The organism is Clostridium beijerinckii HUN142 (assembly GCF_000621745.1).
GTDB lineage: Bacteria > Bacillota > Clostridia > Clostridiales > Clostridiaceae > Clostridium > Clostridium beijerinckii_A.
The window spans coordinates 195,890-311,232 of the sequence record NZ_KK211336.1 but is presented as its reverse complement, the minus strand read 5'-3'; the positions used below and the strand labels follow the sequence as shown (position 1 = coordinate 311,232).

The window sequence follows — 115,343 nt, the reverse complement described above, 5'->3', positions numbered from 1 at the left end:
GTACGTTTGAATTCACCTTTTTTCATTCCTAAATATGGTCTTGCAATAACTCTTCCAACTTTCCATTCATCTTTAAGAGTTAATTCTCTTGCAATTTCACAGCAACGATAAAGTTCATCTAAACCAAAAGTTTCTTCATGACCACATATTTGTAAAACAGAATCAGCTGAAGTATAAACGATCATATCTCCTGTTTTTATTTGATGTTCGCCAAGTTCATCTAATATTTCTGTTCCACTGGCACTTTTATTTCCAACTATTTTATGACCTGTTCTTTTTTCAAGTTCATCTAATAGCTCTTGTGGAAAACCTGTATCAGTAAATGTTTGGAATGGTGTCTCTATTTTTAACCCCATCATTTCCCAGTGACCAGTCATTGTATCTTTTCCAACACTTGCTTCCTTCATTTTCATAAAATGAGCTAAAGGTTTTTCAACTGCTTCAACATGTTTGATTGGATGTAAATTAGCTAATCCTAATCTTTGTAAGTTTGGAATTTTAAATTCATCTACTGACTCTGATATATGCTTAAGTGTATCTACATTAACATCACCATACTCTTTTGAATCATTCATTTCTCCAATTCCAAGTGAATCTATTACTATTGTGAAAATTCTATTATATTTCTTCATAACTCCATCCTTTCAAAACCAATTAAGTTTATATTTCATTTTATATTTAATACTTATTCCAAAATTAAATTTTTATTATTTTAGATCTTCTTCTGTAAATGACATTGGTAATAATTCTTCGATATCTGTAATTTTTTCAGTTTTTTTATTAGACAAAACTATTGGAGTATGTTTTTCTAATAATTCCACTAAAACTTGCCTGCATGCACCACAAGGAGTTGCTAGCGTATTTCCATCACTTACAATGGCAATTGCTTTTACATCCTCTTTACGATATCCATTTGAATATGCTTGAAAGATTGCATTTCTCTCTGCACAATTTGTTAAACCATAAGATGCATTTTCAATGTTTGCTCCTATAAAATATTTATTATCTTTAGTAACAACACAAGAGCCAACCTTATAATTTGAATAAGGAGAATATGCATTTTCCATAGCTTTAAAAGCTCTTTCTAAAATATCTTCATACTCTTTCATTTCATATTCCTTTCCGAAAGATCAAACACTTTCTTACTTAGTTTCTCTCTCTTTGTCAGCTTTTATTAATTTTCTAATTCCCTCAATTGCAACTTCTATAGCTGTTTCTGTATCATGCACTTGTAGATTTTCAAGTCCTGCCTTTTCACGTTCTTGATTCGCAACAACTAAAAATACTGAACCTACTCTTACTTTTAAATAGCTTCCTACTACAAATAAAGCTGCTGATTCCATTTCAGAAGCAAGGCATCCACATTTCATCCATGCATCCCACTTGTTTAAAAGATCATAACTTACTGGCTTAGTTTCTGGCGAATGTTGACCATAAAATGAATCTTTACATTGAACTACTCCAACATGATAATTTTTATTTAAATCTTTTGACGCTTGCACAAGTATGCTTGCAACATCAAAGTTTGCAATAGCTGGAAATTCGATTGGCGCATATTCTTTACTAGTACCTTCTGCTCTAATTGCACCAGTAGCAATAACTACATCGCCACCTTTAACATTTATGTCCATTCCGCCACATGTACCAACTCTTACGAAAGTATCCGCCCCGCAATTTACTAATTCTTCTAATGCTATAGCAGCTGATGGTCCGCCAATTCCTGTTGAAGTAACACTTACTTTTACACCATCTAAAAATCCAGTGTAAGTAACATACTCTCTATTATCAGCAATTAATTTTGGATCATCAAAGTATGCAGCAATCTTTTTACATCTCTTTGGATCCCCTGGTAATATTACGTATTTACCTACATCTCCTTCTCTCACATCTATATGATATTGTTTCCCAGAACCTTGTGAATAATTCATTATAATACCTCCATTTATTTCACGATTCGCTTTTAGAATACGGTTTCAACATTACGTTAAAAAATGTTGGACATCCTTAATACTTGTCTATTAAGTTGTATTATTGTTTGTACTCAAAGAATAGCATGTCTGTTATTTCATGTCAAGCATTTTATTCATGGTAAATTCCGAAAATTCATTCAATTTTAAAACTATAGCAAAAGCCTGTTAGTACAAGCCTTTAGAAGGACATGCTACTCGCAAAATAACTCTAATAATTTAATTGCCAATATTGTTTAATTGACGTTATAATTAAGTATAAAACAAATATTTCAGTTGAAAATTTGTAATTCAATATGTATACTTGTCTAGACAGGGTTATATCTGTAGAAAGGTGATATTTTTATGAATGATGAATTTGATATAGTTGAAAAGCCAAAAGAATTAAGATATGTAAGTGTATATAATCAACTTTTTAAAATGATAAATGAAGGTACTTTTCCAGAAGGAAGTAGATTACCCTCTGAACCTGAACTATCTAAATTAATTGGTGTTAGTAGAACTACGCTAAGACAGGCACTTGCACTACTACAAGATGATGGATTAGTAAATAATATAAGAGGTAAGGGAAATTTTATAGTAAAATCTAAACCTAAAAAAGATCTTGGTTTAGAAACAATGGGACACCCCGTATACAAGTGCATAAATGATGTCATTGATGAAGTTAAAATTCAATTAAGAATAGAGCCATCTACTGACTATTTTAATCAAATTCTTGTAAAGAAAACTGCTGCTGTGGTATTAATAGATAGATGGTATAAATCTGAAGGTCAAGCTATAGCTTATACGTTTACTTTATTGCCAATTGAAACTATTTCAAAATTTAATCTTGATTTAAACAATGAGGATATGATTTTAGAATTTCTAGAAAAGGATATTTACGAAATATCTAGTGATATACTAGTTGAAATAAAGTATTCAACTTCTGGAAACTTTGCTGCTAAAACGTATCCAATTTCGCCAGAAAATCAATTTCATCTTATACAGGAAACTCTTTATAAAGATTCAGAATTTCCTATTGCTTCAAATAAGCATTATTTACCGATAAAAACAAGTTCGATTAAGTTTCATCCTAAAAAACAATAGGTTAATTATAGATACCCAAAATTTATGTAGTAACTTACCGAAATCATAAATATTTTGATTCCGAAAAACTATGAAAATATCGCTGAAGGTTCTAAGCGGCAGGTTGTATCCACTTTAGCATGCTCCAACTTTCCTAGTGAAGCTCGACTCATTACATTCGCTGAGGAAGTTCGAGAACCCAAAATAAAATTTTGGACTCTCACTTCACAAGCTAAAATGGAACAACCTACAGCTAAGAACCTTTAACAGCTCATTTTCAAATGTTTTCTCCACAAATATATTTATGATTTCTAGTGAAGATATAAACTTAAATTTTTATAAACTTTGTAAATGTATTCATAATGATAAGCCAATTATAAGTTAGATTTATACTATGAAATATATCCCAACTAGAAATGGGTAATATACTTTTGTAACCACAAGGGTCATAATATGGAATGTTTCATTGGTAATTTTGATGGATGTGATTCTTTGGATATAAGTTGTTCCAAATGTGCTAGTTCAAAGCTTGTCCTTTGAGAATAGCACTTTGGGTGCAACTTTATAGCCTTAAAATTACCCAGAAATCGGAACAAAAGTATGTTATTCATTTCGGCGAATTATATGCATAAGTTCACGTCTTAGTTCAATTATCTATATATGAATAATTATAAAATAGTCTTTGTTTTGTAATTATTGTATGTTCATATCACAGACCATATGCTTCAGAAATTAAAATAAGAATGATTTACTAAAATTAATAAATCATTCTAAGTTCGTGGTGAAATTTATTTAATAAGGAGAAATAATATTTCAACTACACTATATTATATATTATAGAATAAACGCTTAAATCGTGTTAAAAATCCAAAAATTTATTTATACATACCCCACCGGAAGTTATTTCTCAGGACTATGAAAATTTCGCTGAAAGTGCTAAATTACAAATAATTTAGAGATGTTATGATTAATGATTAATAATAAATTGATATTGCAACTTTGTTGGAACTTTTTATCAATACGATATTAGCTGAATAAAAATGTATCAAAAAGTATGTTAATGCAAGTATATTTACTTTAAATAGTATTAGTAATTGAAGCGCTGATCGCTTGACAAAGAGCTGATAAGTTGTGAATTAACTCACAATTTATCATCTCTTAATTTTTTTAAATTTTAAATTATATTGTTTCAATAATAGTCTTTTTTGACATAACTTCACTGCCACCAACAACGATAAGCTCGAGTCCTAGTTTAAAGGCGGTATCTTCTGTATCCCCAATTTTCATCACTTCCATAAGGTTTGGGAAATTCCCACTATTTAATATATTATCCTCGGGAGCTTTATCACTGTACTTATCCGACTGTTCCTCAATAACGTAACCAAATGTATAGCGAATAGAAGTAATCATAACACTTGTTGCTGTTTTTATATCCATTCCACTACTGCAAAGTGATACTAGTGAATATTCCATAAACTTTGCTAAGGTAACGGCAGGAAAAAGATGTGCACCAGCAACTACTCGCCCACCGTCACGATATGAAAGCATAGCTTTACGAAACAAGCAAATATTATATGTCAGCCAATCTTGCCACGTCTGCTCATCTTTCCGTGGTTCAAAATCTACAAGTTCTTTTTGCAATATGTACTCCGCCATATAATCCAAGAGCATAGCTTTATTTTTAAAGTGCCAATAAATAGCAGGAGCTTTAACATCTAATTTTTTTGCAATATCGCGTAGCGATAACTCGTTATATCCTTTTTCGTTTAGAAGTTCAAGTGCGGCTTCAATAATTTTATTTTGTTTATCGTTTATTTCCAAATTATTTTTCATATTCTCGCCTCATAAAAGTTTTCTTTTATAATAGCACAAAACCATTCACATTAACAGTGTTAAATTATTTTCTCAAAATTATTGACAAGCATCCTTAACGGTGTTAAAGTGTGAATATAAACTTAACACTGTTAAGGAAAAAGTGTTATGATTAAAATTTTCAAACAGCTTTCAGTAATCAAACTATTTAGATGATACATTTATATTTAAAATTACAGCAAAGCTTAATATGAATACTCGTAGAAACTACGCATGGTTTAAAAAATATTATTGAAAAGAGGTAATTAACATGAGTAAAGAAAAAATCACATTCATTATCAATGCAAAAATCTTTGATGGTGAGCGAGTAATTGAAAAGCAATCCGTTACAATCAAAGGAGAAAAGATTATTAATATTGGTGGACATGCACCTGATGATGCTGAGATTATCGATGCCAAAGGTTGCACTTTGTTGCCAGGTTTAATAGATGCACACTCACATCCAAATATGGATTCCTTAAAGATGGACTTAACCTTCGGAGTTACTACTACATGTCAGATGCAGGGATATTTTAGTGAAGAGCAGATTAAGGCCATCAAGAGCCGAAAAGATTTGGCGGATACTCTTGTTACGTTCTTTGCGGTTACAGCACCAAACGGACATCCAAATGAACTATTGCCACCAGCAGTGCTAGCTCAGCAGAAAGCAATGATGGAAAAGATAGGGTTACCTCCTAAAAAGACTGCATCAACACCTGAAGAGGCAGCAGATATTGTTGCAGAACGCGTAGCACAAGGAGCTGACTATATTAAAATTATGGTGGAGGATGGAACAGTATTCGCCCATCCTGATACACCTGATTTAACAGATGAAGTGATTGCAGCTGCCTGCAGTGAAGCGCACCGTTTTGGCAAAATGGCTGTGGCACATGCAATGTCATTAAAAGCTACTGAACGCGCCATTAATGGAGGAATGGATGGATTAATGCACATTTTCATTGACAAACCACATACTAAAAAAATTATTGATACTATTGTAAGTTCTGGTGCATTTGTATGTCCAACCATTGTTGCCGGCGCTTCTACAATAGGCGACAGCGACGCCCCAGAGTTTGCTAAGGATGAGCGTGTACGCTCCAAATTGAGTGAAGAATGGCTAAATGCCCTGAATAAGCACATCGCATCTTGGCCACAGGGGAAGACAGAATATCTATTAGCATCAGTGAAGGCACTCTTTGATGCAGGCGTTGATATTTTGGCTGGTAGTGATCCTTCAGTTGCATCAGTTGGTGGTATGGTTCATGGTGCTAGTTTACATCATGAATTGCAATTACTAGTTAAGGCTGGATTAACTCCGATTGAGGCTCTTAGAGCTGCTACTTCGGTTCCAGCACGCCGATTTGGCATGAACGACCGCGGTCGTATCGTAAATGGTGCTCGTGCTGATCTGCTATTGGTGAAAGGTGATCCAACAACTAATATTTCAGACACATTATCAATTGAAGCGGTTTGGAGACAAGGCGCACAGTTAGCTAACATATAAGGAGGAAATATATATGAGTTTTATTGATATACATCATCATGTTATTGGAAAAAATAATCCTAATGCTGCTTTATTGCCACCATGGGATATGAAAATAGATGAAGAGGCAATGAATAGGATTGGAATAACAGGAGCATTACTTTCGCTACCTGTGTCAGCAAGTCCTGAAATTACAAGGCAAATGAACAACTTTATGGCTCAGTTTGTAGCTTATAATCCAAAGAAATATGGAATGCTTGCTTGTCTTCCTACAGAATTTGTAGACGACGCATTAAAAGAGATAGATTATGCATATGGAACGCTGAAGGTAGATGGATTCTCTATTCCAAGCAACACTAAAGGGATTTATATAGGCGATGACCGTATGGATGAAATACTAGCAGAACTAAACAGAAGATCTGCTGTTGTACTACTTCATCCCACCAAGCCTGCAGGTGCTAATGAGTCATTGTTCGTAAAAGATATGTCTATTTATGAATTTCCTTTTGATACAACCAGGGCCATGATGGACCTTATTTACAGAGGCAAGATTCAAAAATATCCTAATATAAAATGGATCGTTTCTCATGCAGGAGGAACCATTCCATATATAGCGTATCGTTTGAGTACTGTTGCCCAAGAAAACAAAGCAAGTAGCTTGTCTAGCGACGAAGTTCTTGCATCCTTGAAAAGTTTGTATTATGATTTAGCACTTTCAACCTCACCAAGTGTATTTTCTACACTTAGAGAATTGGTAGGAGCATCACATATTCTGTTCGGTACTGATTTTCCACTACGCTATGAGAAAGGTGTAACTGAAAGCATCGAGCAATTCAACAATTACTCAGGATTTAACGAAGATGAAAAACATAAGATAATGTGTGAAACAGCGAAAGAACTTTTCCCTCGTTTTCGTTAATCTATAGATATAAGAGCATAACTATCCGTAAACACGGATGGTTATGCTCTTATTATAATATCAAAAAATCAGTTGAAGTCATGATTAAAAAATACATAGCCATTATATGTACGACATGTGTGATATTTTGTAAATTATGTTATAATAAGTGTTGTTAAAAAAATTGTAATCTAATGAACAATAGTTAATTATTTCGTATTTATAGAATGGAGAGTATATATGGGAATACAAGTATTAATAGCATGTATTGCAACTATTGCAGTTGTTATATTTCAAGTAGTTTTTACGATGTGGGAATCTAATCCTTATAAAAAGATTTATTATAAACTTCTTTTAGAATTGAGTAAATCTCCTAATGATCCTGAATTAAAGGAAAGAGCTATAGAAGCAGGAAATCAATATTATAGTAGAATAAAATCTTACTCAATAGGAAGTTTTAGAGGTGCTGTAGCTTCTGCAAGGGTGAAGACGTTAATAGGTCCAATAGATGAAAAGATATTATTTGAAGATATGACCAGAATAGCTAAGGTAGATGGGAATTAATATAAAATATTAATTTATGAATTAGCCAAAAAGATATATGGAGGTTTCGTATGAATATACTAACATTGACTTGCAACATAAGTATTCCAGTAATAATGATTTTCGTAGGACATTTATATCAATGCAATTTATATAAAAAAATAGACAATATATTAGATTTAATTATGCCTATGGCAATGCTTTTTACTGGCTTTTCAGATGATAAAAAGACTTCTTTTTCTAAAGCTTCAGAACCATTAGCTTTGACTAATACAAAATGTGGTTTAATATGGAGTATTTCAGGAGTATGCACATTGATACTTGCTATAATATTTCTAATATTAAATTATTCTATAAGTATTGCCTTATTAGAATTTGAATGTTTAATATTGGTTGCAGTATTTGCCACTGTAGAATATATTTCAAAAAGAACTTTTCACAGAAACTGATAAACAATGTTCTTATATTGAGTATCACAGGTGGGCAATCCCACCTATAATTTTTATAACGCTACATTTCAACACTATATTAAAGCATAGCATTTTATAAAAATACTGTGATAAGTGAAATTGCTGAAACTATTTGGATTAAGGCGATTGCTAAGGCATAAAGTGCGGCTTTCTTTCCTATTTTTATAAGCTGTCTAAAATTCACTCTCATCCCTATTCCAGCAAGAGCAATTACTTCAAAGTTGCTACTTATTAATTTAAATATATTAGAAATATTCATTGGAAAAACTCCAGCAGTAAATGCTAAGCACATAAGGAAAAAGGCCAACACATACCAGGGTATTTTTATTCTTGAATTTAATTTTCCCCTTTCTTCTCTACTAGATTTATTTTTCATTTTTCCTAATATTAATACAACAACAACTAAAAATATTATTCTTACTATTTTAAATATTGTAGATAAATCCTTAACTTGTTCATTTACTAGACTTCCACTACCAACAACTTGTCCTACAGATTGAAGTATTCCTCCTATTAAAGCAGAGGTCTTTATTGTTTCTAATGAAAATATCACTTTAGCTATAAATGGAAGAACAAGCATTAATACCGTTCCTGTAACATTTACTATAGTTATTGCTATGCCTTTTTCACTATCCCCCGCTCCTATTACTGGCGCAGTAGCTGCTATGGCTGAAGATCCACAAACTGCATTTCCACTTGCCATTAAAAAACTAAAATTCTCTGAGAATTTAAATCTTTTTCCAATTAAAATTACAAGTGCTATAGTAATACTCATTTGAAATACTATAAATGATATTCCTGAAAACCCTAATTTTAATATAGTTTGAATTCCCAATGTTCCTCCTAACAGAACTATAGAATATGACAATAGTTCACTTTCTGCGAATTTTGATCCCTTTTCATATATTTTTCTATTGCAAAATGTATTTCCTGCTGCCATTCCAATGAATATTGCTAAAGATGCTGCCCCTATGCTAGGTACATAATTACTTAAATACTTTGCAATAAATGCGATTATTGTACATATTATAACTCCTGGTAAAACCTCTAAAACCTTATCCATTCCTCTTGATAATTCCTTATCTTTAATTATATTTAAACTCATTCATATCACCTTCTAAAATATTTATCTGAATATGAAGTACTTCTTTTTCTATTTTTAGTATATTAGGTGTATAATCATAAGTAAAATATATATATTCTATAATAATGATTAAGAATATTAATGATTAAGAAAGGATGATCCCATGCTTGATGAATTAAAAACTTTTATAGCAGTTGTTGAACATAAAAACTTCACAAAAGCTGCTGAATCCATTAATCTATCCCAACCTAGTGTAAGTTTACATATTAAGCACCTTGAGGAGTATTTTAATACAACTTTAATTCAACGTTCAATAAAACAAAAAAATATAAATATAACTCAATCTGGGTATTTACTTTATGAGCGTTCAAAACAAATGATTAAGCTATTAAATGATACTAAAAATGATCTATTAGGTTATGGGGATATTGTAAAAGGTCAACTGCATATAGGGGCTAGTTTTACTATAGGAGAATACTTACTACCAGCCTTTTTAGGAAAATTCGCAAAAGCCTATCCTGAGTTAGAATTAGAAGTGACAATCGAAAACACGCATAACATATGTGAAAAAGTTAAGAATTTTCAAGTTGACATTGCTCTAGTTGAGGGCACTGTTCCTCCTTCCCACTTTACGATTGAAAAATTTTATACTGACAAAATGGAAGTTGCTGTTCCTTACAATCACTACTTAGTTAATAACTATTTTTCAGCTGAGGATTTACAAAATCAGACTTGGATTAGTAGAGAGATAGGATCTGGTACTAGACAATATTTGAATCTTTTCTTATCAAATAATAATATTAATGCTAAAAATATCATTGTTTTTGGAAGTAATTATTCTGTAAAAGAAGCTGTAAAAAACAATTTAGGAATAACCTTTATTTCTTCACTTGTAATTGAGAATTCCTTAAGAAATAACGAAATTTCCACTTTAAAAACCAAACAAACTTACACTCGCCCATTCTCATATGTGATGCAAAAAGGTATAATCCCCTCAAAAGGAGCACTAGTGTTTATAGATATGCTAAAAAGCTATGTGGAAGCTCTATAAAAATAGAAAAATAAATAGAGTCCACTTTCTTGAAATAAGAAATGTACTCTACTTTCACCATAAATATATTTAATTATTATGTTGACGCTACTCATAGAATTTAGGGGAAGTTTTTAAACTTCTATTAAAAATATAAATAAACACTTAAAAATCTCATTTATAATTTGCAATAAATACCATACTAGAAAGCAGAAACATTTTTATGCAGCAGGCATTGAAAATGAGCTGTTAAAAGTTCTTAATTATAGGTTGTTCCACTAATGCTTGTCACAATGAAATTGGGAGCAAGCATTAGTGGTGCAACCTGCAATTTAGCACTTTCAGCGAAATTTTCATAGTCCTGTGAAATAACAAGGTTTCTACTTTCGGTGAATTATTGCATAAGTCTAGGTTTAAGTTGTTTATTTATATCTTTTATTACTTAACCTATATTCTTTAGAAATGTTTTATAATCCTCATAGTTTCTTTTTAAAAGATTTGGAGTATCAAGGCCATAAGGACAATGAGCCTTACAGTTACCACACTCTATACAATCTTCAATCTTTTTCATTTTAGCCTGGCCTTCCTCTGAAAGATGCCCCTCAGTTGGAGATCTACGAAGAAGTAAGGACATTCTTGCACAATTATTAATTTCTATGCCTGCTGGACATGGCATGCAATATCCGCATCCACGACAAAACTCACCTACAAGCTCTTTTCTCTCATTTTCAATGAATTCTTTAATTTCCTCTGTCATTGCAGGGGGATTGTCTATATACGAGATAAATTCATCTAATTCATTTTCTCTTTGAACTCCCCAGATAGGTAAAGTATTATCAAATTGAGAAAGGTATGCGTAAGCTGCATCACTTCTTGTTATAAGCCCGCCTGATAATGCCTTCATGCAGATATAGCCAACATTCTTCTCTTTACATAAATTTACTAGATCTTCATCCTTTTTATCAGCAAGATAGCTAAATGGGAACTGTAATGTATCATAAAGACCTGATTCAACAGCTTCTATAGCCACTGGTAATCTATGATTTGTAATTCCTATGAAACGAATCTTTCCTTGTCTTTTTGCTTCTAGCATAGCCTCATATAGACCAGTTCCATCATTAGGTTTAGGACAAAAACTTGGATTATGGAACTGATAAATATCTATATAATCTGTTTTAAGCATAGCAAGACTCTTTTCTAAATCACTCCAAAAACCTTCAACAGTAGTTGATGGTGTTTTCGTTGCAATAATTATTTTATCCCTAACATCACTTAAAGCAAGACCAATTTTACACTCGCTGTCAGTATAACTTCTTGCTGAGTCAAAAAAATTAATACCATTATCGTAAGCTTTCCTCAACAATTTTACTGCTTCTTCGTTAGAGACACGCTGAACAGGGAGAGCACCAAATCCATTTCTATTTACTACTATCCCAGTTCTTCCTAGCGTAACATTTACCATATTATCATCGCCTTTCTCGCAATTCCATAAATATATTGGTTATATTAACCTATTTACTTGATATTATATCACCTAGAGTTAACTTCAAGTCAATAATAAAACCTAAGTAAATATATAAGTTAATATGCTATATTAATTGCTTTGTGAAGGATGGTTTAGTAAAAGTTTTACAAACTACAATAAAATAAAAGGAGCATTTTTTGATTATAACTTTAAAGAATGATAAAACATATCTATCATATGGGTTTTTCATTAGAAATTTGCAGCATATTAAAGAAAATTATAGATCAAATAGATGCCTATAGACGATTTTTCCCACCCCAAGCACACATCAAATCTAAAATAGGAATCAGTGATTTCCCGCGTTCAGACAAACTATATTCAACTTTTGGTGGAATCTGAGGATATTCTTCACGTATTATTAATTGCGCATCCTCCATTTCTTTAAGCGTTTTACTTAAAGTTTTGCAAGAGATTGTTCCAATGGCTCTTTGTAGCTCATTAAACCTCATAACTTTTTTATATTCAGCAAGCCAATACATAATAATCATTTTATATTTACCATTTATAATGGATAATGTATATCCAAAATCAGTATCTTTTATATCTATACCAGTTAGAAAACACTCTTCTATAGCCATCTTTACACTTCCCTTCAGGTTAGTACGTTACCTTTATGTGCGTACTTTACTAACACCAAATTCTAAATTATACTTTGATTGTTGTCAATAGCATTAATTTTGAAAGGGTGGTTAATTATGAAAAAAAATATTTTAGTGTTGATTGGTAGTGCAAGAGTTGGAGGTAATAGTTATCTATTGTCTGAAGCATTTATTAAAGGAGCAATACAATCAGGTCATGAAGTAGTCAAATATGAAGTTGGGAAGAAAAATATAAAAGGATGTATTGCCTGTGACACTTGCTTCAGTAAAGGAACTCCTTGCTCATTTGATGATGACTTTAACACTCTCGCTCCTGAAATAGAAAAAGCAGATGTGATTGTTTTTGCGACTCCATTATATTGGTATACATTCCCTTCTAATCTCAAAGGGGTAATAGATAAAATGTATTCATTTATCATTGGACAAAAGAAAATAAACATTAAAGAAAGCATGCTTATAGTTTGTGGAGAAGAAAAGGATGAATCTGCATTTGATGGTATTATCAGCACGTATAAGCGAATTAATGCTTACCAACAATGGACAGATGTCGGAACGCTAATTGTTCCAGGCGTATTAAATAAAGGAGATGTGTTATCTACTAATTATATCGTTCAAGCAGAAATGATGGGTAGAAATATATAGAAATTTAATAATGGTAATGTTAAAAAGCATACCTTTTAAACATTGATATAACTAGCTTTAAAATTCTAAAAGTTTTATAATTTCCTAGACAAAAATAAACGGAGTATATTAAGATAATTTCTAATCATCTTAATATACTCCTCTTCATACGTTCTATTTTAGTATTGCGCATTAAACAATCTTTGATTTTAAATAAAAACTTGTCACTTACCTAATTTAGAATAGATTACGGTTATTATTATAGCAATTATCATTAGAATAAATGACTGTTTTTCTTTTTTTCGATTTCTAATATCATAGTCACTTTCTTCATTTCTAATTAATGCTTTAATGTTTGAATCAAATTTAATCATATTATTCGTTTTTAAAGCATACACAATTATTTCATTCATAGACTTCCTTGGATAAGAGGTATAATAAAATATCTTTACCTTATTATCTTTCATTTTTGCATACACAGCAGGTATACTCCCTTTTGAAAATTTTGGTTTATAATCACCAATTCTTAAACCCTTTATTAAATCAAATTCTATTTCTATTTTTTTATAACCTTGGATTATTTTTATTTTATCTTCATAAAGGACTATTCTTCTATTTAATAATAGTACTGCTAGTATGGCTAATACAAATAAGCCTAAATATTGCTTAGCAATAAAGAACATATAGCCTAAAAAACCATATATAATAACAAAAATCAATATAACAATTATGTAATTATTTATAAAATATTTTCTAATTTTCATAATGCATTACTCCCTAAGTAAAAAACCATTTGATTCACAATAATTTACTATTATGCATTAATTATAACATATTTTGTAAAAATCGTATTATTCGATTTTCAAAGAAAATTTTTTAAATTTACTTCGTCAATTCTACATACTGTGAAATATTTTAGTATAGCTTATAAAAAAAATCGCAAATTCACTCTCTTGAATAATACGATTTTTTTAAACTACTTTAAAAAATAGAATTTATATAAAGTAATGCTATATTTAATAATTTTGAACCAATAATTTATCAATTTTATCTGTTGTAGCACCACTAGCATCTAAATAATGTCCATTAATTGTTGTATTAGTAGCCATTGTGCCATCACTAGAAAGGTAATAGAATTTAAATGTGTTTTTTTGCCCCTTATGGGTTGTTACATCTTCAATCCAACAATCAGTTAGCATTTTACCTTCACCATGATTAATCTGGTTTAAATAATACCATTTTCCATTTATATATTTCCAGCCTTTTTGCATTTTCATATTTTTAGGTGAAAAATAATACCAATCTCCACCTATTTGTTTCCAACCTGCAACTTTTGAACCATCATTATTTAAATAATACCAATCCGTAGATGTAAATTCCTCGTAAGCGTCAATTTCTTTTTGCCAATGTGTTGAAGGATTAGTTTCAACTTTTGTAGTGATTGAAGATTCTTTAGTTGCAACCCTGAAATCACCAGCAGGAGCATTTGGATCTACATAATCTCCTTCTGCTATTACTTTAATATATTTTCCTACATCCTCTTTTTCTAGAGTATACTGATTTTGTTTGTTTTTATCTTTAGAACTAGGAGCACCATAAATTGATTGTGAAGCACTTGTTGGATATTCAAGACACTCCCAGCCAATAACACAATATTTAGTTATGTCTCGCCCACTTGCATCCCTAACTATCGCTGTTAACGTCTGTCCTTCAATCAGATTTCCTTGAATCTCTACTGATGACATAATGTGTTTTTCTTTTTCTTCATAGCTTTTTGTAGCTGCATTTACTTCCACAATACCAATATCATTAAATAATTTAGATGAAATACCTGATACTTGTAATAATGTTGCTGTCAAAAATAATGATAAAGTCTTTATAAGTATTTAATTTTTCATTAAAAATCCCCTTTTTTCCTCATTAATATATATATATTACCATTAAAAATAAAAAATTGGAATAATTATATGATTGTGCAAATAGAATAATAAGTAGTTTCTATCATATTATTCTATTTTTAAAGAGCACTTTTCAATATACTACGTCAAATCTATATACTGTGTAATATCTTGGTATATAACTCATTAAAAAAATCGCAAATTCAATCTCTGAATAATGCGATTCACAAATTTACTATTTATTTTTAGTAATTCATACTGCATGAATATTCCGACCTAACAATTAGTAATTATACTCATACTTATCAATACTTATTTTTTTGAGTTAATACTTCAACTATGATGTTCTTTAATAAATTAAACAACATACTTTTACTCTCGTATTATTTTTATTTATATCGGGCGTTAGGAATTGCTGTCCGCTCTTCGACTGCAGCAACTATTAATGGTGTTTAATTAATGTAACATTATACCCTTTTATAAAAATATGTTTATTTAGTGATATGTTTTTCACCCCATTGGTACATAAGTTTAAGTATTGGTATTAATGTTTTTCCCTCTTCTGTTAGCGAGTATTCAACCTTTGGTGGAATTTCATTATACTGTTCCCTGTGAATTAAGTTGCTGCTTTCCAATTCTTTTAGTTGATTGCTTAATGTTTTGTGTGCAATTGGTTCTAACGTATATTTTAACTTGTTATATCTTATTATTTCAGCTTGGTATATTTCCCATAATATAATCCATTTCCATTTTCCTTCAATGGTAGATATTGTATAATACATTGGGCAACTGTTATATTTACTTTCAAAGCTTTTCATATAATACCTCCTTTACTCACTTTTAGGTTAGTATATAACAAATAAGTGCATACTTATCTCTTTTCCTATAATGATATATAATTCATATTATGTAGTCAAGTATATATAAAATGGAGGTTGAATTAATGAAAATAATAGCAATTAACGGAAGTCCAAGAAAAAATAAAAACACTGCTACTCTTCTTAATAAAGCACTTGAAGGAGCAGCTTCACAAGGAGCCGAAACAGAGCTTATCCATCTTTACGATCTGAATTATAAAGGTTGTGTAAGCTGTTTTGCTTGCAAAATCAAAAATGGTAAAAGCTATGGTAAATGCGCCTTCAAGGATGATTTAACGCCTATCCTTGAAAAGGCTTCGAATGCTGATGCCATTATCCTTGGTTCTCCAATATATCTTAATACAATTTCTGGAGCTATGAAGTCTTTTATAGAAAGATTCATGTTTCCATATTCAATGTATGCTCCTGGTTATCCAAGTCTTTTCGGAAGAAAAATTCAAACTGGGGCCATTTATTCCATGAATGTAACTAATGAGCAAATGAAAGATTTAGGATATGAGCAAGGTCTTAAATTCGTAGAAGACTATATGACGAGACTTTTTGGATCCTTTGAATCATTAATTGTGAACGACACATATCAGTTTAACGATTATTCAAAGTATGTTGTAACTGTATTCGATGAAAAGAAAAAGGCAAAAGTTAGAAAAGAACAATTTCCTAAAGACTGTCAAGTTGCCTTCGATATGGGGGTAAGATTTGTTAAACAGGCTAATTTATAAAATCCTGTAAGTAAATTATTATATTGAAATATCTTTGCAAATGCATAAGAGGCCTTACTCTAGTAAAGTAAGGCTTTCAAACCTTATATTATTCTTATCCTAAAATCTATCATAAGGATATTGAAAAAGCCTACGTTATTTGTTGTACTGTTCACCTTAACTAATCATAATCACATTTAAATATCTAATTACGTCACAAAAAATTACTACCGTGTAGTATCATTAGCCGCAATATCGTATAAACTTCTTGTTATTTAGTATCCTATTTATTTTGTATATTTCATCTGCATTTTTAAGCATATCTTTATATGTAATCCCTTAATTAACTTTATGAAATTCATTAGATTTTTTCTGAATAATGTATACCTATTTCAATTTCACCTTTAGTAAAAATATGTTTTTCTATAATCCCATCTTTTATAAGATTTGTTATCCAATCTAAATTAAATTTGATATTGAATGGTAATTTATCTTTATAAATCTGTGTTTATAATACTACTAAAGAAGCTAGTCTTAAGTAATTCAAAAACTTTTACTTATGTAGTTATTTCATTAGAATGCCCAAAGGAAGAAAACAAATTTATGATTATTGTACATTAATTATTATTGAAACATTGGCCCGGTATATGGTTCATATGGAAGTAAAACTGCCACTCCTGTTTCATCTGATTTATAGGATACCCCTTCAAGAGGATTTCTATCTTTAACTAAATTCATTCCTACGGTATATATTGTATTAGTCATATCAACTGTTTCTTGTGAAGCAGTACCCAACATAAAGCCTTTTGAAACTAGTTCTTTAGCTTCAGATACTCCATCTAGACCAACAACTATGATTGACTGAGATTTATTTCCAGTGTTGTAGCCATATTTTTGCAACGCTTGAACAGCACCAATTGCCATAGAGTCATCATTTGAAATTATCGCTTCTATTTTGTTACCAAATCTCAAAAACAATGCATCAACGGCATCTTTAGCAGACACTGTATCCCAATTCAAAATAGGAGATGCAAATTGTTCGGTTTTTATAAAAGCTTCGTTAATAGTTGAAACAGAGTATGCTGACCTATCAATTGAGGTTTTATTAAGTTTTTCACCAACGAGTAATACGTATTGTAATACGTCATCTTTATTTTTATCAATTAATTGTTTATGATTCTTCCAGGCATCTACAATCATTTTCCCTTGTAAAGTGCCGCCTTGTGCTGAATCTGTTCCTACATAAAAAGCTTTTTTATACGATTTAATTGCCTCCATTGAAAATGGTACTCTATTAAAAACTACTACTGGGATGTTAAATTGTGAAATTCTGTTAATCATTTCTCGTATTTCAAGTAGATTAACCATATCTAATAATATAAGATCAATACCCTTGTGAAGTGCATTTTCAATATCTGTGTTTTGCGTTGATTGATTAAAATTGGCATTATAAAAAGAGAATGAAACTTCTCCTGGATTATTCTTTTGGATATCTTCAAAATTTTTGCGAAGGAGTACAATGTAATCATCATTAAGATCTCTTGTAAATAAGCCTACTCTAACAGGAGAGCCTTGACGATAGTTTGTGCTGGCATTCGTAGTCATATATGAGTTATTTCCAAACATTATAACCAATATAATTGCAAGTAAAGCTATACTTAATATTCTCTTAAATGCTTCCATTTAAATCCTCCTTGCTATTTGTTATATAATTTTATTATGTCTTTATAAAAAAAAGTTTATGCTAAATCAATATTTTATTTTTAAAACAAAATAGTTGCTACATAAGATTCAAAAAATAATTCATATCTAAACTCTTTGTATTCTTCATCCCTTTTATCTAGTTATTCTGGTGGGCTTATTCCTGCTAAATCTATGTTTTTAAGCTCTATGCTTGACTTTATTATGTTCTCCATTGACTCATTTTCTCTCTATCAAATTTAAACATTGTATCCAGAATCTAAACAGAATATATATTTTCTTGCTTCATATACTAATAGTGAAATCTGAAAACTGCCATTAGATTACACTCGTTTTTTGTTTACCTAGTGGAATTTTATTATTAATTGATTCCTAAATGAGAGTTGAGAAATAAAACTGTATTACTTTTATTCCTCATTCTCTATTAAATTTAAATACTTCATTTTTTAGTATGATGCATAAAGAAAATCGCATTATTCAGTCACTCTTGTCTGAATAATGCGATTTTACAATTTGGTCATTATATTTATTGGTTTATAGCTAAGTAGAAATTACAAAAAAACAATTATCAAATTATAGTGTTATTCTTTATTTCTAGGCTATGTTTTAATATAGTGTTGAAATATAGCCTAAAAAAAATTATAGGTGGGATTGTCCACCTATAATGCTCAATATAAGAATAATGTAAATCTTATATATTGAATATAAAATTAAAGCATGACCGTAAAACGGAAATTAAACTTGAATACATTTTAGTTTGTTTATTAAAAAAAATAACTATAATGATAGAACATTTCATTTCTTTTATATCCTGATTGTTCATATAGTTTTTGTGCAGTAGTATTATCTATTGCAGTTGATAAGGTTAATCCTTTTGCTCCTGTTTCAAATGCAAACTCTTTTGCTTTATTCATTAAACTTTTACCTATGCCTTTCTTTCTCGCACTTTCTTCAACATATAAATCATTTAGTATCCATATTCTTTTCATGGATACTGATGAAAAAGATGGGTATAATTGAACAAATCCTAGAGGTATTATTGAGTCTTTCATTATAATAAAAATTACTGATTCATTATGTATCATTCGTTCTTCAATAAATTTCTTTGAAGATTCTAAATTTGAATCTTGTCCATAAAATATTCTATACTTATTGAATAAGTTTCCAATCAACTCTAAATCTTCTAAATCAGCTTTTTTAATTTTTATATTTTCCATATTCTCTCTCCTTTTTATACGTTTGTGTTCTAATGATAAATCATTTGCAAATTGCATATAACTTTTATGACTATCAGTACAAAGTATAGAACCGTTTGTTATATGTCCATCATATAATGTTTCTAATTCATTAGATGTAATTCTACCTTTACATGCTAATTCCATAATTAAATTACCTTGCCTATAAATAGCAGTAGCAATGCAGACTTGCTCCTTTGAGATACCCCTTTTCTTAACTTGTTTGCCTCTTTTACGAGATTGTCTTGGCATGTTAGAAGGTTTTGTACCTTTAAAACTTTCTGCAAAGAATACTTCATCTGCTTCAACAACACCATCAACGTATCCCTTGCCTAAAAATGTGCTTATACAATCAAGAATTTTATGTCTCTAAAAGAAACTTGTTGCTATGTTAATTTCTACAATTTTAGCACTTTTCCTAATAGAGTAGCCATTAATCATGCACTTAGCATATTTAAGCCATTTCTCTAATGTTTTCTTACTCTTATAGGTTGCAGAATTAGTGAAGTCAGTAAAAGTTTTCTTACAAGATTTACAGCTATATCTTTGTTTGCCATTATACTTACCATTTCTTGATATAGTTTCAGAACCACAAATTGGGCATATTTTGCCCTTAGAAAATCTAAATTCTTTAACTTCTTGTTCTATTTGGCTTACTTGCGAACCTAAGACAAGAATTTTTTCTAAAGTTGATAGTATTTGTTATTTTTGACGTAATGGTAACTTTTGAATATCATTTAATATAGACTTTACATTTGGCATAATTCTACCTCCTAAACACTATTAGATATATGTTATAACCTATTTTTCTAATAAATATCAATTTTCAACACTAATTAAAAACATAGCCTATTTCTAAGTACAAGTTTAGCAAATTCCTCATAAGAAGCTTCTTCAACATTTCTAACACTCCTAAGCTCTTCTGAAACATCTCTAAAAAAGCATGATGGAAGTTCACTCGCCATCAATTTCTTTTTCATACAAAGATCACATCCTTTATCGTGGTTGGATGGGTGTAACTTACAATTATAATTTTTACATGTACAAAAATGTGTATTCATTAAATTTTTTCTCCCTTGCTGCATATAAATGATTGCATTTTCTTTACACAACCATTTTAATCCCTACCCTTAGGGCTGAGTCAATAACAATTTAAATTTAATCATTACATCTTCTCCTGCAAACATTTCCAAAAATCAATGTATTCTTCCTTCGGCACCATAGCTGATTATCAGAGTATTATAATCATAAACAATGAGATACTCTCGATTCCTTTGAGTTGTGTCGCCGACATTGCCGAAAACCCACGCCAAAGTAAAAAGTGGTGAAAAGCAGCTATTTTCCCCACTTTAAGCAACCTTTTATTGAATTGAGTTCATAAGCTCAAAGAAATATTTTGACTCTTGGGTTCTATACAGATTGTACCAAGAATCTAGAGTTTGCGGAGAGAATACATCTAGAACTTTCAATATATGCAAAGCAAATTCAAGAGGAGCTATTCCAGAAGCAGTAATCAAACTTCCATCAGTTACTACACATTCCTGCTTATAATACATTTCTCCATCATAGTTTGGACAAACCATTTTAAAATACCCAAGGTCATTACTTGTATGATATCGTTTATCCAGTACTCCCCTCATAGCAAGTCCTATTGTAGCACCACAAATTGCCCCTACAACAATACCTTTCTCTAGATGTTTTTCAGCCATTCGTATAATGGGAGCATGAATTTCTTCTGTCCATGTATTCCCACCAGGTAGAATCAAAGCAGCAGTATCTTCAATACTACACTCCTCAAGTTCAATTTCTGGCAATATTGTAAGACCTCCCATTGTAGTAATAGGGGTCTTGGTAATTCCTACAGTCACTACTTTTAGCGGCATTAATCCCTTTTTGTAGTACCTTCCAGAATTTATTTCAGCGATTAAATAACATATTTCCCAGTCTGCCATTGTATCAAATACATAAAGATATACTGTATTCTTCATTTTCTATTCCTCCACATTCATTTTATCTGATGTCTAGCCGCTGTAACACTCCCACCTGAATCAAGTTTCACTTGATTGTTGCTATTTGTTACATGATGGCCTAAAACTCCATCTCGAACTATTATATATTATCTTCACTGACAAATTCGGTCAGTTAAGATAGTGGGCCATTAAATCTCTAAGAATTGCTGCCATAGCATCTTTAAAACTATTTGGTTCAAGCACCTTTATTGACTTACCATATTGGAGTAGAATATGAGGAACATATGTATTGATTGAGTCTTCATCCATTAAGAAATTAGCTCTGCATTCAGTTCGTTCTATCAGATGATATCCTAAAAACCAATGTGCACAAAGGTCATTCAATGCTTCTGATTTGCCCTCAATTACTAAAGTGCAAAGTCCTACTTTGCTTTCCCCACTCGATAATAAGTTTTTTGTAAAAAACTCACGTGCCGAAAAAGCTTCAGGACGCTTAAACGTATTTTTAGTACTTATAATATTTACTATTCTATCTACCCTAAAGCTACGAATTTCATTCCTAAGATGGCAAAATGCAATTACATACCATTTATTATTCCAGTAAAGCATCCCATAGGGGTCGACAACCCTAAGCCTCGGATGCCCTTCATAACCTGTACAGTATTCAATTTCCATAGAACATTCATTAGCAACAGCTTGCTCGAGTTCCATTAATATAGGTTTGACAGCTGGATCACAAATACGACTCACTACTTCAAATCCGACTAAATGACGATTAAGAACTTTTTCTTGTTCTTGATTCGAGAACATCTTTAACTTTGATGTTGCACTATTTAGCGCTTCCATAAAAGGATATCCTGCTTCCATTGCAAAAATAGCAGCATGTAAAAGTGATTTTTTCTCTTCAATGTCAAAAAACATGGGTGTTCGGATAAAATTGTTAAGCAAACTATATCCGCCGTTATGACCAGGCTCCGATATTATTGGCACTCCACTAACACACAATGCATCCATATAACGATAAACTGACCTTATATTTATTTCTAACCTTTCGGATATTTGCTTTGCAGTTATTTTTGTACCTGAATTCAGCATCCATAAAATTGCTAGCATATTATCATTTTTTGGCATAATGCGCCCCACTTCCCTAGATTTTTAATAGTATTATTTATTAGTAAATGTAATGCACCTCATTGCCAATACATATTTTATAATGTATTGGCATTATAAAAAAAATAACAAGTCCATCTGCTAGTTTATTTTCTTTCACGTACCTTAAGTTAGTATCTTTGACACCCTTTGTTTGTTAAATGGAATCAACGGTGCAGTTCTTTTTCTTCATAATATATAAACTAATACTAACTATAGTTAAGTCGCCATACCTACGTACTGTGTAATATCTTGGTGCGACTCATTAAAAAAATCGCAAATTCACTCTCTTGAATAATACGATTTTACAATTTGTTATTTAATATCTTTGTCGTTAACTCATTATAAATCTTCTTATTGAATTAAATATTTTTAACTTAAGTTCATCATCTTCCTTGGCTTCTTCAAATACTATTTCTAGATCATTCTTATTATATAGCTCACTATAATTTAATTTTAAGTATTTCTCCACTGAATTTATTAAATTTATATCTAATTCTTTATCTTTTATTACCATAATTATCATTCCTTTTATCACAATATTTATTAACAAAAAATGAATTTCATTATATTTTAAATAGTATCCACTTACACCCTTCTATATCATACTTAAGTTCAAATATTTTCTCGATTCCTCCAATTATGGAACTGCAAGTAAATACCCACATTTTATTACCACATAGCTTTTCTAAATCTATATTTATTATTCTTCCTATTTTAATAATTTCGCATTTATTTTCTTCCTCGATTTTGAATCTTAATGGTTTTATTTTCCCATCTTCTTCGAAATGTGCTATCATCTCAATATTCTTTGAAACAACTTTCATTACCTACACTTCCTTATAATATACTGCTCATCATCGGATAATCTTCATGTGAACCAGTTCCCCCATTAATCGGTCTCACTCCTGAGTGTAGAAAAATTGATCTAATAACACTTTCCTTACCATATTTACTCCTTAAATCATCTAAAGTTTGATCTAGCTTCCTTTGCTTTTCGTTTTTTTCATAGTCAAATAGATTCTCTTGATAATATACATTGCTGCGAAGCTTAGTTACTCGTACTCCTAATTGTCTTATTTTTTCACCTTTCCAAGCTTCTTTAAATGCTTCTTTAATTCCCTCAAATATTTTAGTTGTTGAGTCTGTAAAGTCATTTAATGGCTTCTGATGAGAATAATAATTAAATTGATTAGTTTTAACGCTTACAACAACAAGACTACATAAACTATTACTAGATCTAAGCCTCATGGCTACACTTTCTGTAAGGGATAATAATATTTTAAACGCTTCATCCATAGTCTCTACATCATAAGCAATAGTTGTTGAATTTCCTATTCCTTTAACCTCTAAATAATTAGAATCCCTTACTTCTGAATTATCGATTCCATTAGCATATTCATATATAAGTTTTCCATGAGAATGCAATTTACTTATTAATAAATTTACATCGGTATTTGCTAGTTCCCCTATTGTACTAATATTTAATTTATGAAGTTTTGCTGCACTTGCACGACCAACCATAAACAAATCCTCTACAGGTAAATTCCACATTTTTGTGCGCATTTCATGCTTAAATAAAGTGTGTATGCAGTTTTTAGGTTTGAAATCACTAGCCATCTTAGCAAGTAATTTATTTGTTGAAATTCCAATATTGCAATTGAAACCTAACTCTTCACTTATTCTCATTTTTAATCTCATAGCTACTCTTTTATAATTCTCTTTTAAATGTGTACAATCCACAAAACATTCATCAATACTATATCTTTGAATCTTTGGAGAATATTCAGTAAGCAGTTCATATAGCGCATCACTTGATTTCACATACCAATTATAATCTGGAGGATAAATCATGAGATTGTTGCATTTAAGCTTTGCTGAATATACTGGTTCTCCTGTTTTAATACCATACTTTTTTGCTGGTATCGAAGCAGCCCAAATTATTCCATGCCTATTTTCTTCACTACCTCCAATTACTGAAGGAACTTCACGTATATCAAGTTGACTTCCGTATTGCAAAAGCTTTACTGCAGTCCATGAAAGATATGCTGAATTCACATCAATATGAAAAATCAATTTATCTTCACTCAAATCCATAAAACCAACTCCAAACATATGTTCTTTTGAATATATTATATTGAACATACGTTCTCTTGTAAAGAAATTTTTTCTCTTACCCTTCCCAAACTTTCTTATATAATCATCTATTTCCTTTAAATTCATGTTTTTTGCTACAAAAAATATTGCTGTATAATGCAAATTATCGAAATAAAGTGATAGAAAATTCCTGATTTCTCTCAGAGTTATTCAAATATTTGTCCAGGTACAATTTCCCATAAAATAAATAAATGCTACCATAGTTAATAACTCTGATAGCATTTATTCAAAATAATTATAGATAAACTAATTAAAGCCTTAACTTATAATTTGTTTATCTATGTTTTGGGTATACTTAAAAATATAAATAAGACTTATTAGATGAACATGTCTATAAAGTTGCTAAAACTTTAAGTTCATATCTTCACTAGAAATCATAAATATATTTGTAACAACAAGGGTCATAATATGGAGAAAACATTTGAAAATGAGCTTCTAAGATTCTTAGTTGTAGGTTATTCCACTTCCTCAGCGAATGTAATGATTCGAGCTTTCCTATTTCCCATAGTATCAGCCACGCTGCAATAATCTGCATGCAACCATTAACTTTATGTAAAAACTTCTTTATGTACCACTACCTGATTCCAATTAAGAAATATTCCCTCATAAATTAGTATATTTAGCTTAGAACTTCTTAACTTGCTATATTACTTCATTTATCTGATTTTAATAATATAACCTTGATATCCAATATACTTCCATTAAGTATAGCTTTAACACTACCATTCATTTTCTCACAAAGTTTTTTTACTATAGACAATCCAAGTCCAGTTGTTGTTTTATTTCTAGACGTATCAGCCACATAAAATTTATCAAATAAATTATCCGTATCTATTTTTTCTGTTTCTTTCACTTTATTTGCAAATGATAATACTATATTTTCATCTTCTTCACTAATATTAACTTTTACATTTCCATATGAATGAACTAAGCAGTTCTTTATAAGATTTTCAATTATACGTTTTATCATTTCTTCATTCCCAACAACATAAAGAGGCTGTTCAGTATTTATTTCAACCTTTATATCTTTCTTTTCAAATTCATATATATAATTCACAATACTATTACATAAAGTATTGGTTAAATTAACTTTAGAAAGTTCAATATTATCATCAGATATTTCAAGGTATGAAAGTTCGAAAAAACAATTTATGAGCTTGTCCAATTGATCTATATGTTTTACTATAGTTTCAGCAGTTTTCTTTTGTTTTTCTTCTTGTAAATTTCTAACTAAGAGTTCCATATATCCTTTGACAGCAGTAAGTGGAGTTCTTAAATCATGAGATATATTAGTAATCATTTCTTTAATCTTTTTTTCTTGACGAACACTCTGACTTCTTGATTTCTCTTCAAAAATTAGTAGCTTATTTAAATTTCCAATAAGATCAGTTAAATTTTTATTGAACATAGATATGCTAATTAATGATTCTATTTTTTTATTCATTCTAAAAGCAATCTGCTTATTAATATCTTTTATTGTTCTATTAAAAAAATAAATATATAAAATTAATATTAATATTATTATAGAACTTATAACTATAATTAATGCAATAATTTTATGAATACCTCCTTTCTAATACCTGAGCTTCCTAAATTATATTTATCAGAATTATATATATTATAAATAAATTATTTTAATTCTTTTCTTTTAAAAAGCATATAAGCTATACCACCAAAAGCGATTATATACATTAAACTAACCCCAACAACTCTAAATAAGCTTAAATACGTCATATTTGGAGTTATACATTTATTAATTTGCCAAATAGTATTACCATATACTGGATCTATTATTACAGGAAATAATTCATCCATTCCCTCCCAGAATTTATTAACCGCTATATAGACTATCCCCCATAATATTATTGTTATTCCTGTCTTTCTCATAAAATATGCTATTAAAATTATAGGTGATAACCGAGCAAAATGAAATATAATACTTACAAAATATATTTTTATCATTTGTAAAATCATACTACTATTATATTTAATATAATCAGGGAAGACAATACTTGGAATTAATGTAGAAATAACTGAATATATAAATAATAATACCGCTGATATAATAAAATATATAATCATCTTGCTAAAAAATATATCCAATTTCTTGCATCCTGCATAAACAGCACTTTGACATAACTTTCTTTCAAAATCATAGCATATATATATTCCCCCAAACACACTAAGAAGTATACTAATATTTTCAAAATTATGCCTCATTGCTAAAGCAGCACAAAATTGGCTTATTCCTTCATAACTTTCAATTTGAGATAAATCTCCATAACATAATTTTATTGAATAAATATTATTTAACGATAATGCAACGCTTATAACGCATATTCCTATAATTAACATTTTTAAAACAATATTCTTTTTTATTTTCATACATTCTGCAATTAATAAATTATACATTACGCCCTCCTTACAACACTAAGAAAATAATCTTCTAAAGTACCACACTCATATGATAAATTTGTAACTAAAAGCTTCTTCTCTAAAAAAGTTCTTGCTAACAATTCAACCTCATCAATATCATCATATAATCTAATTGACTTATCTGGCATGACTCTATAATTTGTTGTTTTTAAAACATCCTCTAAAATACAAGCCATTCTCTCTGGTTCATCTGTACGTAATAATATATATTTTTTACACTTTTCCTTTAATTGTTCTAAAGTAATTTCATCCTTTATATGTCCTTTATCTATAATAATATAATCCGTTGCTAACAAATACAAATTATTTAAATCATGTTCAGTTACAAGCATAGTAATATTTCTTTCTGAACATATTTTTTTTAGAATATTTCTTATTTCTACAACTCCATAAGGATCAATACTATTCATAGGCTCATCTAATATTAAAATTTCAGGATTACCTACAAGTGCTAACGCAACTCCTAATCTTTGCTTCATTCCTAATGAAAAATTACGTACTTTCTTTTTATTACAATCATGCAATTTTACCATTTTTAATATTTCATCAATACTGCTATTGTCAGAGATACCTTTTATCTTTTGAAATAATTGCATATTTTCTTTTGCTGTCATTCCGAAATGTAACGCTGGTTCTTCAATTAAAAATCCTATAGCTTTTCTAGCTTGTCTTAAATTCTCTTCGTCGTCCTCTCCAAAGATTCTTATTCTTCCTTCTGTAGCATTAGATATACCTGCTATTATTTTAATAAGAGTACTTTTTCCAGAACCATTTCTTCCAATAAGCCCATAAATTTTTCCCCTCTCTAAAGAAAAGTTCACATTTTCTAAAACAATTCCATTGCTATTTTTACTTGTTATTTTTCTTATGATACTGTTACTTTTATATACTTTTGTTACTTTACTAATTTCTAAAATTTTATCATTCATTTTTCTTCTCCTTTCATCATAATAAATTCTAAACTTAAAAGGTTACATAAAGGTAACAATTAAGCAATAAAATGTTACAAAAGAGATAAAAAAATAGCCCTAAGTATAATGAATTACATGTATACTAAAAATAAGCTGAGATAATAAAAATACTTATTTATCTCAGCTATTAAGGCATTATCAAAAAAATAATCCTTTATTATTTAATCAACCTATATCCTATTCCCCATACAGTTTCAATATACTCTTCATCTTTATTTGCTTCTTTTAATTTATTTCTCAATCTACTCATATGGGTTTTAATAGTTTTATCATCACCTAAGAACTCACTTTCCCATATAATTTCATATAAATTTGCTTTTGAATATACTCTATCCTGATTTTTCATTAATAATTCAAGAATGTTATATTCTTTAACTGTAAGATTAACTTCATTCTTATGAACCATTACTCTTTTTAATCTGGTATCAAGTTTTATATCTTTATAATATAACATTTCATTTACTGTTTTACTATTTTCATATCTTCTAAGGTTTGTCTCTATTCTTGCGATAACTTCATCAATATTAAATGGTTTAGTAATATAATCATCAGCACCATTCTTTAACATAAATACTTTCGTCCCAGTCAAATCCTTCGCTGAAATAATAATAACTGGGACATCACAATCTTTTCTAATTTCTTTTAAAATCATATCTCCACTTTTATATGGAAGCATTATATCCAAAATAATCATATCATATTTATTTTCTTTCAATTCTTTAATTACATCTAATCCATCATATAACGATTTGGTAAGATATCCTGCTTCTTTTATTATCTTTGAAAGTAATGTGTTTAAATCTTTATTATCCTCAACTATTAATATCTTCTTCATTCTTACACCTCTTTACCGTTAAGTATGTGTTAATTTACATAATATCTATTATGTATTCTTTAATTCCTCGTTGTATCCTTTTTTACATAAATTAAAAGCTGATTTATTCTTTATATCACATTAAAAATGTTACTAAAAATCATTATTTCCAGTAACATTAAAATTGATCAATTCAACCATGCCTATTTATTCTATCTATACATTTAATCCAATTCCATCTGATGGCATTGGATTAAATCTACATTCACATCCCTTTAACTCACTTTTTTATCTGCTTTTACTCCTATTACATATTGACTAGAAGCAGGCATAGTAAGTATATTTTTATTATGACAAGTAACTACTATATACACAACCAGCTTCATCATAACTTCCTTAGAAACTGGAACAATAACATAATCCTTATTTCGGTAAGTTATATGCATAAGTCCGCATCTTAGTTGGATTATATATAATCACAAAAATTCCAGTTCACTAAAGGCTTTTATAAATTCTTTCACTCCATAATTTTCGAATTCCACTTCAATCATCATATCATCTTCTTTTAGAACTTTTCCTGTTCCGTATTTCTTGTGGCTTACTTGTTTAATTGATGTTTCATTTATTTCTTCAACTACTGGTAATTCCACTGCTTCAGTAACCGAAACTTCTTCTTTCTTTCCTTGAGCCTTTGCCTCTTGAATTTGTTTTTTAAGTTCTTGAAGATTTACATTATTATTTTTAACTTTATCACTTTGTATTAACTTTTCTGGAATCATATGAATATATCTACTTTCTCCAGGCGCTGCCTTATGATAATCTGGATTTGTATAATAAGACAGCTCTAAGTAATCTTTTGCCCTTGTAATTCCAACAAAAAATAATCTTTGTTCCTCTTCTTCCTCCATATCTCTTGTATGAAGTGGAATTAGCCCATAGTTAACTCCTGTAATAAACACATAAGAAAATTCTAAACCTTTAGAGGCATGTAAGGTCATAAGCTTAACGGAATCTATATCGCTACTTATATCCTTCTTTAAAATATTTACTCCATATAAAGCTGATGAATTTATAAACTCTCTGAGTCCATCTAAAAATATCATTTGTTTTTCTTTCACATACTCTATGATTATATCAAGCAACGCATATATAGCTTCTTTATCATCTATATATGTAGCTGAAGTTGGCTTTATATACTTATCAAATTCAAAATAATTATAAATCTCTTCTGCCATCTTAATTCCAGAACATTTATTTAAAAATTCATGCATTTTTTCTAGTAGTTCTGACTTAATTATGTTCTGCTCTTTAACTATTTTTCTTGCAGTCTTTTCTGTCATTTTCTCTCCATATTCTTTATTGCTAAGAACATAAATTGCAGAGGAAAAATCATTAGTATTTACGCAAAAACGAAATAGTTTAATCATCCAATTTAACACTGGACTGTCACTTATGGTTTTCTTCATGGATACTTCAAAAGGAATATCATTTTTTAAAAACACATCTTCAAAAACCTGAGACTGGTTTTGCAATCTATAAAAAATTGCAATCTCCTTATAAGGCACACCTGATTTATGTATTTCCTTGATCTTATCTGACAAATAACATGCTTCATTAAAAGGATTATAATGATTTTTGACTATGATTTTATTTTCAGTTTCTCTAGCGCCCATTAAGCGGCTTCCATTTTGCTGAAAGCACCTTGCTGCTTCTAAAATAGCATTACTTGAACGATAATTTATTGGAAGGGAAAGCTCCTTTGCATTATATTTATGCTTTAAGGTATAAACCACGTTTAAAGAACTTCCACGCCAGCTGTAAATAACCTGATTTGGATCACCAACTGCAAATAATTTAGTATTTTCACCTTTTAACTTATCAATAAAATCAAGCTGTATTTTATCGCTGTCTTGAACCTCATCAATAATAATCCATTTAGGTTCTATTTTATGCTCACTTAATAATAAATTTGCATTTTGCAATATATCTGAAAAAGACATCTTATTTTGTTTTATCTTCTCTTCCTTTAGTAGCTCTACAAGCTTAAAGATATCATCATCATAAGGCGAAATCTTTTCCTCTTCCTTCTCAATAACCATAGCTTGCTCAAGTCTCTTTTTTAAACGGTTCTTATACTTAATTTTGAGCTTTTCTTCTTGGATTATCTGCAAGGCAATGTCTAATTCCTCATCTGGCTCTATTACTAAAAAATCTTTTTCATATCTTATTTTTTCAATTGGCAATACTTCTTTAAGTAAATGAAGGGCCACACTATGAAAGGTTCCAAAGCCCTCTAATTCCTCTGATTTTATACTCTCATCAGAAATCATTAATCTTTCTTTAATTTCATTTGCAGCTTTATTAGTAAAAGTTAATACAATCATATCTTTATAACTGATATTTTTTGCATAATGAAGATACACGATTTTTGAAATCAAAACTGTTGTTTTTCCACTTCCAACATTTGCATTTACAACACATGCATCACTTTCATCAAGTACTGCTTCTCTTTGATATTCATTTAATCTTTCTAGCTCTTTTTCATAATTCATGCGAGATACTGGTTATGAATATGGTAACAAATCATAACCTTCTCCTTTCTAACTGTATTTCTTTTAAGGCTAATACCCCTATATATTAATTATAAGTTTGAGAAATGCAAAATTACTCAGCAAAATTTTCACTAACTGAAACAAATGCATCACATCTATTTCGTTGGTATATGCATAAATCTAACCTTCACTTTAGATATATATATGGATACCCAAATTATGAATTAGACTTATTAGATAAATATATTTACAAATTTGATAACTTTTTGAGTATCTTAAACTAGAAATCATAAATATTTATTACGAAGAAAACATTTGAAAATGAGCTGTTAAAGGTTCTTTGTTGTAAGTTGTTCCAATTTAGCTTGTAACGCTGAAAGCGGGAGCATGCTGAATTGGTTGCAACTTGCAACTTAGAGCCTTCAGCGATATTTTCGTAGCTTTTCGGAGTAAAAATATTTATGATTTCGGTAAGTTACCACATAAGTCTAACCATTAAAAGCTCTTATTCTGTAAGATCTTCATATCTTCTTTGTAATTTACTTTTTACATTTTTTCTATCTTCATCTATCTCTTCAAGTCTGACACTTAATTCAATTCCCATTGGAGCATCTGTATGGAAAGAAATAATATTTATTATGCTCTTTTTATTACTTTCTTCCATTACCCATTCTCTATAAAATGCATTATTTAAAACCAAAATTAAAGTACGATTATCTATTTCAACCTTAGGGATTGTACTTAAAAATTTTGCAAAGGCATCTCCATTCTCTTGCATATACTCACAGAATTCTTTCCATTTTTCCTGTAATTCATTAAACTTAAATGCTTTCTTAATAAAAGTTGCCGGAGCATATTGTGCTAACTTAATATCCTTTGGTGCCTCTATTTCCTCTAATAAATTCTTAAGTCCCCATAAAACCATAGCTTTATTTAATTGATAATCTCCAATACATGCAGCGCAGCCATCATCACATGTACATCCGCCTACCATCTTGATTGCATTTTCAATAATCTTTGCAGTTAAGTCAAATACTTTTTCTGAATAGCCAAGGCCACCTACATATTTATCATAAATAAACATATAAACTTCGCTATCATAATTTTGACTTATTTCTATTGCATTGTTAGACATTACAACCCCTATGTCTTCCTGTTCTGTCATGGTTGCCATCATTGCTGCATTTTTTATGGCATAACATATTCCTTCAAAATGATTATTTCTTATAAAGCCTCCATTTTGACTTTCCTGAAGTAGCCTTCTATATACAGTCACAACATTGTCAGGAATCTTTATCCAAGTGCTTTCTGTATCATAATCCTTTGATAATGGTTTTTCTAACTGTTCAAAACCTAAATTTTGGTGATTGTGAAATTGCAGCTTTTTATACATATAAACTATTTCATCAACATTTACATCTCCAAAAGTCACTTTAGTACGCTCATATTCCATATCCTTGGTGCCTTGGATTATCCTTATATTTGTAGTGCCTCCTGGCATCGTATAATAATTTCCATTAAAAGGAATGGCAAAAGCAGTTCTACTTTCTAAGTCAAGCTTTACAACCTGATATTGAACTCCATCATGCATATAAATTGCTCCATTATGAATTTCACGAAAAGCCTGCATTTCATCCATTTCTGTAATTTCTTTATTGTTATCTTTATTTATAAGTTTGTACCTTGCTTTATCAATATTTCTTAAGCTAAAATCTCCTGCCGGAAATGAATTACCACACCATGCAAACTTTCCACTTTGATTAGTCAATTCACTTGCTCTGATTAAAACAGGAATTGTTTCTCCTAAATCTGGGAAAATTGAAATATCATCTAAAGTTAATGGTATTTCAGCAGCTGCAGCACGTATATGTGCAAGTTCTATTAAAAGGTTATTCTTATCTATACCTGCATTTTCACTTCCACTTTCAAAAAGCCAGTCTGGATTAATTGCTATGTATTGATCAAAAGGCAGATTATCAAGGATTAAATAATTAGTACTTTCTTTTCCGTTTCTACCTGCTCTTCCACTCTGCTGCCAAAAAGACGCTCTAGTTCCTGGGTATCCCACAATTACTGTTGTATCAATTTTGCCAATATCTATTCCAAGCTCTAAAGCATTTGTTGATACTAACCCTCGCAGAACTCCAGTAATCATTTTATTTTCAATTTCTTTACGCTCAAGTGGAGTATATCCTCCCCTGTATCCAGAAATCTTGTCTTTTAAAGAAGCTCCAAAAAAGTTTTCCGTCTCTAGTTTATCTCTTGCTTCTTTTAATACAACTTCAACATTTCTTCTTGATTTTGCAAAAGCAATAAAGCTATTATCATTTTCCACTAAATCAGGTATTAAATCAGCAGCAACTGAAGTTGATTGCACCTGCCCATAATATTTTTTGTCATGCCCCATAATCTTTGGTGGTTGCACAAGCTTGTAATTTTTCTTTGGAGCTGGTGAACCATCTCTACAAACCTCAAGAAATTTGTATCCACAGATTTCTTCTGCAAGTTCAACTGGATTTGCTATAGTTGCTGAACTGCACAAATACTGAGGCGAAGAATTATAATATCTGCACACCCTACCAAGTCTTCTAAATACATTTGCAAGATGTGAACCAAAAGCACCTCTATAAGTATGAAGTTCATCAATCACAATATATTTTAAATTAGAAAAAATAAAATCAAAACCAAACTTACTGTGATTCGGTAAAAACGCGGCATTTATCATTTCAGGATTAGTTAAAATAATATTAGCATTTTTTCTAATTCTGCTTCGTTCGTTTACAGGAGTATCCCCATCATAAACTCCTGCTGAAATCCTGTTAGAGCCAAAATATTCTAAGTAAGGCAAAATCGCACGATACTGATCACTTGCAAGAGCCTTTGTAGGATATATAAAAATTGCTCTAGCCAAAGGATTTGATAAAATTTCTTGAATAACTGGCAACAAAAAGCTAAGAGTTTTTCCACTTGCTGTAGATGTTGTTATTACAATGTTATTCCTATCCATTGCTTTTTCAAACATTTCTGCTTGATGACTATACAGCTTATCAATTCCCTTTTGAGATAAATACTCACATAATTCCTCTGATAAATTACTTGGGTAATCAACATAAGCCGCTTCTCTTTTAGGCATTGTTTTATTATATATAATTAAATCGCTTATATTCATTAAATATTGCTCCTATTCTCCTAAGTTGCAATCAAAAACAAAACTATTGTAGATATCTAACTTTATGTAATAACTTACCGAAATCATAAATATTCTGCTCCGAAAAGCTATGAAAATATATTTATGATTTCTAGTGAAGATATAAACTTAAAGTTTTAGTAACTTTGTAAATCTGTTCATCTAGTAAGTTGAATTCTTAGTCTATTTATATATATTTTGCAACATAGTTAATTGTTTTCTCATATGTCTAAATTCCTTTATAATTATATACCAAAGTTATTAATAATTATATCTTAATGTGCAATGAGGCAATAATTTAGATAACACTTAAAAAAGGTAATAAACATTAAAATTAGATGTTTATTACCTTTATTTAAATTAGGGATAAATGCCCTACTGAAGATATTCCCTAATCATCTCCAGAATCATCAATTGCCTTTTGAATAGCTGGCGTTTTTAGAGCATCAGTCAACTTTCCAATTTACTTTTTCTAGTCGGGATTCCACAAATACTTTGGCCTGCGCACCTAGCTGCCTTGACTCAAAACAGATGTTCGATTCTTCTATTGATCACCTGATAAGAAAACATCACCGTTTGGATTTATAAAACCTTGATGTTTTTATTATATGAATAATGGGAATTTGAATTCTATTAATGCTTGTTCTCTGAATAAATAGCAATCGCTAACTCTACAAATTGGAATTTTTCTATCTCCGTAAATGATCATTACAATAAATTACTTAAGATTTTGTTGAATAAATTCAATATATCCTTTTTTTACAACTTCATAAGGATTGTTCTTAAACCATTCATAAGATTCTTTTAACCCTTCAAATAAATTCTTTTGTTCTGGTAGTAACGCTTTCTGTCTTGAGACATCTAAGATATATTCATAATTGTAAAAACTAAAATAATCTCTTTGATTATTATGGTTAGTTACATAAACTTTTTCTAAAGGAGTTCCCACCACTTTATAACATAGTTCAACAAATGTATTTATATCTACTAATTCTGTATTCCCAACATTCATTATATGTTCCTTTGGATTAGTTTCAATAATTTTTTCAATAATTTTACATAAGTCATCAACATGGAAAAATTGCAATTTCATCGTTCCATCGTTAGGAATATAAAATTTTCTGTTTTTCAAAGCACATTCAAATACAAATGGCTCTCTATATACGTTTTGCATTGGTCCGTATAAATATGGAGGCCTTAAAATATATGCACTAGGAACTCTTGAAAGCAAATATTCTTCAGCTTCAATCTTATCAGTTCCATATTTACCCCAGATAGAATTCAAACCAATCTTTTGATTTTCAGAAAATGGCTGTTCATTTGTTTCTGGATAAACGGCGGAAGAACTAATAAATATGTACTCTTTAAACTCACCTAATGCATCTAATATATTTCTAATATCATTTTGATTATATCCACATACGTCGATTATTGCATCAAAGGAGTATTTCACCAGAGAATCTTTTAAATTATTTCTATCTGCACATATTAAATTAACATTTTCTATTTGCTGTTTAGTCCCCCTGTTTAAAACGTACACTTCATAATCTTTTGATTCAAAATATTTTGCAACATACTTACTAACAAATACAGTTCCACCTGTAACTAATACACGTTTCATAAACTTCTCCTTCAAATTATAATTTATCTTTCAATTAATCTTCACAACATATTTTCAAAATACTATACTAAATTAAATGCTCAAAGAACAGTTTTTATTTACCATCGAAAATCTCAACTTCACATTATTAGCCTAATGGGTATGGATAATTAGAAGTTATTTGTTACTTAATATATTTAATTTTTTGTAATTTAACTTGTCCTTACACTTTTTACAATTTTATATTCCATATTTTCTCTCATCTTATCCCATGAACTACTTATATTACTTTTCATTAATTAATAAAATATAATTTTATACACAACTCTCAGACGTACTAAAAAAGTGTTGACTTTTATTAATAAGTTTTTATGTAAAAAAAGCAACTAAAATTTCTTCTACAGCATTTATTAGATTATCAAATCTTTCAATAAACCACTTGTCTGCTTCTTTTTATTCATTATTAGTAAAATATTATCAAAAAATTTTATTTCTGGATTATCATTTTTATTAAAACTCACGAAGAGAGTTCTAATAATTAATTCCTTTCTATGTTCAATTATACTTCTTAGAACTTCTTTTTCTCCATCTTTACCATAAGGAATAAACATCTGGAATATAATTTCTTTATGTTTCTCAATTTCCTCTTTTACTCTCAACACTCGGGAGTTTTGAGTTTGAATTTCTTTAAGTTTCTTATACAATTGAGGAATATACATAATATCTAGATTAAAATAATACGCTAAAAACCAAACTAATCTATCAGTAATCATTTGTGAATGAGTAATAAAATTCTCAAATTCATATGTTATTTTATTATCAGTAGGATATCAGATTGTGTATAATTCCTCGTTATTATATCGTTTTTCTTCAATAGCTTTCTTTTTTTAAATTCTGTGTAATTCAAAAACATTTCTAAGCTATAAAAAGTTGACTTAATTAAACCTTGCACCCCTAAATATACTCTATCATAGAATTCTTCAACATCATTATTTGTAGTTCTTTCCTTCACCTCATCAAATGGACTTCCGTTATCTAATTTGCATAAGAATTAAAGATTGTATTAAATATAGTGTTAATATCATGTGATAATAAAATATCAAGATTTAGAGATATTTCCTTATCAACTTTAAATTTTATTATATTTGAAAAATGATTTTTTCTTTCCAAAACATTCACTCCTTAAAACGAATTATAAAAGTTCTAATAAAGCAAAAAAATTCTTAAATTTAAATATTTAATTGAACACAATATAGAGGTGGCTATATGCATACCTTCATATTAATCATAATACTTAAAAAATGTCTCTATTAGCTTTTTATCACAATCATTTTTTAGTATTTCATTTTTAAGTTTTTCTTTTATTACACTTTGAGCTTTATCACAACTTGATATTGTTGTATGCATCTTATCGTTATATCTCAAAATCCATTCTAGCTCAAAATTATCATAATTATACCCATCCATATCAACAAGAAAACTAAATTCCTCGCATTGATCTTTAAATTTTTTAAATTTATCAATATCTATAATATGAGCATTCAACATTAAAATAGCTATTTTAACCAATGGACTTATATCAAAAGATTCTGAATATATACCTTTTACGTTTTCTTCTCTCTCTTTTTCTAAATAATCTTCTATATATTTCAATAATTTCTCCTCTAATTGAACATTATTTTTAACTACATTATTTATAACCGCCTTATAGTAAAGGTTAAACGAATTATATTGAAAATTAGAAGCACTATTCAACTTCTCAGTTATACTTAATTTTATATTATTTTTCATTTCATCATTTAATAATTTATACAATTCTATTAAAATACTTTCTATAGAACTAAAATTATGATCTACTTCTACTTGTCTAATTAATAACTTTATCATATTATCATTTTTTAATATATATTTTTCATCTGAATTGTTTATAACAATAGAAAGTACTTCCATATAGCTTACTATAGCACACTCTCTATAATAAGAATTTTCTTTTTCAACAAATGGTTTCTCTAGAATATAGTTTAAAACCTCTTCAATCTTTTCATTACAAAGATTTAACTTATAATTATTGTTTTGATTGATTACAAAAACCTCCAGATTGTCATAAAGCTCTCTTAATTCATTATTGCTATATTTATGTATAACTTCAAGAAACCCATCTATTATTTCGCTAAAAAGTTCTTTTCCTACATCTATTCTAGATAATATATATAAATAATTTTTGAATATTTCCTTAATCGTTATAATATTTTTTTCTCTCAATATAGACGCAATGATATTGTTATAAGCTTCTTTTAAAGATTCCAGAGCACCTTCTTCCAACTTAATTTTTTCTACTTCATATTTTTCAAATAAATATTTAATAGTTTTTTTGTTTAAATATACCAACATTAAGAATACAGTGAAATAGTCTATTTCTTCAAGTTTTATAACCTTGCCTGGAATTCCCCAAAAAGTTTCTTTTTTCTCTTTATACACAATCATATGACTTAATAAAGCACCTTCTATGTAATTATAAAATACCTTTTCAATCTCATTATAATTGTCTAACATAATTTTATTTTTATTTATGTAATTCCAAAAATCTTTTATATCATTATTAAATTCATAAATTTTACCACCTTCATTTAAATATCCACTATAAATGGTATCTTTATCCTTCTCAACCTCTTCCTTCATATCAATAGTATCTTTTATCTTGCTGAATATGAATTTAAAATTTGATATATCTCTTAAAAATATTAGGCTTGATCTACTATTTGAAGGTAATTTTAAATATATATCATTTAAATCAATTTTATTAATTTCTTTTCTTATTATTTTTTGAGTATTCATGTCTATTCCTAATTTACCTAAAGCAAAAGGATTAACATATGCAAGTAAATGACCTAAATAATATCGGTTAATTTCAGAAATGAAATATAAGTAATATTTTTTATTTCTAAAACAACTTTCAGACAATTTTTTTAATGTTACATAAGCTTGAAAATATTCTCCTAATTTATATAGTATATACGCCTTTTCTAGATGTATTTCATTGCTTTCTTCATTATTTAAACTCATATTGTCCAAGTGCCTTTGAAGATTGTAATAATCAAATTTCAAAATATAATTTTCTACAAATTCATTATTTTCCTCTTTATTTAATTCAACCAAAACTATAACTTTTCGTTCTTTATCTCTTTCTATTATCTTTCTTATACCAGCCTTGAAAAACACTTGCTTAACCAACTCTATTTTTGCTTTTTTAGAATAATCAACTTCTTTCTTTATTTTTTCCCTGTCATTATCATCGCTACAATTTTCTATTTCATTTATTTTATCTTCATATTCTTTAATTTCACCAAACAAATCTTTTACCACACTTGTGTATAATTCTAATTCATTTCCTTTAACATTAAAATGAGAAAAGATTATTTTTCCATCTTCTTCAAATGGTGTTTCTAAATTTAAAGCCGTTGTTATATCTTTAAATCTTATTTTATTCAAATTATTTAGATTTATTAATTTATCATAAAAATAATCAATATTAATTATACTCTTATCATTTTCATCTAATAGATATTTTAAAAATTTATATGTATTTTTCCCTTTTTCATTAGTTAAGTTTGAAGGTTGTACATTATTTTTTAAAAATTTTAAATCTTTTATTTGAGAATAATAAAGAATATTAATTCCTCTATTCTTATAATATTCAAATTCCATTTGATTAAATTTTTTATTTTCATCTGTATCTAAAAAATATGCCTGTTGAAAATCATTCCCTAAAATATCTTTTACCCATTGAAAAATATATTTTACATTAATATCATTTATTGAGTAACCAATAAATAAAATTGTATGTGTTGATATCAAAGACTTTATGTAGTTTTGTATAAGTTTGTAATTCTTAAAATAAGATAAGTAATCATCTTCCTTTAATACTATGTTTTTATTTTTCAAATCTCCATGCATTTTTATAATCATTTTACCATTTGGCGTATATGGTAAATCCTTATCTTTAGAAACAACATCATAAAACATCCCTTTACTATCAGCTGCATCCTCTAGCAATTCATCATAATTTGTGGTTACCACATGATATGGATTTAGTTCAAAGACGAGATCATGTATACTATTTGGCTTAACTTTAATATTAAATTTATTAAATATTACATCATAATAGTCTTTTTCTTTTCGTGAATTATAATAATACTGTGGTATTTTCAAATAGTCTTCAGAAGAAATATTTTTAGTATCTATTCCTATACCTTTTGCAAATTCTTCAACAAGACTTATCCAAGATGGATAACCAGAATTCGCAGATACTCCCGAACCAACAAATAGAACTAGCTTATTATTTTCACTAGCTTTTTTAATTATTCTTTTACTCTCATTAATAAAATTTATCATTAATATTCTCCTTAAATTTTTTATTTATTCTATAATGTTTGTCTTGCTATAATAAGTACAAAAATAAATTAAATAATTTTGATGCTATTTGGCTAATCCTTATTTACTTATGTCAATTAAAGTGTCTGCTATAGCTTTAGTACTAGCAAGTAAAGACTTTTGAATTAAATCACAGATATAAAACTCGTACATATTTACAACCATATTACTCGAATTTGCAAGCACTATAATTTATTGTAATTATAAATATTATCTATATCATCCATGATCCATTCCTATTCCTAGATTCCTAAAATTCCCATTGTATACAAAACCGTCTATTTAAATATATAATATATCTTAAAAATATTATCATTCTCATCTAACGGTATAAACTTAATTTTTATTACATCACCATCATCTGCAAATTCAAATTTTTTTAAGGTTTTTTCCTTATTATCAACTACTGTATTATGATAATTTATCCTCATCTCCTTAAAAATTATTTTTTGGTCAAAAAGTTCAATTTCTTGATCATCAAATACACATTCCATAATACTCCCAGTATCTTTACTAATCATTTGCGTTTGATTAAAACCAGAATCAACTGTTACTAACAATGTCAGTTCACTATATGTTCCTGTTATTGGTTCATTATTCATACTTTTTTCCAATACTAATAAATTTTCATAATCATCTCTGGTTATTTTTTTAGGTAATTTAAACACCACACCATAATACTTTTCTAAAGTATTAAGCCTTTCTAATAATGCTATCTCTTTTTCAATGTCTTTTCTACTTGTACAATTTATATTTGAATCTTGAAAAGATATAATTTCTCTATCATTTTTTAATGTAACAAGTTTTTTAATACCTTCGTAACCCATGTTAAGTAGAAATTTATTCATTTTTAGATTAGCTGCTACATCATTTTTATATTGAGTAGCTACTTTTATATTAAATTTATTATCTAAAATATTGCCCCTATTTATAGATAACGTTAAAATCAATTTAGTATTTTCTTGCTTTTCATTACTTAATATTAAATAATCATTTTCTATTCTTATAAGTCCCATTTCTAAATAATCCAATGTAAATAGAGTTTTTTCGAATTCAAATTTCATAGGAATAGGATCTGGAAATTTTTCTGGTATTATCTTTACTTCACTGACATTTTCTATTTCTTCCATCAAGTAATTTCCTAACCACAATCTAATACTTTCACTTTTTAACTTTATAGGTACTTGGTTTTCGTAGCCATATCTTATTAATTCATTTATATTCTTAGCCCACTTGTATTCATCAGGGATTATAAACTTAATCGTACCATGTGGAGGATATTTTTTTATAGCCTCTTCGTTGTTTGCAACTAATTTGATAGACACTCCTTTTTCATTCATATTCAAACTATATCTAAAATCAGGATATAATGGATGCATTGCCCCAAAACATCTTTGAAATACTCCCATCTTTTTTAACGCTCCTACATTATCTCCTGATTTGGCAAGTTCCAAAACTTCATCCATTCCATTATTAATACGTATATTCGAATTTTGAATGTTAACATTTCCATTACCTTTTGTTTTATTTTTCGAAACAATCTTATTATCACTCACTCCAAACATGATACTAATTCCCCTTTATCTCTGAATTTTGGATATTAATATTTCGATCGCCTTTTGTTTTGTTTTTTGCTTTTTTCACAACATTTTTCTAATATGTTTTTCCTGAAAAGAATCCAATAATTGCACCGCTTATTAATCCTCCAATTATTCCGATTATTAATGCTCCATGAACCGTTGACGGATCTAAGAAATTCATAATTTTCCACTCTCCTAAAAATTATATTAAATATTATGATTTTAAAATAAACACTTTGCTTTTTAAATATCAACTTCCCATTATAGACATAATTGTACGTCTTAGAATCGTTCCTTCTGAATTTTCTTCAAAAAAACATAATAAGGATAGACTATCTTTTTCAAGCAGATAATCTATCCTTATTATACTACAATATTTGATTATATTACCTATATTTGTATTAGATATTACCATTAATATTAATATATTCAAATTTACCCCAATAAAGAATAATTTGCTAAATAGATACCTATATTTTATTTCCTAGTTATTACTCTTTAAATGAGAGTTCAAAAGCTGAATATTTATTTGAAATAAATATTCAGCTATAGTAAATTAATTATTATATCAAATCCTATTAGCCGCATTAATCAAACTCTGTTTATCTACTGGCTGCAAAGCCTGATAGTCTATCTCAGCTATCTTTCCCTTACTTAGATCCCAATAAGCTACTGTTTTAATATTTACCGGTAAAGTACCTACTATCGTAAATTCTTTAATCAATCCTTTGATTACCCTAACTTCATCTATCATGTTACTTGGTTGACTAAATGCAATAATAATAAGCTTATTATTTTTATTATCCCATCCGCCTTCTATTGGTATATTTATTCCCTTATGATTAGTAGTAATAAAACTTTTATCTATAGTTACTGTGATCTTAAAATATTGGATTTCATTAAAAGGGTCTTGGTATTGTGACATAGCAAGTGAAACTGCTTTTTGAAGCATATCTTTAGCAAGTTTAAAAGAAAATGGCTTGTGCAAATATATTTGTATTGGATTCAAAGTTTTCTGGGCTAATGTATCTCTAATAACTGCCATTGCTTCTGAAATTGCTCTTGCATAAGCACGATTTCCAGATGTAACATAATTAAAGTATGCTTTAAAAAAGGTATATAATGATTTTAAAGTCATTCTAACACCTTGATGAATTACTAACACTATTAGTTATATTAGCTACTAAACCAAATTAGAATAAATATTTTAATCATAGTACTTCTTTATATTTAGTCTATGTAGAGGTTTTTTCTGCTACACTCCTAACTCAACCAATATTGCTTGCATTACATTCTTAATAATACCAATAAGACTTCCTGTCTCCCCTGTTAGGTAAATTCAAAACACTTGATAATTCATCACATACTTTCTCAGCATATTGATTATCTACTTCTAATTCCTAAAATCCTATCACTTCAGTACCACTATCTTCCCCCTGCATTAATATGAATCTCCACATAGAATTTTATATTTCTTGTTTCTGCTATTTCATTAGCTTGATCTGCTATTTTATATCACTCATCACAACCATACCTATTACCATTACCAATTCATCTAGCATCCTTTATAATAATTTTTCTTCTCAAAATTACTTTTATCTATACGTTATATACATTTTGACCATATATACTATATGTAGAGATTAATTTAACATCAAACACAATATATGTAAAATAATTCATTAATTTTATAGATCTTATGTATGAAGGAGGTTTATATGGATTTTAATTATATCGAAACTTTAGTTACTAGGTGCAAAGATAATGACGAAGGAGCAAAAGAAAAATTAGCTGAAGAATTTAGACCATTAATTTATAATATCTCAAAGAGAACTTTCATTGATGGATATAACTCATATGATATTATTCAGGAATGTTATCAATCGCTTTTTAAATCTATCTCTATGTATAACTTAGATAAGCATAGATTCGTTGCTTATGCTACCAATGCCATTAAAAATAATATGAATGATTTGATTAAGAGGATTAAAACTAGAAGCTCTACTGAAGGAAATAAAGCTCTAAGCTTACATGATAATTTTGAAAAGGACATTCCATCACAAGAAATCTCTCCTGAAACTTCATTATGTGAAATGTGTGATTATGAAGACTTAAGACTAGCTCTAAAAAATTTAACTAAAGATGAGAAAGAACTTATAGATTTTGTATTCTTTAAAAATTATACAGTTCTGGATTATGCCCATATAAAAAATATGTGTTATTCTACTGCTATTGTAAGAAAGAAAAACATTCTAAGAAAAATCCACAATAATATTTCATTTTATTATTAAAGCTAAACGTCTAACAGCTCCAAGGTTAATTTTTTTATCCTTGGAGCTGTTATTATTACAATGTGATTTATATTCCCATAGTTTCAGAGATTAAATGCACACTTTATTCAAAACTAAAATTATTTATAACCTCAGTAGTTTCCTCCACATAGCTATCAACCACCTCATCAATTCCATCACAAATATATCTAAGACTACACCCCTGACATTTATCTAATATCCCATTCTCTAACAAAGAACATTTTAAGTCATCCTGAAAAGTAGAATTTCTAATTGCTAAAGCTGTAAATGAATTAAAAAGCATTCATCCAGACATTAGCATATGTGTCAGCACCATAGTTGATATTGCTATAGATTGTTACCATAATCACATTGTAAATGAATGCGGTACTCAATAGAAAACAAATTAATGGATTATCGACTTCAACAATAAACTTAATACCATAATATCAACAAAGCTTGGAATGTGAATTTTTATTTTCTCCTTCAATTAAGTTTAATTTATTCATCTTTTTTATCTCACGATATATAAAAATTAAAGATATCATTGCAGCAAGAAAATCAGCTAATGGAACAGATACAAAAATACCAGTGACTTTAAGAAATATTGGGATGATTAACATTAATGGTATTACAAATAAAACTGGTTTCATTATTGATAAAAATAATGCAGGCTTAGGTTTGCCAATATACTGAAAAAAGCTTGAAGCAATTACTTGAACACCTACTAAAGGACTCATAAGTATCAGTAATCTTAAAATAGGAACCGTCAATGCTATTAATTCATTATCAGTTGTAAAAACACCCGCTATTTTATTTGTAAAACTAATAATTATAACTAAAAATACCAATGAAATTGCAACTGATCCTAAAATTGCAAGCTTTAAGCTTTGTTTTACTCTATCGAATTTTTTAGCACCATAATTAAATCCTATAATAGGCTGAAGAGCTTGTCTAATTCCATACATAGTAATGGTAATAAACCCGAATACACGATTATATATACCAATTGCAGAAACATATAAGTCAGATCCTCCATAAATTTTTAATGAATTATTCAATACTATGGCTAGAATTCCATAAGCCAGTTGAGTCATAAACGTAGATAATCCTAAGGAAATCGCTTCTTTCAATAACTTTATATTAATTGTTAAATTTTTAACTTTCACCCCCAAAATTTTGCTATTAAAACAGATGTATACTAGTAAAAATATGAAACATATTATTTGCGAAATGTCTGTAGCAATGGCAGCTCCTTTTATCCCATATTGAAGTCTTGTAACCAATATATAATCTAACGGAATATTAATTACAGGTCCTATTATCATGCTTATCATAGCAATATTAGCATGTCCTTCTGATTGTATGATGCTATTAGCAACAATACTAAAAACGAAAAAAACACTGCAATATAAAGTAATTCTAAAGAATGTTACAGCATAAGGTAGTATATTTTCCAAGGAACCAAAGATATATAACATAGGTCTTATGAAAACTAGTCCTATAACCATAATTAAAATTCCTAATAAAATAGAGGATGTTAATGCAGTCCCCACTGCCTTTTCTGCTCTTAGTTTATCTCCAGCTCCAAGACTTCTGGAAGTTATAGAAGCAATTCCAACTCCAATCATTTGAGAAAGAGCCAGTATTATTTGTTGAATAGGAAAGACTATAGTTAAAGCTGCAATTCCTAAGCTACCATTAGGCTGATTACCTATAAAAATTGCATCAATAATGTTATATAATACATTAGCTAAGAATACACTTATGGCAGGAATAGAAAACTTAAAGAGTAATCTTTTGATACTACCTTCCAGAATAAAATTTTCAAGTTCAGTCATATTATTACCTCCTCTTACTTTTCTTTATTATAACAATCCGCGTAAAAGATTTTTTGACCTATCTTGCTTTTATCGGAATAAAAAGATATGCCTCAATATTTTTTTGATTAGGTACAAAACCATTGGGATAAAACTCATATGCGTAATTATCGCACGGGACATACAATTCATCATTAAGTAAGCTAAACCAGTTTCTCTGTATCTGAATCTGTATCTTTTCGATTATATTTGTTAAGGAATATACTGCATAATCATTCTCCGGTATATATTTATGTACTAATTGAGCATCTTTCCTGTCAATCTGACTAAAATATCGACTATCAATTCCAGCGATAAAATCGAACTCATAACTCCTCACTTCTTCATTTTTACAAAAATCCAATCCGTAAACCCCATCAATTTGATTATATATTTTATCCAATTGCACTTTTTGAGCAGTTTGATTAAAAATACGTGCAACATCATGTTTTTTATTATCCCCATGATACAATAATCCTGTTATCTCAAAAGAATTTTTATGTATTATTTGATATTCTGTTGCTGTTCCATATGACATCACCCTCTCGATGTCTTCCTGTGTAATTGAATATTTATATAAATTTAAATATTCAATCTTATTGTCACGATAATCCTTTGGTGTAATACCAAAATATGCCTTAAACATACGGGTAAAACTTTCCTGAGAACTATATCCACACATTATAGCTATATTCAATATACTATCTCTTGTCTCTAATAAGCTCATCGCTGCAATTGTAAGCCTACGCTTCATTTGATAATCCCCAATATTCTCTCCCAACACTGCTTTGAATAATCTCGCATAGTGAAATTTAGAAAAATTAAACTGCTTCGCAAGTTGTTCTAATGAAACTCCCTCAAGCAAGTGTTTTTCTAAATATTCAATTGCATCAAAAACATAATTCTTTGTATTCATAACATCACCTCATAGATTTTTCTTAATTACTTGATCTAAGCTTATATGACATAAAACTTAAAGCTACCAATGTTGCCTTTTCTAGATTTGATGGATATAATTACCCTATCTTAGAGAAAAAAAAAGTACCTATATTTTTCGCAGAATAGTACTAGAGACGCTAGCAAAAGATATAATTGCTACAATATAGATACTGCATATTTCTTATATCTATAAATCCTGATTTGTACATTTCATTGATTATAAATTTTCTTCATAATTTATAATCAATTCGACAAATTGAAATTTATATAGAAATGAAATCGGTTGTCCAATCTAATAATGGCGTAGGTAATCCATAATGTTGCGCTATAAAAAGCCAATCAAAATCTGTGACAGCATTACTAATTTCCTTATTTGATACTACCTGCTTGAATACATCCAACATATTCATAAAATTCGGAAATAAGTACTTATCACCACTATTGTTAGCTCTTATTATTGTTGTATCTACATATCTTCCAAATTGATCTGATATGACTTCTGCGTTTCTTATAACTTTTGGCACTAATCGATAGCTTGCTCTTGCCCCCCTAAACCACATTAAAGATTGCATATCTTCAAATGAGCTATCTCTGTATGTACCAAGGACACAATATATTTCAATATCTTTATCTAACAAAAACTGAGCTAACAAATCACAAGTATCACCACAACACCCAATCGGGAAATTGCGAAAAACAATGTCCTTATAAAACTCTCTCTCCTCCTTAGCCACTTCTATAGCTTCTCTAAATTGATTAGCTAATCTTTTGATATCTTTCACATCATATCCTCCGACAAATTATAATTTATCTTTTAATTAATCCTCACAATATGTTTTCAAATCAATGCTCAAAGAACATTTTTATTTACTATACCGAATCTCAGCTTCGTAGTATTAGCCTAATTATAATCTTACAACATATCTCATTATATGAATTAATGGGAAGCTTACTTATAATAATCAATATTTAATCTCATTTATAAATTTAAGTTGTTGCTTTTGTGAATCTGTACGTTTAATTTTATTCTCTCTTTTAAATCCATCAAACATATATAGCCTCATACAATTAATAATTAAATAAATTTTCTAAGTACTATATAGATTATAATAATTATGCAATCATCAAAAATATTAAAGAAACTATAATACCTATAACAAATATTTTAATACTTCTATTTAATATTTTTTTATTTTCATTGATTTCTTTTATTAGCTCTTGTCTGTTATGTATTACTGTTTTTTCTAACATTTCAATTTCTTTAATTAAATATTTAGATTCACTAATTAATGAATCTAAACAATACTTAAACACTCTAAGTTTATTTTCAGTTGCAATATTTCCTTCTTTAAGTTGATCTACTTCAAAACCTATTATTTGCAAAGTTAATTCTCTATAATAGTTAAGTTTATGATTTAATCGTGCTATGGTCCTATTATTATACTACAATTTTTTATTATTTTGACTATATTTTCCTCAATTATAATTTACTGTTTTAATAATATACATGTTAATCAAATTTCAAAACTGTTTTCATTATCCCAAGCCCTCCCCCATCAAATGTAATGTAATCACAATACGTAACCTACGTTTATTGAAAAAATAACCATTGCTATCAATCCAAAGGCTATAATAAATATTACAGATCCATCTATTTTTTACAAAAGTCTTCTCTCTTTTTTAATTCAATTCTTATTTCATCCCTAATCATTTAACAAACACACTCTATAATTTTATTCCGCGATTAAAATTTTTCTCCACTAATATTTAAGACGTATTTTCCTATCTTAAACCACATAAAAATCGAACTTTTTTAAGCCAACAGCCTTCAAACCCGCATTATTCAAGCATATTCTTCAGAATATTAGAATATATATTCTAGTATTCTGAAGAATAAATATGGTGGAGAATATATATTCTTTACCATATAAGAATATTGACTAAATGTTTTGAGCTTGTTTTAAATCTCTCTCTAAATTTTACAAAGCCTTATGAAAATTCTTGTGCCCTATTGCTTAGTAGCTTAGTACATTCATAAAAATAAAAAAAGAATACCAAAAGCTCTTATTGCTCTAAGTATTCCTTTTAATAATATTTACCTATTATATAATATGCATTTACAAATTTGTTAAAACTTGAGTTCATATCTTTACTAGAAATTATAAATATATTTGTGTAGAAAACATTTGAAAATGAGCTGTTAAAGGTTCTTAGCTGTAGGTTGTTCCATTTTAGCTTGTGAAGTGAGAGTCCAAAATTTTATTTTGGGTTCTCGAATTTCCTCAGCGAATGTAATGAGTCGAGCTTCCCTAGGAAAGTTGGAGCATGCTAAAGTGGATATAACCTTCTGCTTAGAACCTTCAGCGATATTTTCATAGCTTTTCGGAACAAAATATTTATGATTTCGGTGATGCATACGCATAAGTATAGATTATAGTTGAGTTATCTATAATGCTCATTTCTTCTCACTATTTGTTGTATCCATCGGCTGCGTGAACCTCAATAATTTATTTTATATCTATTATTTATAATAAATTTCATTAACTATTTTAAAATTGTTTATGTACATTCATATATCCATTAAAAGGAGGTGGATATATATGCAGGTAACTGATTTAATTAATCTTGTTGTTAATAATGGCTTTGCTATAGCTGTAGCAGCATATTTGCTAATACGCTTAGAAAGACAAATTGATAACTTATCATCATCAATTAATAGGTTAAATACTATAATATCAGCTAAACTTGGAGTAGCTATTGATACAGATAGTTCTAATGATGATTCTCATAACGTAGCTTAAGAAAAAGGCAATAAACATTGTGAAGTGCCCTCCAAATATTAAATATGAGTGTATCATATATCTAATGTTTGGGGGCACTTCATTAATTTTGAATGTTTATTGCCTTTAAACTTTATTTATAATATTTATTTTACCATTAATTAATTGATATTCATTCACTAAAATTAGTTATAAAAAATTTATTATCTTCTTATTTGCTCCCTTTAACTTCCCCTATAATTTTATTAATGAAACTCTTTTTAGGAGATAAATACATATTTTCAAGACTGTATAACTCAATCTTATCTGATTCTTCTCTTAAGTCCTCATATTCATACTCACCTGTAATTATAATTTTTCTTGTATTAAGAAACGAAAGTATTCTTTTAGCTTCACTCTTTAGCTTTGTTCAGTAAAATTATATGTTTCATGTTCTCTTGGCATCCCATAATCAACATAAGCCAATCCTATATCCCTTAAAAATCTATACCCATCACAATATAAGTCATATAATTCTTCAATTATCTCTACTAAAATGCCCTTATCATCAATAACATCTTCGAGTAATTCTCTAATTTTAACTTCTTCAAATCTTCCAAATGGTACTTTGCTAAATAATAACTTTTCTAATTCATTCATCACATGTTTATCTTTATAGTTTAAACTTATTAATTCAAAATAAAAATCATTTCCAAAATACTTATTTAATAATTCTTCGTCAATATTATAAACCCACTTTTCAAATTCTAGAATAGTTATATTCCCTCTTAATACATTATAAAAATTCGATTCAACATCCTGTTTATTCATACCTACTACACCTCTTTATAATACGCATCATTTCTATTATTCTCTATAATTAACATGTTTCAGTAGCTATAAATTTAAAATTGCTATACATTTTAAGAATGCTGCTACTAATTTATTGTAAATTCTCCACACAAAACATGAGCTTCAAAAGTTTTTTCCTTCACTGGAACAAGCACTGGGGAAACTACTCTATAATTACCAGCTGGAATATTATTCGTATATTTACTAATATCATACGTATGTAGCATTTCAGTATTAGGAGTTATGATTATTTCTTCGCGCGAAAAACTAACTGCCTTCTCTCGGTATACATCTTGCCATTTATCATCAACTTTCTTTTGAATATAGAAGCTTTGTTCACTCGTTAATTGTTTATCTGTATCATTTTTCCATGTAAAGACAATTTGCTTTGTTCCAGGAGAATATGAATATTCTTGTGGAGTCACCGTAACGCCTTTCGCCGCCAACTCAGCAACGTCTTTATAAGCAGTTTCTGCTGAAATACTATTTCCAACCTTTGGCTCTGAAAACTTCTCTTCAATTATTTTAATCTTGTATTTATTCCATAATTCATCTTCACTGATTATACCGTTTGCAATCGAGCTTGATATATTTACACGCCCAGGGCTATAATCTTTATACTTTTTGTATCCTAAATAATACTCAGGATTACCTATATCACAAATAATTGTCGTACTACCTTGACTCTGAATTACTCCATCAAATAATTTTATTCCATATTGATAATCTTCATTAAATAAGAATCTTGTAATCTTATTTCCGCTTGATAGGCGTTCTTCCCATTTAATATATTTCCCGCGTCCCTCATCTGCACCTTTCCCGCCATAATCGCAAATAATTGTATCGTCAATTGTATATTGCTTGCCGTCTGCTTCATAGACCAAATGAAATGGAAATTCCCCATGTGTTATCTTAGGCGTAGGAGGATTTGGTGATAAGGTAATACCCAAAGCAAGGAAAATCCAAGGCAAAGCAGTAAAAGAAATCAAAAAGAATATTCCTCCAAAAATTGTTCCCAATATTATAACTAATGATTTAAAAAATTTGCGGCGTTTATGGTTATATATTTTTGGCATATGTTGTACTTCAAAATTTTGACCACAGTTGCCACAACTATGCGCCTCATCTGGATTATTCGTGCCACAATTATTACATATCATATATAATTTCTATGCTTTTATTTTTCATTTCACACCTATAATTTATCTAAATTAATTTATAATTTGATAACACTTTTGTTGATGAGCTTATCATATAATATATTATTCATATATTATATCTCCCTAAAAAACTTACTGAGCACAATTTATATTATCAAGACTAATTTAACGAATATTATGTTTACCATTCACATATGTTTAACCTTGAGATATTGAAAAAAATATATTCTCCAACCAGCCGTTCATCTCTTGAAATATATCCTAAGTCGAACTTTCCAATACCACAGTCAACCATAATAGGATTAACTGTTAGTATTTGTCCATAAGCGGAATATGACCATATACCATTTAGCTTAATAATTAAGTCCTTAATCTTGTCCTTATTCTCACTAAACATCACATCCCACTGAACATCTACTCCTTCTATAAAGTCAAATTCCACTTTATAAAAATTACCCACTTCAAAATTTACAGGACATCCAAATGCTTTATATACCTTATTATTGATCTGGAACGATACAATTGCTTCATTAGCTTCTTCAGAAAGCCACTCCATATCTATTATCTTAACTTCAGAATAAATTTCCATCTTAATCACCTTTAAAAAGTATTTCAACTACAATTTATATAAGCTAAGAATTATTCATTACTTAATTATATATTATGCTAGTTTTTTAAAGTCTGATAAATTAGACTTTATGACTTTCCCTCCTTATTATCGAGGCATTTTACTTTTAGTATCCTTTTATCACCTAAAAGGATACTCTCTTTTCTACTATAATTATATATTCTTTTTCATATAATACCTTTTATGACCTTCTGGACAATTATCTAATATTCCAAAGACCTCATATCCTTGTTTTATATAAAAATCTTTTGCTTGAAAATCAAATGTATCTAAATGAATTAACGTGCATCCCTTTTTTATTGCTATTTTCTCAACTTCGTCTAGAAGTCTCATTCCAATTCCCTCTCCTCTAAATTCAGCATCAACCCACAAGGAATCTATATATAAACAATTCCAGCAATACATTTTACTATTTATTCCTGCAATAATTTTGTCTTCATAATTTTTGACAACTCTATTTATCATTATGAAAGATTGTTCTTGGACTTGTGGAACTATAGATAAATTATAATCCACTAACTTATCTATAATTAATTCTACTTCATATTCATTACTTTCCTTTATAATATAGTTCTTCATAATTATAGCTCCTTAATTTTATCTAGACTACACTTTTCATTATAGTTATTCTTAACTATATTAATAGAACCACTGCATTTGATTTTTACTAATTATGTGGCTCAAAGCCATCATAATTTATCCATATATACATAAGATTTATTATAGCCTTCTTTTTGAAACAAAAGGATATTTAACGTGAGTTCCAAGGAAAAATTTAAAGTGGAACAAAATTATAATGTATCATAGATTATTTTGCCGTCCATATCTAATTCGTAGTATACTCCATTCCAATCATAAATCTGAATTTTATCACCGCTTATATTAATAAAAACCTTTTTCTACTAACATTCCCTATTCTAAATTATATTTTAATATAGTATTTTTTATATTAGTTATAACTCCATTTGAAGCGTTATATCCCTTACTAGTTTTAAAACATAAACTTCTAACTTCCTGACCTTCATCCTCATCTATATAATAATGTTCGCACATTTCTAATTCATATTTATACTCATCTGGCCTTCGATCATTTGACACTATTCTTAATTTATAATTAATTGTATTCTCTACAGAATATACTATAGCTTCTATTTCACTCTTTGATAGTGCTTTATACCATTTGCGCCTTCTTACCACATTTTTCTTTAGTAATGAACTATAATCATCTATGTTTTCATAAGCACATGGTTTCTTTCTATATCTTGTTTCCAAATTCAAGTTATTGCTTATTTCAATTAATTCACCATGCTTTTCCTTAAGCATCTCTATATATTCTATTTCTTCATCTATATAATCATGGCTGCAAATTAATACACATTCATCATTCTCAATAAAGCATTGTATTAAATCAACCTCTAATTCTTTATTTATAGGTACATCTACAATTGTATCTTTCAATATATTCATTGATCTTTTATTCACACATTTTAATGTTTACCCTTCGTTTAATTATTCCATGATAGTTAAATGCTACAATTACCTCATCAAAACAAGTCAATGTATTTTCTTTTTGCCTGTTGAAACAGTTCTTTTGTAAACTGTACGATAAATTACAATTTACAGATCTATCCAATATCGTTCAATAACACGATTTTCTCCTTTAATTAATACTTCATTTTCTTTTTTTCCTCCTTTTGATAAAATAGTTTTCTGAGAAGCAAAATTATCGTTATCACAAGTTAATAAAACTCTATTAATATGTAATATATCCTTACAATAAATCAATGCTTGTCTTAATTCTTCTTTTGCATATCCCTTGTTTCTTTCAGACTTTCTTACAGAATACCCTATATGACCACCATATTGTAAAAGATACTCATTTAGAAAATGTCTTATTTGTATCATTCCTACAATACGATTATCACTTTTCCTAATTGCTAGAAATTGTGTTGATGTAACTTTTCTTCCATCTACTTCTGATGTTTCATTTAATAACGACTTTTTAATATATTCTTGTGGTGAATTAGAATTTCTTAAAAAACCTGTTCCATCCATTGATTCATTGTTATAAATAAATTCATTCTTATACGAAAATATATCATCACCATATTCTATTGCTACTTTCCTTAATATCAACTCTTCCATAAAATCACCTCTACAAATTAAAATTTATCTTTATCTCCACAGCTCATATACCCAATTTAAAGTAATATATATTTTTTTAACTTTGTAGCGAGTATATATCCGAAAATTCTATTTGTATTTTTTCTATATTAGTTTTAAAGAGAATTTTATCTTTCTCTTCTTCATTTTTAACCAATTCTACTGGTAATTCTATTATAAACTCACTGCCTTGTCCTTCAACACTTACAACACTTATTTTCCCACCATGCATTTCAACAAAAGATTTTACAAGATATAATCCTACTCCAGTCCCCTCGCATTTTCTTGAAAGAGTGTTGTCCACTTGGCCGAAACGCTCAAATATAAAATTAAGCTTATCTTCTGGAATACCATCACCTTCATCTTTTACTTTAATGATAACAGTTGTTTCTTTATCTATAAAATCCACATATATACTTCCATTTGAATGACTATATTTAAGAGCATTGGATATTAAATTAAGCATTATACGTTCCATCATATCATGATCAAATCCCATAATCTTTTCCTCAACGTTTGTATCAAATATAAGTGTTATATCTTTATCATTGACATAAGATGCTACAGATTGGGTAATCTCTTCAATAATATTTACAATATTACCATTTCTTTTTTTTATTTTAATAAATCCAGAGTCAGAATTTAACTTAGTTACATCTAAAAAATTATTTATTATTCTAATCAATCTTAAACAATTCTGTTTCATTGTTCTAAAGTATGATTTACATTTTTCTATGTTTTCTAAACTATAATTGCCAAAATAAATATTTACAGTTTGAACTGCTGAATAAATTACATTAACAGGTGTTTTAAGCTCATGAGACATATTAGTAAAAAAGTTCATTATAAGATTGTTAAATTCCCTCGACTCATTAAGTAACTTTAAATTTTTTTCTATATCTTCTTGTAGAGATTCAACTTTCTTTTCAGATGTTATATCTCGTAAAAATGTCAAAACTGATGGTTTCCCTTTATACGTAAAAAAAGATGATGTATTAATCACCGGAATGAATTCACCATCACAATTTAATATGCTCTCCTCACTTGTAATCTTTACTAACTTATTATCGCTAATATTTGCGTACTTTTTCTCAATGTCTTGGTTAACTTCCGAAAAATAATGATTATAAAAGTTCTCTCCCTTTAATCCCAATAATTTAGTTGCACTTGCATTAGCATATATAACTTCTCCATTTCTATGTACAATAATTGAGTTTAATGAATTTTCAAATAACATGTCATAACAAATTTTATTATTTAATAATAGTGATTCCATCTCTTTTTTCTCATTACTTAATATATTAAGAGTTTCATCTTTTTTTTTATTATTTTCAGCTTCAATATCAACGTAATATCCAAGAATCCACGCAACAAATATAAATACGCCACACATTATTAAATCTTTTTGAAAATATACATTAACTCCATTTTCTAAGGGAGCATACAATAAATCTGCCGCAAGAATAATAACAGAAGAAAAAAGTGATGTTACTATCCCACGTTTGGAACCATATTGAATAATTGAATATATTATTAATAGTAAAAACAAGTATTTGCATTCACTTTGATATGCTTTGGATAAATATAGAGGTATAGATATAATAAATGCAAAAATAATATTATCTCTTAACCATGAATTTTTGAATAAAATTCCTTTTTTTAAGACTGTACAAGTAATTACTAAACAAATAATGAAATTTATTCCAATAAGGAGCGAAGAAAAACTTACTATATATATGTTAAATCTAGTATTTTCGTGTATGTATAAACTTGACCAATACTTTGGTAAATTCATATGTATTATTATACTACTAAATACTATAATTGCGACTTTAATAAAACACACCATTTCTTTTAATTTGTTATTATGTCTATTTGAATAATTCCCCATATGGCTATTCCTTTCAATAGATAATTATTAAAAGGAAAAATTGTCTATTGAATTTATGACAATTTTTTCTCTTAATATTGATTTTAATGATTTTTAATATCTCTTAAACATTTTGGTTCTTCTGGTTGATATGCTGACCAATGACATGCTGATGCTGAAACACTAAGAGCCATTCTTGTACAAATATTTGATGTAAATTTAAGTGATAAAATTTTTAAAATATTCTTCATTAATTTTCATCTCCTTTACATTATGTATTTAAATTTATATTAAAAATAATTTGAAATAACTTTCTTATTTTTTATTATAAATTTCAAAATTATAACTGATATTATAAATGTAATTAAGCTTGGAATTCCATATATGCATCTTGTTAGTGGTTGTAAAACAGAAATGTCTGTATTTATATTTAGGCCACTTAGTAATAACATATTAATAGTTTCACTTAAAGAAAGCATAAAATATAATAAAAAAGTTCCTAGCACATTTTTTATTAACGGTATATCCTTAATAAACACAACAATAATTATGGTTAGAATTATACAAATATCTGTATTCACTCCATAGTATATAGGTAAATCTCTTATAATAAAACATGATATAGCTAATATTAAACTTGAAAGTATGTATCTAAACATGTCAATAGTTTTTCCAGAAAATATGTGTATGCCCCACATTAAAATAAATGATTCTGGTATTGTTCTAAAAAAGAAATCTACGCAGGTAAGTTTAAACATTGGAATCCTCACTTTCCTTTAATACTTTATATATTTAAAAGTTAAAGTATTTTCTATATTAATCACTATTTTAAATTATTTTTATATTTTCTCCTTTTTTGCATTGTCAGCTTCCACAGTCTTATTTATATATATTTTGACAATCATATTTCTACTATAAAATGATTGTTTTATTTATCCTATTTTTAAAGTTACTTTGCATTTGGTGTCATGGATGTTCCCATTCTCTCAATTATGTATTTTAAGAAAAAGTCAACTTTGTTTAAAAAGTTTATTCCATTTTTAGTAAGAGTAATAGTCTGCCATAAGACTCCCACACTAATACTTTCTATTAACTTTATGTAATACAATTCTGAAAATTTTTCGTTGAATATGAATAAAATTATTATTATGAATAAAAAAATAAATATAACAAAAATAGATTTCCTTTTAAATTGTTTTCTGGTTTCAATATTTGTAATAGGCTTCTTAATACTATCTACAGGCGCATTTTTTAAAACTGTTGTAAATGCAAATATTATAATAGCACCGCTTATTACTGCTACAGTAATACTATTTATGGTGTAAAATATATTATTAATTAAAATTCCAGCTAATACTGCTGAAAATGTTCCTATTATAACACATCGGCTCGGCGAGGATGCATGTACACCTCCTGAATATTTTCGAAGAATACTGGCTGTAATAGAAAATATTAAAGCCTCATAAAACACTCTGAAAAGCAACCCAGCAATTATGACCCATAAGATAGAAAATAACATTTGAAACAAATTTATTGCTCCATATACGATTATCTGTTCTTGTTCTTCATTAATATTCAAAAATAATTTTGAATTATTACCGATTTTAGTTGCTATTTTTTCAGTTAGAGACATTTTCGCTCATTCCTTTATTTTTAATAATGATTTCATGATTATTATGTATAATAAAACAAACATAATAACAATGATTAAAATTCTATAAATTTCTTTATGAACCCTATATTATATAGTCGTATTACTTGGAAGATTAATATAGATAATAATAGAACAGAAAATTTAAATTGACTTTCTATATTAATTACTATTTTACCTTTTTACAGCTTTCAGCCTCATCAAATTAATTTACATATTTTGTTTCTATAACTTATAATATGCACATTCTTATAACAATGTAAATAGAAATGGAATAAAACGTCAAAATATTGGAATAAACGGAAATTTATTGGATAAATATGTATAAAAAGAATATCTTCTGCATTATTTTCATCATGGTAAATTTATTCCATTGGTAACACGAAGAACAGCAAAAACTACTTCAGTACAAAAAAACAAGCACTTATTACAGTGCTTTTAAAAAATATTAAAATACCCAATCGTTTAACATTCAAGGGCTTTAATATTTTTTACAATTCGCTATTTAAATTCCCCCGCTCCATTTAATGCAGACAATTATTATATGTAATCTTAACCATTATTTTTGTTCATTAATTATTTTATGTACAGTACCAAGCGCGATATTTAATTCTTTAGCAATGCTCCGTATATTCAATCCTTGCTCTTTTAAATTTAGTGCTTTATTTCTTAATTCATCTGATACAGGTTTTCTTCCAACATTTATTGAATTCTTTATTTGATGGACTCTAACTCTCTGTTTCTCACGAAAATATAAATTCTTATACTCTTCAAGTTCTAATTTTAATGATTTCAAATTGCTTAATAGAATATAATATTCCTTGGCACTAACAGCGCTTTTATCAGCTTTTATTTCTTCTATTTCCCTACAAAGCCTAGCATTTTCTTTAATTACTGACTCTATTTTCTCTTTATATAAGTTAACTTGTTCTTGTAATTCCTCAATAGTCATATTCGCCATTAATATTCCTCCATTCATAAATTAATTTATTACTATATTATACTCTTTTATTTTTTAGTCGTTTAATAATTAAATTCTGAACACTCGATATTATATTAGAGCTACGCATTACTTGTACAAAAAAATACCGCAAATTCATACGAATAATACGGTATTTCAATGAGTAATAAATTACCTTTTAACAATAGTTCCATGCTTATCTTCACTGTGTTTATAGATCCAAGCAAACGCCCTTTTGTTCTTTCGTTATTGTACAATTTATCGGTTATCATAATGAAAGGAAGTATCAATAAAAATCTTTCGATACTGCTTCTGTCGCTTTATTAATAAAAGCAGCAATTTTACTTGGACTTTCCTTCATCCCACTATTGACCCACTTTTCTATTACGGCTATGGTGCCATATGCGGTAAATGTGTACCAATAGATTAAAAATTTATTTTATTATTTTTTTGTTAAACAAATAATTCTATTAGCTCAGCGAAACTTACAGACAAGTGAAATTCTAAGCTTTCTCTATTAGTCAATTCACAATCACTAGCAAATTCTTTACATCCTATCTCCATTGCCCACTTTTCACACGATTTACATAGCATACTGGCTATACTATTGTTACGGAATTCCTCAATTACATAAATCGCCTCTAAATATCCCACATGAGTACTGTTTGTCTCCTCAACATAGCCTTTTCTTAATCCACATTGAGCAACACCCAATGGAATATTATCATTATAAGCTATAAGTATTTCTAATTCGTTAGAAAGTACATTTTATCAGTAAAACAATTCTATACTTTTTCCTCTAAATTTGACACTAATATCCATAACACTGTACAATATATTTTAGAATTCAATATCTTAAAGCGTTGACATAGATGTTGAATTCTAAAATATTCATAAAATTTAGGGGGAAAAACATGGAGGAAAACAAACAATCATTTGAGGGGTACAATCAAGATTATGAACAAGAGATATGCAAGCTTTGTGGCAATGCATATATAGACAAATCTGAAAGTAGGTATTCTACATTATGTACTAATTGTAGAGAAAAACAAATTAAATATCCTATTCCTAAACTATTCATACTAATCGGTATAGTACTTATATTCCTAGTTGGAAGCTCTTTTGTTCAGTTTCCTAAAATATTTAAAGCATATAAATCATATGCAACAGCAGAACAAAAAGCAAAACAAGGTTATGTAAATGATGCATTACACTCACTAGAAGATCTTACGAAACAATATACTGAGGATAAATCAATACCAGTTCTCGCAGTAAAGATTTCTATGAACAATGGTAAATACGAATATGCAGATTACATAATAGATAAATATCTAGCCAATAAAAAAGTTGATAAATCTATATATAACGAAATAACCACATATTCCAAACGAATAGATCAATACTATACTACTTATGATTTTTATGATAAATTAATTAAGAATTTAGATAAGAATATGACTAAGAGTCAGTCTATGGTATATGTTAATACTAAATTAAAATCTTTATTAAATGATAACAAACAAGATAAAGCTTTATTGAACTATTATTTAAGTATTTCAGCTCCTAATATTAAAGAAGCAAAAGAATTTATTCAAGCCTCTATTAAGGAAGATAATAATATGTTAAGATCTCATATTGAACTTGCTTATATTTTGCTTGAGGAAAAGGACTTTGATGGTTCAAGAAAAAAATATAATGAAATACTAAATAAAGAGAAAGACAACATCGATGCACTTTGTGGTTTAGTAGCAGTTGAAGTGTTAAATGGAGATAAAAAAGCTGCTGTGCGTTATGCAAGGCAGGCCTATGACATTAATCAGAAAGATCTTTATGCTATGGAAACATTAATGATAGCACTTAATGAAGATGGACAAACTGAAGAAGTTAATAAAATCAAAGATGAATATCTTTCTACAGGAAACAAATTTGATAATACTACATTAGATTATTTTAATGGAAAAATAAATATAAATGATTATTACCTAAGTAATGGAGGGCAAAATTAATGATAATACCTGGTTTTTTAATTTCTATTGTAACCTTTCCTGGAGTAATTGTTCATGAACTAGCACATCAGATATTTTGCAGACTAATGAGAGTGCCAGTCTATGAAGTTAAATATTTCCAATTATCAAATCCTTGTGGATATGTTTTGCACGAACCTAGTGATAATCCATTAAAAGTATTTTTTATTTCAGTAGGTCCATTTTTAATAAATACTATCATAGGAGCTCTAATTACATTACCAGTATCAATTGAAATAGTAGAATTTGGACAATATTCAAACTTAATTAATCTATTAATTTGTTGGATTGGATTTTCTATTTTAATGCATGCCTTCCCAAGTACAGGTGATGCAAAATGTATTGTAAATGCTATTTTAAAGAATAAAGAAGTATCATTTTTAATAAAAATATTAGTAGCGCCTGTCATTGGTCTTATTTATATTGGCGCGGTTGGTTCTGTAATGTGGCTTGATTTACTTTATGCAGTAGGTGTTTCCATGCTGTTACCTAAAATATTAGTAATGATATTTTAATATATACGTTAAGCTTCAAATTAAAATGGGTTTCAGTGCTTGTGATTTGCACTGAAACCCATTTTATTTGATCAGGAATAGCATTGTGATTTATTGATTCAGGATATTCTGTGACCTCTATGCCTTGTTAGCAAATGTTGTCTTACCAACTGCTGGCATTCCTGCAATCAGTATAATATACATTTGATTTCACCTCACTAATTATATTTTTTTAACCTTAATATACTTTAGTCTAGCAATTACAATTTTTCAATTTAAACGTAAGAGTCAAAATTTTGGCACCTATTTTTATAATATTGAACGTATTAAAATATCCTAGTAATGCAACAATAAGCTTTACTAGGATTAAATTTATTTCTTATCCCTAATTTTACCCAAACTTACTCATTATCCTTTATTTGTGATATGGTTCACTATTAATTATTCTAAACCTCCTTTAATATTTCCTATCTATAATTAAATGGATTTGAATCAGTCTAAATTAATGATTACAAATTTCTCTCTATCACTTCTCCTAAATGTTCCACCAAGACATCAGGAGAAAAAGGCATTCCATTTATAAACCACCATTCTATCAATCCTACTATAGCTTGCCCAAGAAATTGCTTGCCAGCATCTTTCCTTAATCCTGAATTTACTCCTTCTGTAACATTTACTTCATCCTCTAATTTATAAGTAACTAAATCAATGAAGCGATTTCTAAAATAAGGGGCACCTTTACTAGCTCCAGGCGCTATCGTATTCGCTCTTATACCTCTAGTTCCTAATTCTTTTGCTAAATATCTAGTGAAGACTTCTACTGAACCTTTCGCAGCAGCATAAAGTCTGGAACCTGGAGATGTAAAACGAGTTAATCCTGTTGAAGTGTTCACAATCCCACCTTTGTCAGCAATAAGCGGAATTAGTTTCTGTGTCAAAAAGAAAACTCCTTTAAAATGATCTCAATGAAAATTTAGACCTTATTCATACCAAAATAGTGAAGTATACATCTCCTAACGCGGCGCAAATTATTAACGAAGAAAGAAAAAAAGTTCATGAAGAAAAATGTGAAAATAACTTGCTATAGTAATCAATATCTCTTACATATTCAACATATATTTCATTTATAGCAAATTCGCTTCCCTATTTTCTAACCCAAGAAATAATATATTTTTTATTATCTTGAGATGAAAGCTTAAGTTTCTCCCTATGTCCCTCTAACCCTAATTCTGCTGAAGTTAACTCAAAATGACACATAGCTATGCCAATATCTATCTTGTGCATATCATTATAACTATCACTTTTTGAGTCTTTACTTCGTTCTAAATAGAAATCGTATGAATTAGAACTTTTAATTATTCTCCAAGGTTGCTTGTTTGCTGCTGAAGGCGCAAGCCTTACCATTTGAAGGGGAATAAAATACTCTAAGCTTTCCAGCTCCTTTAAAGGTGTATTGAAATCTACATCAAAGAATAGTTTAGACCAGGCTTTTCTATTTTTAGAACCTGCCATAAACCTAACGAAAGTATCCATACCTCTTCTTGCTTCACTAGGATACCCTACAGGTATAACTATTGGAAGGATTTCATTATCTTTAAGCTCCATAACCTCTGCAAATTGACCTTTATTAAAGGTACCGCCTAGCCAACATGTACCCAAATTTAAATCAGTTGCATACAGCACTGCTCTTTCCAATAAATATCCTAAATCAACTAATGCATTATCTGATTTTGAAATTGATGAGACTATAAAGGTAGAAGTTCCTTTTATAATACCATAGGTTCCAAGCTTTAAATCTGAATCTTTAGAGTTTATCATCTTAACTCGTATATTTGTGCAAAAAGGTGCTTTAACCTGATTTATGACATCCATTATGCTATCGCCTATTGTTTTGTCCAAAGGCACCCCATTATATGACCTCATAGATGTTCTTGCTTTAATAACTTCTGTAATTGGCTTCTTGAAAATCGGATTATCTAAATTCATATTTCAGCACTCCCACCCTTTTTATTTTATAGTAAGTCCGCATTTGAATTGCTAGGTTGCGTGCTAAGAATGTAACTTTAACTTAGATATTAATCCTTTAGTTATGAATTTAACTGCACCAGCCTGACAATATGTTTCATTAAGATATGATTGTGATTTATGAAACTCTCGACATGCTTTACAATTCCCGTGATTTTTACAGCTTTTATTTATGCATTTACAGTTTGGATTTATAGTTGACATATTTAACCCCCTAGAAATAAATATTTATTTCAAACAATTATTATAGCTACACATATTGCAAAGCCAACTCGTGTTGCTTATAATGATTATAAAATTAGCTTATACATTTTTCAACCAACAAAATTGATAAAGTGTTGCTTACATAAAACTAAATCTGCAATATGAGTTTAACTAAAATTCTTTTAAATGAGGTAATGATATGTCAGTAAATATAAATAATCCTAGAGTAAAAAGAACCCATGATCTTATTATCAACGCTTTTATTTCACTAGTTACTAAAAAAGGCTTTGACTCCATTACAGTTAAGGATATTACTACCGCAGCCACCATAAACCGTGCAACCTTCTATGCACATTTTACAGATAAATATGCACTACTGGACACCGTCATAGTAGAGAAATTCTCTGAGATCTTTTCCCATAAACTACTAGGCGAGATGCGCCTAAATGAGAATACTATACGTAGCCTCATTCTTTGCGTTTGTGAGTACTTTGAAATGGTAAAAAGCATCTGCAAGTGCGGTTTTGCCTCTATTTTACCTTTAATAGGAGATAAAATATCTTGTGAGCTATATTCCATAATCTATGAGATGCTAATAAAAGACCATGAATTAGCTGAAAATGAACAAATACGAGCCCAATTAGTTGCAACAATGATGAGCACTTCCATTTATAATGTAACTTACAAATGGGAAGTTCAGAATAGACCACTCCCTCAAGAAGTTCTAATTTCTGAGATTATTGGGTTTGTTTCTACAGGTATGGGTACTTTAAAAAGATGAAAAGAACATTATATCAAATAGTGTTCTTTTCATTTTTTATAGGCTCTTTGCAATGAATTTTCTATTCTGTTTGTCTCTATATTGTCTATAAATTAAATAAAACTTACCATATTACTTTCTTATATGGTAAGTTCCTTTATTCTAATTCATTTTCATTATTTGGCCTTAATAAATTTATCACTCACTTATGACATGGTTCACCGTATCAATAGCAAGTGATAACTCTTTTTCCTTTATCATCTATATAAAAAGTTCTTTCGTTGAAAAATAAAGAATTCTTATTTAGATGCTTCTTATCATTCCATTTTTAACTGTTACGTCATATAAAAATGTTAATGTTTAATTAAATAAGAAAACACTAAGAACACAAAATACATACCTTTGTTATTTGAATTCAAAATATTATATTAACTATTCATCATTTCTTTACTCAAATTTATAAAAGCTCTTAATGCCCTTGAACCCCACTTATCTCTATGATATACCATTTGCGTAGTCAAATAAAAGGAATCTTGCCACCACTGAAGTTCTCTTAATTGCTTTCGTTTCAACTCCTCCTGAGCAGCAATCTTGGGAAGCAGGGTTATTCCAAGCCCGCTCATTGTCAATTGTTTGATTGATTGGATACTTCCCATTTCCATTATTGATTTCGGAGTTACCCCAGCATCATTGAGACTTCGTTCAAAAAGATTTCGGTATCCGCAGCCTTTTTCTGCAACAATTATGTTATAGTCAGCAATATCTTCAGGATAAACATGTTTCTTGAAAGCAAGTGGATGTCCTGGAATTGCTAATAAAACTAAAGGTTCAGGAAATTCCAATTCTGTGATTAAATCAGAATCATTTATTTTCTGACCAATAATAAAGGCAACATCAATCTGATTTTCTCTTATCAATGTTTTACATTTATTATTACCTTCCATTTTTAAAAGGATTTCAATTTCCGGATAGCGGTCATGAAATTCTTTTAATAGAGGAGGAAGCCTAACAGCGCAAAGTGATTCATTAGCCCCTATTGTCAAAGTTCCCTTTACTACATCTGATGTACTTAAATTACTTTTTGCTTCATCACAAAGCTTAATTATTTGTTTAGCATAAACAAGAAACTGTTCTCCTTCTGAAGTCAAAGATATATTTTTCCCTAATCTTTCAAACAAATTAACACCTAATTCTTTTTCCAACTGTTGTATCTGAGCAGTGATAGCAGATTGTGAATATCCTAGTTCAAATGCTGCTTTTGTAAAATTACTCAGCTTAGCTACGGTAATAAATGCATTTAATTGACGAAATTCCATTTGTATATGCCTCCAAATCAATCATTTATTTTGATTGTTACAATTTAAACTATTGATTTCACTAATTGTTAGTAGCATGATATCATATTACTACTATCTTTTCAAATTAAATCATTAAGGAGGTCAGCTATGTTCAATTTATCTGCACTTTTATCTTATGTTCTTGTTTCAACTTTTACACCTGGTCCAAATAATATTATGTCTATGACAAATGGTACTAACTTTGGATATAAAAAAACATTCAAATTTGTTCTAGGTGCTACAACTGGTATGGCTGTGATCATGTTATTGTGTGGTTATCTTAACTTATTTTTATTTAAACTTCTTCCTAACATAAAGTTGTCTATGGAGGTATTTAGTTCAGCATACATAATATATTTAGCTATCAAGATACTCAAAAGTAATTCTAACCCAAATGCAATTAATGATTACAGCATCTACACATTTAAATCTGGAATTCTTATGCAATTCATGAATCCCAAAACAATACTTTATGGTATAACGGCAACTTCAATTTTTATAATCCCCTATTATAAATCGAGCATAATATTATACTTATTTGCTATATTCCTTGCATTCGTAGGATTTATATCAATGTCCTGCTGGACTCTTTTTGGTGCATTATTTCAAAAAATTCTTAGCCATCATAGAAAGTTATTCAATATTGTTATGGCATCTCTCCTAATATATTGTGCATTATCAGTTCCCGATTTTAAACTTCTAATTCATTTATTTATCTGATGTCTAGACGGAGTACCACTTTGAATTATTAAAATGTGCATTAAAAAAATGGTATAGCTTTTATTTCAGGCGAAGCATTTTTCCCAAATGGCGGTCATAAAAATACCTTACGCTTGAACTATACAAATATTAATGAAGAGAAAATAAGAGAAGGAATTATGATTCACCGTATCCATTAATAAGTGATACTCCATTTTCCTTACTCTCTTATTATATTTAGGCACAATCAAATAACAAGTCCATTTGCCAGTGTCTTTTTTATTGACAAAATAAACTATACTAAATTTTTATAGTCAGCTAGCTTACCTTCAAAATTGATAACTTGACCATTGTGATTTTTTTCATCCAAAGCTAAACCTGCAATCCATTCTGCAGCTTCTTCAGGCATTTTTACACCCTTTCCTGTTGTATGATTATTCAAATCAGTTGAAACGGCACCGGGCATCACTGCAAATATCTGTACCGGAAGAGCAATCTCATCAATGCTAATTCCCCAAGACTTTGTCATTATATTAAGTGGTGCTTTTCCAGTTAGATATGCAAAAGGGTTCATATTAGGAAATGGCATTGGTTCAATTGGAATTGAAACATTGACTATTTTGCCATGGTTCTCTATAAGAATGGGTAATAATCCTTTCGACAGCTCAAATGGACCAAGAAAATCTACTGTATAAGTTTCTAAAAGCTCTTCTTTTGTAAATTCCCAGCTAGGGCGTTTAATAAGTGGTCCAGGTATGCCTGCATTATTAACCAATAAATTAAGCTTTTTATATTCATTTGAAACTCGCTGTACTGCCTCTTTTATACTTTCACTATCTGAATAATCTATTTTTATTAAATCAACAGGACCATACTTAGCGAGTTTTGTTATTGCATTCTTGCCACGGCTTTCATCTCGAGCACCAACTAAAACGTGATATCCTTCTTTTAACAATTTTTTAGAAATTTCAAAACCTATTCCTTTGTTGGAACCAGTAACTAATGCTGTTTTCATAGTAAGCATCTCCTTTTTTTAACTTGTGTTTCTTTAGTATAGTTCTAATATTAATGTATAATCGCTTGATTTGGAAGTTCAAATAGGTTAGCATGGCATTAACTAAAAGTTTATGCAAAAAGGAGATTCTTTAAATGAATGAACAATTGAATGCTTTTATTCAGGTAGCAGAGTCTGGTAGCTTTTCCAAGGCTGCTGAAAAACTGTTTGTTTCCCCAACGGCTGTGATGAAACAGATTAATTCCCTTGAGAAGGAAGTGGGTGTACCTCTTTTCATTCGCACCAACCATGGTGTTGAACTGACCGATGCAGGAAAATCCTTCAATAAGGATGCAGAATTTATTTTGCAGTATTTTCAAGAAGCACTACTGCGTACACGTAATACAACGCATGTAGATAAGCATATTATTCGGGTTGGGACCTCTATACTTAATCCCTGTAAGGTTTTACTGGATCTTTGGAATGAAATCAGTAATAAACATCCCCAGTTCGAGATAAAAATTGTCCCTTTTGAGGATGATGCATATACATTACCAAACACTTATCGTAACATTGGCAAACATTTTGATTTCATAGTAGGACCATTCCTCACAGAAAATTGGAATGATTATTCCCATAAACTTAAGCTAGGAACTTACCATTTTTGCTTTGCTGTATCTCGCAAACATCGGCTGGCTTCTAAGAAAAAACTTTCTGTAACAGATTTGTATGGAGAAAAGTTGGTTGTAATAAAAGGTGGAACTAGTGCATCCATTGATGAAATCAGTGAATTTTTCATAAAGAACCATCCTGAAATTCATATTAAAAGTGTTCCTCGTCTTTATGATATTGATGTATTCAATCGCTGCGGGCAAAATAACCTTATCCTCTTAACATTAGATGCCTGGTCAGATATTCATCCCTCATTAGTGACCATCCCTAGCGATTTGGATTTCACTATACCTTATGGCTTGTTCTATCCCTTAAATCCATCCAAGGATGTGATTGAGTTTTTAGAAATAATAAAAGAAATGCAAACTAATCATTAATTTTAAACAATACTGCCTTCTAATGTATTGCTGATATTTCCGATATTTTAGTGTCTTAAAGCATTTTTTCTCAGCATAGTAATCTTCCATATTTTTTACACTAGAAAAAGCCTTAATCACTGTTTCACCGGTAATTAAGGCTTGTTGTCCAATCACATAATCTTTTAAATTTAGAAATATTTCAGAACTGACACTTTCTATCATCTGATAACTTTATAATAGCCAATGTATTAAATATTATAAGTACTTCCTTTTTAAAGCTGTCCTTAATTATAGATTTTCCCCAAAAAACTCTCCAAGTTTATTAACTGCTTGATTAACATACTCAGGTACATCATACATTGCGATATGTGTCGCACCTTTTACTTCAAATAATTCTTTTGGACTATTTGCCAATTCAATTGCATTTTCGCTAAATCCTTTTGTATTAGCTTCACTTCCTACTATTGCTAAAATAGGCTGTGTTAATAATGTTGGCACAAATCCGAATGCTGAAAATGCTATAATCTTATCAAGACTAGTAAATAGTAATTTATTTGTTGAATTTGGGTGTTGTGCACGAGGTGTACGATAATAATCATATGCTTCTTTCATAAGCACCATTGGATTAGCTTTTGCTTCCTCTTCTGTATTAGGAACATATGTGATATATAAAGAATCTTCTCCGTTGGTCTGTGCGCTACGCATAGCTGCAACCTTATTTAATGTTTCTAATGTTGCTTCTAAGCCACCTGGCATACCATCTCCTCTAAAACCAGCACCAATATCAAATGCACTTATTGTAGCAACTGCCTTAATTCTTTTTTCTGTCAAAGCAGCATTAATGGAGTATCCACCACCTGCACAGATACCAAGTACTCCTACCTTTTCCATATCAACATAAGAAAGTGTACTAAGATAGTCTATAGCACTGCGAATATCTTCTACTCTTTCTGTAGGATTTTCAAGATAGCGAGGTTCTCCACCGCTTTCTCCCTGATGTGATGCGTCAAACGCTAGTGCAATGTATCCCATTTCTGCCATTCTCTTCGAATAAAGACCTGATACTTGTTCCTTTACTGCTCCACCTGGATGAACAGCCACAATTGCTGGATATTTCTTGCTTTCATCAAAGTTTTCTGGAGTGTATAAATCCCCCTTCATTTCTATATTAGCATTTTTAAATGTTACATGTTTCATCATAACAACTCTTTCCTCTCTGTTAAACTTTTTATAATTTCCATAACTAATCATTTGAACTGGTCGTTTTATTCCCTCCTTAAATCGGCTCTAAATTTTATTTGTTATGCTATGTTTCATATTTTCTTAATCCATATTTCTTGACTTTTCAATAAATTTAGATTAAGCTTATTCATATAATACACCCTAAAGTTAACTTTAGGTCAATACCTAAAATTAGAAAGGAGCCTACAAATGGAATATACTATAGGTGAAGTGGCAAAAATCATGAACCTTTCAGTACCAACACTGCGCTATTATGATAAAGAAGGACTTCTTCCTTTATTAGAAAGAACAGAACGTGGTATCCGAAGATTCAATGACAACGATATAAGCTGGCTCAATATGATTGAATGTTTGAAAAATACAGGAATGCAGATTAAAGATATCAAGACATTTTTTGAAGGGTACGTGGAAGGCGATTCTAGTATTGAAAAACGATATAAAATGTTCTTAGAAAGAAAGGCAGAAGCAGAAAAACGAATTGAAATTCTTCAGAAATCTTTGGAGTTAATAAATTATAAATGTAATTACTACAAAACTGCTTTAGAAGCTGGAACTACTGATATCCCCGAACTTCAGCAAGCATGCAGTGAACATGATGCTCCTAATAATCATAAGCTCTTTAAAGATGTTGTTTGCAAGGAATATTAGAATTACAAACAATACCAGGTACTTTTCTTTCTCCTGGTATTTCATCCATTTATTTTTATATATTATCCTGCTGTGTCACTTATACATATCTCTCACATCTTCAATTTCTCAATTCATAATCTTCTTATTTGATTATTTTTCTATTGCTTTTCTTAGTACTTTAACAGTTTCCTTTGAGCATTCCATTTTCAAGATTTAAATAATCTCTGTTACAGTTGATTTCTTTTACAATTACTGCTTCTACCTATCGTGATTATATTAATACGGAAATTTGTTAACTGGTCAGAAGCAAAAGGTCGTAATGATTTATTCTATCAAACAATTTATCAATGTTCAGCTTGCATTGCAGTTACAATTTTTTTGTGGAATATTTTAAAATATTTATTTTCTTATTGATTTAGTCTATTTATTATAGAGTATAGAGCTTCATATTGGCTTTAATTAGTATGAAGCTCTACACTCTTAAATATTTATATTTGCTTATATAGTATGATTATAATTATGCTTCAAAAAAACCTCCGTTACTTGTGGTACGGTTCACCCTTAATTATTCTAAACCTTAATCAGTATTCTTTGTACTTTTATCTACTCACATCAACTTCCTATTATAGACATTATAAGAATACAATCCTATTGTCATCTATAAGACTATATAACCCATTATAATCTTTTTTTCATACAAGGAACAACACTACGAAATATATCTGCTAGATGTAAACTATACAAATTATCATCATGTATTAAAAGCGAATCTTCATTCCAAAAAGAGCCAGTAAATTTTCCTTTTCGAAATTCATGATAACATGTGCCTTTTCTATTTGACTCAGTACAACAATATTTCACTAGAAACCACCCTAACAAATAATTAATCTAATCCGATATTGTTCCAACACACTCTAATAAAACAATATCTGAATTAGATTAATTACAACATAAATTGTAAAAACCATATCATTTTTCCATTAATATTGATATTCCATTTTCTTAAAGAAATCTACTTTGGGTTCAAGAAATTTAAACTTATGGTTATCAGCATCTTCAAAATAAGAAGTAATAGGTTCAAATACTTTATCCCAATTCCATAGTTCATCATCTATATTTAGATAATCTTTAAACATTTCACATCCTTCTGGTGCTATAGGGTGTATTAGTACTGCTATAACTTTGCAAGCGTAAAAACAATCTGCTATTACGTTTCTTTTTAATTCCTCATTTTTAATATTACTAGCCCAATGTTTATTTACTTCCCTTATATAATCGTCGAGAACATATGCTATTCTATGAAAATCTTGATTATACATATGTCTTTCATATTCTAATACTGCTTTTTCTGTTAATTCTTTAATTTTTTTGCTTACCTCTTCTTTAGGAATATCTTCATTAAGACTTTGTAGAGTATAAAAACATGAGCGAATGAGTCTATTAAATACATTGGTTAAAAGGTTTCCTTCTTTTAATACTGGATCCGCTCCTACTTTTTCTTCTTCCTTCATGTAAACTTGTGGCTTAAAGCCAACGCTTTTTGAAGATAATCCAAGACTCATAAAGTGCATGCGTAATTGATCCTTCGTATAAAACTTTAATAATTCATCTGCCATTGGTGGCTTAATATCTGAACTGCTGCTTGCTTTTTTATCCATAAATAAAATGTGCTTATTAGAAACAATGTGTGGCAAATTTAGCTTAGTAACATCTACATTTTCACCCTTAGCCACCTTTAAGCCAATAAACATGGCCATTTCAGCAATTGAATAAAAATATATATTATCTTCCCCTATAAATTGATATACCATTGAATCATCAGCATCCCACCAATTACTCCACTCTTCAGGACTCTTATCTATTGACTCCAAATATGCTTTTGTAAAAGAAATTGGAGCCCATAAGGATTCTGGCCACACCCAGAATGTTAAATTTTTTAAATCTTCTTTATCTGGTACTTTTACTCCCCACTCTATATTTCCTGACAATCTAAAAGGAACCAATGTCTTACCACTAGTATAGTTAATATTTAAATTATCCAATATTTCTTTTGCTTTATCTCTATCCTCTAGTGTTTGGAAAATAAACGCTAGTGAAGATTTTTTCTCTTCATCTATAGTTTCATGGCTTGGAAATTTAGCTTCTAGCTCATTTACATCCTTTATATATTTTCTTGGAACATATATTAATGGCTTCTTTAAAAATTCATCTATAGTGTTAATTTCATACTTTCGTCTATTAGTATTCTTCTTTAAAAACTCATTAAGTTCCTTCATTATATCCATGGATTCATCTAATGTAAAATACCAATTATCTACACTTTTTAATATTGGTTTATTTCCTGATAAAGTGCTAATGGGATTAATTAATTCTGATGCCATATATTGATGCCCTAATGAACATTCCTCTGCATAAGCTTTATCAGAGTTACATCCGGCTATTGGACATTTTCCTATTACTTGCCTTCCATTAAGAAAGATTTTCTTATCTTCATCATAAAATTGCAGTGCTGACATCTTTTTTATATAACCATTTTTAAATAAAGTATTAAATATTTCTTCTGAAACTTCATTATGAAATTCTCCTGTCCTTCCAATGGCTGAAGCTCCAAAAATATTTAAGCTGATATTGTAATCTTCTAAGGTTTTCTTTTGACTCAAATGATTTGCCTTAACATAGTCCTCCATAGTATTTTCGTATCCATTTTCCTTTAGCTTTCTATAACTTTCAAGAATAGGTGAACCATAACAATCTGTACCAGATACAAAAATAACATTTTCTTTCCCTATTCTGTCTCTTAAAAATCTTGCAAATATATCTGCATGAATGAACATTCCTCCAACATGGCCAAAATGAAGATTCTTATTTCCATAAGGCATTCCAGCTGTTACTACAGCCTTCTTTGGAAATGTTGGTCTTTCGTTTTTTTCTATTCTTTTACTTATCATAAACTTTTCACTCCTTAAGTTTCTAAATTTCATACTTGAGATAATCGAAAAATAAAATATCCATGATATTTTAAACTTATAATTTTTTATATGCTTAATTTTAAAGTCAAAAAAGCCCCTGTAGAAAATATATCTACAGGGGCGAAACTTCTATTTCGCGATGCCACCCTTTTCCCTAAAATGTCACCATTTTAGGCTCTTCAAGTACACCATCTCCCTAAAATTATAGGTTGAATCATACTCTGGTTCTGTAACGTGAACTTACGTCATAGCATCACTTATAATTAATTTTTATCTTATAGCTAGGCATCCGTAACATCATATCTTCTTCAAATGTGAGTTATAGGTTGCACTCTCTAAGATAAGTTAAACTAAATTTAGCGAAAATAAAATTCCACCTGAAAAGTTTTACTTTATAAGATCCGTATGCAGCTCCGAGACTTGTTTCATTATGATTTCATAATTTCCTCACACCAAATGGAAACTCTCTGAGTATTCCCTCATAATTACTCTTCTCTTCATAGCTTTTATTTTTGTATAATTATATACCTTATATTGTTAAGTGTCAATTATATTGTTTAATAGTTTTTCATCTATTTTAAATATTTATAACTTTTTATTATATAGATGTGCGATGCAATAATTTTCAACCAGCAATTATTCATACGGCTCATCTATAACCCAAGGAATTTCACAAAATAATTGAAGTTCAAAATACGATTCATAACCAGAAAGATTTCGCAAACTTGGATGTAATTCTTTTGTAAAATAAAACTCTACCTCATCAGTTAACGTACTTGTGTTAAATACCTTCTTTCCATTTTCTGAAACAGTTTCAGCATTATCAGGTTTTTCTAATATGTTACCCCTAATTAAATAATTTACATCATATAGGAATATATTATCAGCAACTTTATCCAGCTTATAAGCGCATATAGGTGTTTCTGGAACAATAAATAAGCTCTCTAAAAAATCTATAAAAACTTTAGGCAAATGCCTTATTCCATAATAATAATTTCTACAATCTGAACAACATTCACGTAAACTATCTATATATAACTGTGAATAATAATTTTTAGTTTTTTCCTTATCAATTTCTATTTTCCAACCTTCAAAAATAATACTCTTCAACTCATCACCTTCAGCAAATAATTTACAATAACTACTATGTTAATATCGCTATTTCAAACTTATGATTTCTTTTAGTCAAGCTTAAAATTCTCCTCCTCCACAAATTAAATTAAATCATTTTATATTAAAATCCCATAATGATTTATATCAGTTCATCAATTAGCTACATGTCATTCAGATTATATTACACAAGGTTTAAAGAAAACCATTTTTCAAATTGCTGTACCATCAAATCAGTATATGTTCTTGCATGTTTACTGATATGATTATATAAAGGCCCTTTAGAGAATTTAATTAAATCATTTCTAACTAATTTTAGTTTTTCGATTAAAATATCCCTATCACACTCAACAAAGTAAATCTCACTTGACTGTTTTGTCTTAAAATCATCAGACCATATACGAATGTTGTTTCCAACATACTCAAAGCAGGGATATGGATCGTGTCCTAACCATGGTGATGATTTATCAATAACTGCAGCTAATACTTCATTCCAACTTTCCAAACCGCAACAACAGCTTGGAAATATATTTCTATTTTCTCCAACAAATAATATTCCTCCTGCTATTACTATTTCAACTTCCTCTAAAACTTCTTTCATAACTAATTCTGTATCCTGCTCAATGTTAATATTATTATAGCCTAATAATTCAATTAAAAATAATTCCACATCGTTTTCTGATGAATCCCCATCTAAAACAACAAATTCTCTCCTCTGGATCTTGTCATCAATCCAACTTGGAGCCTTATAATATGGATTTTGAACTATAGCTTTAACCTCTAACAATTTACAACTATTCATCTATTTCACCTTCATATGCATAACAGCTTATTCCATTCCTTTATTCATATTTTAATTCATCCTAACAACATATTTTCAAAATATAATACTGTTCAATTCTCAAAGAACAAGTTGTTTTTGTCCACCTGAATCCCAAATTCGTGGTATTGGCATAATTAATATCTGAGCAATAAGTTAAATTATTGCTCTTTCCATATCCATTTTAGAATATACACACATTATCTATTATATTAAGCTTCACACTTTTTAAATTTGGATTGATTATAGCAACCCAAATCTTATTATATCTTCAAGTTTATTAATTGTAATTTCTTCCTCATTGGTAAGCACATAATTTTTATTAATCATTGTATTAATTAACAACTTACTCTCTATACTCTGTTTTAATATTTCCTCTAACGTTAAAAATGCTTCTCCTAAAGTAATATCACCATTTTCTATATTTTTAGAAAAAATTGCTTCTTTAACAACTGAATTATTTAATTTAGAATAATACTTAATTGTATAAATTGGCTTCAAATATTCCCTGTCTTCGTCATTAAAATTAGTCGCTATATCTACTGCATACTGCTTTATATTATGAATTTCATCGTTATCTTTTCTACTATTAAATAATCCAAATAGCATAATTATTCCACCTCTTTATATCATTAAATTCATGCCACGAACTTCTCATTATAAACATTGTAAGAATACAGGCTTATCATTATCCATAATACTATATAACCCATTATAATCTAATTTTTTCATACATGGAATAATTATCTAATTATACAAGAAATAAATATGACAATATTCGTTTATGCTACCACATTATAAATCTCTTAAATATTTTCTTTATCACTAGCATTATTAACCTCTATCTTCTCTAATTCTTCACTAAGAATCATGTGTTTTTTTGCAATACTTCATGGCTCATACGGCATAAATGATTCTTGCCACTAATAGAACTCATCCATCTAACAGCATAGTGCTAAATTGACAAATAATTTTCATCTATTTATGTAATAAATAAAATTCATCCATATATCCTTTATGAAAACAAAGTAAAGGAGGTAATGAAACATGGCTGTAACAAAAACTATTGACTCTGCTTCTCTTAGTATTGAGGTTCAAAAAGGTCTAGACAAGGCTGGAGACCCAATTTATACCAAGAAAACTTTCTCAGGTATCAAAACAGATGCTACACCTGAAAATGTCTATGCTATTGCAGATGCAATTAAAGGTGTATTAGAAGCTAACACTAGAGATTACTTTATTAATGAATCTTCTAGTTTAGCAAATGCTTAAGCAGATAAGTGAGATAAGAGTGAGAGTCCAAATCTATGATTGGACTTCTCGAACTTAGTTAAATCGGTTAAGCAGGCATATCAAAAGTGAGAACCGAAAAGTGATGCTCCAAATTTTACATTTGGTAAGCAGAACTTTCTCTATGAGCATTTTATATTTCGCTCTTCGAACTTTCCCTGTAGGCATCTATGATTTGATAATGATCTCTTACTCTGTGAGTACTCCTAAAACTATAGGAGTAGGAGTAGTTTCCTTAACTCTAAACTTAATGAAAGGTGGTGAATTAAATGGAATATACTTTAGCTATGACTTTTTTAACTTCTGCTGGTGAAAAAAGCACTTTAAGTGTTTCTGGTGTTAAAACTACTCTTACAAAAGATGAAGTTAACGCACTTATGGACACTATAATTTCAAAAAATGTTTTTAAAACTAAGGCTGGCGATCTAGTTAAGAAATCCGGTGCTCAGGTTACTCAAAGACAAGTTACTAAATATGAAGTAGCTTAAAAATAAGGACTGCAATAAGATTGATATTTTTTATCTTATTGCAGTCCTTAAATTTATGAAACTTCTTAAAAGTTAAGGTGTATTTTTACAAGGTTGTTCTATTTCTGCATATCACGAGCTTGTCTTGGAAACATACAAAAGTAATTAGATTCTGACTGTATTACTCCACATCTATATTTATTATAGCCCAAATAAATGAATTTGCTATCCTTATCCTGACTATCCAATTGCCCTAAATTCAGCGTTATTTATATCTGGATATTCTGAATTTATTTTAACCAAATCATTTTCGAGTAAGTTAACTTTATTTTTCAAAACGCTGATTAGGTTATTTTTATCTTTTATCTTTTATCTTTTCTTTAGTTTTATTTTGAATTTCATTTAATACATCTATCTTTTGCTGCAATTCTGAAAATAAAGCACTTTCTTCCTTAAAGTATTGGCTTTGTTTTGCTTCTTCAACTAATGACTTTTCCATATTTATTATGTTCATTTCATTTACAAGCTTTGAAGATTGCCCTTTCCACATATCTAAACTAAATATGCTTTTTAAGGTTCCTACCTTGTTTTTAGTTTCATCTATTTCTTTTTGAACCATTTCCAGTTTATTTATAGTACTGCTATACTCCGCATATGAGTTTAGATATACTTTTTTATCAGAGCTTAACACAATATCTTTAAACTTATAATTATATTTTGCATGTTCTTCCCATAATGTATTAATAGCTCTAGACACTTGTTCTGATTTAGCAGCAAGTTCATCTCTTTCTTTTGTATAATTATTTAAGATATTTTCCTGCAATCTTTTTTGTATGGTAATTTTGTCAAAATTCCCTTTTTCTCTTTTCCATAATTCAATCATAGTATCATAGTTATCAAAGTTTATTTTTGTTTTTTCTATAGCTACATTAGTAATTATGGTTTGCATTATAAATAAAGGTACTAACTCTAATTGCTGTTTTTTATGTTGAGTAAGCAAAAATCCTCCATTTACAATAAAAAGTATTACCATAAAAGGCCCGCTGAAAAAGCTTAATAATGATGAAGCCCCAGTATATACCCCATATGAAAAAGTTGTTCCTAGTAAATGTGAAATTCCGAAAATTATACTTGAAACTGCACTAAATGCTGAAAATCCCCCAACAGTTATAGTAGTAGATAAAAATACAAAGGGGGCTGATCTTATGGCTGCTTTAACTGTACTTTCAGAAGTACTTTTCAAATGTAACTCGTCATAAATTTCTTTTTTAGCTTTTTCACTTAACCTTTGAAAATTATTATAAATGTTATCAATTAATTCCTGCTGTACTTTTATATCTCCACTATCATATTTATTTTTAAAATCCTCTAGTACTTTTTCTAAATAATATGTACCTATGGCTTCTAACTTTGAGCCTCCACCTTTGAAATCTTTTTTTCCTTCTAATATTGAATATCCTGCATTTACTATTTCATCTAAAGTTTCAACAAAACTTCTTCTTTCATAAATGTTTTTATATTCAATATCAGTTAATTTAATTAATCTATAATAAATTTTTAATCTTACTTCCTCATCTGATAAATGATTCAATTCTCGTGCTTTTTTATGTATAAATTCCATGAACTTATCTTCATTAGATTGTGATAGTAATTCCTTAGACTTACTAATTAAAATTGAGGAAATATTGGTCTTAGTAAGCATTGTATATAAAATTCTAAGTTGCTCTGCTTCTAATCCTAAAAAGCCTCTATAAAATGCTACGTGTTTACCTTCCTTAATGCTCTTCTCTTTTAATACCTTCTTGAAGGTTCTTATTCTTTCATTAGTTTCTTTCACGCCCTCACTATATTCATTTAAATTATTATGAAAGCTCTTATCCTCTTCAACTAATTTTTCTTTAACATCTGTCTTTTGAATATTTAATAATCTTTCTTCTTCTTTATCATAAGAATACTCACTTTTTTCTAGAACATCTTGATACTCCCTGGTTAATTCAAAAGAATTTTTATAAGCTTGTCTTAATTTTTCTATCCCTTCATGCAGCTCTTTTTCTTTTCTCTTTAACTCTTCATCTCTCTTTATAGCTTCAATTTTAGCTGTTTCTTCTATTTCCTTAAGTTGTTTTTTTAGTTCAAAGTTCTCTTTTTCAACCTTAATAAGCTTTTCTTCCTTATTTTTAAGAGACGCATTTGATTCATTACGCTCTTTACGTAATATTTCAATCTTTTCAACATTAGCTTTATAAGCTTCTTTTATATTTTCTAGTTCTTTATTCTTTTCAAGAATCGTATTAGTTAATATTCTATCACGATTTTCTAAATAACCTTTTTCACTTTGCAAATCATCTATACTTATTTTAAGTAAATTTATTTCTTTAGACTGTTGCCTTAACTCATCTACTTTTGCTTTTAGTTCATTTATTTCATTTTCTTTTGAATGTATTTTTTGTCTAATATTATTTAATTCTTCTTTTTCTTTTAAATATGTATCTTCTTTACTTTTTAACTCATTAATTTTGTCATCTAAGTCCCTTTTGTGCTGCTCCTTAATTCTTTTTACCTCAATATCATACTCTTTAATCCCTTTAGTTAAAATAGAATCCATTGATTCTAGTTTTTCTTTTTCAGCTTTTATTTTTTCAATTTCCTTTTGTAATTCTAATTTATCCTTAGATTCTTCTTTGAAATCATCTATCTTACTTTTTAATTCTGCTATTTCATTATTCTTTATTAAAATTTCATTCTTAACTGCTGCTAATTCAGCCTCATTAGAAGCTTTTTCAGATTCTCTATGTTCCTTTTTAAATTTCTCAATTTTTTCTTGGAGATCAATTTTATATTTCTTTTTTATAGTCTCTATTTCTTTATCATGCTCTTTAATCTTCTTTTCTAATAACTCATCTTTTTCTTTTAATTCAAGTCTTTCCACATTTATATTATCTATTTCTTTGTTTAACTTAAATAACTGATCAGCCTTATCCTTCTCTGAATCCTTAAGCTGCTTTATCTTTAATTTCAATTCAGATATTTTCTTATTCTTTTCTGAAATCTTCTTTTTTACCTCAGTTAATTCTTTTTTTTCATTATTAAAATTATTTGGATTTATAAACTTGATTTTACTACTATCAATAGAACTTTTATTTTTTATATCTTGAAGATACCAGATAAGAATGTTATGCATAATCTCTAAAAGTTCAGTGGGCGTCCTTTTTGTTTCTTCTTCTATTACAGCCTCAGGATGAAGTACATAATTCCCATTAAGTCTTATAATATTAAATTCTCTATACACTTTTGAGAACTTTACTTCAGAAACAGTTATGAGTTCACCCATTATTCCATAATAAGTTCCACTATTATCTGCACTTTTGTAAAATTCATTCCTGACTTTTATTAAAACAGTTTCCGCTATTGATCTTAAACACATAATTGTTGCATCAGGAAAACTTTGATATACAAATTCCGCCTTCTTTAAATTTTCGTAGCATTCTTCTATATCTGTCCCCTTTACATATTCAAAATTACTTTCTCTCGTCATAAGTACGTCTCCCCTAAATGATTGATACTTTTTCCTTTACTTATATATATTTTACACACACTATTGATTTTCCTCTTTACACACCGCAATTTTCAAACCTAATATAATTCCTCTCATGACGAATTCCCATTTAATTTATAAATATAAGCATGAAAATAGTATATATATGTTGCAATTCACATTTCACAATTACAGCTAAAATTCTTGTAATATTTTTGGAATTATGATGAAGGATTATTTTTGCAATATATATTAATTATTTTCATGCTTACGACAACTTTATTTATTATTAATTTTTCTTCTTATAAACTTTATTCCCTTTTGAAATACCATTTTAGATCCTGTTAATAGCATTAATTAATCTTCTTTAGCAGCCACGCCATATTTTGTCCCAAATTATGCATATTATTGATTCCTTCTTCATCTTTAAATATATCGCCTACATCTTTTCCATAAACCATATTCCAATATGTAGAACCAGCTATAACAACTTCTTTGTTTAATAAAAAATGATTCATTGTATCTACTGCTGTCATACCTCCAGCTCTGCGAACAGCAGATATAGATGCACCAACCTTATGTTTAAGTAGACCTGGATTTGTTGCAACAACAACCCCTGCCCTTTCTAAAAAAGCTTTCATATTTGCTGTTACATCTGCTGAATAGACTGGAGAACTCAAAAGAATTCCGTCTGCTAACTTCATTTTTTCAAAACATTCATAAAATATGTCTTTCTTAAAAACACAATTATTCTTTCCTTTACATGCAAAGCACCCCTTACAAGGCTCAATTATATTACCAGAGAATTGAACTATTTTCGTCTCAATTCCTTCTTTTTCTAATTCATCAAAAACAATCTTCATAATCAATGCTGTATTTCCATCTTTTCTTGAACTACCATTAATTCCTAAAACCTTCATCTCTCCACCTCATTAAATTACAACTTATATTTTTTTATAATATTCACCATATCAATAGCACATGATAGCGCTTTTTTCATTGCCATGCTATTCAAAATTAGATTTTACTACTACGATTTAATATTTATCTTCTGGTCGAAAATCTCCTTCATTCTTAAGATAACAGTTAAAGAACTGCAATACTAAATTATTCATCTTCTCTATTACATAGTACTTGTCTGCTTTTTGTATACCAATCTTACTGTTTGCTGTATTGCATAACAATTTTGTAAGAATTGGAGATGCTAATGGAAGATCAGTAAAACTCATGTGATTTGTTCCATCAAAATATACTTCAAAGGACTTTAAAGCAGTCGCTGAAATTAATTTTTGAGGTATAATGCTTGGATCAGTTTTTTCATATATTCGCTTTAAATCATCACTGTAAATGCTAAGAATGGGTATAGGATAAATATTATGATTAATTTGCAACTTGCCATTATTAAAACCAGTGTATTCTCCTATTAAGTCATCATCAAGATTAACTACAGCACTTACATCACTGCGTTCTCTTCCAAGCTGTGCACTTGCTGAAGCTCCTAATGAATGACCTATTAATCCAATTTTACCAGCATCAATAAGACTATAAACTTTTTCTGTATTACCTTCCTTTACGTTCTTAATAATTGTATCAAGTACAAAATTCATATCTTCGGTGCGTACATTTAACCATTTTACTCCAAGATTATATTCAGTCTCTTCATCATAAGCTCCATTATTTGCACCATTAAGCTCGTCCATGAATGATTTATCTATTGTTGTTATCTTTCCATCAGCATCTCTGGTAAATAAACATTGATATGGGTGATCTATTGAGCAGACCACATATCCATTACTAGCTAGCTCTCTAAAAGTAGACATGTTACTAGTTTTCATTCCGTATGCACCATGGGAAAATACTACAAGAGGATAATGAGATGTGACTTCATCATCTTCTGGATACCAAAATTCTACTGTAACTTCTCTATTTTCACCTTTGGGGCTATATATATCAATACGATTATTGTCCTTGAATGTATAAGTTGCCGTTTTTATCTCTTTGTACTTTCCTGTTAATTCAGGCATCTTATGCTGTGGAAAGATTAATTCAGGACTGACAGCTAAAACTACAACTATGCACATTGCGATAGACTTACCAACCATTTTTCTAATTTTGTATTTTTTCTTATCTTCCCTTTTTAGTATAAGTGATATTACCGAAGTAATTGCAAAAATAAGCAATACCCCACCCAAAAGCATCCACCGGAAACTCCATTGTATTACTGATAGAAATGTAAATACAACAAATGCTATAAATACACTAATGTGAATTAAACTTCTTATTTTCTTCTGATTTGATTTTGTCTTAAAGCAGTATATTCCAAAAACAATTTCTATAACTGCTGCAATAGAAACTACTATTATTCCCATTCTTCCTCCACCTCTTCAATTTATTCTTTTAATTACAACCAGCCTTAATCTTAAAAGTATACTTTAATTTCATACTTCATCTACAAAACTAAAATAATACTTACTAAGCCAAATGTACATAGCTTAAGCAGTATCCTGTAACTAACGACATGTAAGTTGTAAAATAGAAGAGGTAAGCTGAAAATTACATTTTATTCTTCTTCCTTCTTAATCTCTAATTCTTCTCTCATTATATTTAATTTTTCATTAATTTCATTAGCGTCCTTCTTATCGTACATCCATACTAAAAATTGAAATATAGCATATATCACTATTATCTGAATTTCTAATATAATTATATCTAAAGCATCATGCATAAATCCAATCACATTAGTAAAAATTAATAGCACTCCATTGAGTATAATAAAGTGAATAATTCTCCTTATCCACATTTGCTTTTCTGATAATTTTTCTGTGGAATATAATATTAGGCTCAGCAAATCAATGATTAATGAGCATATCATATAAATATATATATCTTTTAATTCTAATGATTTATTTGGTAAAAAAATCTGACTTGATACTGTTACACATATTACTATAAGTGAAAATATAGTAAAATAATTTCTTATTAACTTTTTTATATAATCCATTAATTCCATATGCTATTTCCTCCTATAAACCTAACCTTTCTTTTAATATAGGTACAAACTGTCTAGAGATAACTACCTTTTCTCCATTATCCAGCTTTGATTCAAACCTGCCACTTAAAGATGGTCGTACTGATAATACTTTTGTCATGTTTATAATAGTCGACTTGGATGCTCTGAAAAACTTTTTTCCTTGACACATTTCCTCCAATTCATAAAGCTTTTGCTTAGACTCAAACACCTTGTCTTTGCAGTAGATAAATACTTTGTTGTCTACTGCCTCAAAATAATACACATCTGAAATACGAATCCTGTGAATATTACATCCATCATAACCAAGAACCACAGCTTTTTCTGTTTTTAATTTGCTTATTAATTTTAAAATATCATCATTAACCTCATGACATTTAACAATAATTTCTTCTTCAAATTCTCTTCCAATTTCCTCAATAGATATTTTCATATTTTCACCACTTTTATTTTAATTGTTTTTTAGCTTACAAAATAAAGTATTTTATCTACTCACAAATCACATTTTTTTATACAACTGATTTTATTAATTATCATTTTAATTTAACACACATCTTTTGAAGCTCTCTCGCTTCCTTTTATAGACGTTATAAGAATAAAATCTTATTATTATCTATAGATCCATATATATCATTATAATACAATTTTTTCATGTACAAAATAATTATCTACTTCTGCAAAAAATAAATGTAACAGCACTTATCATGCTGCTACATTACAAATCTCTTAAATATTTTCTTTATTAGGTATATTTGAAATAATTTAACTACAACTTGGAATTTGCGATAATAATCAATCTACTTTCTGCTTGCATAGTAAACATGAATAATAAGAACGTTCATAGCTTTCTTGAGTATTCCGTATTACAAGTTCTTCTTAAAAAGGAAACCCTTTGCTCCAAAGATTTTTCCACATACATAGTAAAAGGCAGACTAAGTATTTTTACCTAATCTACCTTTATTGCAACTTTTATTTTTTCATGCATTAGTATTAACAAATCTTATTGATCTATCTTATCTCGTTTTAATTTAAAAATTTCTTCAACTGCTTTTTTATAACCACCAGATTCTTTAAAAGAATCACTTATTTTTCTCATATTTTCAAGATAACTTGGATCAGTTAAAACTTTCTCAACAGATTCCCTTAAAATCTCTGGAGTAATATTATCTTTATCAAGAGAAATAGTTGCACCTAACTCTTCAGCTCTTTTTGCCATATATGGTTGATCCGCACCTATAGGTATTGCTACAAAAGGCACATTGTTATACAATAAGTCACTGGTACTGTTCATTCCTGCATGAGTTATTGCTACATCAGTATGCTTTAAAACCTCTGATTGAGGAACATAGTTTCTTACAATAAAGTTATTAGGTATATCAAATTCAGATAGGTCTACATTGTATGCTGCCATTACAACAACTTCATCGGTATTACCAAATGTTTTAAAGAATATATCATAGAGATTGCTGTCTGTATTATTAAACACTGTACCTAGTGAAATATAAACAACTTTCTTTCCTTCTAATTTTTCAAAAGGAAAATCTAAATTTTCTTTTCTATCATATATTGGTGGCCCTATAAATTTAAAGCTATCATCATAATATTCTGGATGTGCAACAAAATATTTAGAAGTATATGCAATATTTATATCACCCTTATTAAAAAATAAATCAAAGATATTATGGGACATTTCCACATTAAATTCTGCTTTTAATTGTCTTGAAACTTTTTTATAAGTCTCTATAACTGGATGATTTTTTATTAAATTTTCACTCATTAATTCTTTGTGCTGCGACCTTAATTCTTTAGGAGTTGCAAACACTGCAAAGGAAGAAACTGAAGGTATTTTCAGTATTTGAGCAATGATACTTCCAAAAGGAAACATGGCTGTATACATAATATAATCGAATTTTTCGCCTTCAATTTGATTTAAAATATCTTTTATAATTTTATCACTTGATTTAAGCGTTTCATTTATATAATCAAGAAGTTTATCTGGCCCCATATCATTAGAAGTCTTATGTTTTCTTTTAAAAAGGCTCAGTTCCACTCTATAACTTTTAAATTTGGCACCTGTTTTTTCAATTTTTTCTTTAAAATCTTCTGAGCAGAAATATGTAATTTCTTCTCCTTGTTTTACTAATTCATTTATTAATCCTAATGTAGGATTTATATGACCATGTGCAGGTATACTTAAAAAAAGTACTTTTGACATAAATCAACTTCACTTCCATTCTTTATATTTACAATTACATATTCTCATAATACTCATATTAATTAAATAGCATTTTCTCTAAACGTCCAAATCCACACATTAAATGTAAATTTTTCAGTACTAAGTTTAGATTTTTTAACCAGAATATATTAATTAATATATTCTGCATTTTTTCCCATGCATATTATTTTTTTGTCATGAATAAGAAAAAATTATTATCACCTTTCATATTTATCTTTTAATATAAAAAGCAGTAGTTAAAGGCTTCCTAACTACTGCTTTTAAAATTTAAAATATAATTTATATTAATAAATTTCATGGTGCTTTATATTAAATATATGTAAATATTCAAGCTCTTATATTTGCATATCCTAAAATAAGGAGAATGGGGTTTATTACTCTCCAATTTTTCTCCTTATAAACTCTATCCCCTTTTGAAATACCATTGTTTTAATGTTTATCTTTGTTTCACCACTAGGTACTGTGTATTTCTGCTCCAATACTCTAAAATAGCCTAAATCTACAAACTGTTGATAAGGAATATTGTTTTTATCCAAAACTTTCTTTTCTCTTAAGAGTGAGAATAAATTATTTCTTCCCATTCCTCTTATAGCAAGAACCTTTGCAACATGTCCCACTTCAATGCTATCTTTAGATCCTGCGACATCATCATAAAATTGTCCTTTAGGTTCTAATAATTTCACTTTATTTTCAGCCTCTAGCCTTGCTTTTCTCTCTTCTTTTAACTTAGTCGCTGCAGCAATAAGTAAGTCAGGATTATCTAATAATTCATCTGTAGCATACATCCCTGTTTTTCGTATGCTAGGTAATACTTCATCAAAAATCCATGCTTCAAATTTCTCTGCCACAGGTAATTCTGATTTGGCTGCTAACCTGTAAATATCCCCTTCAGGAATTACACTCATTTCTATATTTTGAATAACCTCTGTTCCATCTCTCCTCTTTCCAGTAACTACCCCTATGTCGTGTTTCACGACACCCTTGCAATGCCTTAAAATTGCATCTCTTGGGTTTTTGTATCCCAAAGCTTTTGCTATATCAATTCCAACTGCATAATCTTTATTATTAATTTTTAACCCTCTTATTTCTCCAAATCTTTCATCTTTAAAAATTCGTAACCCTTCCATTTTGTTTATCCCCTTTTTATAGATTTTATATATATGTTCCCAAAATAATTCTTCAAATAATTCTTCATTGTAAATTTTAAAAATTTTACAATTATTTAATCCATAATTATTCACTATGAATTGCAGCATATATTTTTTCAAAAATAAAATAACTATTTTCATAGGTTATACCCTCAAGGGGCACAATGTCCACACAGTTGTCCAATAATATAATCTCTTTGAGAATAAAAAAAATCGCAAATTCAATTTCTTGAATAATACGATTTTACAATTTACTATTTATTTTTAGTGATTTATACTGTTTGAATATTGAGTATTATAATAAACAATTCCATGTATATATTTTAGGCTGTATTTCAACACTATAATAAAACATAATCAATTATTTAGCGGAATTATTATAATAATACTAATATTCCACAACTGATTTATTGCTACCATCTAATTTCATTTTATAAGATTTATTATCGGACCAATTATTATAATATATCCACCCATCTAATACTTCAGATAACCTACTTGCCTCACTATTAATCTTAGTTCTATTCATTCCATCAATAGTAATTTTATAAATATTTCCTCTCATCTTATCAAGTGGTAGAATCATATCAGTATGCCCATCGTAAGGATTATTACTATAGTATACCCAATTTCCATCCACTTGAATATCCCAGCTGATATCATCATTTAATTTTCTTTCATTTGTCCCATCAATACTAATCTTATATAATTTGTAGTTATAATCAAAACTGCTAAAATAAATATTATTACCACTTAATTTTAAGAATGAAGCATAATGATCACTGATTTTTGTTCTGCTTGTGCCATCAGTGTTCATTTTAAATATACCTGAATTCTCGTTGCTAACTGTATTATCAGTAGTAACAGAGCTTGTACCGCTGTAATATATGCAATCTTTATATATATTTATATTCTCAACCAACTGATCAGAAAGTTGAACTTTATTTTTTCCATCAATATCAACTTTATATAATCCACCCTTAACCACATTATTTTCAACCATTTCAGGTCCTAATGCATAATATATTGATCCTTTATAAAAGACAGCATCAACAATATAATCCTCACTTGTTAACTTAACTTTCTCATTATCCTTTATTTTGTATATACCTTTACTGCCATGGTGTTCAGTATTTCCATCAACATAGTAAACCCAGCCATCAGAAACGCCAATAATGCTTCCATATGCCTGCTCAAAGTATGTTTTATTTGTTCCATCAATATTAACTTTGGATAAATTACCAGATTCATATAGATAGTTTCCATCTTTGATAATTGGCTTTCTATTACTTACTTCGGTTTCATAACTTACATTCTTATCTTTCGACTCAACATTTGATGAATCATTTTGTGATGATTGAATCCACACTCCGTCAGAATCTAATTTGTAACCGTTAATAGTAGTATTTTTAAGCATAGCACCATCATCACCTAAGTAATACCACTTATCTTCATACTGTATCCATCCCATTTTCATATATCCATCTTGTCCAAAATAGTACCACTTTCCATCAATCTCTTTCCAACCTACTGACCATGAATTTCCTTCTGCATTCCACCATCCATTAGAATCTTGTTTCCATTCAGCACTTACAACTATTGGATTTAATACAAATACTAAAATTACTAATAATGAACTAGATATTACTTTTTTTAATTTTAATCTCTTCATTTTACTTCTCCGATTTATTTTATTTAACACATGCCTTTTTCTAATATAAATCAATTATAGCATAAACTGTAAATATCGAATTATTAAATTTTCAAAGACCATCTTTTTTATTTATTACTAAGTCAACTTTACATATTCAAAATTTAAATTTAATGGCTTAGCTTAATCAACTCATCTTAAATTTTCTCAATTAATTTCCCTTTAATGCCTCCCTACACTCGTTACAAATCAGTATATCTTTAAAGTTAAAAACCCCTTTATCATTTCCACAAAATATGCAGCCTTTACTATATTTCCTAACAACTACCTCATTATCAACTTTAATTATTTCCATAGAATCTCCATCATTAATTCCAAGTACCTTTCTTATTTCTTTTGGTATTACAATCCTTCCAAGTGGATCAAGCTTTCTCACTATTCCTGATGCTCTCATTTTTACATTCCCCTATACAAAATTATTTTCTTTTATATGATTAAATCATTTCTTGTATATCTCAAATTTTATATATTTACTAAGCCATCATAACCACAATATATTGAGATGATTTCTTGCCTTGAATTACTCTTGTCTTTTCTTCTAAGAAGTATTTCAATACTTCTCACACTTATATGAGGTTTTCTAGAGCTTTCTTTCGTTGCTCATCTGTAAGGCTTCGTCGTGTTTCCTTTGGTTTGAATCCTGCAAATTTGTTTTTATCTGAGTTGCTATTCTTTCCATAGCTCCTATTGACATTTTTGTTTACCTCCTTGTCATCTGGATATTCTTCTCTTCTCCAATTTTTCAGTATGCCATCAATGTAGGTCATATTAGGTTTATTGGCTTTTAATGCTATATCTATAGCCATCTTTACATATTCTTGACCATGCATTCCTATAGCTAACCTAAGTGCGCCTAAATTAAGAACATTAGGTATTCCAGCTATTAGTTCACAATACTTAGCAAGTTCAATGGATTTAGAGTTTATGTCCTCTAAATTATTATCCTGCTCAGCAATTGAGTCTTTAGATTGAGAGATAGAAGACTTTGCTGATTCTGATTTAAGCAGAGAACTAAAATCTGTGGTTTCATGTGGATCACTTACTGCCATGGCATTAGGAATATAAGTTTCCTTAACCAGAGATCTAAAAGCTTGTCTGTTGTGCAAATCACTTACGTACGCTGCATTAGAAGTAGGAGTTTCATTTGCATCATAACCTGTATTCTCTTCTTTCTTTATCTCTCTATCTTTATTATTCTCATTCTTAATCTTGTTCTTATTCTCTCTCTTATTCTGCACCGTTACAGTAACGTTATTTTTATCATCTGTAACGCTACAAGATTTTTTTGAAGTATCACAAATATCATTTGTAACTTCAATACTATATTTTTCAATTTCAGCAAAGCTATGTTCTTCAATTTCAACACTAGTTTCTTCACTTTCATTAACTACAGCTTCAAGTTGTTTTTTCTTTTCTCTATGGTTTTGAACTCTTTTTCTATTTTGCTCTCTAACTCTGTCCATTCCCTCAACATTTTGGTGTTTCTCCCAATTCACTATTCTAATTACGTTATTTTCAGCTATTTCAATCATTTGAAAATCTGATAATACTTTAAGTGCAAGTCTAATAGAAGCTAGAGGCCTTGAGAATATTGTAGACAACATTTCATCAGTATATGGGATATTCTCATTTAGATATATAAGTCCATTATCATTAGTTTTGCCAGCTTGTATAAGTAATCTTATCCATAAATAATGAATAGTATCTCTCTGGCATTGCATCTACTAATTTCATCTTTTCATCATCATGCATGTTAGTAGATAACTTAATCCATTTAATATCTGACATGTTTCTCACTCTCCTTTAAAAGAAATACTTTAAACCTTTTTAATCTTTCCATGAGGGCATCAATCTCATGGATGTACATCCATCTGATATATAGCCATTCTAATACTCCAATCACTTCTGAGGAGTACCAGCTAATAACATATATCCTCAGACATTTTCACCTTGTGGCTACATTGTGCCCCTTGTGGGGGTAAGTTTAACTAAATTCATCTGGAATATAAAATTTAACATGAAAATTTTTACTTTATATACACTCTAAGTATTTTTAAGTTCAAATTGTAAACCTATTTTTTAAAATTATTACAACTAAAAATCATAGTTTACTTTTTCAATACTTATGAACTTACAAAAATGTATTCTAAACTTGTCTTAATCCTCTTCATAATTTAATTCCTATTACTAAAAATCAATATCTCTTGCGATCATATGGATGGCTGCTCAATCATGGCTTTGGATTTAGATAGAAATGAACTTATTGAAGAAATAGCAAATTATTTAAATACTCATTATTAATAACATTATTGATAGAAAGATTGATATTGAAATATATATCATAAGATGAGGTGAATGCACGAATAGTATTAAAGATCACCTATTACAATTAGAACATGAGTTATTAAAATCAGAAGTTAGAAAGTCAGAAGATAAAATAAATGATATGCTGTCAGATGACTTTATTGAGTTTACCAGCTCTGGAAGTGAATATCATTCATGGATATAAATATCTTATTTGATGAATTTCAAAAGTTATCACCAGTGGTTCAAAATATGTTTTTCAACTTGATATATCCTCTTGTTAAGAACAGTTCTGATAGAGTTAATGATTATATAGAAACCATTAGAGAAACACGTTTTTCAAAGGGTACGTTTTGTCCTCATTGTAATAGTGAACATATTATTGGTCATGGAAAATATCGTAGCCGACAACGTTATAAATGTAAAGATTGTGGCAAAACCTTTAATGATGTATCTTGTAGTCCAATGGCAGGAACACATTATCCTCAAAAATGGGCTAAATATTTTCAATTTATATCAGAGGGAACAACTCTACCCAAAATCGCAAAGGCTCTTAATATAAGTATTTCAACAGCCTTTTATTGGAGACATAAAGTGCTTAATTCTTTACGTTCAATGGATATAGAACAATTGTCTGGTATCATTGAGTCAGATGAAACCTTCTTCATAGAGCCATTTAAAGGGAAAAACCAATGTAAAACTCGCAAACCCAACAAAAGAGGTGGTAAATCTAAATTTAGAGGCATAAGCCATGAACAGGTTTGTATTTTAGTTGCTATGGATAGAAATGGTCACATAATTAGTAGAAATGCTGGTATGGGGCGTATTACTGCTACACAAATAGATAATGTCATAGGCAATTATATTGCCCCTAATGCTTTATTAATAAGTGACTCGGCAAAGAATTATTTATCATTTGCAAAAATGAAGGGTTTAGAGCATAAGCAAGTAAATGCTTCTAAAAAACAATATGTAATCGAAAAATTATATCATATGCAACATGTTAATGAATATCATAAAAGGCTTGGAAAGTGGATTAATCTTCACTTTAATGGTGTATCAACTAAATATATGGATAATTATTTATTTTGGCATAGATTTCTTGAACTAAATAAATCACTTGATAAAGTTGAGTTGAAGAAAACTTTACTGACAAACGTACTCGCAATGAATAAATCAATAATTATTAAGGATTTACACCCTATTAATGTATTATAGTGAAAAATATAACAATATTTAAAAGGGAGTTATCTAAGCACCCCCTTTGACTATTGAATATTATTTAATTTCCTGCATTTTCAATTATTAGTTTAGCCATTTCTGTTGCTAAATCTGAAGCGTTTTCATTGTCCCTTACATAAGTTACAGTTTTGCCATTAGTGGTTACAAGAGAGATTATTTCTTTATTGCCTTCTTTTCTAACCTTAAAAGATTTTATATCTTTTCTATCAAATTTTTCTGTGAGATAGATGTCTACCTGACCAGTTAAATCGTACCCAATATCATCTATGTATAGATGATTATTTGTAAGTGTAAACATAAATTCCTTAGTACCACTGCTACCTTTACCTTCTAATACAAAAATATTTAATATAATATTTATAATTGTGTTTCTCCTGGCTTCCTTATCTCCTTTACGAGCCTTAAATGATACCATTGAATATTCATTATCTAATAGTTTTGCCATAATCTATTCCTCCTAATTGTAAATATAATGTATATAACCTTATTTGTTTTAAGTTTATATACTTATAGTTATAAATGTCAAATATTATTATATTAGAATTGAGCATTTTGAAAACAGAAAATGATTATTTGCTCAAAATCTAATTTTATATTTGCCCACAATATTTACGAAAAGAGCGAAAAACTAATCTCAATATGAATATCACAAACTCTTTCCGCGAATAATAAATAAAAAGTAAGGTGGTGATATAAAATGGGATCTTCTCAATACAATAGAAATAAGAATGATAAGAGCAATGTTGATAAGATGAAAGGCAAGAATAATCGTGATAAAGGCAACAATCAAGTTGGCTCAACAGATAATGGAAAATAATCTATTTTACTTAAATATACTATAACTAAATTAACAATAAATATATAACAAAAAACACAGCCTATATATTTAATCACTAGGCTGTGTTTTTTACGTTATTTTTTATATAATTTTTAAGTTCAAATTTTAAAATACTTAATAAAATAAAAGTACAACTTCACTAGAAAATCTAAATTCCACTTATAATTTAGACCATACTATAAAGAGAGAATACTCCAGTTCAGATCTTAGTTAGTTTATCTATAATATCAAAATTAATATTTAAATCTATAATATAAACATATTTACAAACTTGCTAAAACTTTGAGGTAATATCTTCACTAGAAATCATAAATATATTTGTGCAGAAAACATTTGAAAATGAGCTGCTAAAAATTCTTAGTTGTAGGTTGTTCCACTTTTGCTTGTCACACTGAAAGTGGGAGCATGCTGAAGTGGTGCAATCTGCAACTTAGGATTTTCAGCAATATTTTCATAGTTTTTCGGAACAAAATATTTATGATTTCGGTAAGTTACCACTTAAGTTTAGTTTCAAAGTTATTTTATCTATAGTCATAAATCTAAACTGCGTCAAAGAAGCTCATTTGATCACTTTCTGGAAGACCATTTAAACAATCAAATTTTCTAAGTAGCTCTATGGCAGCATTTCCAATCTTTGAACGTTTCTTTACATCATCTACAGAATTAAATTCTTTTTCTTTTGCTGCACTTGCTATACCTTCTGCAGCTACATTTCCCATACCTGCTATACTGTTTAATGGCGGTCTTATTCCCTCTTCTTCTAACTGGAATTTTGTAGCACTAGATTTATATAAATCAATTGGAAGGAATTTAAATCCTCTTTCATACATTTCCAAAACTATTTCAAGGTCATCATACATATCCTTATCCTTAGGACCAGCCTCATTTCCAAGAGCCTGAATTTCCTGCATCTTTGCTTTAACCTTTTCTTTTCCAAAGATCATAAATTCTGCATCAAAGGCTTTTGCTCTTATAGTAAAGTATGTTGCATAATAAGCCTGAGGTATATGAACTTTAAACCATGCTATTCTAAATGCCATCATTACATAAGCTGCTGCATGGGCTTTAGGGAACATGTATTTTATCTTTTTACAAGACTCTATATACCATTCTGGTACATCATGTTCTCTCATCATAGCTTCATATTCTGGAAATTTAGGTTCTTTTAAGGCTTTACCTTTACGAACAGTTTCCATTATTTTAAACGCGGTATTAGGTGGAAGTCCTTTTCTAATTAAGTAAACCATAATATCATCTCTGGTACATACCGCATCACTTATGCTGGTAATTACTCCATTATCAATTAAGTCCTTAGCATTTCCAAGCCATACATCTGTACCATGTGAAAGTCCTGATATACATAATAAATCTGAAAAAGTCTTTGGTTTTGTATCCACAAGCATTCCTCTTACGAACTTAGTACCAAACTCAGGAATTCCAAAGGTTCCAACCTCTGAATTTATCTGATTTGGAGTTACCCCAAGAGCCTTTGTTGAGAAGAATAAGGACATAGTATCCTTGTCATCCATAGGAATCTCATGTGGGTCAACCCCTGTTATATCTTGAAGCATTCTTATAACCGTCGGATCATCGTGCCCTAGTATATCAAGCTTCAATAGATTTTGGTCAATAGAGTGATAATCAAAATGTGTTGTTATAATATCTGAGTTAGGGTCATCCGCAGGATGCTGTACAGGGCAGAATTCAAATATTTCTCTTCCCTTTGGTACAACTATAATTCCTCCTGGATGCTGACCTGTAGTTCTCTTTATACCAGTGCACCCTACTGAAATTCTTATTGTTTCAGCTTTGTTTATTGTAATATTTTTTTCTTCATAATATTTTTTAACATAACCAAACGCTGTTTTTTCTGCTATAGTACCAATAGTCCCTGCTTTAAATGTTGTTCCCTTTCCAAAGATAACTTCTGTATATCTATGGGCCTTTGCCTGATATTCCCCTGAGAAGTTTAAATCTATATCCGGCTCTTTATCTCCATTAAAGCCCAGGAATGTTTCAAACGGAATATCTATACCATCTTTATACAGATTTTCTCCACAAACAGGACATACTTTATCTGGCAAGTCAAAGCCATTTAGAACGCCATAATCCTCAAAATCAGAATACTTACATTTAGGGCATCTGTAATGAGGTGGAAGCGCATTTACTTCTGTTATACCAGTCATATTTGCAACGAAGGATGAACCAACAGATCCTCTGGAACCTACTAAGTATCCATCTTCATTTGATTTCCATACCAGCTTCTGAGCTATGATATACATTACTGAGAATCCATTTTTTATAATAGAATCTAGCTCTTTATCAAGTCTCGCCTGAACTATTTCTGGAAGTGGATCTCCATAAAGTTCATGGGCTTTTTCATAAGCTATATCTTTTATTGTCTGCTCACAGCCTTCTATGTGAGGTGGACATTTTTCAGGAGAAATAGGGCTTATTTGCTCACACATATCTGCTACTATATTAGTATTTGTAACTACAACCTCATAAGCTTTTGTTCTTCCTAAATAAGAGAATTCATCGAGCATTTCTTCAGTAGTTCTTAAATATAATGGTGCTTGATTATCTGCATCCTTAAATCCCTGTCCTGCTTCTAATATACGTCTGTATATTTCATCTTCAGGATCTAGGAAGTGAACATCTCCAGTAGCCACTACAGGCTTACCTAATCTTTCTGCAAGTTCTACGATCTTTTTATTAATTTCTTTTAAATATTCTTTACTTGGAACTTGCTCCTGTCTTACTAAGTAATCATTATTTCCTAAAGGCTGAATTTCTAAGTAATCATAGAAATTAGCAATTTCCTCAATTTGTTCTTCTGGTTTTCCAAGAAGTATGGCTTGATATAATTCCCCTTCACTACAAGCACTTCCAATAATTAAACCTTCAGAATATTTCTTAAACATGCTCTTTAATATACGTGGCTTTTTATAAAAATAATCTAAATGAGAATATGATACCAATTTATATAAATTCTTTAATCCCACGTAATTTTTTGCTAGTATTATTGCATGGTGAGTTTTAACCTTTTTATATGCCACTTTCTTAGCTTCTTCATCGGCTGCATATAAATCTATATCTGATAAAGTTTGCGCGCCTCTTTCTTTTAGCTTTTCAATCATTATGTTAAATACCTTAACAGTTGTATCAACATCATCTAAAGCTCTATGGGCAACTTCAACCTTTATTCCAAGATTTTTAGCAATTCTTCCTAGCTTATAAGATTTATAATCAGGGAATACATCTTGCGCTAATCCTAAAGTATCTATATAGGTAAAATCAAACTCATAGCCTAAAACTTTCGCATTATGCTTTAAGAATCCAATATCAAAGTCAGCATTATGTGCAACTAAAACACTTCCTTCAATAAATTCAAGCAATTTAGGGAAAACTTTATCAATAGTTTCTGCATTTTTTACCATATCATCAGTTATCTTTGTAACCTCTACAACTCTCATAGGAATTGACTTTTGAGGGTTTACAAAAGTACTGAACTTATCTATAACCTTACCATCCTTAATTTTCATTACTCCTATTTCAGTAATCTTTTCTGTCTGAGGAGAAAAACCTGTAGTTTCTAAATCAAGAACACAGTATACTGTATCAATACTTTCTTCCCTAACATTTGTTACAGATGGCTTTTTATCTGGAGCTAGATAAGCTTCAACTCCATATATGACTTTCATATCTGGATTATCTCTTCCAAGCAATTTGTGCGCTTCTGGAAATGACTGAACTACTCCATGATCAGTTATAGCAATAGACTTCATTCCCCAGCTCATAGCTCTCTTAATTAAATCACTAGCACTAGACATTGCATCCATCTGGCTCATTTGAGTATGCATGTGAAGCTCTACTCTCTTCACCTCTGAATTATCCTGCCTCTTATATCTCCTTATACCATTTGTTTCAATAACAGTATTAGCAATAAGTTCAACTTCATGAGAGAAATTACTATAGCCTGCATTTCCAGCAAGTCTAAGACCCTTAGCCTTTTTAATTCTAGAAAACACTTCATTATACTCATTAGGTTTTGCAAAAATCTTACAAGTCATCGAATTTGATCCATCATATAAATCAAAGGAAATTAGCATTTTTCCACTTCTTAATTCTTTTGCTTCTAAATTTGATATTTCACCTTCTAAAGCCACTCTTCCTTCATCAGGTGTAATATCATTAATTTTAATTATGTTTTCCTTAATATTAGCATTTCTTCCTAAAATCAAGAATGGATTACTTGCCTTTTTGCCATCGCCCTCAGCTTTTACTTCTGCCTTACCTTCTTCAACTTTAGGTACTTCAGGAGGATTATTGCTTTGAGTAATTTTTATTTCTTTAATAACTTTCATCTCATTAGCACGTTTATCTTCTGCGATTTTCACCAATTCTTCGCTATCTATTTGATCAATAAAATTGATATTATAATGTTTCCCATACATATGTTTTATAGCTTTATTAATTTGCTTATCATATTCCATAGTTTTTAGAAAACCCGCTACAGGAATTTTAAAATTAAAATTTATAGTATTTCCTTCTATTTCATAGTCACTATTATTAACCGCTGCCTTTAATGCAGGATACTTTGTAGATAAGGAATATACGATATTTTTCAATTCTTTTTCTATAGGTCTTATTTCAACCTCGTCACTATACTTTACAATAATTTTAGAATCATTTAATCCGAATTTATCTTTTATGAAACTATTAAAACTTTCAATTTCCCCTAGTTCAATATAATTATCTGAACTAATTTCCATTTCCAGCACTTTAGTTTTCTTACGCAAGACTACGGATTGTATAACGGCAGTATTTATGCTGCCAGCCGATTCATAATCACTAAAAGCTTCATTTATTCTCTTCATACTACTCATTAACCTTTTCTAAAAAATTTTCAGTATGCTACTATTATATAGATTAAACTTGCAATTTGTTAAGCTTCAAAAAAACGCATAGAAATAATTCTATCAAAAAAGTATTCCTATACCTCCCTCATATTTAATCTAGATAATATTTATATCATTTTTTAATCTCAACTAATTTTTCATTTGTAAAATAATTAATCAATTAGTAGTTTTCCGACATCTAATTATCATTCCATAATCTAATAATGTTGTCAAGGCAAAAGAATGTTTGCTAATTCTATTAGACGTTGAATTCACTAGTAAATTAATAAATAATAAAATTTGCATACATTCTTCTTAGAGTGAAACTATTTATTTTAACTCAGAATGGCACCTGCCAACCGTTTCCTTTATTGCCATAGCGTTCTCATTTTCTGATGAAATAACTAACTGACTTATGTAATTATTATTAAATATCTCACAGTAAAATTCCTTACTCATTTCATCAATTTCTTCATAATTTTCACTCAACTTCTGTAATAAATCCTCTTCACTAAGTCCAGCGTTATCTATGAAATAATATAGATTCATTCTATTTACATATTCTTCAATTCTTTTAAAATTATACTTATTTACAACAAATCCTATTACATAATCTTTATCAGTTTTTTTAGTTCCCTTTTTTATGCTAATACCAAACATAGATACTTCTGGTACCTTCTTTATTTCAAACTTCTTATATGCTATTCTTGAAATTCCTAAATGCTCTATTATTTCTTCAACTGGCACCTCATGTTCCACTTGATTTCCAAAATACAACATTCTAGAGTCTAAAACTATTAAACAAAGGTTTTCTCCAATCATTTCATTTAAAACCTTTACTTTAAATTCATCGCTTTTCTTCATTCCATAGTATTCCACGAAAGTTTTAACTCCATCCTCATCTTCTTCGCTTCTTACCTTTAATTTATTCCCGCCAAATAAAAACATATTTTCCTTCTCCTTCATCAAGTGATATATAACATTATAATATATAACTGCTTGTTTAATAAATTAAAAACTGCAGAAATTTAAAATAATATTTTAAATTTCGATGATGTTGTCCATATACAATATTAAAAGGAATAATTAAAGTGATATTTACTTTAATTATTCCTTAAATTTAATATCTTAATATTTCAGTATTATCTCTACTTAATTATAGAGCTTTATTTTTAACTTCATTATTTATTCTTTCTATTAAATCTTCTAAATTTAATGTTCCCTCATCGCCATTACTTCTGCTGCGTAATGATATATTATTTTCTGCTTCTTCCTTTTCTCCAACAATAATAATGTAAGGAACCCTCTCATTTCTAGCTTCTCTTATTTTATAGCCTATCTTTTCATCTTTCTGATCAATTTCAACTCTTATACCTTCTGAGCTTAATTTATCCTTAATCTTTTCTGAATAGCTATTAAATTTATTTGATATAGGAAGTATTTTTACTTGAACTGGAGAAAGCCATGTTGGGAATTTTCCAGCAAAATGTTCTATTAATATTCCTATAAATCTTTCTATACTTCCAAAGACTACTCTATGGATTACTATTGGTCTATGCTTTTCTCCATCACTACCTACATACTCTAACTCAAACCTTTGAGGCAATTGAAAATCTAACTGAATTGTTCCACATTGCCAAGTTCTGCCTATGCTATCTTCAAGATGAAAATCTATTTTAGGTCCGTAAAAAGCTCCGTCACCCTCATTTATTTTATATTCAAGATTTAATTCATCTAAGGCACCCTTCAATGAGCTTTCTGCTAATTCCCATTCTTCATCGCTTCCCATTGAATCCTCTGGCCTTGTAGAAAGTTCTAAATTGTACTTAAATCTGAATTTTGAATATACCTTGTCAATTAAATTAATAACACCTTTTATTTCTGACTTTATTTGATCTGGTAACATAAATATATGTGCATCGTCTTGTGTGAATGCTCTTACTCTCATAAGACCATGGAGTGCTCCAGAAAGCTCATGTCTATGAACTCGTCCCAGTTCTCCAACTCTCATTGGAAAATCTCTATATGAATGTGATTCTGATTTATAAACTAACATTCCACCTGGGCAATTCATTGGCTTTAATGCAAATTCTTCTTCATCAATTGTTGAAGTATACATATTTTCTCTATAATGATACCAATGCCCTGAAGTCTCCCATAGTTTCTTATTAAGCATTATTGGAGTTTCAATTTCAACATAACCATCTTCGTAATGTAATTTTCTCCAAAAATCTATTAGGGTATTTTTTAATATTACTCCTTTAGGAAGCATAAATGGAAATCCTGGACCTTCTTCTGCAAAAGTGAATAACTTTAATTCTTTTCCTAATTTTCTATGATCTCTTTTCTTTGCTTCTTCTAAATTATGCAAATGTAATTCTAATTCTTTCTTACTAGAAAATGCAACTCCATAAACTCTTTGAAGCATCTTATTTTTTTCATTTCCTCTCCAATATGCTCCAGCAACGCTTAATAGTTTAAATGCTTTAATATACTTTGTTGATGGAATATGAGGACCTCTGCAAAGATCTATATAATCGCCCTGTTTATATAAAGATATCTTTTCAGCTTCTGGAAGATCCTTAATAAGTTCTACTTTATATGTTTCTCCCTTTTCCTCCATTAATTTTATTGCTTCGTCTCTAGAAATATCGATTCTTTCAAAGCTAAGATTTTCATTTATTATTTTATTCATTTCTGCTTCAATTTTATCTAAATCTTCATTGGATAATGAGTTTTCAATATCAAAATCATAATAGAAACCATTATTTATTGCAGGTCCTATAGCAAGCTTTGAATCCTTATAAATTCTTTTAACAGCTTGAGCCATAACATGAGAAGTAGAATGCCTTATAACTTCAACTGCTTTTTCATCATCATAAGTTAAAATATTTACCTCATCATTATTTTTTAATTTATAATTTAAATCTACTAATGTCCCATTTACTTCCCCCACTACTGCGACTTTAGCTAAGTTTTTACTAATTGAATTTGCTAAATCATAAATACTAGATCCATCTGCAATTTCTTTTATTGATCCATCTTTAAGTTTTATATTTATCATAAACTTGTTACCTCCTTCTTTAAGATTTTATAACATTCTTTAAAATTTTATAGTATTAGATATATCTATAGATTAATAATCGATAACACAACTTCTTCCAAATTGCGCCTCATACTTTTTTAAATTCATATATTTTTGTACAAAAAAAGCACCCGTCCCAAGCCTTGGGACGAATGCATAATATCCGTGGTTCCACCCAAATTGAATTAAATAAACTCAATTCTTCTCTAAAATTTTTAACGATTTTCACCGATGGCATTTCACAAACTCTGCTAATAAGCCATAGCTCCAGGGTAGTTTTTCTCATAGTCATATTTAGAAATGCTTACAGTCGGTGACATTTCCTCTCTGAAAACTGTACTCTATAATACTTTTCCCTTTCATTGCCTGCGAATATTTAATTATTAAGAGTTACGTGCACTTTGCTCTTATTAATAATAAATACTAGCACTTTTGTAGTATCTTGTAAATAGTTTTTACCACAAAAAATTTTCTTGCTTCCATAAACTCAGTTAGAACCGTACTTATGTGTATACCTTACCGAAATTAAATACATATTTGTTCCTGCGGACTAATGAAATTTTCGCTGGATAGTTCTAAGTGGAAGGTTGAACCCATTTCTGCATGCTCCAAAAACAAGTTTAGGACAAGCAGAAAATGGAACAACCTTCAACTAAGAACTATCACAACTCAATTTCAAATGCCGCTTTCACAAACATGTATCTAATTTCCAGTATGATTTACAAAAATTAAAGTATAAGTATCTCTTTTGGTTTGGATATCTATGCCATAAACTCAGTTAAAACCCTACATATATGTATACAAGTCGAAATTATAAATATTTTGATTACAAAAACTATCAAACATATCCAAACTTAAAATAAGAATTATGCCTTTATGAAATTCTAGTCCTAGACTTTTACCCTAGCATCTTGGGTGCAACTAATACCCTGCGCTCCTTTTTTAATTTTTTGCAAAAAACACATCATTCGTTTAGAATAATGTGTTTTAGATTTGATGCATAATTCAATAAAATAACGTATTAATTATTTCTTGAATTTCACTTTTATTTTTTTACTGCTAAGCAATAATTAACATTATCAAATGCTCTTATAGGATGTTCTGGATTAGCTTGATTATATTTTTTAAAATACTGCTCCGTTATTTCATCTGGTGTTAAATATTCATAAATTAAGAAATCACTATCAGCCAATAGTTTTTCCAACTCTAAATAAGAATAACTTGCAAGCATTTTTTCATTTGTTGCATTAGTTAGTGCAATTTGCTTTTTAACTCTTTCGCCTGCCTTAGAAGTATATGTGTTTTCATCTTGATAATCAAAAACAATGCTACTACCTTTCGGCACAATGCTTGAAATAGTATTAATTGCATATGCAAAATCTTTCTTAGTTAAATAGTAATTCAAGCCAAGTAAACTACAAAAACTTATTTTACTTTGCTCAAATTGAGAGCATTTAATTATGTTTCTTTCCCAATTCTTTTCTGTAAAGTCAATAGATATATAGTGTAAATTCGGAGGTATTTCTTTCATTACTTTTTGAATACGCTTTTGCTTATCTTCACCAGTTAAAGGATGGTCAAGTTCAAATATCTGAATATTTCTTGCCCAGTCAGGCTGACGATATGCAAAGGTGTCATACCCAGCGGCAAAAATCAAATATTGTTTTGCACCAATTTTTACGGCATTTTCAAGTGATTTTTCTGTAAATGCTGCTCTACCAATTGGAGTTGGAGATAACTGATTGTCAACGATAAAGCGTAACGCTTCATCTTGTGTACCATCAAATGATGGGTTGAAAAATTTAATTCCTTTTGACATATTACTTGAAATTTGTTCATATTCATTTTGAGTTAGAATATCCTTTGCTAAGTAATCATCAAAAACTTTCTCTTTGTTTTTAACAGAATGATACGCTCTTGAAAACGCACTAATCAATGCAGTCATACTTTTTTGTTCCATAAAATTATCACCTCTAATAATTAATACCAATTCACTAATTGAATTACAAGTATTGACATTTTTATTGTTTTATGGTATTATAAATATAGTAAAGATAAACAATTTACAAAAACGTCACATTTATAGTGGCGTTTTTTTAATGTATTCATATATAAAAATATTTTTCTAAATTCACAATTACAGCTAAAATTCCTTTAATATTTTTAGAATTATTATGAAGAATTATTTTTGCAATATATTTGTTTAATTTTTTCTGGATTAATTGTATTATCATTAGACTGTTAAATAAATACTAAGGAGATCTAGTGGCGTCAGCTTTACTGTGAAAAAACATGAAAAAATAAGGTAGGATATAAATTTTACTTATAAAAATAGAGTAGCTTTTGCACTACTCCAAAAAATGATTTATTTTTTGATTTATTATTTATGGCTAAGCACTTACTATGATTTTGCTTGCACTTACACCAGAATTAATTAAAATCTGTTTTAATGTTTGACTCTTTACATAAAATGTAGCCTTTGTACAATCATAAAATGGATTAATTCCTATACCATTAGGCATGTTTTGATGAGTTGCTATACTTGTTACACTATCTGGAATAGTTATGCTGGTTAAATTTGTGCAGCCTGCAAATGCACTTCTTTGTATACTTGTTACACCATTTGGTATTATTATGCTTGTTAAATTAGTACAACCTTGAAATTCAAACTCGTTTATGATTGTTATACCATTTGGTATTGTTATGCTTGTTAAACTGCTACAATCACCAAATGCACCGCAGCCTATACTTGTTACACTATCTGGAATAGTTATACTTTTTAAATTAGTACACTCCTGAAATACATCATTCCCCATACTTGTTACACTATTTGGAATGGTTATACTTTCTAAACTACTACATCCTGCAAATGCCTTTGTATTAATATTCTTTACACTATTTGGAATAGTCAAGCTTTTTAAACTACTACACCCGCTAAACAAGGCTGTATTTATACTTGTTACACCATCTGGAATAGTTATACTTTTCAAATTACTACATCCACTAAACGCAAATGGATCTATACGTTTCACACTATTTGGAATATCTACGTGTGTTAAGTTACTACAATTCGTACAGACTATAGATTCTATCCCCGTTGTACTATCTGGTATTGTTATGCTTGTTAAATTTTTGCAGGTAGATGTCGATGTAAATCTTATACGTTTTACCTCAATACCATCAATTTTATTTGGTATCACGACTGAGCTATCAGAACCAGTATATTCTACTATTGTTCCAGTTGATTTATCAAATTTAAAGTTTCCACTTGTTGTAAGTTCTGTCCATGCACCACTACCATTTAGATAGTACCCATCAATTGTTGTATCTTTAGCCATATAACCTTTAGAATCAAAATAATACCATTTAGAATTAATTAGCCTCCAGCCTGTAGCCCATGAACTTCCTTCTGTATACCACCAGCCTCTAGGATCACTCTTCCACGCTGCACTCGCTCCTATTGGATTTAGTGCTAATAACGAAGATACAAATAATGAACTCGCTATTACTCTTATTAGTCTCAAACTTTTCATTCTTTACCCCCTATGTAATTTATCGTATTAATACAACAATATACAATTATACCACATTTCTGGTAATGCATTCATTATTTATTCTACAAACGGTTGAAAATTGATCAATGAAAAACGTATTTTAGTGGTATAACACATAAAAAAAATCGTAAATTCAATTTCTTGAATAATACGATTTTACAATTTGTTATTTAATTTTATTGATTCATGATTTAAGAAAAATATGAAGTAACTAAGGCTCGTATATATCAGCGCTACACTCATCACATCTGCCGTCATTACGCTCATATTCCTCTTCTGATATTTCAGTTTCACAAATGTCACAGACTAATATTTCTTCTCCTTTATATTCAAAGTTCCTTAGGAATTGATCATTTTCTTCCTCATCATCATGTTGATAATATGATTTTATTTTATTTGGCATCTTAATTCTACCTTTCTAAGTTTTGACTTTAATACTTCGGATTAATTTACCATTGTTAAACCATCTTATTTTTATGACTAATAAATCATATTATAAGATTACGTATGTTCCTTATATTAATGCTTGTTATCTAGGTTCATCGGTACTCATGCTCCTATATGTTTTAAATAACGTACCAACTTTATCCTTTAAATCATAGTACCCTGGATACATCATAATTGTTGGTTTAACCTCAAGGGCATTTGGTGTTCCATTTTCCAGACAGTCTTCATTCGCATATACTGCAACAATTTCTCCAATAAACATCGTAAAATCAAATATAGAAATTGTCTGTATTACCTTACAAAGATAATTTACAGGACATTCTTTTATCATTGGTGCATTTCCTGCATCATCATAAAACGAATCAAATACATTTGATTTATCTTCTTTATTACCAGATACGCACCCACAAAGATCAGTCTTATAAATGGATTCAGAGGATGGTATGTTTACACTGAAGAATCCATTTTCTACTACACCTGAAGTTGTATAGTGGGAATTTTTCAATGAAATATACAATACAGGTTTCTCACTTACAACACCATATGCGCCTATTGTGGCATAGTTTGGTTTTCCATCAACCATGGCGCCTGCTAAAACTGTAATAAATGGTCCAAAAGGGATATTTGCTATTTTCTTCTTTATCATATTCTTTCTCCAATCTAATTATTTATCTGTTGCAACAATATTAATTATATGGATAAATCCAAAAAAATATAGACTGTTTCTTTTCTGTGAGTTATCATATAGATAGATTATGCCCCTAAATAAATAATCTTCGCATCACAATAATTTACTATTACGTTTTATTTTAGAATTGCGTAATAAAAAAATCGCAAATTCCCTCTCTTGAATAATGCGATTTTACAATTTAGTCTTTAATTTTATTAATTCATTATTTAAGAAAAATATGTATTAACTCAACTACACATTATGTTTATTTGCAGAAGTGTTATTTTTGTTTCATTCCAAAAGCAATCCACCGTCCGTCTATATCTTCTAACACAAATTCCATATTATTATAATCTGTCATATGGAGCGGACGAACAATTTTAGCTCCTTTACTTATAAATTCATTTTGTAATGCTTCTTGATTGTCCGTAATAAAATATGCATCTTCCCCATAACCGTAGAGTTCCCTATTCGTGTGGACTTTTTCGTTATTTGCTTTAGTCAATACTATTTCCACACTATCACGGTAAAGGCATATGTGGGGTTCTTTTACATCTAAATATTTAACAATTCTAAATCCCATAATCTCGTTATAATACTTAGCGGTTTCTTCGATATTCGGTGTAGGAAACACCGCAAGTATTGAATGAAGAATTTTTTCCATGCATAATCTCTCCTTTTTATGACGCTTAATATAAATAATCTGTAGTTCGTAGTTTCTAACGTATTCTGTATTAATTATAACATATTCTGTAAAAAACATCTTACTCAATTTTCAAAGAGCATTTTTATAATTTGCTACGCACTTTCTACAGATTGTGTATGATGTTATTCCATAGAAGTGATATCATATCTTATTTCTACTACTTTATTTTCTGCATTCCAAAATTCAATTGTTACTTTTTTTTCATGGTCTACATATCCAATTACTGGCGAGCTAGGCATTTGTTCCTCAGTTCTCTTATAATAGTTAGTCCCATAAGCATTAATCACATCATCAATTGAGCTTCCTAACCCAATACCTTTACTTGTCTTCATATTACTGTTTGTTTCAGAGTTAATAATAACTCTAATAATTTGTCTCTGCTTATTTGTAGCAATTTTTAAACCATCACTTAGTTTATAGTAGTCAAATAAAGCATTATCAATTTTTTTGAGATTTGTCCCATATTTTTGTATAAATTCCTTACTATCAATGCTCTCATACATTTGAATGCCATCTATATTTTCTTGGCTAAGAGTTGTTGTTTTGGTAAACATAAAACTGCTTGACCTTTGAAAATATTTACAAGCGCCAAATATAGTACAACAAATTAAAAGTAAAATAGTGATGATAATTTTAAATATATTATTTATTGAGATTTTTTTCTTTATAAGTCCTAAAGTAAAAACTGTGACTGTTAACAAAAATATACTTATTATAATTCCGATAATACTCAAAGTTGATTCCCCTTATTACATATTATTTGCACTTGTTCATTAGATTATAGTTTTACATAACACTTATTATAACATAATTTACAAAATATTACGTATACAATACATACATCGGCTCTCTATTTTGAAGTCTTTTATTCTGATATATGAGTGTGCTACACTACTTTAAACTATAAAGTTTTTCGACTTTATTATCTCTTTATCTGTATTAAATATTTTAATCCATTTAAACCACACTACCAACACCCATGTATGCTCCGACAGCGTCTAAAATTTTCTGCCTAAAAAATGATTTAGATATACTAATATCAACCTATCATGGTAAAAATAAAAATACCAACTTTTCTTAAATTGAAATGTTGATATTTTTGCTTTGGCTGTGTTTTTATATGATGTTGAAATATAGCTTTAAAAAATTATTGGCGAGATTATCCACGTATAATACTCCATATAAGAAGATTGTGAATTATCAACATATATTGTTACATTGTTTTTTTACATTTATGACGACTTTATAATATCAATAATCTGCTGAATTGCTTTCTGTGACTCAGGAAAGAAATGCAATGGCCAAATATGTATCATGGAAGGATACTCATAATAACCTATTTTTACTTCCTTTTCATCTGCCATGTTCTTGAACCTTTTGGCATCAGGATACAATATATCATGTGTTCCTATGAACAAACTAATTTTACCGAGTCCTTCAAGGTTACCATAAATAGGGCTAATTAGGTAATGCTTTGATCCTTTATCCCCGCTATACCACTTAACTATATCACTCAATGCAGGTACTGCCGATACTGGGTCAAGCCTCTCCATGTCATGTATTTCTGGATTACTAAACGACATATCTAGTGTAGGTGTTATGAGAATGACATTTCCAGGTTGTGGCAAATTCATTTCTTTTAAAAGTTGTGCTAGAGAAAAACCCAGTCCTCCACCTGTTGAATCACCCATAATTACAACATCTTCAAATTTAGTATCTGAAATAATCTGTTGATAGATTGGAACAATCATATCAAAAACTTCTTGGTACTGATGTTTCGGTGCTAAAGGATAAATTGGAACAGTTATTGTGCATTATAGAGATTCTACGAGTTTACCGATAAATTCCCAATGAAGGCTCATAATTTCATAGACAAAACCTCCTCCATGAAGATAAAGTATATGCTTTTTTCCCACATCGTTCAATGGTTTGATTATATAGCAACAATAACCATTTACATCCTTTTTGCTTATATTAAAATTTCTTTGTACTTTTTTAGGAGGTTCATGGCTTTCTGATAATTGCTTTTTTTCTATATTCTTTCTTAATTCATCACCAGTTACTTCCCACATTTTTTTTAGTTTGACAATACGCAGCATAGCCTTCAAAATCTTACTCTGTATACTCTCCATACTATCTACTCCTTATTTTTGTTTGCCATATCCTGCTCGTGAGTTCACTTTAGGCTAAAATTATTATAATACATGAATTTAACTCTAAATAATTTACTTTAATATTCTTTTTTAAGAGACTGTTGTAAACAATAATTTACTGCTGTTCATTCGATTATAGTTTCACATAACACTTATTATAACATCATTTACAAAATACTACACATTCATTGCATACATCGGCTCTCTATTTTCAAGTCTTTTATTCTGCTACATGAGTGTACTAGATTACTTTGAACTATAAAGTTTTTAGCCTTTATTATGTCCTTATCTGTATCAAATATTTTAAGCCATTTGACCACACTCCCAACACCCATATATGCTCTGATAGCATATAAAATTTTGTCCCTCCAATAAAATAATTTAGGCATGCTAGTATCAACTATCAGGACAAAAATAAAAATACCAACTTCTCTTAAATTGAAATGTTGGTATTTTTATTTTGGCTGTATTTTAATATGATGTTGAAATATAGCCCCAAAAAATTATAGGTGGGATTGTCCACATATAATACCCGGTATTTAAAAGGTGCATAAAATGTGAGAAGTTAAGCTCCTAGAGAAAGAACTTCACTTCTTATTTTTTCCATATAAAATTTTGTTTAATCACTAAACCGAGCCGTCGCTTTTAGCGGTTTAGTTCTTTCTAAGAATTGTGTACTAAAAAATAGCAAATTGTAAAATCTCTTGAATAACGAAATTTTACAATTTGCTATTTATCTTTATTGATTCACAATTTATGAATTTTGCAGCGCTCCCTTTACATTTTAAACTTTATTTTGCTTTTGGCACTGTTAAAAATTAATTACAATTCCAATGATAGATTAGTTGTACAACGCCAGAAGAGAACGTTCTGGTATTAACCATTTTTAAATTCACTCTCTGTCTTATATCACTAAACAACGGTTTTCCTTCTCCCAAAATAACAGGGTGAATAGATAATCTAAATTCATCAACAAGACCTAAATTTATAAAGGTTGTAATAAGACTTGCTCCTCCATATAGCCAAATGTCTTTACCAGGCTTATTCTTCAATTTATTTACTTCTTCAATAATATTTTCATTTATAAATATTGCTTGATTATCAGTACCTATTTGTGTTTTAGAAAACACATATTTCTCTTTACTATGAATCAATTTCCAAATTTCTTTTTCATCATCAGAATCTTCATCTTGTGGAATATATTGTCCCCATAAATCGTAACTTTTTCTGCCATATAAAATAGTGTCAATTTCATTCAAGAAATTAGTGAACCCCATATCAGTGTCCATAATGCACCAATCAACTTCTCCATTTTTCCCTTCAATAAAGCCGTCTAAAGTGGTTGCTAAATCTAAAATTATTCTTCTCTGTTTTACGTTATTTGGCATGACTCTTCCTCCTTCTTATATTATTTTATTATTGTTGCTACTCCAATTAGTAAAGGCATCTAAAATATACTATATTATAAATGCCAATTTAAATACTTTACTTATTATATAAACATATTTACAAAGACTTTAAATCCATATCTTCACCAGAAATCATAAATATATTTGTAACCACAATGGTCATAATATGAAGAAAACATTTGAAAATGAGAGTCGAACTTATGTGGATATCAACTGAAGTTGAATCTATGTTTGCTCCATATATGCCCCTGAAATATATGCTAACTAGAAATAAGAATTATGCTTTTGTAACCACAAGGGTCATAATATGAAATGTTTCATTAGGAATTTGATGGTTTTGATTCTTAGATTAAAAGTTGTTCCAATTATGCTAGTTCAAAGCCTGCCTTTGATGCTAGCATATTGGACGCAACTTGTGATCTTAGAATCATCCATCATAATTTCCTTAGAAACTGGAACAACAGCATAATTCTTATTTCGGTAAGTCCTGCATAAATTCTGTTTAATTAAAATCTCCATCATATATTGCTTTTGCCATTGGGAAAGGTTCAAGTGCTCTTTCTAAAATTCCTTGAACGTACCCTATTAATACTCCATAATTTACAATTGGTATTTCATATTTAACTGCATTACCAATTCTTGAAAGCATAGCAGCTCTATTTAACATGCATCCTCCACAATGGATGATAAGTTTGTATTTCTTAACATCATCAGTAAATGAATTTCCAGAAGAATATTCAAAATTAATTTGTTTCCCTGTCATTTGACGTACCCATCTTGGTATTTTAACTGTTCCAATATCGTCACATTGTCTGTGATGAGTGCATCCTTCTGAGATTAATACATAATCTCCATCTTCTAAACTTTCTACTGCTTTAGCTCCTTTTACAAGCTCCATAAGATCTCCCTTATATCTTGCTTGCAATATTGAAAATGATGTAAGCATTATATCCTTAGGCGTATCTGCTGATGCCTTTAAGAAGACTTGTGAATCTGTTATAACAAGTTTAGGCTTTTTCTTTAAATTTTCAAGAGTTTCCCTTAGCTCATGCTCTTTTGTTACAATAGCTATGGCATCACTTTCAATTATGTCTCTTATTGTTTGCTGCTGAGGAAGAATTAATCTTCCTTTAGGAGCTGCCTTATCAATAGGTGTAACAAGAACAACTAAATCTCCTGGGCTTATAAGGTCTCCAACTAATTTAAATTTATCTTCATTATCTGGTATTACGCTTATAATTTTTTGCTTAAGCTCATCTATTCCATTTTTATTTAATGCAGAAACTGAAACGACAGTAGTTCCAATTGTCTTTTCTAACTCAGCCAATTCCTCTGTTGCTATATTTTTCTTATCTGCCTTATTAAAAATACAAATTGTAGGTATCTTCTTTTCCTTTATTTGATCTATTATTGATCTATCATTTTCAGTAACTCCAACAGTAGCATCTACTACTACTAATGCAACATCTGTTTTTGATAAAACTTCAATAGTTTTCTTTTTTCTTGACTCACCTAATTCACTTTCATCGTCAAGTCCTGCTGTATCAATAATCATACAAGGTCCTATCGGAAGAATTTCTATAGCTTTATAAACAGGGTCTGTAGTTGTCCCCTTAACATCAGAAACAATTGAAATTTCTTGATTTGTAAGTGCATTTATAATACTTGATTTTCCAGCGTTTGTCATACCAAATAGAGCAATATGTACTCTTTCTCCAGACGGTGTTGTATTTAAACTCATATTATTTCTCCTTTGAATTAATTTTAATTACTCAAAAATATTTTTTTAAGTTGCTTATTCTATTATAATATAAAATATAAAGATATACATTGCAAAATAATTCTTTATTTAAGGCACGATCAAAAAATAATGGATCAGTATGTTTGTAAATTTCGCGTCATACTGTGCTAGCAAATTTAGATGATAGACTTGTTAGGAACTGAATTCACTTCCTTGTCTAACGCTAAATATTCAGTACATTTTTAATCTATTATTTTCTTTCACGTGCTAACACGGAGGTTAAGATGAGAGATAAAGATAAAATTAAACTAAGTAAAGAAAAACGTGAAGATATGATTTCTTCAATAAAAGAATATTTTTTTAATGAGAGAGGAGAAGAATTAGGCGATTTAGCTTCAAGCCAGCTATTAAACTTTATCATAGATGAATTATCACTGGAATTTTATAATCAAGGCGTCTATGATTCTTATAAATACATGACTAGAAGTATTGATGATTTATTATCAGTACAAAAATATTAAGGAGTGTTCATTTTGAATTATAGATTAGAACAGGATGTATTAGGTGAAAGAAATATCGATAATTCTACATATAGTGGAATAAATACAGCAAGAGCTTTAGAAAATTTTGCTTTAAACAGCAAAAGTGTGAATTTAAATTTAATACGAGAAATTGCACTTATAAAAAAAGCTGCTGCTATGACAAATAAAACCTTAAAATTTCTTGCCCCTGAAAAGGCTGATGCGATAATAAAAGCAAGCGAAGAAGTTATAGATGGAAAATTTGATGATGAATTTAAACTAAGTGCATTTCAAGGTGGAGCTGGTACATCTACTAACATGAATGTAAATGAAGTTATTGCTAACAGAGCCATTGAATTGTTAGGTGGAGTTAAAGGCGACTACAATTTAGTTCATCCTCTTAACCATGTTAATATGTCTCAATCAACTAATGATGTTTACCCTTCTGCCCTTCGAATTGCAGCAATTAGATTAATAAGAAAGTTAAGTGATTCTTTATCTAGTTTACAAGAATCTCTTCAAATTAAGGAGAATGAATTTTCAGATATAATAAAGCTTGGAAGAACTCAATTAATGGATGCACTTCCAATGACTGCAGGGCAAAGCTTTGGAGCATATTCTAAGGCTATTGAAAGAGATAGATGGAGAATATACAAAGTAGAAGAAAGATTAAGGCAGATAAACCTTGGTGGTACTGCTATAGGTACAGGTTTAAATGCTACAAATAAATATGTATTCATGATGACAGATATTATTCAAAACCTTACTGGTCTTGGAATAGCAAGATCTGATTATCCTATGGACATTACACAAAACTGTGATATATTCGTAGAAACTTCTGGACTTTTAAAATCGTGCAGCGTAAATCTTCTTAAGATTTCAAATGATTTAAGGCTCCTTAATTCTGGACCTCGTGGTGGGATAGGAGAAGTGATTCTTCCTAAGATGCAGGCAGGCTCAACAATTATGCCAGGAAAAGTTAATCCTGTTATTCCTGAGATGGTTGCTCAGGTAAGCTTAAGAGTTATTTCTAATGATAGCGCTATAACCATGGCAAGTTCCATGGGACAATTGGAACTAAATGCTTTTACTCCACTTATAGCGGAGTGCCTGCTTGAATCTCTAGAACTTCTTGAAAGAAGCGTCACACTTTTCAGAGATAAATGTATAAATGATCTAAAAATGGATGAGGATAGATGTTTAGAAAACTTAGAAAATTCTTTAGTTTCTGCAACATCCTTAGTTCCTCACCTAGGTTATGATAAAGCCAGCTTAATATCCAAAAAAGCCTTGGCCACTGGAAAGACCATAAGAGAGATTCTTCTAGAAGAACAAATATTACCTGAAGATATTATTGATAAAATATTATCTCCAACTGAATTAATAAGAACTCATATCCCAGGAAAATAAAACAAATTAGATGTGCCCTTTAAAGTATATTTTTACTCTAAAGGGCACACTTTTATTTTAGTAATAAAATCTTGGAATATTCCTTTCATCATCAAATCCAGGTATAATTGGTGGTCTAAATTCATTCATTCTAAAGCTTCTGCTTGATTCAGTTGTATTAAGTTCTGCAAGTTTTGTTACTCCAACATATATATCAGATATCCTATACCATGTTGCATAATCAACTACTCCTGTTTGAGGCAATGTAAATATTTGTTGAAATGTTTTTACTGCCGCAGCTGTCTTTGGTCCATATTTTCCATCTTCCGCGATCTTAGGAATGAGTGGATAATTTCTTGCTATTCTGTTTAATTGACCTTGAATTGCTCTTACAGATGCTCCTGATGACCCAAGTGTTAATTCTCTTCCTGGGTATGATACTGGTATTCCAGCAACTTTCTCAGCTGTTGTTAATTCAATATTGTTTCCATAGTAACGTGTCAATATATCGTATGGTCCGAGGCCTTGACGTGATAATTCCTGGCTTCCCCATTGACTTAACCAGTTAGGGCAAGTAACGCTCTTTCCATCGCAATACTGTGCAAAAAGCGGCTGTTTCCTTCCAACTCTCCTTATATATGTTGAGAAAATTTCATCTACAATTTCACTTATGTTATCATAAATATTTCTACCATAATTAAATGCTTGATCATAAGCTGTAGAGCTTGTAATATCGAAATTTTTCCCCTTACCTCTGTACCATTCAGTAAATACCCTATTTAATGTAAAAGATACAATGCAAAAAACATTTGCTCTTATGGCTGATTCAGTCCAAGTTGAATATATTTCGCATGAAGCAACATTTTTAATATAATCCTTAAATGGCACTTTATAATTTGGTGCTGATGGATCATTTGGGCCACCTTGATGAACAATGACAAATTCAGGCACTACAGGCTGTGGTAATACAACCCCTGAAGTTGGCGGCGGCAATGTCTTATCCTCTGCCTCAGGTATCTTAGGAGGAAAATTTCCATTCAAAGTATTTGGCAGTATGTCTATAACTTCTTGTCTCATAGCTCCTCTGCCTGAATTAGGTTGCA

The 115,343-nt window shown here is 29.3% G+C and carries 108 protein-coding genes, 5 pseudogenes and 1 other annotated feature (2 of these 114 running past the window's edge); of the genes and pseudogenes, 22 read left to right on the top strand and 91 right to left on the bottom strand.

What is annotated here, in order from left to right; translation table 11 throughout:
- The 3 genes from T483_RS0122730 to udp all read right to left on the bottom strand — a co-directional run.
- Positions 1–632, bottom strand: the 5' portion of a protein-coding gene (locus tag T483_RS0122730) for a phosphopentomutase (protein WP_026888885.1). The gene continues 559 nt to the left of window position 1, outside the view; the window shows 632 of its 1,191 coding nt (coding positions 1–632); it begins with the start codon at positions 630–632; the stop codon falls past the left edge of the window.
- 75 nt (positions 633–707) lie between these two features.
- Positions 708–1,109 carry a cytidine deaminase gene (gene cdd / locus T483_RS0122725; protein WP_012059315.1) on the bottom strand — a complete coding sequence of 134 codons (402 nt, stop codon included), beginning with the start codon at positions 1,107–1,109 and terminating at the stop codon, positions 708–710.
- A gap of 33 nt (positions 1,110–1,142) precedes the next feature.
- Positions 1,143–1,928: a uridine phosphorylase gene (udp, locus tag T483_RS0122720; protein WP_026888884.1), complete on the bottom strand. Its 786-nt coding sequence runs from the start codon at positions 1,926–1,928 to the stop codon at positions 1,143–1,145.
- A 384-nt stretch (positions 1,929–2,312) separates the two neighbouring features.
- On the opposite strand from udp, the gene T483_RS0122715 reads away from it, so the two are divergent.
- A complete protein-coding gene (locus T483_RS0122715) occupies positions 2,313–3,053 on the top strand; it encodes a GntR family transcriptional regulator (RefSeq protein WP_026888883.1) in 741 nt (246 codons plus the stop codon).
- 1,158 nt (positions 3,054–4,211) lie between these two features.
- On the opposite strand, the gene T483_RS0122710 is transcribed toward T483_RS0122715, so the two are convergent.
- On the bottom strand, positions 4,212–4,865 hold the full coding sequence (locus tag T483_RS0122710; RefSeq protein WP_026888882.1) for a TetR family transcriptional regulator: 654 nt from the start codon (positions 4,863–4,865) through the stop codon (positions 4,212–4,214).
- Between the two features lie 289 nt (positions 4,866–5,154).
- Between T483_RS0122710 and T483_RS0122705 the strand changes: the two genes are divergently transcribed.
- From T483_RS0122705 to T483_RS0122690, 4 genes are all read left to right on the top strand, one after another.
- Positions 5,155–6,387: an amidohydrolase family protein gene (locus T483_RS0122705; protein WP_026888881.1), complete on the top strand. Its 1,233-nt coding sequence runs from the start codon at positions 5,155–5,157 to the stop codon at positions 6,385–6,387.
- Positions 6,388–6,400: 13 nt separating this feature from the next.
- Complete coding sequence (locus T483_RS0122700) at positions 6,401–7,285, top strand: amidohydrolase family protein (protein WP_026888880.1); 885 nt, start codon at positions 6,401–6,403, stop codon at positions 7,283–7,285.
- A gap of 219 nt (positions 7,286–7,504) precedes the next feature.
- Positions 7,505–7,828 (top strand): hypothetical protein, encoded by a 324-nt coding sequence (locus T483_RS0122695; protein ID WP_026888879.1) that lies wholly within the window; start codon positions 7,505–7,507, stop codon positions 7,826–7,828.
- Between the two features lie 50 nt (positions 7,829–7,878).
- The gene (locus T483_RS0122690; protein ID WP_026888878.1) at positions 7,879–8,256 is read left to right on the top strand and encodes a membrane protein; all 378 of its coding nucleotides are present in this window, start codon (positions 7,879–7,881) and stop codon (positions 8,254–8,256) included.
- A gap of 94 nt (positions 8,257–8,350) precedes the next feature.
- On the opposite strand, the gene T483_RS0122685 is transcribed toward T483_RS0122690, so the two are convergent.
- Positions 8,351–9,382, bottom strand: a complete 1,032-nt coding sequence (locus T483_RS0122685; protein ID WP_035790508.1) for a YeiH family protein — start codon at positions 9,380–9,382, stop codon at positions 8,351–8,353.
- A gap of 142 nt (positions 9,383–9,524) precedes the next feature.
- On the opposite strand from T483_RS0122685, the gene T483_RS0122680 reads away from it, so the two are divergent.
- The gene (locus T483_RS0122680; protein WP_026888876.1) at positions 9,525–10,412 is read left to right on the top strand and encodes a LysR substrate-binding domain-containing protein; all 888 of its coding nucleotides are present in this window, start codon (positions 9,525–9,527) and stop codon (positions 10,410–10,412) included.
- A 421-nt stretch (positions 10,413–10,833) separates the two neighbouring features.
- Here the strand turns inward: T483_RS0122680 and T483_RS0122675 are convergent, their stop codons facing one another.
- Both T483_RS0122675 and T483_RS0122670 read right to left on the bottom strand, forming a co-directional pair.
- The gene (locus tag T483_RS0122675; protein ID WP_026888875.1) at positions 10,834–11,853 is read right to left on the bottom strand and encodes an aldo/keto reductase; all 1,020 of its coding nucleotides are present in this window, start codon (positions 11,851–11,853) and stop codon (positions 10,834–10,836) included.
- 299 nt (positions 11,854–12,152) lie between these two features.
- The gene (locus T483_RS0122670; protein ID WP_026888874.1) at positions 12,153–12,494 is read right to left on the bottom strand and encodes a winged helix-turn-helix transcriptional regulator; all 342 of its coding nucleotides are present in this window, start codon (positions 12,492–12,494) and stop codon (positions 12,153–12,155) included.
- Positions 12,495–12,611: 117 nt separating this feature from the next.
- Here T483_RS0122670 and T483_RS0122665 point away from each other — a divergent pair, with 117 nt between their 5' ends.
- A complete protein-coding gene (locus tag T483_RS0122665) occupies positions 12,612–13,157 on the top strand; it encodes a flavodoxin family protein (protein ID WP_026888873.1) in 546 nt (181 codons plus the stop codon).
- Positions 13,158–13,360: 203 nt separating this feature from the next.
- On the opposite strand, the gene T483_RS0122660 is transcribed toward T483_RS0122665, so the two are convergent.
- From T483_RS0122660 to T483_RS0122650, 3 genes are all read right to left on the bottom strand, one after another.
- A complete protein-coding gene (locus T483_RS0122660) occupies positions 13,361–13,900 on the bottom strand; it encodes a hypothetical protein (RefSeq protein ID WP_026888872.1) in 540 nt (179 codons plus the stop codon).
- Positions 13,901–14,152: 252 nt separating this feature from the next.
- Complete coding sequence (locus T483_RS0122655; RefSeq protein ID WP_026888871.1) at positions 14,153–14,995, bottom strand: hypothetical protein; 843 nt, start codon at positions 14,993–14,995, stop codon at positions 14,153–14,155.
- A gap of 530 nt (positions 14,996–15,525) precedes the next feature.
- On the bottom strand, positions 15,526–15,852 hold the full coding sequence (locus tag T483_RS0122650) for a winged helix-turn-helix transcriptional regulator (protein ID WP_026888870.1): 327 nt from the start codon (positions 15,850–15,852) through the stop codon (positions 15,526–15,528).
- A 125-nt stretch (positions 15,853–15,977) separates the two neighbouring features.
- Between T483_RS0122650 and T483_RS0122645 the strand changes: the two genes are divergently transcribed.
- Complete coding sequence (locus tag T483_RS0122645; RefSeq protein ID WP_026888869.1) at positions 15,978–16,631, top strand: flavodoxin family protein; 654 nt, start codon at positions 15,978–15,980, stop codon at positions 16,629–16,631.
- Between the two features lie 603 nt (positions 16,632–17,234).
- Here T483_RS0122645 and T483_RS0122640 read toward each other — a convergent pair.
- From T483_RS0122640 to T483_RS0122530, 24 genes and pseudogenes are all read right to left on the bottom strand, one after another.
- Entirely contained in the window at positions 17,235–18,293 is a 1,059-nt protein-coding gene (locus tag T483_RS0122640; RefSeq protein WP_026888868.1) for a galactose ABC transporter substrate-binding protein, read from the bottom strand.
- 782 nt (positions 18,294–19,075) lie between these two features.
- Positions 19,076–19,528: a GNAT family N-acetyltransferase gene (locus T483_RS0122635; RefSeq protein WP_012058434.1), complete on the bottom strand. Its 453-nt coding sequence runs from the start codon at positions 19,526–19,528 to the stop codon at positions 19,076–19,078.
- Positions 19,517–20,308: pseudogene (locus tag T483_RS31275) on the bottom strand (IS1595 family transposase); the annotation flags it as partial. The gene T483_RS0122635 and the pseudogene T483_RS31275, both read right to left, overlap by 12 nt.
- A 74-nt stretch (positions 20,309–20,382) precedes the next feature.
- Positions 20,383–20,607, bottom strand: coding sequence for a DUF6485 family protein (locus T483_RS0122630; protein WP_026888866.1), 225 nt, complete (start codon positions 20,605–20,607; stop codon positions 20,383–20,385).
- A gap of 300 nt (positions 20,608–20,907) precedes the next feature.
- Positions 20,908–21,534 carry a type 1 glutamine amidotransferase family protein gene (locus T483_RS0122625; RefSeq protein WP_026888865.1) on the bottom strand — a complete coding sequence of 209 codons (627 nt, stop codon included), beginning with the start codon at positions 21,532–21,534 and terminating at the stop codon, positions 20,908–20,910.
- A 150-nt stretch (positions 21,535–21,684) separates the two neighbouring features.
- Positions 21,685–22,647, bottom strand: coding sequence for a helix-turn-helix transcriptional regulator (locus T483_RS0122620; protein ID WP_026888864.1), 963 nt, complete (start codon positions 22,645–22,647; stop codon positions 21,685–21,687).
- Between the two features lie 352 nt (positions 22,648–22,999).
- A complete protein-coding gene (locus tag T483_RS0122615; protein WP_026888863.1) occupies positions 23,000–23,182 on the bottom strand; it encodes a hypothetical protein in 183 nt (60 codons plus the stop codon).
- A gap of 49 nt (positions 23,183–23,231) precedes the next feature.
- Positions 23,232–23,492, bottom strand: a complete 261-nt coding sequence (locus tag T483_RS0122610; protein ID WP_026888862.1) for a hypothetical protein — start codon at positions 23,490–23,492, stop codon at positions 23,232–23,234.
- A 13-nt stretch (positions 23,493–23,505) separates the two neighbouring features.
- Entirely contained in the window at positions 23,506–24,762 is a 1,257-nt protein-coding gene (locus T483_RS0122605; RefSeq protein ID WP_026888861.1) for a DNA polymerase IV, read from the bottom strand.
- 712 nt (positions 24,763–25,474) lie between these two features.
- Complete coding sequence (locus tag T483_RS0122600; protein ID WP_242841911.1) at positions 25,475–26,266, bottom strand: sensor histidine kinase; 792 nt, start codon at positions 26,264–26,266, stop codon at positions 25,475–25,477.
- 185 nt (positions 26,267–26,451) lie between these two features.
- Positions 26,452–27,234, bottom strand: a complete 783-nt coding sequence (locus T483_RS0122595; protein ID WP_026888859.1) for an ABC transporter permease — start codon at positions 27,232–27,234, stop codon at positions 26,452–26,454.
- On the bottom strand, positions 27,234–28,187 hold the full coding sequence (locus T483_RS0122590) for an ABC transporter ATP-binding protein (protein WP_026888858.1): 954 nt from the start codon (positions 28,185–28,187) through the stop codon (positions 27,234–27,236). Before T483_RS0122590 ends, T483_RS0122595 begins: the two co-directional genes overlap by 1 nt.
- A gap of 199 nt (positions 28,188–28,386) precedes the next feature.
- Positions 28,387–29,064: a response regulator transcription factor gene (locus T483_RS0122585; RefSeq protein WP_026888857.1), complete on the bottom strand. Its 678-nt coding sequence runs from the start codon at positions 29,062–29,064 to the stop codon at positions 28,387–28,389.
- Positions 29,065–29,318: 254 nt separating this feature from the next.
- Positions 29,319–29,489 carry a hypothetical protein gene (locus tag T483_RS31270; RefSeq protein ID WP_155268534.1) on the bottom strand — a complete coding sequence of 57 codons (171 nt, stop codon included), beginning with the start codon at positions 29,487–29,489 and terminating at the stop codon, positions 29,319–29,321.
- 30 nt (positions 29,490–29,519) lie between these two features.
- Positions 29,520–31,595, bottom strand: a complete 2,076-nt coding sequence (locus T483_RS0122575) for an ATP-dependent helicase (protein ID WP_026888856.1) — start codon at positions 31,593–31,595, stop codon at positions 29,520–29,522.
- Between the two features lie 505 nt (positions 31,596–32,100).
- Entirely contained in the window at positions 32,101–34,764 is a 2,664-nt protein-coding gene (locus T483_RS0122570) for a DEAD/DEAH box helicase (protein ID WP_026888855.1), read from the bottom strand.
- 736 nt (positions 34,765–35,500) lie between these two features.
- The gene (locus T483_RS0122565) at positions 35,501–36,403 is read right to left on the bottom strand and encodes an NAD-dependent epimerase/dehydratase family protein (RefSeq protein WP_026888854.1); all 903 of its coding nucleotides are present in this window, start codon (positions 36,401–36,403) and stop codon (positions 35,501–35,503) included.
- Positions 36,404–36,792: 389 nt separating this feature from the next.
- Positions 36,793–37,155: a hypothetical protein gene (locus T483_RS0122560; RefSeq protein ID WP_026888853.1), complete on the bottom strand. Its 363-nt coding sequence runs from the start codon at positions 37,153–37,155 to the stop codon at positions 36,793–36,795.
- Positions 37,156–37,190: 35 nt separating this feature from the next.
- On the bottom strand, positions 37,191–37,394 hold the full coding sequence (locus T483_RS31775) for a hypothetical protein (protein ID WP_196244915.1): 204 nt from the start codon (positions 37,392–37,394) through the stop codon (positions 37,191–37,193).
- A gap of 23 nt (positions 37,395–37,417) precedes the next feature.
- Positions 37,418–37,552, bottom strand: a complete 135-nt coding sequence (locus T483_RS32540) for a hypothetical protein (RefSeq protein ID WP_278247475.1) — start codon at positions 37,550–37,552, stop codon at positions 37,418–37,420.
- A 111-nt stretch (positions 37,553–37,663) separates the two neighbouring features.
- Positions 37,664–40,774, bottom strand: a complete 3,111-nt coding sequence (locus T483_RS30305) for an SIR2 family protein (protein ID WP_026888852.1) — start codon at positions 40,772–40,774, stop codon at positions 37,664–37,666.
- Between the two features lie 317 nt (positions 40,775–41,091).
- Positions 41,092–42,378 (bottom strand): hypothetical protein, encoded by a 1,287-nt coding sequence (locus tag T483_RS0122545; RefSeq protein WP_026888851.1) that lies wholly within the window; start codon positions 42,376–42,378, stop codon positions 41,092–41,094.
- 265 nt (positions 42,379–42,643) lie between these two features.
- The gene (locus T483_RS31915) at positions 42,644–42,808 is read right to left on the bottom strand and encodes a hypothetical protein (RefSeq protein ID WP_155268533.1); all 165 of its coding nucleotides are present in this window, start codon (positions 42,806–42,808) and stop codon (positions 42,644–42,646) included.
- A 153-nt stretch (positions 42,809–42,961) separates the two neighbouring features.
- Positions 42,962–43,531, bottom strand: coding sequence for a hypothetical protein (locus T483_RS0122530; RefSeq protein WP_026888849.1), 570 nt, complete (start codon positions 43,529–43,531; stop codon positions 42,962–42,964).
- Between the two features lie 580 nt (positions 43,532–44,111).
- On the opposite strand from T483_RS0122530, the gene T483_RS0122525 reads away from it, so the two are divergent.
- Complete coding sequence (locus T483_RS0122525; RefSeq protein WP_026888848.1) at positions 44,112–44,684, top strand: sigma-70 family RNA polymerase sigma factor; 573 nt, start codon at positions 44,112–44,114, stop codon at positions 44,682–44,684.
- A 103-nt stretch (positions 44,685–44,787) separates the two neighbouring features.
- Here T483_RS0122525 and T483_RS29740 read toward each other — a convergent pair whose 3' ends face one another.
- From T483_RS29740 to T483_RS0122495, 5 genes are all read right to left on the bottom strand, one after another.
- Positions 44,788–44,988 carry a hypothetical protein gene (locus T483_RS29740; protein ID WP_051560529.1) on the bottom strand — a complete coding sequence of 67 codons (201 nt, stop codon included), beginning with the start codon at positions 44,986–44,988 and terminating at the stop codon, positions 44,788–44,790.
- Between the two features lie 145 nt (positions 44,989–45,133).
- On the bottom strand, positions 45,134–46,525 hold the full coding sequence (locus T483_RS0122515; protein ID WP_026888847.1) for an MATE family efflux transporter: 1,392 nt from the start codon (positions 46,523–46,525) through the stop codon (positions 45,134–45,136).
- A 58-nt stretch (positions 46,526–46,583) separates the two neighbouring features.
- A complete protein-coding gene (locus tag T483_RS0122510; RefSeq protein WP_026888846.1) occupies positions 46,584–47,459 on the bottom strand; it encodes a helix-turn-helix domain-containing protein in 876 nt (291 codons plus the stop codon).
- Positions 47,460–47,745: 286 nt separating this feature from the next.
- Positions 47,746–48,264 carry an FRG domain-containing protein gene (locus T483_RS31265; RefSeq protein ID WP_051560527.1) on the bottom strand — a complete coding sequence of 173 codons (519 nt, stop codon included), beginning with the start codon at positions 48,262–48,264 and terminating at the stop codon, positions 47,746–47,748.
- 331 nt (positions 48,265–48,595) lie between these two features.
- Complete coding sequence (locus tag T483_RS0122495; protein ID WP_026888845.1) at positions 48,596–48,865, bottom strand: hypothetical protein; 270 nt, start codon at positions 48,863–48,865, stop codon at positions 48,596–48,598.
- A gap of 1,217 nt (positions 48,866–50,082) precedes the next feature.
- Here T483_RS0122495 and T483_RS0122490 point away from each other — a divergent pair.
- Positions 50,083–50,283: a YvrJ family protein gene (locus T483_RS0122490; protein ID WP_026888844.1), complete on the top strand. Its 201-nt coding sequence runs from the start codon at positions 50,083–50,085 to the stop codon at positions 50,281–50,283.
- 378 nt (positions 50,284–50,661) lie between these two features.
- On the opposite strand, the gene T483_RS0122485 is transcribed toward T483_RS0122490, so the two are convergent.
- From T483_RS0122485 to T483_RS31255, 13 genes are all read right to left on the bottom strand, one after another.
- A complete protein-coding gene (locus T483_RS0122485) occupies positions 50,662–51,072 on the bottom strand; it encodes a hypothetical protein (RefSeq protein ID WP_026888843.1) in 411 nt (136 codons plus the stop codon).
- A 107-nt stretch (positions 51,073–51,179) separates the two neighbouring features.
- The gene (locus T483_RS30295) at positions 51,180–52,253 is read right to left on the bottom strand and encodes a zinc ribbon domain-containing protein (RefSeq protein ID WP_051560524.1); all 1,074 of its coding nucleotides are present in this window, start codon (positions 52,251–52,253) and stop codon (positions 51,180–51,182) included.
- Between the two features lie 181 nt (positions 52,254–52,434).
- Positions 52,435–52,842, bottom strand: coding sequence for a hypothetical protein (locus T483_RS30290; RefSeq protein ID WP_051560522.1), 408 nt, complete (start codon positions 52,840–52,842; stop codon positions 52,435–52,437).
- Between the two features lie 192 nt (positions 52,843–53,034).
- The gene (locus tag T483_RS0122470; RefSeq protein ID WP_026888842.1) at positions 53,035–53,460 is read right to left on the bottom strand and encodes a GNAT family N-acetyltransferase; all 426 of its coding nucleotides are present in this window, start codon (positions 53,458–53,460) and stop codon (positions 53,035–53,037) included.
- A 333-nt stretch (positions 53,461–53,793) separates the two neighbouring features.
- Positions 53,794–54,363: a hypothetical protein gene (locus T483_RS29715; RefSeq protein ID WP_035790503.1), complete on the bottom strand. Its 570-nt coding sequence runs from the start codon at positions 54,361–54,363 to the stop codon at positions 53,794–53,796.
- Between the two features lie 135 nt (positions 54,364–54,498).
- On the bottom strand, positions 54,499–55,026 hold the full coding sequence (locus tag T483_RS0122460) for a GNAT family N-acetyltransferase (protein ID WP_026888841.1): 528 nt from the start codon (positions 55,024–55,026) through the stop codon (positions 54,499–54,501).
- A 76-nt stretch (positions 55,027–55,102) separates the two neighbouring features.
- Positions 55,103–56,935 (bottom strand): PAS domain-containing sensor histidine kinase, encoded by a 1,833-nt coding sequence (locus T483_RS0122455; RefSeq protein WP_026888840.1) that lies wholly within the window; start codon positions 56,933–56,935, stop codon positions 55,103–55,105.
- An 83-nt stretch (positions 56,936–57,018) separates the two neighbouring features.
- Positions 57,019–57,165 (bottom strand): cyclic lactone autoinducer peptide, encoded by a 147-nt coding sequence (locus T483_RS30680; RefSeq protein WP_080697128.1) that lies wholly within the window; start codon positions 57,163–57,165, stop codon positions 57,019–57,021.
- Between the two features lie 39 nt (positions 57,166–57,204).
- A complete protein-coding gene (locus T483_RS0122445) occupies positions 57,205–57,672 on the bottom strand; it encodes a hypothetical protein (RefSeq protein ID WP_026888839.1) in 468 nt (155 codons plus the stop codon).
- A 191-nt stretch (positions 57,673–57,863) separates the two neighbouring features.
- The gene (locus T483_RS0122440; RefSeq protein ID WP_026888838.1) at positions 57,864–58,547 is read right to left on the bottom strand and encodes an accessory gene regulator ArgB-like protein; all 684 of its coding nucleotides are present in this window, start codon (positions 58,545–58,547) and stop codon (positions 57,864–57,866) included.
- Positions 58,548–59,124: 577 nt separating this feature from the next.
- The gene (locus tag T483_RS0122435; RefSeq protein ID WP_026888837.1) at positions 59,125–59,526 is read right to left on the bottom strand and encodes a resolvase; all 402 of its coding nucleotides are present in this window, start codon (positions 59,524–59,526) and stop codon (positions 59,125–59,127) included.
- 286 nt (positions 59,527–59,812) lie between these two features.
- Complete coding sequence (locus T483_RS31260) at positions 59,813–59,953, bottom strand: TetR-like C-terminal domain-containing protein (protein ID WP_278247482.1); 141 nt, start codon at positions 59,951–59,953, stop codon at positions 59,813–59,815.
- Positions 59,954–59,979: 26 nt separating this feature from the next.
- Complete coding sequence (locus T483_RS31255) at positions 59,980–60,264, bottom strand: GNAT family N-acetyltransferase (protein ID WP_347460386.1); 285 nt, start codon at positions 60,262–60,264, stop codon at positions 59,980–59,982.
- Between the two features lie 176 nt (positions 60,265–60,440).
- Between T483_RS31255 and T483_RS0122425 the strand changes: the two genes are divergently transcribed.
- Together T483_RS0122425 and T483_RS0122420 are read left to right on the top strand one after the other, a co-directional pair.
- Positions 60,441–61,532, top strand: coding sequence for a tetratricopeptide repeat protein (locus tag T483_RS0122425; protein ID WP_026888836.1), 1,092 nt, complete (start codon positions 60,441–60,443; stop codon positions 61,530–61,532).
- Positions 61,532–62,065, top strand: a complete 534-nt coding sequence (locus T483_RS0122420; RefSeq protein ID WP_026888835.1) for a metalloprotease family protein — start codon at positions 61,532–61,534, stop codon at positions 62,063–62,065. The genes T483_RS0122425 and T483_RS0122420 overlap by 1 nt, the downstream gene beginning before the upstream one ends.
- A 488-nt stretch (positions 62,066–62,553) precedes the next feature.
- Here the strand turns inward: T483_RS0122420 and T483_RS31910 are convergent.
- From T483_RS31910 to T483_RS0122405, 3 genes and pseudogenes are all read right to left on the bottom strand, one after another.
- Positions 62,554–63,003, bottom strand: a pseudogene (locus T483_RS31910) (SDR family oxidoreductase); the annotation flags it as partial.
- Between the two features lie 184 nt (positions 63,004–63,187).
- Positions 63,188–64,030, bottom strand: coding sequence for a nitroreductase family protein (locus T483_RS0122410; RefSeq protein ID WP_026888834.1), 843 nt, complete (start codon positions 64,028–64,030; stop codon positions 63,188–63,190).
- Between the two features lie 63 nt (positions 64,031–64,093).
- Positions 64,094–64,273 (bottom strand): hypothetical protein, encoded by a 180-nt coding sequence (locus T483_RS0122405; RefSeq protein WP_023973766.1) that lies wholly within the window; start codon positions 64,271–64,273, stop codon positions 64,094–64,096.
- 199 nt (positions 64,274–64,472) lie between these two features.
- On the opposite strand from T483_RS0122405, the gene T483_RS29700 reads away from it, so the two are divergent.
- On the top strand, positions 64,473–65,054 hold the full coding sequence (locus T483_RS29700; RefSeq protein ID WP_051560517.1) for a TetR/AcrR family transcriptional regulator: 582 nt from the start codon (positions 64,473–64,475) through the stop codon (positions 65,052–65,054).
- A gap of 407 nt (positions 65,055–65,461) precedes the next feature.
- Here the strand turns inward: T483_RS29700 and T483_RS0122395 are convergent, their stop codons facing one another.
- On the bottom strand, positions 65,462–66,349 hold the full coding sequence (locus tag T483_RS0122395) for a LysR family transcriptional regulator (RefSeq protein WP_026888833.1): 888 nt from the start codon (positions 66,347–66,349) through the stop codon (positions 65,462–65,464).
- 129 nt (positions 66,350–66,478) lie between these two features.
- Here T483_RS0122395 and T483_RS0122390 point away from each other — a divergent pair, with 129 nt between their 5' ends.
- A complete protein-coding gene (locus T483_RS0122390) occupies positions 66,479–67,090 on the top strand; it encodes a LysE family transporter (protein WP_026888832.1) in 612 nt (203 codons plus the stop codon).
- A gap of 274 nt (positions 67,091–67,364) precedes the next feature.
- On the opposite strand, the gene T483_RS0122385 is transcribed toward T483_RS0122390, so the two are convergent.
- Positions 67,365–68,093 (bottom strand): SDR family NAD(P)-dependent oxidoreductase, encoded by a 729-nt coding sequence (locus T483_RS0122385; RefSeq protein WP_242841910.1) that lies wholly within the window; start codon positions 68,091–68,093, stop codon positions 67,365–67,367.
- Between the two features lie 125 nt (positions 68,094–68,218).
- Between T483_RS0122385 and T483_RS0122380 the strand changes: the two genes are divergently transcribed.
- Complete coding sequence (locus T483_RS0122380; protein WP_026888830.1) at positions 68,219–69,112, top strand: LysR family transcriptional regulator; 894 nt, start codon at positions 68,219–68,221, stop codon at positions 69,110–69,112.
- A 270-nt stretch (positions 69,113–69,382) separates the two neighbouring features.
- Here T483_RS0122380 and T483_RS0122375 read toward each other — a convergent pair whose 3' ends face one another.
- Positions 69,383–70,345 (bottom strand): alpha/beta hydrolase, encoded by a 963-nt coding sequence (locus tag T483_RS0122375; RefSeq protein WP_080697124.1) that lies wholly within the window; start codon positions 70,343–70,345, stop codon positions 69,383–69,385.
- A 180-nt stretch (positions 70,346–70,525) separates the two neighbouring features.
- On the opposite strand from T483_RS0122375, the gene T483_RS0122370 reads away from it, so the two are divergent.
- Entirely contained in the window at positions 70,526–70,984 is a 459-nt protein-coding gene (locus T483_RS0122370; RefSeq protein WP_012059364.1) for a MerR family transcriptional regulator, read from the top strand.
- Between the two features lie 660 nt (positions 70,985–71,644).
- On the opposite strand, the gene T483_RS29695 is transcribed toward T483_RS0122370, so the two are convergent.
- From T483_RS29695 to T483_RS0122345, 5 genes are all read right to left on the bottom strand, one after another.
- Positions 71,645–71,827 (bottom strand): hypothetical protein, encoded by a 183-nt coding sequence (locus T483_RS29695; RefSeq protein ID WP_035790501.1) that lies wholly within the window; start codon positions 71,825–71,827, stop codon positions 71,645–71,647.
- A 119-nt stretch (positions 71,828–71,946) separates the two neighbouring features.
- Entirely contained in the window at positions 71,947–73,914 is a 1,968-nt protein-coding gene (locus T483_RS0122360; protein ID WP_026888828.1) for a class I tRNA ligase family protein, read from the bottom strand.
- 657 nt (positions 73,915–74,571) lie between these two features.
- Complete coding sequence (locus T483_RS0122355) at positions 74,572–75,045, bottom strand: hypothetical protein (RefSeq protein WP_026888827.1); 474 nt, start codon at positions 75,043–75,045, stop codon at positions 74,572–74,574.
- 184 nt (positions 75,046–75,229) lie between these two features.
- A complete protein-coding gene (locus T483_RS30285) occupies positions 75,230–75,847 on the bottom strand; it encodes a hypothetical protein (protein ID WP_051560516.1) in 618 nt (205 codons plus the stop codon).
- 261 nt (positions 75,848–76,108) lie between these two features.
- Positions 76,109–76,474: a hypothetical protein gene (locus tag T483_RS0122345; RefSeq protein ID WP_026888826.1), complete on the bottom strand. Its 366-nt coding sequence runs from the start codon at positions 76,472–76,474 to the stop codon at positions 76,109–76,111.
- A gap of 438 nt (positions 76,475–76,912) precedes the next feature.
- Here T483_RS0122345 and T483_RS0122340 point away from each other — a divergent pair, with 438 nt between their 5' ends.
- On the top strand, positions 76,913–77,137 hold the full coding sequence (locus T483_RS0122340; protein WP_026888825.1) for a DUF1659 domain-containing protein: 225 nt from the start codon (positions 76,913–76,915) through the stop codon (positions 77,135–77,137).
- A 287-nt stretch (positions 77,138–77,424) separates the two neighbouring features.
- A complete protein-coding gene (locus T483_RS0122335; protein ID WP_012059376.1) occupies positions 77,425–77,643 on the top strand; it encodes a DUF2922 domain-containing protein in 219 nt (72 codons plus the stop codon).
- Positions 77,644–77,977: 334 nt separating this feature from the next.
- Here the strand turns inward: T483_RS0122335 and T483_RS0122330 are convergent, their stop codons facing one another.
- The 11 genes and pseudogenes from T483_RS0122330 to T483_RS32615 all read right to left on the bottom strand — a co-directional run.
- Positions 77,978–81,157: a hypothetical protein gene (locus T483_RS0122330; protein ID WP_026888824.1), complete on the bottom strand. Its 3,180-nt coding sequence runs from the start codon at positions 81,155–81,157 to the stop codon at positions 77,978–77,980.
- Positions 81,158–81,510: 353 nt separating this feature from the next.
- Positions 81,511–82,077, bottom strand: a complete 567-nt coding sequence (locus tag T483_RS0122325; RefSeq protein WP_026888823.1) for a flavodoxin family protein — start codon at positions 82,075–82,077, stop codon at positions 81,511–81,513.
- A 117-nt stretch (positions 82,078–82,194) separates the two neighbouring features.
- The gene (locus T483_RS0122320; protein ID WP_026888822.1) at positions 82,195–83,526 is read right to left on the bottom strand and encodes an alpha/beta hydrolase family protein; all 1,332 of its coding nucleotides are present in this window, start codon (positions 83,524–83,526) and stop codon (positions 82,195–82,197) included.
- Positions 83,527–83,717: 191 nt separating this feature from the next.
- Complete coding sequence (locus tag T483_RS0122315) at positions 83,718–84,167, bottom strand: DUF3021 family protein (RefSeq protein ID WP_026888821.1); 450 nt, start codon at positions 84,165–84,167, stop codon at positions 83,718–83,720.
- Positions 84,168–84,180: 13 nt separating this feature from the next.
- The gene (locus T483_RS0122310) at positions 84,181–84,618 is read right to left on the bottom strand and encodes a LytTR family DNA-binding domain-containing protein (protein WP_026888820.1); all 438 of its coding nucleotides are present in this window, start codon (positions 84,616–84,618) and stop codon (positions 84,181–84,183) included.
- Positions 84,619–85,185: 567 nt separating this feature from the next.
- Positions 85,186–86,400: a macrolide family glycosyltransferase gene (locus T483_RS0122305; RefSeq protein ID WP_026888819.1), complete on the bottom strand. Its 1,215-nt coding sequence runs from the start codon at positions 86,398–86,400 to the stop codon at positions 85,186–85,188.
- A 395-nt stretch (positions 86,401–86,795) separates the two neighbouring features.
- Positions 86,796–87,548: a phage antirepressor KilAC domain-containing protein gene (locus tag T483_RS0122300; protein ID WP_026888818.1), complete on the bottom strand. Its 753-nt coding sequence runs from the start codon at positions 87,546–87,548 to the stop codon at positions 86,796–86,798.
- Between the two features lie 409 nt (positions 87,549–87,957).
- On the bottom strand, positions 87,958–89,241 hold the full coding sequence (locus T483_RS30280) for a DUF5050 domain-containing protein (RefSeq protein ID WP_051560514.1): 1,284 nt from the start codon (positions 89,239–89,241) through the stop codon (positions 87,958–87,960).
- Between the two features lie 190 nt (positions 89,242–89,431).
- Complete coding sequence (locus T483_RS0122290; RefSeq protein WP_026888817.1) at positions 89,432–89,674, bottom strand: AbrB/MazE/SpoVT family DNA-binding domain-containing protein; 243 nt, start codon at positions 89,672–89,674, stop codon at positions 89,432–89,434.
- A 172-nt stretch (positions 89,675–89,846) separates the two neighbouring features.
- Positions 89,847–90,086 carry a DnaD domain protein gene (locus T483_RS32620; RefSeq protein WP_347460385.1) on the bottom strand — a complete coding sequence of 80 codons (240 nt, stop codon included), beginning with the start codon at positions 90,084–90,086 and terminating at the stop codon, positions 89,847–89,849.
- A 666-nt stretch (positions 90,087–90,752) separates the two neighbouring features.
- Positions 90,753–90,993 (bottom strand): annotated as a pseudogene (locus tag T483_RS32615) (phage replisome organizer N-terminal domain-containing protein); the annotation flags it as partial.
- A gap of 786 nt (positions 90,994–91,779) precedes the next feature.
- Between T483_RS32615 and T483_RS29675 the strand changes: the two are divergent.
- Entirely contained in the window at positions 91,780–92,802 is a 1,023-nt protein-coding gene (locus tag T483_RS29675; RefSeq protein ID WP_051560512.1) for an IS1595 family transposase, read from the top strand.
- Positions 92,803–92,866: 64 nt separating this feature from the next.
- On the opposite strand, the gene T483_RS0122275 is transcribed toward T483_RS29675, so the two are convergent.
- From T483_RS0122275 to T483_RS0122210, 15 genes and pseudogenes are all read right to left on the bottom strand, one after another.
- Positions 92,867–93,271: a hypothetical protein gene (locus tag T483_RS0122275; protein ID WP_026888816.1), complete on the bottom strand. Its 405-nt coding sequence runs from the start codon at positions 93,269–93,271 to the stop codon at positions 92,867–92,869.
- 932 nt (positions 93,272–94,203) lie between these two features.
- Positions 94,204–98,544, bottom strand: coding sequence for a DNA polymerase III subunit alpha (gene polC, locus T483_RS0122265; RefSeq protein WP_026888815.1), 4,341 nt, complete (start codon positions 98,542–98,544; stop codon positions 94,204–94,206).
- A gap of 351 nt (positions 98,545–98,895) precedes the next feature.
- Positions 98,896–99,513, bottom strand: a complete 618-nt coding sequence (locus tag T483_RS0122260) for a hypothetical protein (protein ID WP_026888814.1) — start codon at positions 99,511–99,513, stop codon at positions 98,896–98,898.
- Positions 99,514–99,721: 208 nt separating this feature from the next.
- Entirely contained in the window at positions 99,722–101,629 is a 1,908-nt protein-coding gene (gene thrS / locus T483_RS0122255; protein WP_026888813.1) for a threonine--tRNA ligase, read from the bottom strand.
- 162 nt (positions 101,630–101,791) lie between these two features.
- Positions 101,792–102,022, bottom strand: a binding site (T-box leader).
- Positions 102,023–102,695: 673 nt separating this feature from the next.
- Positions 102,696–103,610: a class I SAM-dependent methyltransferase gene (locus tag T483_RS0122250; protein ID WP_026888812.1), complete on the bottom strand. Its 915-nt coding sequence runs from the start codon at positions 103,608–103,610 to the stop codon at positions 102,696–102,698.
- Positions 103,611–104,040: 430 nt separating this feature from the next.
- Positions 104,041–105,183: a leucine-rich repeat domain-containing protein gene (locus tag T483_RS0122245; RefSeq protein ID WP_026888811.1), complete on the bottom strand. Its 1,143-nt coding sequence runs from the start codon at positions 105,181–105,183 to the stop codon at positions 104,041–104,043.
- A gap of 232 nt (positions 105,184–105,415) precedes the next feature.
- Positions 105,416–105,607 carry a hypothetical protein gene (locus tag T483_RS0122240; protein WP_026888810.1) on the bottom strand — a complete coding sequence of 64 codons (192 nt, stop codon included), beginning with the start codon at positions 105,605–105,607 and terminating at the stop codon, positions 105,416–105,418.
- A 126-nt stretch (positions 105,608–105,733) separates the two neighbouring features.
- On the bottom strand, positions 105,734–106,297 hold the full coding sequence (locus tag T483_RS0122235; RefSeq protein WP_026888809.1) for a flavin reductase family protein: 564 nt from the start codon (positions 106,295–106,297) through the stop codon (positions 105,734–105,736).
- A 304-nt stretch (positions 106,298–106,601) separates the two neighbouring features.
- A complete protein-coding gene (locus tag T483_RS0122230) occupies positions 106,602–106,985 on the bottom strand; it encodes a VOC family protein (protein ID WP_026888808.1) in 384 nt (127 codons plus the stop codon).
- Between the two features lie 164 nt (positions 106,986–107,149).
- Positions 107,150–107,761, bottom strand: coding sequence for a hypothetical protein (locus T483_RS0122225; protein ID WP_026888807.1), 612 nt, complete (start codon positions 107,759–107,761; stop codon positions 107,150–107,152).
- A gap of 88 nt (positions 107,762–107,849) precedes the next feature.
- Positions 107,850–107,998, bottom strand: a pseudogene (locus T483_RS31765) (IS1595 family transposase); the annotation flags it as partial.
- A 261-nt stretch (positions 107,999–108,259) separates the two neighbouring features.
- Positions 108,260–108,835, bottom strand: coding sequence for an alpha/beta hydrolase fold domain-containing protein (locus T483_RS30275; RefSeq protein ID WP_080697123.1), 576 nt, complete (start codon positions 108,833–108,835; stop codon positions 108,260–108,262).
- A 6-nt stretch (positions 108,836–108,841) separates the two neighbouring features.
- Positions 108,842–109,159: a hypothetical protein gene (locus T483_RS30270; RefSeq protein ID WP_051560507.1), complete on the bottom strand. Its 318-nt coding sequence runs from the start codon at positions 109,157–109,159 to the stop codon at positions 108,842–108,844.
- A gap of 206 nt (positions 109,160–109,365) precedes the next feature.
- A pseudogene (locus T483_RS31245) lies at positions 109,366–109,494 on the bottom strand (IS1595 family transposase); the annotation flags it as partial.
- A gap of 504 nt (positions 109,495–109,998) precedes the next feature.
- Positions 109,999–110,568, bottom strand: a complete 570-nt coding sequence (locus T483_RS0122210; protein WP_026888806.1) for a dihydrofolate reductase family protein — start codon at positions 110,566–110,568, stop codon at positions 109,999–110,001.
- 328 nt (positions 110,569–110,896) lie between these two features.
- On the opposite strand from T483_RS0122210, the gene T483_RS31240 reads away from it, so the two are divergent.
- Positions 110,897–111,058, top strand: a complete 162-nt coding sequence (locus tag T483_RS31240; protein WP_196244913.1) for a hypothetical protein — start codon at positions 110,897–110,899, stop codon at positions 111,056–111,058.
- Between the two features lie 33 nt (positions 111,059–111,091).
- On the opposite strand, the gene hydF is transcribed toward T483_RS31240, so the two are convergent.
- Complete coding sequence (gene hydF, locus T483_RS0122205; protein ID WP_026888805.1) at positions 111,092–112,330, bottom strand: [FeFe] hydrogenase H-cluster maturation GTPase HydF; 1,239 nt, start codon at positions 112,328–112,330, stop codon at positions 111,092–111,094.
- Between the two features lie 284 nt (positions 112,331–112,614).
- On the opposite strand from hydF, the gene T483_RS0122200 reads away from it, so the two are divergent.
- Entirely contained in the window at positions 112,615–112,851 is a 237-nt protein-coding gene (locus tag T483_RS0122200) for a DUF2164 domain-containing protein (protein WP_026888804.1), read from the top strand.
- Between the two features lie 12 nt (positions 112,852–112,863).
- A complete protein-coding gene (locus T483_RS0122195) occupies positions 112,864–114,261 on the top strand; it encodes an aspartate ammonia-lyase (RefSeq protein WP_026888803.1) in 1,398 nt (465 codons plus the stop codon).
- 57 nt (positions 114,262–114,318) lie between these two features.
- Here T483_RS0122195 and T483_RS0122190 read toward each other — a convergent pair whose 3' ends face one another.
- On the bottom strand, positions 114,319–115,343 hold the 3' portion of the coding sequence (locus T483_RS0122190; protein WP_242841909.1) for a peptidoglycan-binding domain-containing protein. 532 nt of this gene lie beyond the right edge of the window; 1,025 of the gene's 1,557 nt are visible here — the last part of the coding sequence; the start codon falls outside the window, past its right edge — the gene reads right to left on this strand; its stop codon occupies positions 114,319–114,321.

Excerpts from the sequence above, each read along its gene's own strand:
- cdd (WP_012059315.1), bottom strand. The coding sequence starts at position 1,109 with ATGAAAGAGTATGAAGATATTTTAGAAAGAGCTTTTAAAGCTATGGAA.
- udp (WP_026888884.1), bottom strand. The coding sequence starts at position 1,928 with ATGAATTATTCACAAGGTTCTGGGAAACAATATCATATAGATGTGAGA.
- T483_RS0122715 (WP_026888883.1), top strand. The coding sequence starts at position 2,313 with ATGAATGATGAATTTGATATAGTTGAAAAGCCAAAAGAATTAAGATAT.
- T483_RS0122710 (WP_026888882.1), bottom strand. The coding sequence starts at position 4,865 with ATGAAAAATAATTTGGAAATAAACGATAAACAAAATAAAATTATTGAA.
- T483_RS0122705 (WP_026888881.1), top strand. The coding sequence starts at position 5,155 with ATGAGTAAAGAAAAAATCACATTCATTATCAATGCAAAAATCTTTGAT.
- T483_RS0122700 (WP_026888880.1), top strand. The coding sequence starts at position 6,401 with ATGAGTTTTATTGATATACATCATCATGTTATTGGAAAAAATAATCCT.
- T483_RS0122695 (WP_026888879.1), top strand. The coding sequence starts at position 7,505 with ATGGGAATACAAGTATTAATAGCATGTATTGCAACTATTGCAGTTGTT.
- T483_RS0122690 (WP_026888878.1), top strand. The coding sequence starts at position 7,879 with ATGAATATACTAACATTGACTTGCAACATAAGTATTCCAGTAATAATG.
- T483_RS0122685 (WP_035790508.1), bottom strand. The coding sequence starts at position 9,382 with ATGAGTTTAAATATAATTAAAGATAAGGAATTATCAAGAGGAATGGAT.
- T483_RS0122680 (WP_026888876.1), top strand. The coding sequence starts at position 9,525 with ATGCTTGATGAATTAAAAACTTTTATAGCAGTTGTTGAACATAAAAAC.
- T483_RS0122675 (WP_026888875.1), bottom strand. The coding sequence starts at position 11,853 with ATGGTAAATGTTACGCTAGGAAGAACTGGGATAGTAGTAAATAGAAAT.
- T483_RS0122670 (WP_026888874.1), bottom strand. The coding sequence starts at position 12,494 with ATGGCTATAGAAGAGTGTTTTCTAACTGGTATAGATATAAAAGATACT.
- T483_RS0122665 (WP_026888873.1), top strand. The coding sequence starts at position 12,612 with ATGAAAAAAAATATTTTAGTGTTGATTGGTAGTGCAAGAGTTGGAGGT.
- T483_RS0122660 (WP_026888872.1), bottom strand. The coding sequence starts at position 13,900 with ATGAAAATTAGAAAATATTTTATAAATAATTACATAATTGTTATATTG.
- T483_RS0122650 (WP_026888870.1), bottom strand. The coding sequence starts at position 15,852 with ATGAAAAGCTTTGAAAGTAAATATAACAGTTGCCCAATGTATTATACA.
- T483_RS0122645 (WP_026888869.1), top strand. The coding sequence starts at position 15,978 with ATGAAAATAATAGCAATTAACGGAAGTCCAAGAAAAAATAAAAACACT.
- T483_RS0122640 (WP_026888868.1), bottom strand. The coding sequence starts at position 18,293 with ATGGAAGCATTTAAGAGAATATTAAGTATAGCTTTACTTGCAATTATA.
- T483_RS0122635 (WP_012058434.1), bottom strand. The coding sequence starts at position 19,528 with ATGGAAAATATAAAAATTAAAAAAGCTGATTTAGAAGATTTAGAGTTG.
- T483_RS0122630 (WP_026888866.1), bottom strand. The coding sequence starts at position 20,607 with ATGAATACACATTTTTGTACATGTAAAAATTATAATTGTAAGTTACAC.
- T483_RS0122625 (WP_026888865.1), bottom strand. The coding sequence starts at position 21,534 with ATGAAGAATACAGTATATCTTTATGTATTTGATACAATGGCAGACTGG.
- T483_RS0122620 (WP_026888864.1), bottom strand. The coding sequence starts at position 22,647 with ATGCCAAAAAATGATAATATGCTAGCAATTTTATGGATGCTGAATTCA.
- T483_RS0122615 (WP_026888863.1), bottom strand. The coding sequence starts at position 23,182 with ATGGTAATAAAAGATAAAGAATTAGATATAAATTTAATAAATTCAGTG.
- T483_RS0122610 (WP_026888862.1), bottom strand. The coding sequence starts at position 23,492 with ATGAAAGTTGTTTCAAAGAATATTGAGATGATAGCACATTTCGAAGAA.
- T483_RS0122605 (WP_026888861.1), bottom strand. The coding sequence starts at position 24,762 with ATGGATTTGAGTGAAGATAAATTGATTTTTCATATTGATGTGAATTCA.
- T483_RS0122600 (WP_242841911.1), bottom strand. The coding sequence starts at position 26,266 with ATGAATAAAAAAATAGAATCATTAATTAGCATATCTATGTTCAATAAA.
- T483_RS0122595 (WP_026888859.1), bottom strand. The coding sequence starts at position 27,234 with ATGTATAATTTATTAATTGCAGAATGTATGAAAATAAAAAAGAATATT.
- T483_RS0122590 (WP_026888858.1), bottom strand. The coding sequence starts at position 28,187 with ATGAATGATAAAATTTTAGAAATTAGTAAAGTAACAAAAGTATATAAA.
- T483_RS0122585 (WP_026888857.1), bottom strand. The coding sequence starts at position 29,064 with ATGAAGAAGATATTAATAGTTGAGGATAATAAAGATTTAAACACATTA.
- T483_RS31270 (WP_155268534.1), bottom strand. The coding sequence starts at position 29,489 with ATGCATATAACTTACCGAAATAAGGATTATGTTATTGTTCCAGTTTCT.
- T483_RS0122575 (WP_026888856.1), bottom strand. The coding sequence starts at position 31,595 with ATGAATTATGAAAAAGAGCTAGAAAGATTAAATGAATATCAAAGAGAA.
- T483_RS0122570 (WP_026888855.1), bottom strand. The coding sequence starts at position 34,764 with ATGAATATAAGCGATTTAATTATATATAATAAAACAATGCCTAAAAGA.
- T483_RS0122565 (WP_026888854.1), bottom strand. The coding sequence starts at position 36,403 with ATGAAACGTGTATTAGTTACAGGTGGAACTGTATTTGTTAGTAAGTAT.
- T483_RS0122560 (WP_026888853.1), bottom strand. The coding sequence starts at position 37,155 with ATGATTACTGATAGATTAGTTTGGTTTTTAGCGTATTATTTTAATCTA.
- T483_RS30305 (WP_026888852.1), bottom strand. The coding sequence starts at position 40,774 with ATGATAAATTTTATTAATGAGAGTAAAAGAATAATTAAAAAAGCTAGT.
- T483_RS0122545 (WP_026888851.1), bottom strand. The coding sequence starts at position 42,378 with ATGTTTGGAGTGAGTGATAATAAGATTGTTTCGAAAAATAAAACAAAA.
- T483_RS31915 (WP_155268533.1), bottom strand. The coding sequence starts at position 42,808 with ATGGTAATATCTAATACAAATATAGGTAATATAATCAAATATTGTAGT.
- T483_RS0122530 (WP_026888849.1), bottom strand. The coding sequence starts at position 43,531 with ATGACTTTAAAATCATTATATACCTTTTTTAAAGCATACTTTAATTAT.
- T483_RS0122525 (WP_026888848.1), top strand. The coding sequence starts at position 44,112 with ATGGATTTTAATTATATCGAAACTTTAGTTACTAGGTGCAAAGATAAT.
- T483_RS29740 (WP_051560529.1), bottom strand. The coding sequence starts at position 44,988 with ATGCTTTTTAATTCATTTACAGCTTTAGCAATTAGAAATTCTACTTTT.
- T483_RS0122515 (WP_026888847.1), bottom strand. The coding sequence starts at position 46,525 with ATGACTGAACTTGAAAATTTTATTCTGGAAGGTAGTATCAAAAGATTA.
- T483_RS0122510 (WP_026888846.1), bottom strand. The coding sequence starts at position 47,459 with ATGAATACAAAGAATTATGTTTTTGATGCAATTGAATATTTAGAAAAA.
- T483_RS0122490 (WP_026888844.1), top strand. The coding sequence starts at position 50,083 with ATGCAGGTAACTGATTTAATTAATCTTGTTGTTAATAATGGCTTTGCT.
- T483_RS0122485 (WP_026888843.1), bottom strand. The coding sequence starts at position 51,072 with ATGAATAAACAGGATGTTGAATCGAATTTTTATAATGTATTAAGAGGG.
- T483_RS30295 (WP_051560524.1), bottom strand. The coding sequence starts at position 52,253 with ATGATATGTAATAATTGTGGCACGAATAATCCAGATGAGGCGCATAGT.
- T483_RS30290 (WP_051560522.1), bottom strand. The coding sequence starts at position 52,842 with ATGGAAATTTATTCTGAAGTTAAGATAATAGATATGGAGTGGCTTTCT.
- T483_RS0122470 (WP_026888842.1), bottom strand. The coding sequence starts at position 53,460 with ATGAAGAACTATATTATAAAGGAAAGTAATGAATATGAAGTAGAATTA.
- T483_RS0122460 (WP_026888841.1), bottom strand. The coding sequence starts at position 55,026 with ATGGAAGAGTTGATATTAAGGAAAGTAGCAATAGAATATGGTGATGAT.
- T483_RS0122455 (WP_026888840.1), bottom strand. The coding sequence starts at position 56,935 with ATGGGGAATTATTCAAATAGACATAATAACAAATTAAAAGAAATGGTG.
- T483_RS30680 (WP_080697128.1), bottom strand. The coding sequence starts at position 57,165 with ATGAAGAATATTTTAAAAATTTTATCACTTAAATTTACATCAAATATT.
- T483_RS0122445 (WP_026888839.1), bottom strand. The coding sequence starts at position 57,672 with ATGTTTAAACTTACCTGCGTAGATTTCTTTTTTAGAACAATACCAGAA.
- T483_RS0122440 (WP_026888838.1), bottom strand. The coding sequence starts at position 58,547 with ATGTCTCTAACTGAAAAAATAGCAACTAAAATCGGTAATAATTCAAAA.
- T483_RS0122435 (WP_026888837.1), bottom strand. The coding sequence starts at position 59,526 with ATGGCGAATATGACTATTGAGGAATTACAAGAACAAGTTAACTTATAT.
- T483_RS0122425 (WP_026888836.1), top strand. The coding sequence starts at position 60,441 with ATGGAGGAAAACAAACAATCATTTGAGGGGTACAATCAAGATTATGAA.
- T483_RS0122420 (WP_026888835.1), top strand. The coding sequence starts at position 61,532 with ATGATAATACCTGGTTTTTTAATTTCTATTGTAACCTTTCCTGGAGTA.
- T483_RS0122410 (WP_026888834.1), bottom strand. The coding sequence starts at position 64,030 with ATGAATTTAGATAATCCGATTTTCAAGAAGCCAATTACAGAAGTTATT.
- T483_RS0122405 (WP_023973766.1), bottom strand. The coding sequence starts at position 64,273 with ATGTCAACTATAAATCCAAACTGTAAATGCATAAATAAAAGCTGTAAA.
- T483_RS29700 (WP_051560517.1), top strand. The coding sequence starts at position 64,473 with ATGTCAGTAAATATAAATAATCCTAGAGTAAAAAGAACCCATGATCTT.
- T483_RS0122395 (WP_026888833.1), bottom strand. The coding sequence starts at position 66,349 with ATGGAATTTCGTCAATTAAATGCATTTATTACCGTAGCTAAGCTGAGT.
- T483_RS0122390 (WP_026888832.1), top strand. The coding sequence starts at position 66,479 with ATGTTCAATTTATCTGCACTTTTATCTTATGTTCTTGTTTCAACTTTT.
- T483_RS0122385 (WP_242841910.1), bottom strand. The coding sequence starts at position 68,093 with ATGCTTACTATGAAAACAGCATTAGTTACTGGTTCCAACAAAGGAATA.
- T483_RS0122380 (WP_026888830.1), top strand. The coding sequence starts at position 68,219 with ATGAATGAACAATTGAATGCTTTTATTCAGGTAGCAGAGTCTGGTAGC.
- T483_RS0122375 (WP_080697124.1), bottom strand. The coding sequence starts at position 70,345 with ATGATTAGTTATGGAAATTATAAAAAGTTTAACAGAGAGGAAAGAGTT.
- T483_RS0122370 (WP_012059364.1), top strand. The coding sequence starts at position 70,526 with ATGGAATATACTATAGGTGAAGTGGCAAAAATCATGAACCTTTCAGTA.
- T483_RS0122360 (WP_026888828.1), bottom strand. The coding sequence starts at position 73,914 with ATGATAAGTAAAAGAATAGAAAAAAACGAAAGACCAACATTTCCAAAG.
- T483_RS30285 (WP_051560516.1), bottom strand. The coding sequence starts at position 75,847 with ATGAATAGTTGTAAATTGTTAGAGGTTAAAGCTATAGTTCAAAATCCA.
- T483_RS0122345 (WP_026888826.1), bottom strand. The coding sequence starts at position 76,474 with ATGCTATTTGGATTATTTAATAGTAGAAAAGATAACGATGAAATTCAT.
- T483_RS0122340 (WP_026888825.1), top strand. The coding sequence starts at position 76,913 with ATGGCTGTAACAAAAACTATTGACTCTGCTTCTCTTAGTATTGAGGTT.
- T483_RS0122335 (WP_012059376.1), top strand. The coding sequence starts at position 77,425 with ATGGAATATACTTTAGCTATGACTTTTTTAACTTCTGCTGGTGAAAAA.
- T483_RS0122330 (WP_026888824.1), bottom strand. The coding sequence starts at position 81,157 with ATGACGAGAGAAAGTAATTTTGAATATGTAAAGGGGACAGATATAGAA.
- T483_RS0122325 (WP_026888823.1), bottom strand. The coding sequence starts at position 82,077 with ATGAAGGTTTTAGGAATTAATGGTAGTTCAAGAAAAGATGGAAATACA.
- T483_RS0122320 (WP_026888822.1), bottom strand. The coding sequence starts at position 83,526 with ATGGGAATAATAGTAGTTTCTATTGCAGCAGTTATAGAAATTGTTTTT.
- T483_RS0122315 (WP_026888821.1), bottom strand. The coding sequence starts at position 84,167 with ATGGAATTAATGGATTATATAAAAAAGTTAATAAGAAATTATTTTACT.
- T483_RS0122310 (WP_026888820.1), bottom strand. The coding sequence starts at position 84,618 with ATGAAAATATCTATTGAGGAAATTGGAAGAGAATTTGAAGAAGAAATT.
- T483_RS0122305 (WP_026888819.1), bottom strand. The coding sequence starts at position 86,400 with ATGTCAAAAGTACTTTTTTTAAGTATACCTGCACATGGTCATATAAAT.
- T483_RS0122300 (WP_026888818.1), bottom strand. The coding sequence starts at position 87,548 with ATGGAAGGGTTACGAATTTTTAAAGATGAAAGATTTGGAGAAATAAGA.
- T483_RS30280 (WP_051560514.1), bottom strand. The coding sequence starts at position 89,241 with ATGAAGAGATTAAAATTAAAAAAAGTAATATCTAGTTCATTATTAGTA.
- T483_RS0122290 (WP_026888817.1), bottom strand. The coding sequence starts at position 89,674 with ATGAGAGCATCAGGAATAGTGAGAAAGCTTGATCCACTTGGAAGGATT.
- T483_RS32620 (WP_347460385.1), bottom strand. The coding sequence starts at position 90,086 with ATGGCTATAGATATAGCATTAAAAGCCAATAAACCTAATATGACCTAC.
- T483_RS29675 (WP_051560512.1), top strand. The coding sequence starts at position 91,780 with ATGGATATAAATATCTTATTTGATGAATTTCAAAAGTTATCACCAGTG.
- T483_RS0122275 (WP_026888816.1), bottom strand. The coding sequence starts at position 93,271 with ATGGCAAAACTATTAGATAATGAATATTCAATGGTATCATTTAAGGCT.
- polC (WP_026888815.1), bottom strand. The coding sequence starts at position 98,544 with ATGAAGAGAATAAATGAAGCTTTTAGTGATTATGAATCGGCTGGCAGC.
- T483_RS0122260 (WP_026888814.1), bottom strand. The coding sequence starts at position 99,513 with ATGTTTTTATTTGGCGGGAATAAATTAAAGGTAAGAAGCGAAGAAGAT.
- thrS (WP_026888813.1), bottom strand. The coding sequence starts at position 101,629 with ATGATAAATATAAAACTTAAAGATGGATCAATAAAAGAAATTGCAGAT.
- T483_RS0122250 (WP_026888812.1), bottom strand. The coding sequence starts at position 103,610 with ATGGAACAAAAAAGTATGACTGCATTGATTAGTGCGTTTTCAAGAGCG.
- T483_RS0122245 (WP_026888811.1), bottom strand. The coding sequence starts at position 105,183 with ATGAAAAGTTTGAGACTAATAAGAGTAATAGCGAGTTCATTATTTGTA.
- T483_RS0122240 (WP_026888810.1), bottom strand. The coding sequence starts at position 105,607 with ATGCCAAATAAAATAAAATCATATTATCAACATGATGATGAGGAAGAA.
- T483_RS0122235 (WP_026888809.1), bottom strand. The coding sequence starts at position 106,297 with ATGATAAAGAAGAAAATAGCAAATATCCCTTTTGGACCATTTATTACA.
- T483_RS0122230 (WP_026888808.1), bottom strand. The coding sequence starts at position 106,985 with ATGGAAAAAATTCTTCATTCAATACTTGCGGTGTTTCCTACACCGAAT.
- T483_RS30270 (WP_051560507.1), bottom strand. The coding sequence starts at position 109,159 with ATGGAGAGTATACAGAGTAAGATTTTGAAGGCTATGCTGCGTATTGTC.
- T483_RS0122210 (WP_026888806.1), bottom strand. The coding sequence starts at position 110,568 with ATGCCAAATAACGTAAAACAGAGAAGAATAATTTTAGATTTAGCAACC.
- T483_RS31240 (WP_196244913.1), top strand. The coding sequence starts at position 110,897 with ATGAAATGTTTCATTAGGAATTTGATGGTTTTGATTCTTAGATTAAAA.
- hydF (WP_026888805.1), bottom strand. The coding sequence starts at position 112,330 with ATGAGTTTAAATACAACACCGTCTGGAGAAAGAGTACATATTGCTCTA.
- T483_RS0122200 (WP_026888804.1), top strand. The coding sequence starts at position 112,615 with ATGAGAGATAAAGATAAAATTAAACTAAGTAAAGAAAAACGTGAAGAT.